We start from the raw sequence: 114,008 nt of genomic DNA, 5'->3' as shown, positions 1-114,008 counted from the left end.
CACGCATCATCGCTTCCTCGGTGCGTTCGACCAGCAGCCGGGTCTCCTCATCGACCTCGCCGACGAAGAACGTGCGGTTGTGGTCCCCGTGCACGCCGTCGATATAGGCGGTGATGTCGAGGTTCACGATGTCACCCTCGGCGAGCACTGTGGAATCCGGGATGCCGTGGCAGATGACCTCGTTGACCGAGGTGCAGATGGCCTTGGGGAACCCGCGGTAGGACAGGCAGGACGGGTAGGCCCCACGGTCGGTCAGGTACTGGTGCGCGTAGGCGTCAAGCTCCTCGGTGGTGACCCCGGGGCGGATCAGCTCGGAGGTCGCGACCATGGCGTCGGCGGCGAGCTGGGCCGCCCGTCGGATCCGCTCGACGGTCTCGGCGTCGTAGACGTCTTCACCGGTGTACTCCGGCGGGGCCTCGAGGCCCACGTAGTTGGGCCGATCGATGTGCGCCGGGACCGGACGTTGAGGGGACACCGTGCCCTTGGTGAGCGTGCCCACGGGGGCACGGGAAGACAGGGGAGCGGACTGCGGGGTAGCCATGAGGTTCATCCTATCGGTCTGCTGCTGCCCGGGGCTCGGGCTGCAGCTGGGGCCCGGGGCCGCAGCTGCAGCGCCAGCGCCAGCGCCGCGATGCCCACGATCACGCTGATCGCAACCGGCAGCGAGGACCCCTGGGTCATCACTCCGATGGCCGGGGAGAGGCTGAGCATCACCGCGCGCATCGCCCAGCTGATCCAGGTCACCCCGCTGTGCGCGGGCAGTCCCGGCACCCGGTCCGCCCGGGCGAAGGCCAGCGGCACGGTCACCGCGCAGCCCAGACCGGCCACTGCCAAGCCGACCAGGGTCAGCGCGACTCCCGGTGCCCAGGCGGCGCCGAGCAGACCGATGATCACCGCCGAGAGGCTCAGGATCAGCGAGGTCCGTTCCCCGAGCCGGTCGATCACCCGGTCACCGATCATCCGCCCGATGAACTGGGCGGCAAGCAGCACGGTGAGTCCGACGCCGGCCGAGGCCGCGTCCATGCCGCGTTCGGTCGAGAGCAGCACGGCGGACCAGTTGTTGCCCACGTCTTCGACCGAGATCCCGGCCAGCGCGATCAGCGCAAGCGGCAGCAGGATCTTGACTGTGGACCACCCGGAGGGCCTGACCGGGGGCTCGGCGTCCTCCGGCTCCGCGTCAGGTTCGGGCATGAACGCGCGTGCTGAGAGGGTCATCGCGGCCACACAGATCAGCGCCCACACCGCCATATGGGTGGCCAGCGGCACGCCGAGCACCGCGGCCAGGATCCCGACGGCGCCGCCGAGAGCAGCGCCGATGCTCCAGCCCGCGTGCATCGAGTTCAACAGCGACCGTCGATACGCCGTCTGGACACGCAGCCCCTGGGAGTTCTGCGACACATCCACCGCGGCATCGCCGAAGCCCGTGATCAGCAGGCCCGCCACCACCACCCAGGGGCTGCCCAGCGCCACCCCGGCCGCGGCGAGGGTCAGTCCACCGCCCATCAAGAGGGTGCCGAAGCTCGCGGTGCGCGCGACTCCGAGCCACCGGTTGATCACCCCGGGCATGTGCAGCGCCAGTGCGCCGCCCAGCCCGAAGCCCACCACCACGAGTCCAAAGATCGCCGGGCTCAGCTCCAGTGCGTCCTTGACCTCGGCGTAGCGGGCCAACAGCGAGGCAGGGAGGGCCCCATTGGTGGCGAAGGCGGCCATGGTCGCGGCCCGGCTGCGCCGCAGGGAGGGGGCGCGCCGTCGTCGTGCTGATCCGGAGGTCGCCGTCGGCGGGGTGCTCTTCTCGTGCATGGGCAGAAGTCTGACACGCTGCCGCCGCGCTGAACTTCAGGATGTGTCAGCCGAGGCCGGGGCGTATTCTGGGGCCATGAGCACCGAATACTGGTTCAACGTCCGCACCGGCCAGGTCGAGGAGGGCGCGCAGTCCTCCTGGAGTCAGCTGCTGGGCCCCTATCCCACCCGCGAAGCCGCCTCCGAGGCGCTCAAACGCGTGCAGGAGAACAACGAGGCCTGGGATGAAGAGACCGAGAAGCACGAGAAGCGCTGACCGTCAGAACTGACCGCCGACGCCGGCCCTCGATCCACCTGGGTGGCCAGCTCGGCGGGCAGCATCACCGGTGGATCTGAGTCGTCACCATGCGCCCCGGAGACTGCAGCTGTCTGTGGTGCTCCAAGAGACCCCGGGGCGCATGTTCTGACGTCGATGGTTCGGTCCTGGGTCAGCGGCTCAGGTGAACTTAGGTGCGCGCCGCTGCTTGCTCTGCGCCTCGAACGCGGCAGCGATCCGGAAGCCGGACGCCTCATCATACGGGCGGGTTACGAGCTCGATGCCGGCGGGGATGCCGTCCTCGGTGAATCCTGCTGGCACTGTCACCGACGGCAGAAGCGCCTGGGAGGCGATCAGCGTGTTCGTCGGGAAGCTCAGCACGGTCCACTCATCGCGTTCTGTGTTTGAGGGCGCAGGAACTCGAGTTACCGGGTAGGTGAGTGCATCCAGTGAATTCTGTGCCATCACGTCCAGAATCACCCGCGTGAACTCCTCCCGCACGACGAAGCGGCGGGAGTAGTCTGGGTCGTCTTCGGGCTGTTCAGGGCCTTCGACAAGTGCTTCGAGCAAGTCAAGCTGCTTGTGGTACCTGCCCTCAGCGACGATGTCCGCGATCCGCAGGTGGTTGAGTGGCTCACGCTCCCGCAGATAGACGTCGACGTCGTGGCGCGAACACGCCACGTACTGACTGGTGTCGATCAGATAGTCCATGAGATTGGGAATCTGGACGTCGACGACCTCGGCCCCAGCGTCCTCCAGATCCTCGACCGCTTTCCGCATGAGCAGATTCATGGCTGCTCCGCGCGGATCAGATTCGTCACCCAGAGCGTTGGTGACCAGTCCCACCCGCGCATTCTGCATGCCACCGTTCACCGACTCCAGGTAGGAGGTCGGCGGATTCCCGACTGTCGCGGAGACGGAGAAGGGGTCGCCGTTGTCATAGCCCGCCATAGCGTCGAAGATCGCGACCGCGTCTTGAACCGACCGTGCAAGCGGCCCGACGGTGTCTTGGAAAGCGACGAGGAATCCGGTGCCGGTGCGTGGTACGACCCCTGGAGTGGAACGTATGCCAACGAGATTGCAGAAGGAGGCCGGGATTCGGACGGATCCGCCACAGTCGGTTCCGAGTCCGGCGACAGCCAGGTTGGCCGCGACCGCTGCCGCGGATCCAGCACTGGAACCGCCGGGATCGTGATCCAGGGCGTATGGATTCTTGGTCTCGCCGCTGACCGAAGAGTAGGACCACCAGGAGGTCGCGAAGTCTGGAAGGGTGGATTTCGAGAGGATGACAGCCCCAGCCTCTCTCAACCTGGCAACAGCGACAGCGTCTTTCTCGGGACGGAAGCCCAAGAGGGCCTCGCTTCCACACGTCGTATCCATCTCCGCAGTATCGATGTTGTCCTTCACCACAATGACAACTCCGTGCAGCGGACCTGCAAGGGTATTCGTGCTTCTCAGGTGTTCGTCGAGCTCTTCGGCCCGAGTGAGGGCGAAATCATTGGTGGTGATGATCGAGTTCAGGCTTGGTCCAGAACGGTCAATCGCTTCTATCTGGTCTAAGTAGTGCCGTACGACATCTTGGACCTTGATGTCCCCTGAGGAGTAAGCATCGAGCAGTTGAGGAATTGAGATTTCGTGCAGCGAGAAAGAATCTTCCGTGGACATCGATCGGGCTCCTTAGAAGTGGGAAGTGTCGCGAGTGCGTCGTCGAGGTGCAGGCGAGGATGAGACTCTCTGCCCCATGTGAGGTCCAGCACACCACCCAACAGCCTACCCAGGACGCGGTTGTTTCTTCGCAGAGGAGTGCCGATGGCTGTCCGGTGCACGCCACGAGTCTAGGATCAGGAGTTCCGTGGGGAGCGGGCAGGTGGAGCTCGCGGGTAGGCTCCCAAGGAGCTCTGGAAAGGAGGCTGTGATGACCGGAACTATAGATCTCAACGTAGACGGTGGAGAAAGTCTTGGACGATGGCGGCTGGGAGCGGACGAGGCCCTGGCCCCGCTGGTCTCTTCTCTGAATGTCGCCTGCGGCTGGCATGCTGGCGACGCAGGGACTATGGCAGCTTCTGTTCGACTGGCGAAGCACCACGGCTTGGCGCTCGGATCCCACCCTGGCTTCCCGGACCTGATCGGGTTCGGCCGTCGCGAAATGGCGTTCTCGCCAGACGATGCCGCGCAGGCGGTCCTCTACCAGACGGGTGCACTGCGAGCTTTCGCTGATCAGCAGGGAGTAGCCCTGGCCCACGTCAAGGCCCACGGAAGTCTCTATGGGTTACTGATGAGGGATGACAATGTGTCGGACGCCGTCGCTGATGCGATTGGCGAGATGGATTCCACGTTGATCCAATTTCTCCCGGCTGGCCACGCGGCCGATCGACAGCGCAGACGGGGCCACCGGGTCGCGGCAGAGGCTTTCGCGGACTTGGAGTACGCCGATGATGGGCGGATAGTCATAGACCCGGAGAATCGTCGCAGGGATCCTGAATGGTGCGCCGAGCAGGTCCAAGCAATCCTCGGCGGGCATGTTCGTACCGCAGATGGCTCAGTGATACCCATTCAGGCAGACACTGTCTGCCTCCACTCGGATCGACCAGGAGCCGAGGCAAACGCCCACGCTGTGACCAGGACAGTCGCTGCTCTGGGGATCGCTGTGCGTCCCCCAAGTCCGTGAAGCTGGCCCGTTCTCATATGCCCCTGCCGTGATGCCGCAGCAAGGAGGTCACCGTATCGGGCAGCTGTGTGCCGAGCCTCGTCAGGCCCTGACTCTCTATGCGGCGAACTGATTGATGATCTTCCGATAGAGATTCGTCTAGACCTGTTAGAACTACACGAGGCGAACTCAACGGTAAAGCCATTCAGATACGTCTTTTTAATCGATCTTGGATAATCTTCATCATGATTCGATAAATGCTATCTGATGGGAGTTCTGCAATTCGGAGGAATTCGCCTCTGCGCACGAGCGGGTGGCCCTAATCCTCGAAGCTGTGCTCCGGCGCCGGGAAGCTTCCGGCGCTGACGTCCTTGCGGTACGCCGCAGCCGCCTCGGTCACCACCTCGCGCAGGTTCGCGTACTGCTTCACGAAGCGCGGCACCCGACCCGAGCCCAGGCCTAGCATGTCCTGCCAGACCAGCACCTGACCGGTGGTGCCGTTGCCGGCACCGATGCCGATGGTGGGCACGCGCAGCGCTCGATCCACCTGGGTGGCCAGCTCGGCGGGCACCATCTCCATGAGCACACAGAACGCTCCGGCGGCCTCCAGCGCCAGTGCGTCATCGATCAGTGCCTGCGCGGTCTCCCCGCGACCCTGCACCCGGTACCCGCCGAGGGCATGCTCGGACTGCGGAGTGAAGCCGATATGGGCGATCACCGGGATCCCCGCGGCGACCATCGCGCGGACATGACCGGCCATCGCCGCGCCGCCCTCTACTTTCAGAGCCTGGGCGCCGGCTTCCTTCATGAACCGGACTCCCGTGGTCACCGCCTGCGCCGGGGAGCTCTCATAGCTGCCGAAGGGAACATCGGCGACCACCAGCGCGCGGTTGGCGCCGTTGACCACTGACTTGGTGAAGACCAGCATCTCTTCGACGGTGATCGGCAGCGTTGACGAGTGGCCCATCATCACGTTGGAGGCGGAGTCGCCCACCAGGAGCAGCTCGATCCCGGCCTCGTCGAAGATCGACGCGATCTGCGCGTCATAGGCGGTCAACATGGAGAATTTCTGGCCGGCATCCTTGAACTGCTGAAGGTGCACGGTGCGGACCCGTTTAGGGTTGATCGGCTCGGACATGTGATCAGGCTACCCAATTCCGCGCAGGCCCAGGCTTAGGAGCAGGAGGAGTTGGGTAGAGTGGTCCCGGCGACACCCACTGCATTTCAGGAGGCTTCAACGTATGGATCGACAGCAGGAATTCGTACTGCGCACCATCGAGGAGCGCGACGTCCGCTTCGTGCGCCTCTGGTTCACCGATGTGGTGGGCTCGCTGAAGTCCGTGGCGCTGGCTCCGGCCGAGGTCGAGGGGGTCTTCAACGAAGGGCTGGGCTTCGACGGCTCCTCGATCGAAGGACTCTCCCGGGTCTTCGAATCCGACATGCTGCTGCGCCCGGACCCCTCCTCCTTCCAGATCCTGCCCTGGCGCGGTGAGGAAGAGCCGACGTCGCGGATGTTCTGCGACATCCTCACGCCCGATCAGGAACCCGCCGCCGGGGATCCGCGCAACGTGCTCCGCCGCCAGCTCGACGTCGCCGGGGAGATGGGCTTCACCTGCTACACCCACCCCGAGGTCGAGTTCTACGTGCTCGAGTCCCAGAACCTCAACTCCGACGGCGAGCCGATCCCGGTGGACCGTGCCGGCTACTTCGACCACGTCACCGGCAGCGTCAGCCAGGACTTCCGCCGCCACACCGTCAACATGCTCGAAGCTGTGGGCATCTCGGTGGAGTTCAGCCACCACGAGGCCGGCCCGGGTCAGAATGAGATCGACCTGCGCTACGCCGACGCGCTGACCACCGCAGACAACATCATGACCTTCCGCACCGTGATCAAAGAAGTGGCGATCATGCAGGGCAAGTACGCAAGCTTCATGCCCAAGCCCTTCTCCGAGCACCCCGGCTCCGGCATGCATACCCACTTCGGGCTCTTCGAGGGCGACACCAACGCCTTCTTCGCCCCGAACACCGAGTACAACCTCTCCACCACCGCGCGGCAGTTCATCGCCGGGATCCTGCGCCACGCGCCGGAGTTCACCGCGGTGACCAACCAGTTCGTGAACTCCTACAAGCGCCTCTGGGGCGGGGGAGAAGCCCCCTCACACGTCTCCTGGGGACACAACAACCGCTCCGCCCTGGTCCGGGTGCCGCTGTACAAGCCCACCAAGGGCGGCTCCGCACGAGTGGAGTTCCGCGGGATCGACTCCGGCGCCAACCCCTACCTGGCCTACGCCGCCGTGCTCGGCGCCGGACTCAAGGGCATCCGCGAAGGCTACGAGCTGATGGAGCCGGTGGGTGAGGACGTGTGGTCGCTGACCACCTCCGAGCGCAAGGCCCTGGGCATCAAGCCGCTGCCGGGCACCCTGCACGAGGCGCTGCGCCAGATGGAAGACTCCGAGCTGATGGCGGAGATCCTCGGCGAGCAGGTGCTGGAGAACTTCCTGCGGAACAAGCAGCAGGAGTGGGACGAGTACCGGGTGAACGTCTCGCCCTTCGAGATCAAACGGTACCTCGGCCTGATCTGATCGTGGCCGACACTGCGCTGACCCGCCGGGAGCTCATCGCTGCCGGGTTCCAGGAGCTGGAGCGCGCCTCCGGGTTCCTGGCCGACGAGCACCTCGCCGGGTTGGAGCCGGCCGTGCTGCTCAAGACCCTGCACTATGCACCCAACCCGGATCAGGCGCTGCTGCTGCTCATCCGGCTGGTGGAGCGCGCCGGCGACGTCTGTGACCTCTTCGAAGTGGTCACCGACGGCGTCTACCTGCGCGCGGTCCCGCTGATCCGGCTGCTCGGCGCCTCCCAGGCGCTGGGCGAGTTCCTCGTCCGCCGCCCAGAGAACTGCGACCTGCTGTTCAGCATCGCCGACACCCTGGAGGCGGACCGTGATGAGCACCAGCACAACCACGCCCCCGACGACGCCGCGGCCATCGCCCTTCCGGAGGTCACCGAGCCCGAGGTGCTGCGCACCCGGCTGATCCAGGCCGTCCATGCCGACCCGACAGCGGAGCTGCCCACCGCGGCGCTGGACTCCGAGTTCAACGCAAAAGCGGCCGGCGTCGCGCTGCGCCGAGCCTACCGACGCGAACTGACCTCCCTGGCGCTGCGCGACCTCAGTGCCGCTGATCCCGCCGCGTATCAGCCGCTGGCCTCCCGGCAGCTCTCCGATCTGGCCGGCGCGGCCATCGACGCAGCCCTGGCAGTCAGCCGGGCCGAACTCACCGACCGCAACGGGCGCACCGCGGAGATCGTGGAGCTCGCGGTGATCGGCATGGGCAAATGCGGCGCCCGCGAGCTGAACTACATCTCCGATGTGGACGTGATCTTCGTCCACCGCGCCTCCGAAGACATCGACTCCGCGGCTGCCCGCAACACCGCGGTGGCCATGGCATCTGGCATCTCCAAGGTCATCAACGGCACAGGTCCCGAGCCCGGACTCTGGGAGGTGGATGCGAACCTGCGCCCCGAGGGCCGCGAAGGCGACCTCTCCCGCACCCTGGAATCCCACCTGGAGTACTACAAGCGCTGGGCCCACGGCTGGGAGTTCCAGGCGCTGCTCAAGGCCCGGCCCATCGCCGGCAGCCGCAGCCTGGGCAATGACTACATCGAGGCCATCTGGCCCCAGGTGTGGACCTCCTCAGCCCAGGAGAACTTCGTGGAGAACGTCCAGCGGATGCGCCGGCGGGTCTTCGACAACATCCCCGCCGACGAGGTGGACCGAGAGATCAAGCTCGGCCGCGGCGGGCTGCGCGACGTCGAGTTCACCGTCCAGCTGCTGCAGCTGGTCCACGGACGGGTCGATGAGTCCCTCCGGGTGCGGGACTCGCTGACCGCCATCGAGATGCTCGAGGCCGGGGAGTACGTGGCCCGCGCAGACCGGGACGCGATGTCCCGCTGCTACCGGATGCTGCGCCTCTATGAGCACCGGATCCAGATGAGCAACATGCGACGGACCCATCTGATGCCGGTGAAGGCCGATGAGATCCGTGCGCTGGCCCACGCGGTCCACCCGCCGAACCGGCGTCGTCGTCCTGCCGGAGAAGAGGTGCTGACCCAGTGGCGCGAGATCGCCAAGGAGGTCGCCAGCTTCCACGAGCGGATCTTCTACCGCCCGCTGCTCTCCACCACTGCGGTGCTCTCCGACGAGGAGGTCCGACTCACCGCCAAGGCCGCCCAGGACCGTCTCGCGGCGCTGGGCTATCACGACCCGGCCGGCGCGATGCGGCACATCTCCGCGCTGACCTCGGGGTTGTCGCGTCGGGCGAAGCTGCAGCGGCGGATCCTGCCGATGATGCTGGGCTGGTTCGGCGAAGGGGTGGACCCCGACGGCGGGCTGCTGGCCTTCCGCCGGCTCAGCGAGTCATTGGGTCAGAGCCCCTGGTATCTGACCATGCTGCGGGACTCCTCGGTCGCCGCGGAACGTCTGTGCCTGGTGCTCTCCGGCTCCCGGTTCATCTCCGACATGCTCGAACACTCCCCGGAGTCCACCAAATGGCTCGGAGACAATACGGCGCTGACCCCACTGAGCTACGAGGCGCTGTGGAAGGAGATCAGCAACAAGATCACCCGGCACAAGGGCGACCTCGAGACCGCCATGCGGCTGACCCGCCTGGTGCGCCAGCGCGAGACCCTCCGGGTGGCGATCGGCGACGCCGTCGGGCTGCTGGAGATCTCCGAGGTCGGCACCGCACTCTCCGATGTGGACCGCGCCGCAACCCTGGGCGCGATGCGCGTGGCAGAGTCCGAGGTCTGGGAGACCGAAGGTCGGCACGCCGATCTGGCGGTGATCGCCATGGGACGCCAGGGCGGACGCGAGATCGGGTACGGCTCCGATATGGACGCCATGTTCGTCCACGACGTCGCCGAGGGCGGAGATCCGAAGCTCGCCGATGCGCAGGCGCAGAAGCTCGCGATGCGGATCAGCGCCCAGCTCTCCAAACCGCTCAAGCCCGCGATCCGCGGCGAGTTCCCGCTCAAGCTCGACGCCGATCTTCGCCCCGAGGGCAAGCAGGGTCCGCTCTCGCGGTCGCTGGACTCCTACGCCGAGTACTACCGGCGCTGGATGGATGTCTGGGAGCGCCAGGCGCTGCTGCGCGCCCGGCCCATCGGCGGGGACGACGACCTGCTGGACGGGTTCATGGAGCTCGCCGACTCCGTCCGCTACGGCGCCCCGCCGAGTGCCTCGCAGACCCGTGAGATCCGCCGGATCAAGGCCCGGGTGGAGTCCGAACGGCTACCCCGTGGGGCCGATCCGTCCCGACACGTGAAGCTCGGCCGCGGCGGTCTCAGCGATGTGGAGTGGCTGGTGCAGCTCTTCCAGCTCCAGCACGCCCATGCGCTGCCGCGCCTGCGCACCAGCTCCACGCTGATCGCGCTCGACGCGATGGTCGATGAGGAGCTGATCAGCCCGATCGACGCGGAACAGCTCACCCAGGCGTGGAAGCTGTGCACCCGGGTGCGTTCCGCCACCACGGTCTGGAGCGGCAAGACTGCCGACGTGCTGCCTTCAGCGCGCCGGGATCTCGACGCCGTCGCCCGCTGGTGCGGGTTCCCCTCCGGCGGCAGCGCGGACTTCGAGGATCACTACCTGCGCACGACCCGGCGCTGCCGACAGGTCTACGAGCGATTGTTCTACGACGAGGCGTAGCGAGGGAGCCGAGCATCGCTGAACTGGCGGGGAGGCCCCGTGGCACCCGCCCGGCAAGGGGCAGGTGCCACCTCGCTCAGGCTGCGAGCTTGGCGATCAGCGCCTCTGCGGTCTCCGCGGAGGACTGCGGGTTCTGACCGGTGATCAGCAGGCCGTCCTCGACCACGTAGGAGCTCCAGTCCTCACCCTTGGAGTACCTGCCGCCGAGCTTGGTCAACTCGTCCTCGACGAGGAACGGCACGACATCGACCAGGTCGACCCCGACCTCCTCCGTGTTGGTGAACCCGGTGACCAGCTTGGCGTTCACCAGGGGAGTCCCGTCCTCGTTGGTGGCATGGCGCAGCACTCCGGGCGCGTGGCAGACCAGCGCGAGAGGCTTGCCGGCACGCAGCGTGGTCTCGATCAGGCGGATGGACGCCGGATCCTCGGCGAGATCCCACAGCGGGCCATGGCCGCCGGGGTAGAACACGGTGTCGTAGTCCGCCGCTGAGACCGTGTCCAGGCGCACCGTGTCTGCGAGGGCGGCGGTGGCGTCGGCGTCGGCCTCGAACCGGTGGGTGTCATCGGTCTGGAAATCGGGCGTGTTGCTCGCCGGGTCAAGCGGCGGCTGACCGCCCTTGGGTGAGGCCAGGGTGATCTCGTAGCCGGCCTCCTTGAAGCGGTAGTACGGGGCCGCGAGCTCTTCGAGCCAGAAGCCGGTCTTCTTGCCGGTGTCACCGAGCTCGTCGTGTGAGGTGAGAACGATCAGGACCTTCATGTGGATCTCCTTGATGTAGACGATCTTGTGGCGTGGTATGCCGCGCGGCGAGTGCTCAGGCGACCCGGGCGGGGGACTCCTGGGCGGCGGCCATGCTGGGCGCGAGCAGCTCCAGCGTGCGGTGCTGGACCGCTTCCTCGGGGGCCAGGTTCACCAGCATCAGCTCATCGGCCTGGACCTCCTCGGCGAAGGCGTCGAGCCAGGAGACGACGTCGGCCTGGGTCCCGACGGCGACGCGGGAGAGCATGCTCAGCACCTGCTGACCCGCGGGGTGGTCGCGCAGCATCACCACATCCTCGTCGGTGATCTGCCTGTTCCGGCCCAGGTGGTTCTTGATCCAGGCGTTCTCCGCCAGGGTCTTCTGTTCCTGGGCGACCGCGGCGTCGTCGTGGGCGATGACATTGGCCGCGGCGATGAAGTGGGGCTGCGCGTCCGGGCCCAGCAGGGAGTTGGTCGCGTCGAAATGTTCGCGGTAGATGTGAGCCGCCTGGTTGAGCATCTGCGGCGCGAAGTGTGAGGCGAACGCGTAGGGGAGACCAAGCTGCGCGGCCAGTTGGGCGCCGAAGAGCGAGGACCCCAGGATGTAGAGCGGCACATTGGTGCCCAAGCCGGGGTAGGCGTTGACTCCGGGGATGCGGCTGTATCCGGTGAGGTAGCCGCTGAGCTCCATGACGTCGGCCTGGAAGCGGTCGGCCTCGGTGCCGTCGCGGCGCAGTGCGCGCATGGTCGGTCCGTCGGTGCCGGGTGCGCGGCCCAACCCCAGGTCGATCCGATCTGGGTAGAGAGTCGCCAGGGTGCCGAACTGCTCGGCGATCATCAGCGGTGCGTGGTTGGGAAGCATGATGCCTCCGGAGCCGACCCGCACGTTCTCCGTGGCGGCGGCCACATGCTGGATCAGCAGGGCGGTGGCGCTGGAGGCGATGTTGGGCATGTTGTGGTGCTCGGCGAACCAGATGCGTGTATAGCCCAGCTTGTCTGCGGTCCTGGCCAGCCGGACGCTGCGGGCGATTCCGTCGGCGACTGTCTCTGGTGGGCGCACAAACGCGAGGTCAAGCAGGGACAGCGGGCGCGAGGCGGTGTTGGGCATACCTGGTGCAACAGCATGAGGGAGCGATCTCATTCCGCGAGGTGTGCACCGGCACAGGTTCGGGACCTGGCCACGGGGGCAGAGGCGCCCAGAATTGGTTGACACTCTGAACGATGATGATATGTTCGAGTCCCAATGATCAAGCAGGACCGAGCGTGGCAGATGTGACGATTCCGTCTGCGGAATGCAGGACCAGGCCCATTGCTCCCGCCTGGCATCAGAGACATGAAGGGGGAGTCCCGCCGTGGCGCAGGCCGAGCAGCCCCTTCCGGAGGGCGAGAACCCTGCGAGGTCTTTCCGCATCTCGTTGGCGATAGGCTCTCTGCTTCTCACGGCGCTGGTCTACGGATTCCTCATCTGGTCGAACTGTGCGACCGACGGTATAGCTGCGTTCTCGAGTGACGTTCGGAGCTTCCACACAGCCGAGGGGTGTTGACCCTTCATCCCGGCTCGGTCACAGACTCACGGGGGCTGAAGAGTCTCCGCGTGCCCCCACGGGCGAGCATCAGCACGACGATCAGCGCCGTGACCAGGAAGAAGCCGCCGAGCTGGACCTCGCCGCGGAAGATCAGAGCAGTCAGCTCCAGGACCAGGAACTTGCTGCCCGGCAGCACCAGGATCAGCATCGCCACGTTGAGGGCTCGACGAGCGCCGCGCCGTGCCCGGAGCCGGGCCACCAGTGACTTCTTCGCCCAGGTCACCAGCTCGAGCACGAGTTTCAGCAGCACTGCGGTGAGCAGCGTGATCGAAAACGACTCCGAGATCACTGCCGGGAAGAACTGGACGAAGAGCCCCAGCACCACCGTGTAGACGAAGACGTCGATCACATCCAGGGGTCCCAGCCGTGTCATGGATGTATTTTAGTGAGCAGAGGCTGGTCAGGTAAGGGTGTCCGGGTTACGGTGAGGCCATGGCTCTCATCAACAGCAATGGGTTGGCACATGTCCGGCTCACCGTCACCGACATCGCGCGATCAAAGGCGTTCTACGACCAGGTCTTCGGCTGGCCCTCCGTGGTGGACACCTCGGCCCACGCCGATGACCCCGCGGTCCTTGCCTCTCAGGAACAGTTCTACGGCGGCGTCATCTACCAGACGCCTCAGGGCACGCTGGTGGGTCTCCGGCCGGTGGGGGAGGCCTCGTTCAACGCCGACACCACAGGACTCGATCACCTGAGCTTCGCCGTGGACTCTCGCGCCGCGCTCCAGGACGCCGCCCAGGCGCTGGCCGGGGCCGGCATCGAACATGGCGAGATCAACGACCTGCACGACACCGGGCTCGCGATCCTCTCCTTCCAGGATCCCGACGGGATCAACCTGGAGCTCACCGCGCCCCTGGGCTGATGTCCCGCCCTCTCCAACACGCCTGTCCCGGGCGAACAAGTCCCGGACGCAGGATGCCCGGACACAGCAAGCGGCCCCACACCGATGACTCGGTGCGGGGCCGCTTGCTGTTCAGGCTCGGTGAGAGATCAGACCGAGTAGTAGAGCTCGAACTCGTACGGGTTCAGCCGCAGGTTCAGCGGTGCGATCTCTTCTTCGCGCTTGTATTCGACCCAGGCCTTGACCAGGTCCTCGGTGAAGACGCCGCCCTCGAGCAGGAACTCGTGGTCAGCCTCGAGTGCCAGCAGGGCCTCTTCCAGCGAGCCGGGAGCCTTCTGGATGCTGGCGGCCTCTTCGGCGGGCAGCTCGTAGAGGTCCTTGTCGATCGGATCTGCGGGCTCGATCCGGTTGCGGATTCCGTCCAGGCCAGCCATCAGCTGCGCCGCGAAGGCCAGGTAGGGGTTGGAGGAGGGATCCGGTGCGCGGAACTCAAGCCGCTTGGCCTTCGGGTTCGCTCCGGTGATCGGGATGCGGATCGCGGCGGAGCGGTTGCCCTGCGAGTAGACCATGTTGACCGGGGCCTCATAGCCCTTGACCAGGCGCTTATAGGAGTTCACCGTCGGGTTGGTGAAGGCCAGCACGGCCGAGGCATGCTTGAGCAGACCACCGATGTACCAGCGGGCGGTGTCGGAGAGGTTCGCGTAGCCCTTCTCGTCGAAGAACAGCGGGGTGCCGTCGGTCCACAGCGACTGGTGGCAGTGCATGCCGGAGCCGTTCTCACCGAAGATCGGCTTGGGCATGAAGGTAGCCGACTTGCCGAACTGATCCGCGGTGTTCTTCACGATGTACTTGAACTTCATCAGGTCATCTGCGGCGTGGGTCAACGTGTTGAACTTGTAGTTGATCTCCTGCTGACCGGGGCCACCGACCTCGTGGTGGGAGCGCTCGACCTCCAGGCCGACGGCGTCCAGGGCCACGCAGATCGCATCGCGCAGATCGGCGCTCTTGTCCTGGGGGCTGACCGGGAAGTAGCCGCCCTTGGTGGCCATCTTGTGACCGAGGTTGCCGCCCGGGATCTCCTCGGAGGACTGCCAGGAAGCCTCATCGGAATCGAGGGAGTAGAAGGAGGTGTCCGGGCTGGACTGCCACTTCACATCGTCGAAGAGGAAGAACTCGGCCTCGGCGGCGAAGAAGGCGGTGTCAGCGATGCCTGAGGCCTCGAGGTACTCCTCGGCCTTCTGGGCGACGCCGCGGGGGTCACGGGCGTAGGGCTCGCCGGTGCGCGGGTTGACGATCGAGAACGTCATCACGAGGGTCTTCTCCACGCGGTACTCATCGATGTACGCGGTGGTCACATCGGGGATGAGCTGCATGTCAGACTCGGCGATGCCCTGGAACCCGCGGATGGAGGAGCCGTCGAAGAGCTGTCCGTTCTCGAAGAAGTCGAGGTCAACGGTCTTTGCCGGGAGGTTGAAGTGGTGCTGAAGGCCGGGAAGGTCGGTGAAGCGGACGTCGACGAATACGACATCCTCTTTCTCGATGTACTTCAGAACTTCGTCAGGGCTTTTGAACATACGTCCGTGCTCCTCGTCAGGTGTCTGGGCTTGCGTGCGTAACTGGGGTGAACGCTCGGTCCCACGCTATGGGCCGGGCATTTCCCGGCCATCACGCAAATGTTTCCGTCATGTAACTTAAGTTGCTCATGGGCCTGTGACAAGGCGTCCCCGGTGGAAGGAATAGACTGACCGGGGCCGTGCTCGCACGGCCACATGTTCTACATCACTCTCTCATATCCGAGGCAGAAGGAGATCTGTGGCGAAGAGCGACGGCGCATCCCCCAGCGGCTCCGCGGCGGACTCCGGAGAGCCTCGGTGGGCCGGTGAACACCTGGGCCTGCCGGAGTCTGGCCCCGGCAGCATGGCGCCCTGGAGCCGACGCGTCCTGGCCCTGTTCATCGACTGGGGGATCGCCACCCTGATCTCGATGGCCTTCTTCGGCGGCGACGAGCTGGTGACCTTTGGGATCTTCGTGGCCAGCCACATCATCCTGATCGGCCTGCTCGGTGTCACGATCGGCAAGCGGCTGATGCGGATCCAGGTGGTCCGCGGCCAGAACGTCCCGGGACCGATCTGGTCCACGGTCCGCACGCTCCTGCTGCTCCTGCTCCTGCCGGTGATCCTCATCGGCGCCGACGGTCGCGGAGCCCACGATCGGGCGGCAGGCACCGTCCAGCTGCGCATGTGAGTGCCCCCGGACCCGCGCGGGTGAGCCGACTCGCCGATCACCCCGGCCGCGGCCTGGCAGTCATCTGTGCCAGCGCGCTGAGCACCCAGTCCGGCGCCGCCGTCGGATCGCTGGCCTTCAGCAGCCTCACCCCGGTCGGCGTGGTCGCGGCCCGTCAGCTGGTCGCCGCCACCGTTCTGCTCTCCATCGCCCGCCCGAAGTTCTGGCGCTTCACCCGCAGCCAGTGGTCGCCGGTGCTGCTGCTGGCCTTCTTCTTCGCCGGGATGAACACCGCGCTCTACGCAGCCCTGGAGCGGGTGGGCCTGGGCACGGCGGTGACCATCGAGTTCCTCGGTCCGCTCGCCGTCGCCGTGCTCTCCTCGCGGCGCCCCCGCGACGGGCTCTGCGCGCTGATGGCGCTGACCGGGGTGGTCCTGCTGACCCGACCCGGACCCACCAGCGACCTGCTCGGACTGGGCTTCGCCGTGCTCGCGGCAGGTTGTTGGGCCGGTTATATCCTGACCAACAGGGTCGTGGGTCAGCGCCTGGAGGGCGTCCAGGGGGTCGCCGTCGGCACCGCGATCTCGGCGCTGGGGCTGCTGCCGATCGCTGCCGTGATCGTGTGGCACATGCAGCCGCCGCTGGAGGCCTTCCTGTTCGCCGCCGTCGCCGGGGTGCTGGCCTCCGCGGTGCCCTACTCGCTGGACCTGATCGTGCTGCGCCACATCAGCCCGGTGGTGTTCGGCCTCGGCATGTCTCTGCACCCGCTCTTTGCGGCGCTGATCGGGGCAGGCTTCCTCGCGCAGCACCTTCCGCTGGTGGCCTGGGCCGGCATCGTGCTGGTGGTGCTGAGCAACGCACTCACGCTCAGCGGCCCATCCCGGCGCCTCCCCTCTCGTTGAGAAGCGGCGCACCTTCGCGTTGCGGGGCGGAGCCTCCGGGTGGTGAGGGCGTCTTCGGGTCCAGGTGATCGGAGAATCCGCCCCTCAATGCAATCTGTTTCCAGGTTGTAGCCTTGAAAGTAGCTTTTAAAGGCTGTAGCCTGCATCTATGTTCGTCGTCACCGCTGATCAGCATCGCAGCACCGAGATGGGGGAGCGGGTGGACGAGCTCCTCGCTGAGCTCGCGCCCTGGAACGCCCGGTGGGAGGCTCAGATCGTGCTGCCGCTGGAACGCACCGTGGGCGATGAGGTCCAGATCCTGCTGGGCGGCGCGGAGGCCGCGGTGGATCTCGCGCTGACCCTGTGTCGCACCGAACAGTGGGCCGTGGGCATCGGGGCCGGAGCCGTGGAGCATCCGCTCGGCGCCAGCGCCCGGGCCAGCTCCGGGAGCGCCTTCATCCAGGCCCGCTACGCCGTGGAGCGTGCCCGCAGCCGCACCGAACCCGTCCCGCTGGTGGTCCAGGGTGATCACCCGGAGGCAGCCGTGGCCGCCACTGCGGTGCTGCAGCTGCTCGGCGGGGTGGTGCGACGCCGCGCGGACACCGGCTGGGAGGTCAGCGACCTCACGGAGCAGGGACTGACCCGGGCCCAGATCGCCGCAGAGCTGGGCATCACCGTGTCAGCGGTCAGCCAGCGCGCGCGCTCTGCGATGCTTGAGGAGGAGCGGCGCAGCCGTCCCGTGGCGGCGGCCCTGATCTCCGCCGCCGCCGGGGAAGGCAGCTGGAAGGTCGCCCCGCCCCAGGACCAGGAGGACTGACACCCATGACATGGCTCGCGATCACCGCGGTGGTGCTGCTCGCCCTCGCCCTCTCGGCATTCCTGGGCGCGGTGCTGGTGGGCTGGCTGCTGCGTCGGGTGGAACCTGAGGGCTATGGTCCGGGCATCCTGCGCGGGGGCACCTGGATCGGGATCCTGGAACGACTCGCGATCACCGGCGCGGTCTTCGGCGGCTACCCCGAAGCCATCGCGGTGGTGCTCGCCGTCAAGGGCCTGGGCCGCTACCCAGAGCTGCGCTCCTGGCAGGCTGACCAGCGCGCAAAGGCCACCGAGCGGTTCATCATCGGCACCCTGGCCAGCTATATCTGGTCCGGAGCGCTGGGCCTGATCGGTCTGGCCGTGATCCGAGCGATCAGCTGATCGCTCGGCCCCTTCCACTCGGCGACTCCGCGCCGACCGCCAGCCGGCGATCGATGGCGCGAGCCAGCTCATCGGCGGCCCAGGGCGCGCGGTGAAGGTTCAGCGCCGGTTCGAACAGCTCCGCCTCGAGCAGCACCGTCCCATGCTCGGCGGATCGGACCAGATCGATCCGGCCGTAGAGCGGCAGCTCGGTCTCGGTGGTCTTCGTCGCAGTCACCCGGGCCGCGGCGGCCAGCGCCCGCTCTCCGAAGCTGACCTCGTCGGCCGAGGCCTGCACCAGCTGCGGGTCCTCCAGATAGGTGCCGCCGCGCAGACCCCCGCCACGGGCCAGCAGCGCGCCCTTGGAGATCGTGTGCGTATGGTGGCCATCGATGAAATAGAGCGCCTTCTCCCGGCCCTCACTGAGCTCGGGAACCTCGGGCTGGATCATCACGGTGAGGCCGCGGGCGAGGATCCGCTCCCCCAGGGTGACCGCCCCCGCGGAGTCCGCGCGCAGCAGCTCGGTGTCGAAGGAGCCGGCGGAGATGGTGGGTTTGATGACCACCCAGCCATCGCCGTGCTCGGCCAGCCCGCGGCGAAGCGCGTCGTCGTCGTCGGCCCAACTGGTGGGGACGCTGGCGAGCCCCTGGGCTTCGAGCTCGCGCAGGTAGACCTTGTCGAGGTTCCAGCGGATCAGCTCGGGGCTGTTGAGCACGCGGACCTGCGCCTGCGCCCGCTCCAACCACCCCAGGAACGCCTGCGCGCGGGCAGGGTAGTCCCAGGGGGTGCGGATGACCAGCAGGTCGTACTCCGGGGCCGGTTCCCAGCGGTGCCAGATGACCGGCTCCGCGAAGATGCCCAGCCGCTGCAGCGCAGCGATCAGCGGATCGGTGTCCCGGTCAGGGGCCAGCGGGTAGTCGTCGGTGACCACGATCCCGACCCGGCGCGGCCGAGGCGTGGGGACCAGGCTGTGTTCGGGAAGCCAGCGGAACCGCTCGACGACGATGAGCTCATCCTCGCCCAGGCCCGGCTTCTGCGACCCGCCGTCGCCGCTTTCGCCGGTGCTGCGCCAGAAATCTTCATGTGCTTCACGCCAGGCCGCCACGGAGGCGTAGCCCTCACCTTCTCCGCGGGCGACCACCTGGGTGATCTCACCCAGCGGCACCAGGGACACCTGAACCACCTCGACGACGCCGAGGCTCTCATCCTCGACGCCCAGCAGCCGCTGGAGCCCGGGCGCCGGCAGCGGATCGGCGTCGGCGACGTAGGAGCGGTGCAGGCTGGAAGTCATCGTCTTGACCCCGGTGATGACGGCGCCGGTGAGGCGCGCGCGCAGCTCCCCGGAGGCGAGGTCCATCGCAGGCAGGGAGTTGATCTGTTGCGGAGTCAGGGTCTGTTGAGGTGTCACGGCTTCATGCTTCCGGTGCGCTGGTAGTTCCCGTGCCAGCTCAGCGCCTCGCCCAACAGGTGCGGGGTGTGCCGTCCGCGGACGTTCTGGGCCACTGCGCGGTCGAAGTAGTCCTGGAGCAGGTCCTGGAAGTCCGGGTGGGCGCAGTTGCGGATGATGGTGCGGGCGCGGGCCGCGGGGGAGAGGCCACGCAGGTCCGCCAGTCCCTGTTCGGTGACCAGGATCTGGGTGTCATGTTCGGTGTGGTCGATGTGGCTGGCGAACGGCACGATCGCGGAGATCGCGCCCTCCTTGGCCGTCGAGCCGGAGACGAAGAAGTTCAGGTAGGCGTTGCGCGCGAAGTCGCCGGAGCCGCCGATGCCGTTGATGATGGAGCTGCCCATGACGTGGGTGGAGTTCACGTTGCCGTAGATGTCCGCCTCGACCATGCCGTTGATCGAGATCACGCCGAGCCGTCGGATGGCCTCCGGGTGGTTGGAGACCTCCTGGGTGCGCAGCAGGATCCGGCCCTTGTACTCCGCAGCGCGGGCGTTGAACTGCGCGGCGCGCTCGGCGGAGAGCGAGAAGGAGGTCGCGGAGACCGCGGTCAGCTTCCCTGTGTCGATCAGGTCCAGCATGCCGTCCTGGATGACCTCGGTGTAGGCCAGCAGATCCTCGAACTCGCTGTGCGCGAGCTCGGCCATCATCGCGTTCGCGACGTTGCCGATCCCTGACTGCAGCGGCAGCAGGTTCTCCGGCAGCCGCCCCTGCTTGATCTCGTAGCGCAGGAAGTCCACCACGTGCGCGGCCATGGCCTTGGACTGCTCATCGGCGGGCTTGAAGGGCAGGTTCCGGTCCGGCGCGTCGGTCTTGACCACCGCGACCACCTTCTCCGGGTCCACGCGCAGGTAGGGATCCCCGATGCGCTGCATCGGGTCGGTCAGCTGGAGCGGGCGGCGCTCCGGGGGCAGCTTGGTCCCGTAATAGATGTCGTGGAAGCCCTCGTAGGCTCGCGGATGCCAGTCATTGACCTCCAGGATCACCTTGTCCGCCAGCTGCAGCCAGGTCTTGTTGTTGCCCACCGAGCTGCCCGGGACCAGAAGTCCGTTGGGCAGGATCGCGGCGACCTCGATGACGGCGACGTTGAGCTTGCCATAGAAGCCGAACCAGGCCTGCTGGGCGGAGTGGCTCAGGTGGGTGTCGACGTACTCGGTCTCGCCGGTGTTGATGGCCTCACGCATGGTGGGATCTGACTGGAAGGGCAGCCGACGGCGGACGGCGCGGGCCTCGGCGAGCACGCCGTCGAGCTCAGGCGCGGTGGAGGCACCGGTCCAGAGGTCGATGCCGAACTCCTCGCCACGGTCGTGGGCGTCCTTGGCCCGCTCCGCCAGCGCTGCTGGGACCGCTTTGGGGTATCCGGCGCCGGTGAATCCGCTCATCCCGACCCGGTCGCCGTCATTGATGTGGGTGGCGGCCTCAACGGCGGAGGTGACCTTGGCGGCCAGCGTGGGACAGGTGATTCGACTTGGAACAGCGTTCATTCACCCCAGCCTAGGCGACCGCTGGCCCTGCCGGGATTCGGGGCCTGGCGCTAGGCTGGGTGACACGACGCAGGTTCATCCCTGCATCTCAAGTGGGAGGACGCACTATGAATGGATTCGTGCCCTATCCGGTCCGAGACACCTACCGGCTGATCGAGCCGGGACCCACGGTGTTGATCTCCACCTCCGACGGTGTCCGGGACAACATCATGACCAACGCGTTCAACATGCCGGTCCGCCACGACGGGATCCTGGCAGTGATCGTGGGCACCTGGGACGCCAGCTTCGCGACGCTGCAGTCCACCCGGCAATGTGTGATCGGCATTCCCGGCGCCGAGCTGATGCGCACCACGGTGCAGCTGGGCAACTGCTCCGGCGACGACCTCGACAAGTGGGAGCACTTCGGACTGACCCGAGTGCCCGGAGTCAGCGTCGCGGCGCCGCTGATCGGCGAGTGTGTGGCCAACATCGAGTGCAAGGTCGAGGACGACTCGCTGGTGGAGGACTACTCGCTGTGGCTGCTGCGCACCACCGCCGCATGGATCAGACCCGACGCCGCACCCACCCCGGAGTTCCACCACCGCGGCAACGGGACCTTCTCCACCAATGGCGAGCTGCACGACCTCAGCGACGAGATGACGAAGTGGAAGTACTTCACGAACTAGAGCCGCTCCATGAGTCGCAGCGACAGGGGTGGGTCGGCCTAGCGCTCCTCAAGTCCCCACGGTGACCCGTAGCCGACCGGCGCGTCTGCGGCGAGCAGCTCCAGAAACGGCCGGGAGTCGAAGGCCTCCGGACCCAGGACGCCGGTGCCCTGCCAGGTTCCCTTCGCGAGCAGCTCCAGAGCGATCACCGGATTCACCGCCGTCTGCCACACCACCGCCTGCGAGCCGAACTCGGCCATCGACCATTCGTTGTCCACCACGTGATACAGGTACACGGCCCGGGGGTCACCGTCTTTGCCGACCCCCGTCACATACAGGCCTGCGCAGGTCTTTCCCGTCATCCGGTCGCCCAGGGTGGCGGGATCGGGCAGTGCCGCTGCGACGACGTCGCGCGGCGACACCGGCACTCCCTTCACCATCAGCGGATCGGTGGAGTCGAGTCCAAGCTTGTGCAAGGTCTTGAGCACGTCGATGAACTCGTCGCCGAGCCCGTACTTGAAAGTCACCCTCCGGGCCTTGGTCCAGCGCGGCATGAGGATGACCTCCTCGTGCTCCACGTTGACACACTCCACCTCCCCGATCCCTTCGGGGAAGTGGAAGACCTCCATTTCACTGAACGGCTCGGTGGTGTACCAGCCGGTTTCACGTTCAAAGATCACCGGAGGGTTCAGACACTCCTCGATCGTGGTCCAGATCGAGAAGGAAGGCGCGAACGCCGGCTCGCCATCGGCTCCTGCCACAACGAGGTTGGCGCCGTCACGCACGCCCAGCTCATCTATCGAGCTGAACAGCTCATCCTCGGCGTAGCGGGCAAAGACGTCCGACAATCCCGGCTCCACGCCCATTCCCACCAGAGCGAGCCGTCCGGCGTCCTCCCACTGCTGGGCCAGGGCAAACTGTTCATCTCCCAGCATCACCCCGGTCTTCGAGTACGGCTCCTCCGGGTGCTTGACCGACAGGCTCATCGCCATGTCGAGGTAGGTCGACCCCGCGGCGAAGCAGCCATCGAAGATCGGCATCACGAACCGCGGATCCACAGCGTTGAGCACATGGGTGATCCCGTATTCGCGGACGACGGCGGCCACCGCCTCCGCCGATGAGGCGTCCACCTGCGTGGCCACCAAGCGGTCGTCGTCGAGGGATCCCACCAGGGCCTGGGGCCGGGCGGGGTCGTAGTCCGCGACCACCAGCAGGTCGAAGAACGTGCGGCGGACCGCGATCCGGACGGCGGCGGATCCCACGCCGCCGGCTCCGACAATGAGAATGCGCATCAGGTCAAGCCTCCATCGATTGAGCGTCGGTCGTCAGTGGGGGAGTCGGGCACCAGCACGGCGGTGTCGGCGTTCAGGCTCTCCCCGCGGAAGAACGGCAGCGACCCGGATCGGGTCCGCCAGAGCAGCATCAGCACGAGGCCCAGGGCCAGGGAACCGATGCCGACGACGAAGGTGCCGCCGACGCCGAGGAGCACGCTGTACCCGTAGTCGACGTCGGCCATGTCGATCGCTGACTTGATGAACGCCGCGGTCAGCAGCAGTGCGCCCAGCAGGGGGAGCAGGAAGCGGAAGATGAAGCTGTGGCGGGAGGTGAACAGCTCCCGGCGGAAGTACCAGACGCAGGCGTACCCGGTGATGGCGTAGTAGAAGGCGATCGCCAATCCGAGCGACAGAATCGAATCAGCCAGAATGTTCTCGCTGATCAGCGTCATCACCACGTAGAACCCGATCCCTGCCACTCCCATGACCAGCGTGGAGAAGGAGGGGGTCTTGAACCGCTGGTGCACCGTGCTGAACCGGCGCGGGAGCGCCTGGTAGACGGCCATGGACAGGGTGCCCCGGGCGGTGGGCAGGATGGTGGTCTGGGTCGAGGAGACTGCAGAGACGAGCACCGCCACCACCAGCAGCCAGGCGGCAGGGCCGAGGACGACATCCTTCAGCGCGAAGAACACGTCCTCAGCGTTGCCCTCGTTCCCGAGGCCGACCCCTGCCTCGCCCACCCCGGCGTACATCATCGCTGCGACGGTCACCCCCACATAGGTGATGAGGAGCAGCACCGTGGAGATCAGGGCGGCCAGGCCGGGAATGCGACGGGCATCGCGGGTCTCCTCGTTCAGGGCCAGGCAGGCGTCCCAGCCCCAGTAGATGAACAGGGCCAGCAGCACCGCCTCGGTGAAGCCCTCGATGCTCTCGAAGGCGAACGGGTTGAACCAGTCCAACGACGGCGTGGTGGCGTTCTCGGCGGATCCATTGGCGATCCCGATCAGCGAGAACACCACAAACAGGCCCAGCGCGAGGTACTGGATCCCCAGGAGGACGTTCTGGAGCTTCGCGCCGATTTCGACCCCGCGGTAACTGACGTATGTCATGGAGGCGATGAAGAAGACCCCGGTGGCGGTCACCAGCAGGGAGTTCTCGGCGAGGGACCCGTCACCGATCAGCAGCCAGAGGTAGATCCCGGCGATCTGCGCCAGATTGGCGAGCACGATGATGCCCGCGACGGCCACACCCCAGCCGGCCATCCAGCCCACCCACGGGCCGAATGCCTTCGTGGCCCAGGTGAAGGACGTGCCGCAGTCGGGGATTTCGCGGTTGAGCTCTCGGTAGGCGAAGGCGATGAACAGCATGGGAATGAACGCCAGGATGAACGCGATGGGCGCCTGTGCTCCGACCGCGAGGACCACAAATCCGAGGGAGGCCGCCAGCGAATAGACCGGGGCCGTAGACGCGAGCCCGATGACCACCGATCCCCAGACGCCGAGTGTGCCGGTGGAGAGGCCCTTCCCCTGGCCCGACCGCGAGCCGCGGGGATTCTTCCCGAGGGTGGCATGGCTCATGGTGCTCCTCCGATGTCCGGCCGGGTCGGCGTCGGCGACCCGAAGCGATGTAACGCACGTCACTATACCGACTAGTCGGTTTTTCGGGTAGGCCCTACACTCGCTCTCATGGGTCATGCTCCGAGCACCGTTCAGCGGCTGATTGACGCGTACCAGGACATCCTGGTGTCCGACGGCGAACGCAGCGCCACCCTTGAAGCCATCGCCCAGCGCGCGGGCGTCTCCAAGGGTGGGCTGACCTACCACTTCAAGTCCAAGGACGAGCTGGCGGCTGCGCTGTTCGATCGGCTGCAGAGCCTGGTGGAGGCCGATCTGGCGGTGATGCGTGCGGAACCTGCACAGGCTGCCGATTACTACGTCAAGAGCTCACTCGACGTCGAAAGTCCGCTGGAACGCTGCAACATGGCGGTCACCCGCCTGGCCCAGGGGTCGCATCCGGAGGCCAACGAACTCCTCGCCAGATGCCGCACCCAATGGTTCGACGTGTTGATGGACGCCGTGGGAAACGAAGACATGGTCCACCTGGTGATGCTGCTGGGGGACGGGATCTACTTCAACGCCTCGCTCACCGGCACCGGCGCCATGCCTTCGGAAACCGATCCGGCCACGATCGACCGGATCGTCGGTCTGATCGGGACGATCGAATACTGAGACGATTGAACACGCTCTCTGTGGCGGCCCGATTCAGTGCCGACCGACCTTGCGGGCGGCCTCCACTGCGGCCTCCGCGCCGTCGGACCACACCGCTCCGTGGCCGGGCAGCAGGTGGTCGGCTTCGGTGAGTGCGATCGCGTCCAGAGAGCTGATCGCCTGCGCCGTGTCCTTGGTGGCCGCCCCCGCGACGATCTGCGGACCGGTCTGACCGGTGTAGGGGTCCAGGGTCACCAGCGCGTCTCCGGTGAAGACCGCCCGGCGGTCCGGGAGATGCAGGATGCAGTGTCCGTCGGTGTGACCCGGGGTGTGCACCGGGACCGGAAAGCCCGGCACCTCGAGCACGGACCCTGCCGTCATCAGCTGGACTCCGTGGACCCCTTTGACGGCCAGTGCTCCGGAGGCCGCCATCCGGCCCAGCAGCGGCAACGATCGAGGGTGGCCCAGCGGGTAGAGCAGCCGGTTTCGTTCGGTCGCGTAGCGGTAGGGGTTGGCCGCCAGCCATGCGTCGTCGTGATGAACGATGACCGGGATCCCCAGGCTCTGCTGGGCTCGCAGCGCGAACCCCAGGTGATCGAAGTGACCGTGGGTCAGCACCAACGCCTTGATCTCATAGGGGAGCCGCTGGCGCGTCTTGAGCACCTCCATGACCTCGTGCCACATCCGGGGCAGCCCGGCATCGATCAGGGTGATGCCGTCCTCCGCCTCCACGACGTAGCAGTTCACATTCGCCTGCGACACGAGGTGGATGCCAGGGGCGACGCCATATTCGATCATGAGCTGGGGTTCCGATCCGTGGGGGTTCCGACAATCCTGGGTGTCCACACGGGGGTTGGTCAAGCGTGACGCGGGTCAGCTGCGCCACCTCTCTGGCGGCGACACCCGGCCCCCGCCGATCTCGAGCCCCCGGAGTCCAGGATTCACCGGCAGCGCATCGAGCAGTCCCTCAAGGCGGGGCGAGAGCGGGCCTGTGTGTGCGGCTCCTCAGCGGCGCTTTCTGACCAGTGTCCAGATGTGTCCATTGTTGACCTCGTGGCTGAGCTGGTCCAGGGCCATCTTCGCGATCGCCAGGCCGCGGCCAGACTCGGCCAGCTCATCGGGAAGCTCGGCCTCTTCGAGCGCGACGGCGACCGGTGCGGCGTCGTCCTGGAAACGGGCGGACAGCGCGGCGTCGTCGACCGTCAGATCCGCGATGACGGTGACCTCGGCGTCGCCCTCACAGCCTGAGTGGGTGACGATGTTGGTGGCGATCTCACTGACCGCCAGCGAGAAGAAGGTGCGATCCTCCTCGGAGATGCCATCGGCCGCGCGGCAGAGCCGCTCCAACGCGTCCAGCACCTGGTCCACGAAGGTCAGCTCGGCGGTGCCGGTCAAGGAGACCCGCGAGATCCCATCACCCATCGCCGAACGCCGCCTCGACGGTGGGGTGGTCGCGCAGGACTCGATCGAGGCTCGTGAGCCTCAGGATGCTCTTGACGGATTCACTGGCGGCGGCGAGCCGCAGATCACCCTCGGCGAGCCGCGCAGCCTTCAACCCGCCGATCAGGGCGCCCAGCCCGGAGGAGTCGATGAACTCGGTCTGGGCCAGGTCCACCACGATGCGCGGGCTGCCCTCATCGATGAGCTTCTTGATCGCCTGCTTGAGCCGGGGTGCACCCGAGGCGGTGAGCCGACCTTCGGGGCGCACGACGGCATGCCGTGTATGGGTGGTGACGTTGAGATTCATGATGCTCCTTCTGCCTCTTCGGCGTGTGCTGCAGGGCCCTTATAGCGAAGGGCTTGGATGACGACGCTCAGCGCGGCCAGCGAATAGGCCACCCAGACGATGTTGACCAACGTGCCGGTGCCATCGGCGGTGCCCATCAGGACCCGCACGACTCCGGTGATCAGCGCGATGATCAACAGTGCGATCGCGGTGAGCTGGGGCCAGACCTCGCGCAGCGGCAGGGAGCCGCCCACACGACCGTCCTTGCGGGTGACCACGAAGCTCAGCGGCTTCTTGAAGACCACATTGGCGAAGGACGACGTGCACGCGCGGATCCAGACGGGAAAGAGCGCCAGCGAGTACTGCTGGCCGCGCCAGGTGCGGATCCCGCGTGACACGATCAGGAAGAACAGCTGATTGATCAGGAAGTACGGCAGGAAGCGGGCGAAGAAGTCGCCGCTCCAAGCGGTCACCGGCATGACTCCGAACATCAGGTAGATGATCGGTGCGGAGAGGTAGACGATCGCGGCGAATCCGGCGAGGTAGCTCCACATGGTGCCGAAGTACATCAGCCGCTGACCGGCGGAGAGTCCCCGTTTGACCATGGGGTTGTCACGCAGGAAAACCTGCATCGTGCCCTGCGCCCAGCGCAGGCGCTGCTTGAGCATGGTCTGCAGGTCCTCCGGCGCCAGTCCCCGGGCGAGGATCTCGTGGTGGTAGGCGCTTCGCCATCCCATGCTGTGCAGCTGCATCGCGGTGGCCATGTCCTCGGTCACCGAGATGGTGGCCAGCGGCTGGATCGGCTGGGCCTCGCCGGGGCGGTCCACGCGCAGCGCATCCACCAGAGCTCCGACGGACTTCACGGCGGCCAGCGGAGAGAGCTCACGGGTGGTCAGCGCGTCCAGGCCGACCTCATCGACGACGACCACGTCTCGTTCGGCGTCGCGCTGGACCGGCATCGCGTGGATCGCGGCGAGGTCCTCGGCCATCAGGTCCATGTCGTTCTTGACCAGCCGGCGGGAGGCGGCGTCGATCTGGGTGCGGAGCTGGTGGGTGACGTCAGCGATCGGTTCGCCGGCGGAGACGACGAACCTGGCTCCGGTGACCTCTTCGCGCAGACGCGTGAGCTCCTTGTGTAGCTCGGGCATGGCCCGGTGGCGGCCTGCTTCGCGGGCGAGCAGCCGCTCAGCCGCGCGCAGCGTCCGACGAGTGGAGTCCTCGAGCTCGCGCACATAGCCGACGATGCCGAGCTGCATCAGCGCCTCGCGGCGCAGCACGGCATTGGATCCGCAGAAGAAGGCGGCGTTCCAGCCATCCTTGCCCTGCTGGATCGGTCCGTAGAACAGCGGCGCCTGGCTGCCCAGCGGGTCTGCCTCGTCCACATTGATGAACCACTGCGGGGTCTGCACCAGGGCGACCCGTTCTTCGTCGGCGAAGTAGCCCAGGGTGCGGTGCAGGATCAGCGGGTCCGGAATCTGATCGGCGTCGAGGATCAGCAGGAACTCGCCGTCGGTCTCGAACAAGGCGTTGTTGAGGTTCCCGGCCTTCGCGTGGCGGGGCTTGTCGGTCCAGTCTGCCGACCGGGTGATGTAGCCCAGGCCCTCGGCCCGGGCTGCCGCGGCCATCTCCGGGCGGTCGCCGTCGTCGAGGACGAAGGTCTCGTGCGGATAGGCGATGTTCTTCGCGGCCCGCGCGGTGGCCATGACCATGGCGACGGGTTCGTTGTAGGTGGTGATGAAGACGTCCACGGTGCCGGTGGGAGGGGACTCGGGGCCGGACCGTTCCTTGGCCCGCCACATGGTCGTGGCGAAGAGGAAGGTGTCGATCAGGCTGTAGGTCTCGGCGATGACCAGCGGCACCGCGATCCACCAGGCGTCCCAGTTGAGGGATTCCATCCAGCGCCAGGTGAGGTAGTTGACCCCGGTCAGCACCGCGAGGACCGCGAAGACCCGGATCAGGATCAGACGACGAGTCAAGAATCTCTCCTGACCACGAGCACAGTGACATCATCGGAGGCCTTGACCGCGAGGGCGCGGCGCAGGGCCTCTTTCACGGCACCGTCGATCCCATATTCGGCGAGGATCTCATCCACCTGGCCAAAGGGATCCTCCAGGTCCAGGAGGTCCAGCAGGCCGTCGCTGCAGCTCATGAGGGCGTCTCCGGGATTCAGCTGCACCGTGCCCAGTCCGTGGGCGTCTCCCATGCCCATGGCCAGCGGCAGTCCGGTGGAGTTCAGGTGCTCCCAGGTGCCATCGGCGCGCAGGATGAAGCTCAGGCTGTGCCCACCGTCGACATAGCTGACGACTCCGGTGCGGGTGTCGACGTCGGCGCAGAAGAGGGTGACGAACATGTGCAGGTCGCCGATGTCGTGTTCGAGGATCGAGTCGATCTCGGCCACGGTGGTGAGCAGTGAACGTTCAGGGGCAGTGCGCATCGAGGCGCGCACGGCGGATGCGATGATGCCGGCCCCGGTGCCTTTGCCCATCACATCGGCGAGGGTGATGCGGAGCTGATCATCTCGCAGCCTCACGTCGTGGAAGTCCCCGGAGACGCTGCCGGCCGGGGCAGAGCCGGCTGTGACGGTGTAGCCGGCAGGCTGCGGGAGGTCTCGCGGGGTAAGCGCGCGCTGGACGACGGCGGCGTGGTCCAGCTCCTGCTGCTGGGCGAGTTCGGTCTGGACCCAGACGGCGAGGTCCTTCAGGAGGTCGCGCTGGCTCGCATCGAGGGTCCGCGGCTCGGTGTCGAGCATGCAGAGGGTGCCCACATGTTCGCCGCAGGGTGCCTGCAGCGGGTGTCCGGCATAGAACCGGAGGTGCGGATCACCCAGGACGAAGGGGTTGGAGGCGTAGAACGCGTCCTGGGCGGCATCCTCGATGACGAGGGTGCCGGTCTGGGCGATCGTGGCCTCACAGAACGCGTCGGCCCGGGGCACCTCTCTCACGCCGAGGCCGATCTCCGACTTGCGCCACTGGCGATCTCGGTCGAGGAGATTGACGCTGACCATGGGGACGCCGAAGATCTGCTGGGCCAGACGGGTGATCCGGTCCACACGTTCGTCGGGCGGAGTGTCGAGGACCTTCAGGGCGTCGAGCGCACTTTGTCGACTCTCTTCGTCCAAGATTTTCAGCTCCTCCTAAGCTCGCGTACAGCAGCTGCTTAGGATCAGCCTAATGCACAGATGGGCGGGCCCTAGGGCCCACCCATCTGCGGTGTTGTCATTCAGGTGTCATCGTGCGGTGTTCTCAGCGTGCGGGGCGCGGGGACCGTCCTGCTGAGCCTGCGCCGCTGCGTCCCGAGGGGCGACCGCCGCGGGCGGGTCCGGCCTGGCCGCCGCGTGCTGGGCCGCCGGAGCCGCCGCGACCGCCGCGTGCTGGGCCGCCGCCGCGAGGCGCGGAGGTCCCTGGACGACGGCGGGGCTGCTGCTGCTGGACAGGAGCGCGCGGGGCAGGCTTGACGAACTCGGCGGTGGCACCGACGAGTTCGCTCACGGCCTCGGACTCGGAGTTGACCCGGATCGGGTGCACGGCGATGGCTGCCTTGCGCAGCAGCGCCTGGGTGTCGCGGCGCTGCTCCGGAAGCATCACGGTGACCACGTCGCCGGCGCTGCCGGCGCGGGCGGTGCGACCCGAGCGGTGCAGGTATGCCTTGTGCTCGGCCGGCGGATCCACGTGGACCACGAGCTCCACCGAGTCCACGTGCACGCCGCGGGCTGCGACGTCGGTGGCGACCAGGACCTTGATGTCGCCCTCGCCGAAGGCGGCGAGGTTGCGGTCACGCTGGGACTGGGAGAGGTTGCCGTGCAGGTCCACCGCGGGGGTGCCCTGATCGGTGAGCTGCTTGGCCAGCTTCTTCGCCTGGTGCTTGGTGCGGGTGAAGAGGATGCGGCGTCCGGTGCCGGAGGCCAGCTGCTTCACCAGGTCACGCTTGTCGTCGTTGTGGACCTCGAAGACGTGGTGGGTCATCGCGGAGACGTGGGAGGTGGCCTCATCCACGGAGTGCAGCACCTGGTTGTTCAGGAAGCGCTTGACGAGCTTGTCCACACCGTTGTCCAGGGTGGCGGAGAAGAAGAGCCGCTGGCCCTTGGGGTCGGTCTTCTCCAGCAGTCGGGTGACCACCGGGAGGAAGCCGAGGTCGGCCATGTGGTCGGCCTCGTCCAGCACGGTGATCTCGACTGACTCGAGGCTCAGGGCGCGCTGGTTCAGCAGGTCCTCGAGGCGGCCGGGGCAGGCCACGACGATGTCCACGCCGGACTTCAGCGCGTTGATCTGGCGTGAAGCGGTGACGCCGCCGAAGATCGTGGTGGTCTTGAGGTTGTACGAGGCCGCCAGGGGCTCGAGCACCGCGTTGATCTGGGTGGCCAGCTCGCGGGTCGGAGCCAGGATCAGGCCCAGCGGGCGGCCCGGACGGCGGCGCTTGGCCGCGTCCTTCTCGCCGAGGCGGGCGACCATCGGGATGGAGAAGGCGAGGGTCTTGCCGGAGCCGGTCTTGCCGCGGCCGAGGACGTCGCGTCCGTTCAGCGTGTCGGCCAGGGTCTGTTCCTGGATGGCGAAAGCGTCAATCTTGCCGTCTGCAGCGAGAGCGCGCACCAGCGGTGCGGGAACGTTGAGGTCGGCGAAGGTCTGGGTCTCAGAAATGGCGGGAGCCTTTCGGAAAGCGCCAGACGCAGAGAAGGCAAGGGGGTACCCGCCTGGGACTGGTCTGGCAAAGGGCGAAGGCATCGGTTGATGCACTCGGTCGCCGCGAGAAAATCACTGCTGAAACGTGGGCCGGTGGAAAACACGGCCCCGTTGATCAAGGCGTTCTTACGACGCAGGCAACCACACGAGGTGGGCACCAGACTCCTCACTCTACCCCATGGAAGCGCCGATCACTTCCCGCTGATCTGGCTGTAGTGCTCCAGCGCCTCCTCGCGCGAGGCCTTGAGGTCCACGATCGGGGCCGCGTACTCGGGGGAGTCCAGCTCCGGGATCCAGGCGCTGACGTAGGTGCCCCTGGGGTCGAAGCGCTCCCGCTGGCGCTCCGGGTTGAAGATCCGGAAGTACGGGGCGGCGTCCATGCCGCAGCCGGCCACCCACTGCCAGTTCGCCGGGTTGGAGGCGGCATCGGCGTCCACCAGCGTGTCCCAGAACCAGGCCTCGCCCTCGCGCCAGTCGATGCCCAGGTTCTTGATCAGCAGGCTCGCCGAGGCCATCCGTACCCGGTTGTGCATATGCCCGGTCTTCCAGAGCTGCCGCTGGCCGGCGTCCACCCAGGGAAACCCGGTCTGCCCCGTGGCCCAGGCATGGAAGTCCTCGGGCGCATCGCGGCGGGACTTCCAGGGGTAGGCGTCGAACTGGGCGCGCAGATTGGTGTGCGGCAGCTGCGGGAAGTGGAAGAGCAGGTGCCAGCAGAACTCGCGCCAGCCGATCTCGGAGAGGAACTTGTCCACCGCCTCCTCGGTCTGCTGGTGTGCGGCGTCCCACACCTGGCGCGGGCTGAGCTGCCCGAAGCGCAGATAGGGCGAGATCCGCGAGGTGCCGTCCCCGGCAGGGGCATCCCGGGCGTCGTCGTAGTCCTGGACCTGATGTGCCAGGAACTCGCGCAGCCGCTCGTGGCCCCCGGCCTCGGTGGGGGTCCAGTTTTCGCGCAGACCACCGGCCCAGTCCGGTCGGGTGGGAAGCAGCTCCCAGTCCTCGAGGTTCCCGGCGCCCAGGGCCAGGGTGGGAAGTGCGGCTGCCGCATCTTCGAGCGTGCCCAGCGCGGCGGGGCGGGCATGCGGGGTGCCGGGGTCGCGGACGCTGATCTGCTTCCAGAAGGGGGTGTAGACCTTGTACGGGCCACCGGTGTTGGTCTCCACGGTCCACGGCTCATGCAGCAGCGAGGCGTTGAAGCTCTCCACCTCGATTCCATGCTCGGGCAGCGCCGCCTTGATCCCGGCGTCCACCGCGCGCTCGGGACCGCCGTAGCGCCGCGACCACTGCACCCTCTGCGCGCCGAGCTCCTGTGCCAGAGCGGGCAGGATCTCGGCAGGGTCTCCCGCGCGCAGCAGAAGCGGGATGCCCAGTTCGGCGAGATCGGTCGCAAGCGACTCCAGTGCGTGGTGCAGCCACCACTTCACCGCCCCGCCCAGCGGGCGCACCCCCGGGCTCACCTCGTCCAAGAGATAGAGTGCGACGACGTCGCCCGGGTTCTCCGCGCGCTGGCAGGCGGTGAGCAGTGCTTCATGGTCTGCGGTGCGCAGGTCGTCGCGGAACCAGAGGAGCGTGCGGGTCATCAGGGCCCTTTCGGGGAAGCGTCGCCGCGCGAGCGGCCGTCCTGGCTGGCACAGTAGCAGGGGAACCCGCGCGTCAACTGAGCTGGTGAAGGAGATGTCGATGCCTGAAGGTGCACAGTCCGCCGAGGAGTCCGAACGCTGGCTGGTGATCAAGGGACGGCGCTGGCGCCGGACAGATCCGGCGCTGCCCGAGGAGCTGGTCGCTGCGCTGAAATCCCACCTGGGCCGCGGCCGATCCGGGGTCGGGGCGGGCAAGAAGACCGGCGACGACGAGCGGGTGGCCGCCTCTCGCAGGCGGGTCGGCCTGGCCAAGACCGGGCTGGGGGAGCGCGGCCCGTATTGGTGGGAGCGGCCTGAGGCGCAGCGGATCGCCGCGGCGAAGCAGTCGCTGGCCGAGCTCGAGTCGCTTGACGACCCAGATGAGAGTGCGTCGCAATAAATACATTGCAATCTCTTTATCTATCTGGTGTGCTGAGGTTGTGCGTGACAACCCGGCGGTGATCAGCGCGGCCCAGCTGTTCAAGGTTCTCGGCCACGAGTCGAGGCTCTGGCTGCTCTGTCTGATCGGTGAGTCTCCGAAGACCGTGAACGAGCTGGTGGCGCTGACCGCGATGTCTCAACCGCTGGTCTCCCAGCATCTGCGGACGCTCAAGCAGGCGGGTCTTGTGCTGGCCGATCGGCACGGCCGAGAGATCGAGCATCGGCTCGCCGATGAGCATGTCTCCCATGTGATCGCCGACGCGATCGCGCACGCACAGGAACCCGTACCCCAGCGATCGGCGGCCGAATCCGCCGCGAAGGAGCATCATCATGACTGAGAACCCTACCGCCGAGCACAAGACTGCTGAGCACAACCACCACGACCACGCCCACGGCGAGGACTGCGGGCATGAGGCCGTGGAGCACGGTGACCACGTGGACTACGTCCACGACGGCCACCGCCATGCAGCTCATGGCGACCACTACGACGAGCACTGAGTCTCGACCGGCACTGAGTCTCGACCAGCGCTGAGTCTGAGCCGGTGGCGCTTGTCCGCCGCGCGAAGGCAGAAGAGGGAGCCCCCGATCATGGGCGGCTCCCTCTCCGCTCGCGTCCGTTCCTTGACGGAGGAGGCGCTACTGGCTGATCACGTGCGGCTGGGCGACCTCCTTCAGGCCTGCCACGCCGAACTCCATCCCGAAGCCGGATTCGCGGGCTCCGCCGAAGGGGATCCGCGGGTCCACGGCGCCGTGCTTGTTGATCCAGGTGGTGCCGGCCACCAGCCGCGCCGCCACCTCGATCGCCCGGTCGGTGTCCGCTGACCACACCGAGGAGCCCAGGGCCTCATCCAGAGCGTTGGCCCATTCGATGGCCTGATCCAGATCGGTGTACTTGATGATCGGCAGCGCCGGACCGAACTGCTCCTGAACCACCAGCGGGTTCTGCGGGTCGATGTCGGCCACCAGGGTGGTCGGATAGAAATTTCCGGGGGCGTGAGCGTCGGGGTCGCCGCCGAGCAGCACCCGCGCGCCGGAGTCCTTGGCGGCCCGCACCAGCCGGTCCACGATCTCCCACTGCGCGCGGTTCTGCAGCGGACCGAGCACATTCTGCTCCTCGAGACCGATGCCCATCGGCATGGTCTTGGCGACCTCGACCAGGGCGTCACAGACCTGCGCGTAGAGCGATTCCGGGACATAGAGCCGCTTGAGCGCCGCGCAGGTCTGCCCGGTGTTGATGAACGCGCCCCAGAAGATCCCTTCGGCGAGCGCCCGCGGGTCGGCGTCGTCCAGCACGATCCCAGCGTCGTTGCCGCCGAGCTCCATCGTCATCCGCTTCATGGTGTCCGAGGCAGCCTTCACGATGGACTTGCCGGTCTCCGTGGAGCCGGTGAACATGATCTTCGCGACATCCGGGTGCCGGCAGAGCCGATCCCCGATATCACCGCGGCCGGGAACGGCGATGAGCACATCGGCCGGCAGTGCAGAGTTGAGCACCTCCACCAGGGCGAGCACGCTCAGCGGGGTGTAGCCGCTGGGCTTGATCACCACGGTGTTGCCCATCCGCAGGCTCGGCGCGATCTGCCAGATCGAGATCATCATCGGCCAGTTCCACGGACCGATGGCCCCGACGACGCCGAGCGGACGATAGTGCAGGATTGCGCGGCCGGACTCGTCGTCGACGACCACCTCGGGCTCCAGCGGAAGGTCCGCGGTGGTGCGCAGCCAGGCCACGCAGGCGCCGACCTCGAAGCGGGCGTTGGGTCCGTTCAGCGGCTTGCCCTGCTCCCGGGAGAGCAGCCTCGCCAGTTCCTCGGCGTGGGCCTCCACCGCGTCGGCGGCCGCGTGCAGAGCCTGTCTGCGCGAGTCCTCGCCGGTGGCGGCCCAGCCTGGCTGGGCTGCGAGTGCCCTGGCGACGGCGGCATCGAGGTCCTCGGCGGTGGCCTGCGGGGCGAAGCCCACCCGTTCACCGGTGGCAGGATCGAGGATCTCTCGCCCATCTTCGGGATCCTGGACGCGGTCAAGAAGGTCGGTGGTCTGGGTGCTCATCGGGTGACTCCTTTGTCAGTGGCGGATGGTGCTGTGATCAGAATGGGCCCGCCCGTGCGCCTGGATGTTGACTCCGCGTGCAGGGCTCTTCTGCCTGCCTGCATGCTCGGCGTACCGCCGTCTCGTCGCCGCAGCACGATCAGTGCCGCGACTGCCAAGACGATCTCCATGGCTGCCAGACCGGAGGCCAGAGGCAGCAGCACGTGGTGGAAGAGTTCTGCGGGGGTTTCTGAGCTGGTGGTGGCCGCCCCGGCATCCGGGGCGACGCCGGCCGCCACGCTGCTGGCCGGACCGTGGGGATGGCCCGCCACGAGCGCCTCGTCGGCAGAAGTCAGAACCGCAGGTTCAGGGTGACCCGGTTCAGGCCCGGCGATCACCCAGAGGTGCATGCCCAGCATGGCGGCGTTCATCGCGGCGATCGTGATCCAGGAGCGCGGACTGGGAACTCGCCAGAGGTGTCCGGCACACGGCAGGCAGATGATGGCCATGACGGCCATCGCCAGGGCCCAGCCGAGGTGGGGTCCGTGGCTGAGCATCAGCAGGTGCAGCAGGCCCGAGAGGGCGGCGCCACCGGCCGCCGCCCTGCGGATCATGGTCATCTTTTCCATCTGACCCTTCCGAACCCATGTGAGATGTGTCATATTTATTGTTGAGCGTGCGCTCAACTATAAGGAGGATCACCATGGCTGACAAGACCCCAGACCAGCAGGACCGCCACCCCCTGACGCCCCTCTCGGTCTCCGAGATCGACGCGATGCGAAGCGTCTTGGAGCGCGAATCGCTGCTGAACGATGCGACCCGCATCTCCTACGTGACGCTGCGCGAACCCGCCAAGTGCGACGTCATGGCCTGGACGCCCGGGGTGCATCTGCCGCGGGAGGTGGCGCTGCTGCTCACCGACCTGAACACGCTGACACTGACCGAGCTCGTGCTGGACCTGGATCGTGAGGCCATCGTGGCGCGCCGCGACGTCGACGCCGTGGAGAAGGGATCCGCGCCGAGCTTCGACGAGGACCTCGCCGGCGCGGACCCGATCGTGAAGGCTGATCCGCGCTGGGTCGAGGCGATCGCGAAGCGCGGCGTGACCGATCTGGACAAGGTCGTCGTCGTCGGGCTCTCCGCCGGGATCTTCGGCTACGCCGATGAGGTCGGTGTGCGGATGGTCCGCGCGCTCGCCTTCCGCCAGGACTACCCCAGCGATTCGATCTGGGCGCATCCGATCGACGGAGTGGTCGCCCACGTGGACCTGACCCACAAGAAGGTCCTGCGTGTGGTCGAGACCGAGGTCATGCACGTGCCGGAGGAGTCCGGTGACTACCTGGACCCTGCCGTGCGCGGTGAACACCGCACCTCGCTGAAGCCGATCTCCATCACCCAGCCCGAAGGCGTCAGCTTCAGCCTCCAGGACGGGGTGCTCGCCTGGGAGAACTGGAAGGTCCGGGTCGGGTTCAACGGCCGCGAAGGCCTGACGCTGCACCAGCTGAGCTTCCACGACCACGGCGTGGACAGGCCCATCCTCTATCGCGGCTCGATCGCCGAGATGGTGGTCAACTACGGCGACCCCTCGCCCTCCCACGCCTGGCAGAACTACTTCGACGTCGGGGAGTACCAGTTCGGCCGGCTCGCCAACGCGCTGGAGCTCGGCTGCGACTGCAAGGGTGAGATCACCTACGTGGACGCCGTCGTCGTCGATGACCACGGCCAGCCCAAGACGCTGCCCAATGCGATCTGCATCCACGAGGAGGACTACGGCATCCTCTGGAAGCACACCGACGACTTCTCCGGCACCAGCGAGGTCCGCCGCCAGCGCCGCCTCGTGGTGTCCTTCTTCGTCACCGTGGGCAACTACGACTATGGCTTCTACTGGTACCTCTATCTGGACGGAAAGATCGAGCTCGAGTCCAAGGCCACCGGCATCGTCTTCACCTCCGGGATGCCCTCGCCCGACTACCCCTACGCCACGCAGCTCGCCCCGGGCCTGGGCGGGCCGGTCCACCAGCACCTCTTCTGCGCGAGGCTGGACATGACCGTGGACGGGATCAGCAACTCCGTCGATGAGATCGACGCCGTCAGGGTGCCCACCAGCGAGGAGAATCCCTGGGGCAACGCCTTCACCCGCAGCTTCACCCGGCTGCGTTCGGAGAAGGAGGCCGTCCGCGATGCCAAGGGGTCGGTGGGTCGGGTCTGGCAGATCAGCAGTGCGGAGAAGACCAACCGAGTCGGGGCCCCCACCTCCTATCTGCTGCATCCCGAGGAGAGTCCCACCCTCTTGGCGGCTGAAGACTCCTCGATCCGGCGCCGCGCCGCCTTCGCCGGGCACCATCTGTGGGTCACCCAGCATCACCCCGATGAGCAGTTCCCCGCGGGGGATCAGGTCAACCTCAATCCTGGATTCGGCGGCCTGTCCAGCTACATCGAGCAGGACCGGTCCCTGGAGGGACAGGATCTGGTGCTGTGGCACACCTTCGGGCTGACCCATTTCCCGCGCACCGAGGACTGGCCGATCATGCCGGTGGACTATGCCGGGTTCAAGCTCACGCCTTACGGCTTCTTCGACCGCAACCCGACCCTGGACGTGCCACCGGAGACCTCCGGACACTGCGCCACCGGGGAGTCCGGCGTCGCGGGGGAGTCGGGAGAATCCGGGCAGGAGAAGTCCTGCGGGTGCGGCTGCAGCTGAGCTGACCTGCTCTTCCGCCCGGACCTTACGTGGGAGTCCGTCAGAGCTCGACGGCGGCGCGGCCAGCTTGGGTGAGCCAGGAGGAGAGGCAGTGGCGGACAGTCCGCCACTGCCTCTGCGTGTCTGCCAGCGGGGTGCGCAGCGCGCATTCCACCTGGAGCCCGGTGATCAGCACCATGAGCACATCGGCGATCTCCTCGACCGGCGCAGCGGCGGTGAGCTCCCCGGCGTCGATCGCCTCGCTCAGGTGGTCGGTGATCTGCTGGCGCCATTTCACTCCCACCTCGGTCTGGAACTGACCCAGCGCCGGCTTGGAGGAGGCGCGGCCCCAGAAGTTGGTGACGATCAGCGCCTCACGCTCGGTCTCCTCGCCGACCGGAAGGACCTCTTCGAGCAGGGCCATCAGTGCGCGCAGTCCTGAATGGCACCCGACCCCCTCGGTGATCCGCGTGTTGGTCCGCTCGAAGATCAGCGTGAAGGCGCGAAAGACGACGTCGTCGAACCCGGAGAAGTAGTGCCAGAGCGATCCGGTGGAGACGCCCAGCTCCGTGGCGACGGCGCGGGAGGTCGCAGCCTCGAGGCCGTCGCGATCGGCGATGCGCAGATAGGTCCGCACGATCTGCTGGCGGCGGTCTTCACGATCGATCTTCTTCGGCATGAGCTGATTCTCCCGCATCGTGCGCGCTCAGGCGGCCAGTGACCCCCCGGCCAGGCGCTGACGCCGGTACACGCTCGGGGACTCTCCGTACTCGGCCTTGAACAGCCGGGAGAAGTGCGCCGCGTCATGGAGTCCCCAGCGCCCCGCCACCCAGGAGACCGGTCGCTGCGCGTAGATCGGATCCACCAGATCTCGGCGGATGTGTTCCAGCCTCCGCGCCCGGACCCAGGCGGAGATCGTCTCGCCCTCCTCCGCGAAGATCGTGTACAGGTAGCGCAGCGAGACGAAGTGGGCCGCGGCGATCGATGCCGGGGTCATCGTCTCATCACCCAGGTGGTTCAGGATGTACTCGCGGATCTCCCGATGCAGGCTTCCGGTGGGGGAGCTGGGTCCGCCGCTGCGGGTGTCGAGCTCATGGGCGAGCATGGTCACCATCAGATCCAGCGCGGAATGGACCAGCCGGGCGCCATAGGCTCCGGGCAGCTGCTCGATGCTGTTGCACAGCTCGACGAAGAACGGGTTGATCAGTCGTCCGAAGCCCCGGTCGCTGGAGAAGCAGGTCGCGGTGACTCGGGCGATCTGTTCCGCCGTGAGCTCCACCGGCTCCCGCGGAATCACCATCACCATGGTCCGGCTGGGCTCCGGGAAGTGCAGGGCGTAGGGGCGGTGGGTGTCATAGATGGCCAGATCCCCGGGGCCCAGTTCGGCGCGGCGGCCATCCTGCTCCAGGATGCCGCGGCCGGAGAGCTGCAGGCTGAGCTTGTAGAACTGGGAATCGTCCTTGGAGATCAGCTTCGGCGTGCGGCGCACCGTGTGGGCCGTGGTGAGCAGCTCGTAGACCCCCACGCCGTCAACGGCAGAGCTGCGGATGTGTCCGGCGAAGGTGGTGCCCGGCTTCGCCTGGATCTCCAGCGGCACGACGGCGGCTGCGATGGCCTCGCGCCACGTCGCGAGATCGGAGGCCGGGAGGGGCAGGTCAGGGGAGAGCGGCTCGAGATCGGCGTTCGTCGTGTTGATCGTGTGCATCGTCGCTCCTGTGCAGGGGTTCACACCAGGTTATTGAGCACGTGCTCAAGATCGAGGACACAGGCGTTCCGAACACGTGAACCTTGGTGGCCCTTCAGTGTGACAGTGCTCACACAGGCTGTAAAGGGTCGGTGCTGACGGGGTTCGAGAATCTCCGCCCGGATGCGCAAGGCCGCTGCACCGTGATGCAAGACACGCTGGGCTTCGGCTCGAGATACTTCGAGGCACCGGCACCGGCACTTGCACCTGCAACGACACCCTCGCCGGCACCTGCGAGCAGATGGAGCACCCTGATGACTGAGCACACTGCCCCCACCCGGCCCACGGCGGTCGAGGACACCACCCTGGCCAGACGAACACTGGGAGTCCCGGCCCTGGTGTTCCTGATCATCGCAGCCTCCGCACCGCTGACGGTCCTGGCCGGGGGAGCCACCGCGAGCTTCGCCGTCACCGCTGAGATCGGAGTGCCCGTCGGGTACCTGCTGCTCGGTGTGATCCTGGTGTTCTTCGCGCTGGGCTATGGGCGGATGAGCACCTACGTGCAGAATGCCGGCGCCTTCTACGCCTACGTCACAGCCGGGCTGGGCACCCGGATCGGGATCGGGAGCTCCTTCCTGGCTCTGGTGACGTACAACGCGATGCAGGTGGGCCTCTACGGAGTCTTCGGCTTCACCGCCTCGTCGATCGTCAATGACCTCTTCGGCCTGGAGGTCGCCTGGTGGATCTGCGCCCTGGTGGGGTGGGTGATCGTCGGCGCGCTCGGGGTCAATCGCATCGACCTCTCGGCGAAGGTTCTCGCAGTGATCGTGCTGCTGGAGTTCCTGGTCGTGATCGTGGTCAGCGTGCTCTCGCTCTCGACGTCCCCCGAAGGGATCAGTGCCGCACCGCTGCAGCTGGAGAACTGGTTCAACGGCAGCCTCGGGGCCATCCTGGCCTTCGGCATCGCAGCCTTCATGGGGTTCGAATCAGGTGCGATCTACTCGGAGGAGGCCAAGAACCCAGAGCGATCGGTGGCGCGCGCCACCTACATCGCGGTCTCGATCATCGCCGTCTTCTACGCCTTCTCCGCCTGGGCCTTCGCCGTGGGCATCGGCCCCTCGCAGATCGTGGCCCAGTCCCAGGAATGGGGCCCGGACCTGCTCTTCATCTTCCTCGACGGCCATCTGCCTGCGCTGCTGGTGAACCTCGCCGCAGTGCTGTTCATGACCAGCATCATCGCCGCCATGGTGGCCTTCCATAATGCGGCGGCCCGGTACTTCTTCTCGCTGGGACGGGCTCGGGTGCTGCCACAGATCCTCGGGCGAACCGGAGCCTCCAACGGAGCCCCGGTGGCAGGTTCGCTGACCCAGAGCGTGATCGGCGTGGTCTTCATCCTGATCTTCGCCGTGGCCGGGGTCGGCTCAGACTTCGGTCCGCTCTTCCCGGTGATGACGATGTTCCCCTGGCTGACCAACGCGGCGGGATTCGGTCTGGTGCTGCTGCTGTGCCTGACCTCGGTGGCCATCATGCGCTACTTCAATCGGGATCCGCAGCAGCACCCGTTGTTCGTCCGCACCATAGCGCCGCTGATCTCAGCCGTGGGACTCGGCATCATCGCGGTGCTGATCATGTTCAACTTCGACGTGATGATCGACTCCGACGGCTTCTCCCCGCTGGTGGTCGTGCTTCCCGGTGTGATCGTCGGGGCGGGCATCCTGGGACTCATCTGGGGCGAATACCTGCGCACCCGGCGGCCCGAGCTCTACGCCAGCGTGAGCGGAGCAGACATCGGGTGAATCACAGCCGGGCTCAGACCCTGCAGTGCACTCCGCGCTGCGCGGCCCAGCGCATCGCGGCTCCCCGGGCAACAACCACGCGAAGGGGTTGTGCGTCGCATCACATACCGTATACGATCTGGAATATCATCTACCGGAGGGATCCGGGCCGGATCGTCGAGGAGACCATATGACTGCGCAGGAACTGGGCACACCCGGCAAGATCGTCGCCGTGCACATCAGCTATGAGTCCCGCGCCGCGGAGCGCGGCCGGCGCCCGGCGACCCCGTCCTACTTCTTCAAGCCGACCAGCTCGCTGGGCGTCTCCGGGGACTCCGTGCAGCGTCCCGGCGGGACCGAGCTGCTCGCCTTCGAGGGTGAGATCGCGCTGATCATCGGCACCGCCGCACGTCAGGTCACCGCCGATGACGCCTGGAGCCACGTCCGCGCGGTCACCGCGGCCAACGACTGGGGGCTCTACGATCTGCGCGCCGCGGACAAGGGCTCCAACGTGCGCAACAAGGGCCGCGACGGCTACACCACGGTGGGCCCCGAACTCATCGATGCCGCGGAGGTGGACCCGAGGAAGCTGCGTGTGCGCACCTGGAAGAACGGTCACCTCGTCCAGGACGGCGCCACCGGCTCCATGATCTTTCCGCTGACCCAGCTCATCGCCGACCTGTCCCAGCACATGACCCTGCAGCCCGGAGACATCATCCTCACCGGAACTCCCGCCGGCGCCTCGGTGGCGGAGCCGGGGGACACCATCGAAGTCGAGGTCGACGCCGCCCGCGGGCTCACCAGCGGCCGACTGGTCAGCCCGGTGACGGAGGGACCAGGGGTGTTCGATCCCGCCCTGGGCTCGCTGCCCAGCGTGGACGACACCCAGCGCGAAGAGGCCTGGGGCTCCCGGGAGGCCGCCGGCCTGCCCCCGAAGCAGGCCCCCGGTCTGGATCCCGAGCTGCGCGCCACGCTGGAACAGGTGCCGGTCGCCGCCCTCTCCCAGGAGATGCGCCGACGCGGGTACAACAACGTCACCGTCGACGGCGTGCGCCCCACCCGCCCCGGCCATAAGCTCATCGGCACTGCCCGGACCCTGCGCTTCGTGCCCCACCGAGAAGACCTCTTCGCCTCCCGCGGAGGCGGCTTCAACGCCCAGAAGCAGGTGTTCGACTCCGTGCACTCCGGCGAGGTCATCGTGATCGAGGCCCGCGGAGAGCGCGGCTCGGGAACCCTGGGAGACATCCTGGCGCTGCGTGCGCTGCATCGCGGTGCCGCCGGTGTCGTGACCGACGGCGGGGTGCGCGACTACTCCACCGTGGCCGAGATCGGACTCCCGGTGTTCAGTCAGGGCCCGCACCCGGCGGTGCTCGGCCGCAAGCACGTCCCCTGGGACGCCGATCTCACCGTGGCCTGCGGGGGAGCGACCGTGCAGCCAGGCGACATCATCGTCGGCGACGACGACGGCGTCATCGTGCTCCCGCCCTCGATCGCCGACGAGGTGGCCGAGGCGGCGCTGGTCAAGGAGGCCGAGGACGCCTGGGTCGCCGAACAGGTCAAGGCCGGGAACCCGGTGGACGGACTCTTTCCGATGAACTCCACCTGGCGCGCCCGCTACGAGGCCGAACAGGGACGCGCCGGCGCCGAGGCACCCCTCGTCAAGGGAGAGGGCCCGTGATCCGCATCGATGAGCGGATCAGCAAGTCCGAGCTGACCTACGACTGGATCCGCGAGCGCATCGTCGGCCGCGAGTTCAACCCCGGCTACCGGCTGGTCCTCGGCGCCATCGCCAAGGAGCTGGGCATCAGCGTGGTCCCGGTCCGCGAGGCGGTGCGCCGGCTCGAGGCCGAGGGCCTGATCGAGTTCGAACGCAATGTCGGCGCCCGGGTCGCCATGGTCAACCAGGACGAGTACATCGACACCATGCAGACACTCGGGGTGCTCGAGGGTGCGGCCACCGCGCTGGCGCTGCCGCTGATGCTTGACGCCGACCTCGCCCGCGCCCAGGCGATCAACGATTCGATGCGCGCCATGCTCGAGGACTTCGATCCGGTGGCCTTCACCTCGCTCAATGAGAAGTTCCACCGGGCGCTCTTCCAGCGCTGCCCCAATCCGCACATCTCCGAGCTCGCCGACCGCGGCTGGAACCGGATGTCCGGGCTGCGCAGCTCCACCTTCGCCTTCGTGCCGGACCGGGCGCCCCGCTCGGTCCAGGAGCACGACGACATCCTTCGACTCATCCGTGAGAATGCCGAGCCGCTGGAGATCGAGATGGCAGTGCGCCAGCACAAGTGGCGCACCGTCGAGGCCTACCGCCAGCAGCGCACCGACTCCTAAGGAGACCCACCAGAGATGAACGACTACCAGAGCCCCGTCCCGGCCGATCTGCCGGAACGCATCCAGCACTACATCGACGGCGAGTTCCTCGACTCCGCAGAGGGCGGCACCTTCGAGGTGCTCAACCCGGTGACCAACGAGGTCTACATCAGCGCCGCCGCCGGCACCAAGGCCGACGTCGACCTCGCCGTGGCCGCCGCGGCCCGCGCCTTCGAGACCGGGACCTGGCGCGAGACGCTGCCCCGGGAACGCTCCCGGGTGTTGCACCGGATCGCCGACCTCGTCGAAGAGCGCGGCGCCCGGCTCGCGGAGCTGGAGTCCTTCGACTCCGGGCTGCCCATCACCCAGGCCCTCGGGCAGGCCCGCCGCGCTGCCGAGAACTTCCGCTTCTTCGCCGATCTGATCGTCGCCCAGGCCGATGACGTCTACAAGGTGCCGGGACGACAGATCAACTACGTCAGCCGCAAGCCGATCGGTGTGGCCGGACTGATCACCCCCTGGAACACCCCCTTCATGTTGGAGAGCTGGAAGCTGGCTCCCGCCCTGGCCGCCGGCAACTCGGTGGTGCTCAAGCCGGCCGAGTTCACCCCGCTCTCGGCGAGCCTGTGGGCCGGGATCTTCGAAGAGGCCGGACTGCCCAGGGGCGTGTTCAACCTGGTCAACGGGCTCGGTGAGCAGGCCGGTGACGCCCTGGTCAAGCACCCGGACGTGCCGCTGATCTCCTTCACCGGTGAATCAAGCACCGGGCAGACCATCTTCGCCAACGCGGCACCGGCGCTGAAGGGCCTCTCCATGGAGCTCGGCGGGAAATCGCCCGCCGTCGTCTTCGCCGACGCTGACCTTGAGGCGGCCGTCAACGCCACCATCTTCGGGGTCTTCTCGCTCAACGGCGAGCGCTGCACCGCCGGCAGCCGGATCCTGGTGGAGCGCAGCATCTACCCCGAGTTCCTCGAGCGCTACGCCGCCCAGGCCAAGCGGGTCAAGGTCGGACTGCCGCACGAGCCCGGCACCGAGGTCGGCGCGCTGGTGCACCCCGAGCACTTCGAGAAGGTGATGAGCTACATCGAGATCGGCAAGACCGAGGCGCGGCTTCTTGCCGGCGGCGGTCGCCCGGAGGGGTTCCCGAGCGGGAACTTCGTGGCGCCCACGGTCTTCGCCGACGTCGCGCCTGAGGCGCGGATCTTCCAGGAGGAGATCTTCGGCCCGGTGGTCGCCATCACTCCCTTCGACTCTGACGCCGAGGCGTTGGAACTGGCCAACAACACCAAGTACGGGCTGGCCGCGTATATCTGGACCAATGACCTCAAGCGGTCGCACAACTTCGCCCAGTCGGTCCAGGCCGGGATGGTCTGGCTGAACTCGAACAACGTCCGGGATCTGCGCACCCCCTTCGGAGGGGTCAAGGCCTCCGGACTGGGCCACGAGGGCGGCTACCGCTCACTGGACTTCTACACCGACCAGCAGGCCGTGCACATCAACCTCGGCGAGGTCCACAACCCGGTATTCGGCAAGGCCGACTGAGGCTTCACCGCACCCCACACCTTCCACCATCGAGCAAGGACGCTTCTGATGAATGACAACCCCATCCCGGGTCGGATTCCCACCCCCTCCTCACCGGCGCCGGACATCCTGCGCTGCGCCTATATGGAGCTGATCGTCACCGATCTGCAGCGCTCCCGCGACTTCTACGTGGATGTCCTCGACCTCACGGTCACCGCCGAAGACGAGGACGCGATCTACCTGCGCTCCATGGAGGAGTTCATCCACCACAACCTGGTGCTGCGCCGCGGGGAGCAGGCCGCCGTGGCCGCCTTCTCCTACCGGGTGCGCGCACCGGAGGACCTGGACAAGGCGGAGGCGTTCTACCGCGAGCTCGGCTGCGAGGTCATTCGGCGCAAGGAGGGCTTCACCCGCGGCATCGGCGACTCGGTGCGGGTCCAGGACCCGCTGGGCTTCCCCTACGAGTTCTTCCACGATGTGCAGCACGTGGAGCGGCTGGCCTGGCGCTATGACCTCTACACCCCTGGCGCCCTGGTCCGGCTGGACCACTTCAACCAGGTCACACCGGACGTGCCCAAGGCCGTGGCCTATATGGAGGACCTCGGCTTCCGGGTCACCGAGGACATCCAGGATGAGCACGGCACCACCTACGCGGCCTGGATGCGGCGCAAGCCCACCGTCCATGACACCGCGATGACCGGCGGCGCGGGACCGCGGATGCACCACGTCGCGTTCGCCACCCATGAGAAGCACAACGTGCTCGCGATCTGCGACAAGCTCGGCGCGCTGCGGCTCTCCGACCACATCGAGCGCGGCCCCGGCCGACATGGGGTCTCCAACGCCTTCTACCTCTACATCCGTGACCCCGACGGGCACCGGATCGAGATCTACACCCAGGACTACTACACCGGAGACCCGGACAACCCGGTGGTGACCTGGGACGTGCACGACAACCAGCGCCGCGACTGGTGGGGCAACCCGGTGGTCCCGTCCTGGTACACCGAGGCCTCCACCGTGCTGGACCTGCACGGACGCCCGGTGCCCTCGGTGGAGCGCACGGAGAGCTCCGAGATGGACGTGACCATCGGCGCCGACGGGTTCTCCTACACCCGCAAGGACGACGAGGATTCCATGCCCTCCTGGAAACAGGGCGAGTACAAGCTGGGCCACCAGCTCTGAGGCTGTCCAGAGACCTATGACCGGGAGACCTATGATCAGGAGCGCCATGATCCGGAGTGCACAATGCTGACACCAGAGCAGATCACCACCATCGCCGACGAGCTCGCCGCAGCCGAGGCGCAGCGCAGCATGATCCCGCGGCTCACAACCCGCCACCCCGAGATGACCATCGAGGACTCCTACGCGGTGCAGAACGAATGGCGACGCCGCGCCGTGGCGTCCGGACGCCGGCTGGTGGGCCGCAAGATCGGGCTCACCTCCAAGGTCATGCAGGTGGCCACCGGGATCACCGAACCCGACTACGGGGCGATCTTCGACGACATGGTCTTCGAGAACGGCTCGGTGATCGAGCACAGCCGCTTCTCCAACGTGCGCATCGAGGTGGAGCTCGCCTTCAAGCTCGGCAAGCCGCTGAAGGGCCCCGGAGTCACGGTCTTCGACGTGTTGGACGCCACCGACTACGTGGTGCCCGCGCTGGAGATCCTCTCCAGCCGGATCGAGATGCAGGGCCGCACGATCGTGGACACCATCAGCGACAATGCCGCGATGGGCGCCATGGTCTACGGCGGCAACCCGGTGGCCCCGGACGCGGTGGATCTGCGCTGGGTCTCCGCGCTGCTCTACCGCAACGAGACCATCGAGGAGTCCGGCGTGGCCGCCGCCGTGCTCAACCATCCCGCCATGGGCGTGGTCTGGCTGGCGAACAAGCTGGCCCAGCACGGCGACAGCCTGCAGGCCGGGGAGCTGATCCTCGCCGGCTCCTTCACCCGCCCGATGTGGGTGGAGCCCGGAGACACCGTCACCTGTGATTATGGAGAGCTGGGAACCCTGACATGCCGCTTCAACTGAACCCCACCCTGCGCGCGGACCTGGCCGCCGCCGACCGCCCGCTGATCGGCGGATGGGTCTGCTCCGGGTCCTCGGTGATGGCCGAGATCATGGCCGGCTCGGGGCTGGACGTGGTGCTCATCGACATGGAGCACGCACCCAACGGGCTTGAATCCGTGCTCGCCCAGCTGCATGCGCTCTCCGGGTACCCGGTGACCCCGCTGGTCCGGCTCTCCTCCGACGACCCGGTGACCATCAAGCAGGTGCTGGACCTCGGCGTGCAGAACCTGCTGATCCCGATGATCTCCACGCCCGAGCAGGCCCGCCAGGTCGCCGCCTCCACGCAGTACCCGCCCGCGGGGCGCCGCGGGATCGGCAACGCGCTGGCCCGCTCCGGACGCTGGAACCGGGTGCCGAACTACCTCGACGATGCCGCCTCGCATGTGAGCATCCACCTGCAGATCGAGACCGTCCAGGGTGTGGAGAACGCCGAGGCGATCGCCGCGGTGGAGGGCATCGACGGGATCTTCGCCGGTCCCAGCGACCTCTCCGCCTCGATGGGGCTGCTCGGTCAGCAGACCCACCCCCAGGTGGTCGACGCCGTGAAGGCCACCTTCACCGCCGCAGCGCGCGCCGGCAAGACCGCCGGCGTCAACGCCTTCGACCCGGCAGCCGCCCGTGACTACCTCGACGCCGGAGCGTCCTGGGTGCTCGTGGGCGCCGACGTCTCGCTCGTGGCGCGCGGCTCGGAGAAGCTCGCCGCGGACTTCATCCCACGCACCGCTCACTGAGGAGTCATCCATGCAGTTCCACCATCACGGCTACGTCTCCAAGAATCCCCGTGTCCAGGCGCCCGCCGGCGTCGGACTCGACCGTCCGCAGGAGCTCCCCGAGCACATGGACGTGCTCATCGTGGGCACCGGCCCGGCGGGGATGATCGCCGCCGCCCAGCTGGCCCAGTTCCCGCAGGTGCACACTCGGATCATCGAGAAGCGCGACGGCCGACTCGAGGTCGGTCAGGCCGACGGCATCCAGGCCCGCAGCGTGGAGACCTTCCAGGCGTTCGGCTTCGCCGACGAGATCTCCAACGAGGCGTACCACATCACCGAGATGGCCTTCTGGAAGCCCAACCCGGAGGCGCCCGAGAACATCGTGCGCACCGCCCGTCCCGCCGATGACCCGCACGGGATCAGCGAATTCCCGCACCTGATCGTCAACCAGGCCCGGGTGCTGGACTACTTCGCGGAATCTATGGAGAACTCTCCCTCCCGGATGACCCCGGACTTCGGCTGGGAGTTCCTCGGCCTCACCGTGCACGAGACCGGGGAGCACCCGGTGGAGGTCACCCTGCGCCGCGCCGCCGGCGATGAGGCGGGTCAGGAGCGCACCGTCTGGGCCAAATATGTGCTCGGCGCCGATGGGGCGCGCAGCGGGGTGCGCACCGCCATCGGCTGCACCATGGAGGGGGACCGGGCCAACCACGCCTGGGGCGTGATGGACGTCCTGGCCGTCACCGACTTCCCCGACATCCGACGCAAGTGCGCCGTCCAGTCACGCTCGGGCGGCAGCATCCTGCTGATCCCGCGTGAGGGCGGACACCTGTTCCGGATGTACGTGGACCTCGGTGAGGTCCAGCCCGGTGAGGGCGCACAGGTCCGCAGCACCACCATTGAGCAGATCATCGAGAACGCCAACCGGATCATGCACCCCTACACGGTGGACGTGAAGCACGTGGCCTGGCACAGCGTCTACGAGGTCGGGCACCGGGTCACGAACAAGTTCGACGACGTGCCCACCGAGCTCACCGGTCAGCGCACCCCGCGGGTGTTCATCGCCGGGGACGCCTGCCACACGCACAGCGCGAAGGCCGGCCAGGGCATGAACGTGTCCATGCAGGACGGCTTCAACCTGGGCTGGAAGCTCGGGCAGGTGCTGGCCGGCCGCAGTCCGGCGGCGCTTCTGGACACCTACTCCGGCGAACGCCAGGTCATCGCGCAGAATCTCATCGACTTCGACAAGGAGTGGTCCACGCTGATGGCGCAGAAGCCCGAAGAGATGGAGGACCCGTCTGCGCTGGAGGACTTCTACGTCAAGACCATCGAATTCCCCGCTGGATTCATGACCGAGTACACCCCGTCGTTGGTCACCGGGGAGGCCACCCATCAGCAGCTCGCCACCGGATACCCGGTGGGCAAGCGGTTCAAGTCAGCGCTGGCCTCCCGGGTCTGTGACGGCAACCCGCTGCAGCTGGGACACCTGGCCACCGCCGACGGCCGCTGGAGGATCTACGCCTTCGCTGATGCCCCGGCCGCCGGAGAGCCCTCGGCGCTGGCCGACTGGGCCCACTGGCTTCACACCGACCTCGGCTCACCGGTGCTGCGCCACACCCCGCGAGGCGAGGACGAGGACACGCTCTTCGACATCAAGGTCATCTACCAGCAGCCACATGACCAGTTCGACGTCACCCACGCGCCGCGCGCGTTCCTGCCCACGGTGGGGCCCTTCGGACTCACCGCCCGGGATCGGATCTTCGGCACCCACCCCGAGCATGACATCTTCAGCGAGCGCGGGATCAGCCGGGACGGCTGCGTCGTCGTCGTGCGACCGGATCAGTACGTGGCGCATGTTCTGCCGCTGACCGACACCGCCGCGCTGGCAGAGTTCTTCGCCCCGATCTTCCTGGAGGCCACCCGATGAACCGTTCGAGGTGCTCATGGCCGCGTACTTCCGGATGCAGGAGCAGGCCGAGCGGCTGCGCGATCTGATCGTTGCCGGGAACGGAAAGTCCAAGACCGACGCCGCGGCCGCGCAAGCTGCCCTGCCGGAGGGCACGAATGCAGCGTTGCTCGCCCCGACCCTGCTCACCGGGGTGCCTGTGGATGCGGAGATCCGCAGCGGGGAGATCTTCGGACCGGTCGCGCCGGTGGTGGCCTGGACCGGTCTGGACGCGGTGATCGGGCGGGCGAACGCGGTCGAGGTCCGGCTCTCCGGGTACGTCTATGCCGGGAAGCTGCAGACCGCGACGAAGATCGCCGAGCGGCTCGAGGCCGGCATGGGCGGGCTCACCCGCGCAGCACCTTCTCCATCGCCCTGCCCCGGGCCATCTCGTCGATCAGCTTGTCCAGGCAGCGGATCTCGCGCATCAGCGGCTCCTCGATCTCCTCCACCCTGACTCCGCAGATCACCCCGGTGATCAGTGAGCGCGAGGGGTTCATGGCGGGCGCCCGGGCGAAGAACGTCTCGAAGTCGATCCCCTCGTCCAGGACCGCCCGCAGCTGCTGCGCGGAGTAGCCGGTGAGCCAGCAGATGATCGCGTCGACCTCAGCCTGGCTGCGTCCTTTGCGCTCCGCCTTGGTCACGTAGTGCGGATACACGGACGCGAAGCTCATCGTGTAGATGCGGTGCTTGGTCATCGGGGGCTCCTGGTCGGACGCGGACCTCTGCTCTGACATCTCGTGTCCACGGTCCCACGGGGTGCAGTGATGACTCAACGGATGGGGCTCCGCTCGGTGGGACCGCGGGCGTCCACCGTCGTCCCAGCGTTGCTCCGCGACCCCAGCTCGACCCCTCGGCTCCGGACCCCCGACCCGTCTCCTTCAGGTGTCGCATCGTTGTTTCCGTCCAAACCGTGGGACCTGGCATAGAGATGCGACAAACACGGGGGGATGTCCCGTCCCGCCAGCGTTCTGACGACGTCTTGCCGAAGGATGTGCCCCGATTCCGGCATTGGAACGCTGACGAGACGGTGGCAGGACCTATGGCCCTAGGCGGCGGCCCGATACACGCGCCAGAGTGGATCCTGGTGCGCGATATCGTGCCCAGAACCGCGTGAAGGGACTGAAGGACTTTGTCGATCCAGACCTCAGCACAGGCCGAGACTCATGTCAGCACATCCCTCCGGGAGGTCGTGGAGTCCGAACTCAGATGGATCTCGGAGCTGCGCGAGGGCAACGTCACGGCCTGGGTCGAGGATCGTCACGTCACCTTGTTCGGTCTGGTCGACTGGACCTATCAGTGTGAGGCTGCCGAGCGGGCAGTCCGGAACATCCCCGGAGTCGAATCAGTGGAGAACCAGATCGCCACTGCTGCCCGTACGCCGTTGCAGAATGCGGAGGAACGACTCAGGAACGCCGCGTTCCGGGACCCCCGGATCGACGCCGACCACGTCGTCGCCACCATCACCGGTCAGACGGCGGTTCTGACGGGGAAGGTCAAGTCTCTGGCCGAGAAGCGGCAGGCAGGTCTCGCAGCATGGATCTCCCCAGGGGTGATCGAGGTGGACAACCGCCTCGACGTCTGCCCACTATGACCTCAAGAAGGAGCAGAATATGAAGAAGAAGACCGTGATCAAGAAGCACCCCGTGAAGGATGCGAGGAAGTCCCCGAAGAAGCAGTGGAAGGACATGAGCCCGGGCAGGCGGGCCGGGACCATGGTGTTCAGCATCGTCCAGATCTCGCTGGCCGTGGCGGCCTGGGTCGACCTTGCCAGGCGGCCTGCGAATCAGGTCAACGGCAAGAAGGGCATCTGGGCCGCGATCATCGCAGTCAACTACGTCGGACCGATCAGCTACTTCCTCAAGGGTCGCCGGACCGACTGATGGCTGCGCTCTCGGCGCTCAGCCTGCCTCAGATCCTTCACCGAGTTCTCGCTCAGGATGGGGGCCGAACTGGAAGTGGCGGCCACTGATCTCGGTAGGGGTCACCCGCACGTAGTTGTCCTTCACAGAGGGCGCCCAGGGCCGCAGCTCCAGCCTCTCTGCCTCTTCGATCTCTTCAGTTCTCTGCAGCCACTGCGCCTGGCCGCGCACCGTCACCGACCATGCCGTGTCAACAGAGATGTGGTCCGCCTCGAACAGGACCGTCTCATTGATCGCGAGCTTCGCGAGCTTCGTTCCCGGGGCGGTGCGGAAGACCAACGTCCGGTCAGGCGCCGCGGCGTAGTTGATCGGGAAGATGTCTGCGCGTTGCCCGACGACGACGACCAGGCGCCCGAATCGGCCCCGTTCGAGCAGCCCCCAGATCTGATCTGGGTTCAGCGTGAGGATCGGTTCACCGTCTGCGTGTTCGAGAATCATGGGCGTGTCACTTTCAATGCTTGTGAGTGGGCACCACGAGAACGGGGCAGACCGCGCGATTGAGCACTGCCTGGCTGACGGAGCCGAGGAGCAGACCGGAGAACCCTCCGTGGCCGCGGGTTCCGAGGACCACCAGCTCCGCAGTCCTGGAAGCCTCGGAGAGCACGCCTGCGGGTGAGCCGTCGAAGAACTGCCAGCGCACGGGAACCTCTGGGAACTCCTCGGATACCCGGTCGGCTGATTTCTGCAGGTGCTCCGTGTAGGGGCGGCGCAGATTAGGAATCTCGAGATTGTGTTCGATGGTGTTGGGCCACCAGTGCCCCTGTGCGTTCAGGGGAGCGGCCGAGACCAGGGTCAGCGGGTTGTCCAGCAGTGCGGCCGCCTGCGCCGCCAGGTTCACGACCAGCTCAGGGTCGGTCTCGACGTCGATTCCCACCACGATCTCGGAATCGAAGTTGAGATCCGTTTCCACGTTGGCGAAATGGCGGCGCTCATGCGTTCGAGGGCTCGACTCTTCCATCTGAGCCAGCGGCTCGGTGGCGCCGGTCTGACCAGTGGGCAGGTCCTGAGCCGGGGCGAGGAGCTCTGTCGAGGACTCGTTCTCCCACTTCTCGGGGACCACCAGGGTGGGGCAGTGCGCATGAGCGGCAAGCTTGGCCGATACGCTGCCGAGGAAGCGGCCGGCGAAGCGGTTGCGTCCGCGTTTGCCGACGACGACCACCTGCGCGGACTTGGACTCCGCGACCAGCTCGGAGCCCGGGTCGCCTTGTACGGCACGCACGGTGACCTTCACCCCGGACGCCTCCGCCTGTGTCGCGTACCCACGGAGCATCTCGTGCACCTCTTTGACCACGGCCTCGAAATATTCGTCCATCATCGGCACGTAGTAGGCGTCAGTCACCACGGGGCGGGCGAATGTGCCGACCAGGCGCAGCGGGAGGTTTCGTTGCTGAGCGATTCGCAGACCAGCTCGGAAGGCGCGCTGACCGGCGGCTGAGCCGTCCATGCCTACAAGAACACCGGGGTCGTGGTCAGTGCCACTCTCGTGAGAAGGATTCATGGCCCAACCATACGTCTCGTATTCCATCGATCTAGGGTCTTTGGCCTCTATCAATAATCTACTTTTCTGGTATGAAAACATCGTGTCATGAGTGTTTTCTCGGGGCGGAAGCGTCACATCAGGATGAACGGCAGCGCATCTGACGATCTCGGGCAGCCGGCGGGACCAATGGCCCTGCACCACTGGTGAGCCACGCTGGACAGTGGAATCAGCTTCGTGGCTTCGTGAGCGATCACCCTAAGGGCTCCGCCTGTGAAACACACATGCCGAGCTCCACCCGTGCGCGATCTTGAAGCCTCTTCTGACCACCGAGAACTTCCGGCGCCGCAGCTGACGTCGAACCAGGTAAGTCCCCGCTCAGAGAGGCCTCCATCATGAGCTCGCCAGGCAGGAATCTTCGTCTCGTCGCTGCAGCCCTGATGGCGGGTGGTGTGATGCTTCTCCCCACGGCGAGCGCCACGGCCTCCGCACCCTCAGAGTCCGCACCCTCAGAGTCCGTACCCTTGGAGGGATCCCTCGCCACATCTGAGATTGCGTCGACATCAGATGATGGGGAGGGCCCGCAGTTCTTCAGCGGCGTCTCCGTCGAGGTCTCGGAACAGGTCCAGGGCGATGTCTACGTCTCCGGGCAGAGCATCACCATCAGTGGCGACATCTCGGGTGACGTGATCGCGGCAGCTCAGACGATCGACATCACCGGCACAATCGATGGAAACGTTCGCCTGGCGGCCCAGGATGTGTCGATCAGTGGGGAGGTCGGGCGGAGCGGAACCGTCTTCGCCTCAGTCCTGAACCTCGCTGAAGATGGATCGATCGGAGACGATCTCGTCGCCGCGGCAAGATCGGCCACTATCGGAGGAGACCTCGGCCGAGACCTGGTGGCTGCCGTCGACGGTCTCACCATCGACGGGGCCGTCGGGGGAGACGTGACCTATTACAGCGACCGTGACGCGACCATAGCTGAGGGTGCGGTGGACGGCGACGTCGAACGCATCGCCCCGACACCAGCACCGGAGATGGAGCCGTCGCCGTGGGCGCTGTTCATCGGGTGGTTCCTCGGGCTGCTCTACGCGCTGGTTGCGCTGAGCCTGATCACTCTGCTGGCCGGACTGCTGCTTCCCGGCAGATTGACACGGGTCACCGATCAGCTGAGGCACGCTCCCTGGAAGGCGCTGCTCGTGGGGTTCGTCGCCTCGATCGTCGTTCCGGTGATGCTGGTCGCGCTGCTGATCACCATCATCGGCGCCCCGCTGGCTATTGCTGGTCTCCTGGTGTGGCTGCTGCTGACGCTGGCCACGTTCGTCTACGGATCCCACTTCATCGGGCGACTGGTGTTCCGGGACTCCCAGCGACCTGTCGTCATGACCCTGGTCGGTGGGCTGATCCTGATCTTCGCTCTGCACGTTCCGTGGTTGAACATCGTGGTGTGGCTTGCGATGGTGCTCTTCGGCCTCGGCGCACAGCTTCTGGCCTTCTATGCTCAGCGGCCATGGCGGGTGCGTCCCGAGGTCATCGCGGAGCCACCCGGCAGAACAACCGCCAACCCACCCGTGGAACCACCGGGGGAGCCTCTCGGGGAACCGGCGGTCAGGTAGCGGAATGCAGGCCTGACCGGAAGCTTCGCCCGCCACTCTGGTTGTCAACGGGACCTGCGGCCCTGGGACGGCGAGTCCCATTCACGCACAGTGGGTCCAGCGATACACGACCAGAAGTGCCCATCAACTGGCATAGTCAGGACCATCGGCGCGCGCTGGCAACTGCGATGGATGCCGGGGGAGCCGAGTGACCGTGCAGGACGAATCCAGGAGGATCACCATGAAAGCTCTCCAATACGTCGCCATCGGCCAACCGCCGCAGGTGCGCGAGGTCCCCACCCCGGAACCCGGCCCCGGTGAGGTCCGGCTGCGCATCACCGCCGCGGGCGCCTGCCGTTCGGACAGCTTCGTGATGGGACTCAGCGAGGAGCAGTACGCCGCCTTCGGCTACCCGCTGCCGATGACGCTGGGACACGAGGGCGTCGGGGTCGTGGACGCTCTGGGTGAGGGCGCCTCCGGCATCGAGGTCGGCGAGGCCGTCGCGGTCTACGGTCCGCAGGGCTGCGGGCGCTGCCTCAGCTGTGCCCAGGGCATCGAGAACTACTGCCCCCACGCCGCCGCCCTCGGCATCACGCCACCGGGACTGGGCAAGGACGGGGCGATGGCCGAGTACATGATCGTCACGGACCCGCGGCTGCTGATCCCGCTGGGAGATCTGGACCCGTCTGCCACGGTGGCCCTCACCGACGCCGGACTGACCCCCTACCACGCGATCCAGGGGTCACTGGATCTGCTGGTCCCCGGCAGCGTGGCCGTGGTGATCGGAGTTGGCGGCCTCGGCCACATCGCGGTGCAGCTGCTGCGCACCCTGACCTCTTCCACAGTGATCGCGCTGGACATCAGCCAGAGCAAGCTCGACTTCGCCCGCGAGGTCGGAGCTCATCACGCCTTCCTCTCCGACGACCAGGCCGCCGCACAGATCGCCGAAGCCGTGGGGCCGGGCCCGGTCACCGCGGTGTTCGACTTCGTCACCAACGGCCCCGTGATGAACATCGTGCGCTCGCTCAGCGGTCCGCGCACCGACCTGGTGCTGGCGGGAGCCGGATCCGTGGAGACCACGGTGGGACTGCTCGGCCAGCCCTTCGGGTCTCGCATCCGGGCGCCCTACTGGGGCTCACGGCCCGAGCTCATGGAGGTCTTCGAACTGGCGCGCACAGGTCAGCTCGCCGTCGAGACCGAGACCTTCAGCTTGGATCAGGGGCCCGAGGCCTACCGCAAGCTGCACGACGGCGAACTGCGCGGTCGCGCTGTAGTGGTTCCCTGATCTGGGGTCGAGGAATAGGATCGGAAACGAAGCGGGCGAAATCCGACCACGGGGGCGTCGCTCGCATCTGCTGATATCAGACCCCCGGGTGGAGGATTGTCATGGACAACGACGCTCACGCAGCACCACGACCTGTCGCATTTGATCCCGCCACACGTGATCTGGGGGTGCTGGTCGGCTTCGATGGTTCCAAGCAGTCCTTCCTCGCCCTGCACTACGGGGCCCTGGCGGCGCAGCGCAGCGGGCGGGTGCTCACCGTGGTCAGCGCGTTCCACGTTCCGGCCCGGATCTACACCACCCTGATTGCGGTGCCGGAGAAATCCGAGGCCGAGGTGGCCGTCGACGCAGCCAAGACCGTCCTCGCCGAGGCCAGGGAATACCTGAAGGACTACTCAGGCAAGGTGATCTACCGGACCGAACGCGGAGATGCCGCAGGGGTGCTGGTGGATCTCTCCGCCCTTGCGGAGCTCGCCGTCGTCGGCGCTCGGGGCAGGGGAGGGTTCCTGGGCAGGGTGCTGGGATCGGTGTCCTCGGCGCTGCCGGCCCACGCGCACTGCCCCACCGTGGTGGTGCCCCGGCAGTACAAGGTCAACGAGCCTGAGAGTCAGGCTGAGGGCGCTGGTCGGTTCATTGCGGGCAGGGATCGGCGTCCGGTGGTGGTCGGCATCGACGCGTCGGGTCAGAGTCGGGTCGCGATGCTCCAGGCCGCGCTGTCGGCACAGAACCGGGGGGTCACGCTGCATCTGCTGATGGCGCTGCCGTCTCTGGAGGCGTGGCTGGAGTGGTATCCGGAGCTTGATTCCCCTGATGAGAGCGTCACCGAACGGCGCAAGACGCAGCTGGAGAAGACCCTGGAGACCGAGCTCGCCCTGGTGAAGAGGCACTTTCCGGCCCTGGAGGTGACCGCGTCGGTGAAGCCGGGGGATCCGATCGCTCAGCTGGTGAAGCAGACCCGGGAGGCGCAGCTGACCGTGATCGGCACCCGGGGTCGCAGCGGATTCACCGGAGCGCTGATGGGGTCGGTCTCCCGCGGCGTGCTGCTGCGCGCGGAGGGCCCGGTGATGGTGGTCCCTGATCTGAAGGACGAGCGGCTGGAGGACCATCCCGAGCCCTCGCGATGACGTCGTCGCAGTGAGGCTTCCGCTGTGAGCCGCAGGATCATTCTGGTCCGCGCCGTGAACGTCGGCGGCACGGCCAGGCTTCCGATGGCCCAGTGGCGCGACCTGGCCGAGTCCCTCGGGGCCACCGAGGTGTCCAGCCATATCGCGTCGGGCAATCTGCTGTGCAACCCGCCCGGACCGGCTGAGAACTTCGACCGGGCGCTGGAAGCCGCTGTGCAGACACGCTTCGGCTTCTTCCGGGAGGTGATCAGCCGGTCCCGGGAAGAGGTTCTCGCCGCCCTGGAAGCCCATCCGTTCGAAGAGCTCGACCCGCGGTTCTCCTACATCAGCTTTCTGCAGTGCGCGCCGACAGCCGAGGCGGTACAGGCGGCCGCCCTGCTGGAGACCGGCGACGACCGCTGGCAGGTGATCGACCGCGAGATGCACCTGCGCTACGCCGACGGCGCGGGCTCGCCCCAGATGAAGGAGCCGACCATCTCCCGGGTGCTGGGAGTGACCGGGACCGCGAGAAACCTCAACACCGTGCGCAAGCTTCTCGACCTCTCCGATGTCTGACACGAACGCCAGCTGGCCGGATCATCTCCGAACTCGCGGAGCTCCTGGGCGCACCGGCATGCCACGGCGAGCCTGCGCGCAACGGTTCACGGGTGCGGCAGTCCAGGATCACGGCTGGCAGCGGTGGCGGTGCTGCAGCGGCGCCGTCGTCGGGTGCCGGGACTGGAGTCACAGAGGCGTCCGCGCTTACGCTCATGTCATGACAGTCCGCAGCGCGTTCGATATCCTGACCACCGGCGATCTCGGCGCGGCGCACGCTGGCCGCAGGGGGCGTCAGCGTGCGCCGCGTCGAGATCGGCTTTGGGGTGAGCGGCTCAATGTCGCTTGGCGCGGTGGGCGGCCTTCTCGTAGAGGTTCTCGACCACACGCTGGAAGTCACGCATGACCTCGGCCCGGCGGATCTTCAGCGAGGGCGTCAGGTGCCCCGAGTTGATGGTGAAGTCATCCTCGAGCACGGTGAAGCTGCGGATGGACTCGGCCTTCGAGACACTTGCATTGGTGGCATCGATGACCTGCTGCAGATGCTCCAGAACCTGGGGGTGCTCGGTGAGCTCGCTCATCGCGGTGTCGGGGTCGAGACCTTTGCTGCGCAGCCAGGCAGGTATGACATCGCCGTCGAGGGTGATCATCGCGCTGATGAAGGGCTTGCCGTCACCGACCACGACTGCCTGGGAGACGAGCAGGTCTGCCCGGATGGCATCTTCGAGCTGCGCGGGGGCGACGTTCTTGCCTCCGGCGGTCACCAGGATCTCCTTCTTGCGTCCGGTGATGATCAGCCGACCCGCCTCATCTAGACGACCCAGGTCACCGGTGTAGAACCAGCCATCGGCGGTGAAGGACTCGGCGTTGAGCTCGGGCCGGTTGCGGTACCCCCGGAAGACGCTGCTGCCCTTGACCAGCAGCTCGCCGTCGGACTCCACGCGCACGGCATTGCCTGGGAGCGGGATCCCGACGGTGCCGATCCGGTAGACCGAGGGGATGTTGCCGGTGACCGGGGCCGTGGTCTCGGTGAGTCCGTAGCCTTCGATGATCTGGATGCCCACGCCGTTGAAGAAGTGGCCCAGCCGTTCACCCAGCGGGGACCCGCCGGAGAAGGCGTGGGTGACGTTGCCGCCCATCCGGTTGCGCAGCTTCGAGTAGACCAGCTTGCTGAACACGGCGTGCTTGAGCCGGAGACTCAGCGGAACGCGGCCCTCGGCGGTGGCGCGCGACCAGTCCACCGCCGCGTCGGCCGCGGCCTTGAAGATGCGCTTCTTTCCATCGCCTTCGGCCTTCAACGCGGCGGCGTTGTAGATCTTCTCGAAGACCCGCGGAACTCCGAGCAGGAAGGTCGGCCGGATCACGCCGAGATCTTCGATGAGCTGCTTGATGTCGGGGGTGTGCGCCACCCGTCCGCCGGCGGCGATGAAGATCACCGAGATGAACCGAGCGAAGACGTGGGCCATGGGCAGGAACAGCACCGTGGAGGAGTGTCTGCCGACGACGCCGTCCATGGCGGCAAGGGTCTGCAGGCTGTGGTCCACGAAGTTGCCGTGGGTCAGCTCGCAGCCCTTGGGTCGGCCGGTGGCTCCCGAGGTGTAGATGATGGTGGCGAGATCCTCACCGACGGCGGTGGCCCGGCGGCCCTCGAGGTCCTGGTCTGAAACAACAGCGCCGGCCTGCCGGAGCTCGTCCAGTGCGCTGGACTCGATGAGCAGCACCTCGGGGGTCTGCTGGAGTCCGGATCCCTTCAGGCCCTCCAGGATGGTCTCCCGATGCCCGGGCGTCTCAGCGAAGACCAGGCTGAGTGCGGAATCCTCGGCGATCCAGGCGATCTGTGCGGCGGAGGAGGTCTCGTAGACCGGGACCGAGACGGCGCCGGCGTACCAGAGCGCGAAGTCCAGCAGGCTCCACTCATACCGGGTCGCAGACATGATCCCGACGCGATCGCCCAGCGTGACACCGCGCTGGATCAGGCCCTTGGCGAGAGCTGCGACGTCGGTGTGGAACGCGGCGGCGGTGACGTCCACCCACTCGCCGGCGGCGTCACGGCGCGTGAACAGGACGTTCTCAGGGTCCTCGGTCCGCTGCTGCTCCAGAAGATCGGTGATGTTCATATCGGCCGGCACATCGATGAGCGCCGATATCGCGGTTTCCTGCACGGAGTTCCTCCCGGTGTGGTGACGCGTTCTTCGGCGAGCGCTGCTGGTGATCCGGTGTTGACCACCGCCTTAGGAAGAATATCCTGCCCGCGATGAGGTGTGCTCAGAGGCGAAATCCGGCGACGCCGTGTGAAGCGCCCGAGGGACGGTTTCAGACCGACGGCAGGTCCACGTGGTTCATCGCGCCGTCCTGCAGGCGCAGCAGAATGCTGCGGGGTGCCCGGCCGGACGCATCCTGATAGCGGATGCTGAACGGCTCGCCTGCCACCAGGGTCATCGGAAGATCCAGCGGGTCCCGCTTCAGAGACTCGGCCAGGCTGTCACCCTCATTGAGGATGGCCACGACCTTCGCGTCCAAGCTGCTGGTCAGGGTGATGACTCCGGGCTGATGTGACGCGGTGATCCGTGCGTCCTTGCCGGCGTGTCCCCGAGCGATGGCCACCACAACGGCAGCCACCGCCAATATCGCGATCGCGCCGGCGGCGAGCCAGTTCGCGGAGAGAAAGTCCATGCCCCAACCCTACTCACCGTGCTGGGCTCCGATGGCAACCGGGCTCCGATGGCAACCGGGCTCCGATGGCAGCCGGGGCGACGAAGCCGATCACGGCAAGCCAGGCGCGGGAAGGAGATCTCTGGCTGCGTTGAGCGCGGAGTCGTTTCGGTGCCCTGGTCTCCCACGCTTCGACCAGGAGCTCGGAGAGCTCATCGGCCTCCTCCTGCTGAGCCTCGCAGATGAGATCGCATGAACCCTCAAGGCTGATCTGCGGGGACGACTCCGGGCGGAGTGCTGCAAAAAACTTGCAACGAAGCGTGAACGAAACCGGGTCGAGCGGCGTAACCCCTAGAAACACTCCCATCCAGCGACCGAGGGGACGCCAGGACATGAGCAGTCGAGCTGAACTCGAGGACCAGGCCCATTTCGCCCTGATGGACGTCAACAGGCACTGGTTGGAAGCACTCACCGCGGAGCAGGCAGGGGATCTGATCAGATCCCACTCCGCATTCGATGACATGATCACTGCGGCGCGCGCAGGGAAAGCCGCACTCGAAGCCGTGGAGAGCATGGTCGAGGAGCGCCGAAGCAAGGAACACGCAGCATAGGATCTGGCACCGGTGGGCAGTGGCGCGCTGTTCACCGCATAGAGACTTTCCATCCGCGTACGCGTGCCGCGTGGACTTCACCGTACCCAAGCTCCACCGAGGCGCATGCTGACCCAGGAGCGCCAGGGTCTCGGCCCTCGGTCCGCCTTCGCGCGCGCAACGAAGAACGGCCCTGGTCGGATGACCAGGACCGTTCCATGGGGTGAGCGACGGGGCTTGAACCCGCGACCCTCGCGACCACAACGCGATGCTCTACCAGCTGAGCTACGCCCACCATGTGGAGCCGAAGCCGGCTCCCGCACTCGCTGCTCATCAGTCTTGAACGCCTGAAAGCAACGCATATCAGTCTACACAGACTCCGGCCGAATCCGGAAATCGGCTCAACTCTGCTTGAAGACCGTCCGGCGGTAGTGCCGCAGCTCTTCGATGGAGTCCTGGATATCTCCGAGCGCCCGGTGGTTGCCGGTCTTCGCCGGCGCGGACTCCTTCGCCTGCGGGTACCAGCGGGAGGAGAGCTCCTTGATGGTGGAGACATCGATGAGTCGGTAGTGCAGGTGCTTCATCAAGTCCGGCATGGCCACACGCAGGAAGGCCTTGTCCGCGTGGATCGAGTTCCCGGCCAGGGGCGCCACACCCGCCTCAGGGATCCAGGCCTTCACATAGTCCAGGACCCGCTCCTCGGCGACCTGGACCGAGACGCCGTTCTTGAGGTCCTCGAGCAGGCCCGAGGCGGTGTGCATCCTCTGCACGATCGGGGCCATCGTCTCCAGCCGCTCGGCCGGGTCCGGGCTGATGACCACCTGGACCCCTTCACCGAGGATGTTCAGCTCGGCGTCGGTGACCAGCGCCGCGATCTCCACCAGGACATCGTGATCGGGATTCAGTCCAGTCATCTCACAGTCGATCCACACCATCCGGCCCGCCCAGGAGCCACCCGGGCTCACCGGCACAGACGTGATGGATGAGGCGTTGGTCTCAGTCTCTTCGGAATTCACGGTTCTCACTCTACCGACAGCCCGCCAGGCGCCGGGGTGACAGCGACTGTGGGTGATAAATTCAAGGGCGATGAGCGCTGAGGCTGGAGCCACCGAGAACAGCCCTGCACCGCGCGGTGCCGAGGGCGCCGTCGGGCTCGGCAACCCCGATCAGCGCCCCCAGACAGACCCCGATCCGCGCCCGCCGCGCAAGCGGGACATCTGGTTGCACATCCTGCGGTCCTCCACCCGCCCCAAGAGCGTCTGGTCCCCGATGGTCGAAGGCCTGCTCGGGTCGATGCTGGTACTCCTGGGCTCCTTCGGCGTCGGATGGCTGGTCAGCGTCTCCCCGCTGTCCCGGCAGCCGTGGATCATCACGTACCGCACCGAGACGGTCGGCGTGGTCGTCGCCACGATCGCGCTGACCCTGGGCTGCTGGGTCATGCTGCGCGCCTGGCTGCGGCTGGGTCGGGTGCTGGAGAACCCCGATCAGAGCCAACAGTGGCCCACTCGCTCGCTGCGCACGGTCAACGCCGCCGTCGTGCTCTGGTCGCTGCCCCAGCTGGTCGCGCTCCCGATCTTCTCCCGCGACGTCTTCGCCTACCTGAATCAGGGCAGGCTGGTCCTGGCCGGTCAGGACCCCTACACCACGGGCGTCTCCACCCTGGACAACTGGTTCCAGCTGGGCACCGACATCCTCTGGGCCGAATCCGAGACGCCTTACGGTCCGCTGTTCCTCTGGCTCGAGGCCGCGGTGATGAACATCGCCGGAGACAGTCCCGACCTTGCGCTGTTCCTCTTCCGGCTCGCCTGCGTGGGCGGGGTGGTCATGATGATGATATTCGTGCCCAAGCTCGCCCGGATCCACGGGATCGACCCTGCCCGGGCGCAGTGGATCACGCTGGCGAACCCGCTGCTGATCATCAGCTTCATCTCCAGCGCCCACAACGACGCGATCATGGTCGGCTTCGCCCTGGCGGGCATCTACGCCGCGGCCCACAGCAGGGGAGTCCTCGCCACGCTGCTGGTGGTCGTCTCGATCGGGATCAAGCCGATCACCATCGTGCTGCTGCCTTTCATCGGGCTGCTCTGGGCCGGACCGGGGGCCTCCTGGTCGCGGAAGTTCACCTACTGGTTCCTCACCGCTGGCATCGCCGCCGCCGTGATGATCACCATCGGCCTCATCCAGGGCTACGGCTTCGGCTGGCTCGCCGTCCTGGCCGGCACCGGCACCGGAAGCGTCTTCTGGTCCCCGATCGGGATCGCCGACGGCTGGCTCGGCACGTTGCTGCGCTCCTTCGGACTCGACAGCAGCTGGACCCTGGAGGTGTTCAAGGTCGCAGGCCGGCTCCTCTCGGTGGCCGTGGTGCTGTGGCTGATGTTCCGCGGCAGTGAGAAGTTCGTCGTCCAGCGGATGGTCTGGGCGTTCACCGCCCTGGTGGTGCTCTCACCGATCATCCAGCCCTGGTACCTGCTGTGGCTGCTGCCGCTGTTCGCGATCACCGGGATCCGCAAAGACTGGCAGTTCAAGTGGGTGGTGTTCACCATCGCCTTCTTCCTGACCTTCGGCGCCTCGGACCAGCTGTCCATCTACCAGTTCCTGCAGCTGGACGCTCAGATGCTCGCTCTCTCCGTCACGGTGTCCTGGATCTGCATCGTCTGGCTGGCCCTGCTGGACCGGCAGACCCGCTGGGTGGTCTGGGAGGGCTGGGGCCTGCCCGCGGTCCGCTGGGAATGGCCCCGACTGCGCGGCCGCCGATCCTCCCAGACCGACGACGGCGCACGGGCCAGCCCCGCCGCCCACGACGCCGCCGCACCGGCCGACGCCGCCGCACCGGCCGACGCCGCCGCACCGGCCGCCGAGCCCGGGGGAGAGGAGACCGCTCCAGGTGCGCGCTAACCTCGTCTCCCGCAATGCGCTGCGCGCGCGCTCTTTCCTCGGCCAGTGGCGGCCGACCGCCTGGTTCATCGGCGGCGAAGAGGCCGCCGCCTCGCACACCGCCCGTCAGGGACTGCTCGCCTCGATCATGATCATGTTCGGCTCCTGGGGCGTGGGCTGGCTGGCGATGACCCCGCAGTCGCTGCTCGCGCTGAACCCGGTGCTGCTGCCGCTGCGCACGACGACGGCGGGCGTGGTCACCTGCACGGTGCTGCTGGTCTTCGGCGCGCTGCTGCTCGTGCGGTCCTGGCTGCGCCTGTCCCAGCGGGTGGGGTCCTGGTCGGCGCGGGCGACCCCGGTGATGCGCCGGACCCTGTTCATGTGGGCCACCCCGCTGATGTTCACGCTGCCGATCTTCTCCCGCGACGTCTACTCCTACCTGGCCCAGGGCCGGGTGCTGCACGCCGGACTGAACCCCTATGAGCACGGCGTCTCCGAGCTCCCCGGATGGTTCATGGAGGGCGCGGACGGGCTCTGGGCGGAATCCCCGTCCCCCTACGGACCGCTGTTCCTGGTGCTGGCGCAGGTCGTCTGGTTCGTCTCCGGCGGCGTCCCAGAGATCGCGATCCTGCTCTTCCGCGGCCTGTCCCTGATCGGGATGGCACTGATGCTCTACTGCATCCCCCGGCTGGCCAAGGCCTTCGGCTCTGAGCCTTCCTGGGCGCTGTGGCTGTGCCTGCTGAACCCGATGACCCTGCTGGTGTTCCTCCCGGCGGCCCACAATGACGCGCTGATGATCGGGCTGATGCTCGCCGGCACGCTCGCGGGGCTGCGCCGGAGACGGGTGCTGTGCCTCGTGTTGGTGGTCGCGGCGATCGCGGTGAAGCCCATCGCGATGGTGGTGCTGCCCTTCATCCTCCTGCTGCCGCTGCGCAGCACCGCCGCGCTGCGGCACCGTCTCCGAGAATGGGCCGTCGGGGGCACCGCCGCCGCCGTGCTCCTGGTCGCCGGTGGCGCGGCGCTCGGGATCGGCCTGGGCTGGATCGCAGCCGCCCTGGGTGCTGGCGCCGCGGTGCTCCAGGCCGCCCCGGTGGGACTGCTCGGGATCGGCCTCGGTGCCGCGCTGCAAGCGCTGACCGGGGTGGACGCCGCCGTGGTGACCGAGATCGTCTACACCCTGGCGCGCGCCGCGGCCGGCGCGATGCTGGCGTGGATGCTGCTGCGCCGCAACGTCGGCAACCCGGTCCTCTGGGCCGGCTACGGGCTCACCCTGGTGGTGCTGACCTCCTCGATCATCCAGCCCTGGTACCTGCTCTGGCTGCTGCCGTTCTACGCGGTGGTCCACGTCTACCGCGGACGAGTCCTGGTGCTGGTGACCACGGTCTTCACGGTGATGGTGCTCCTCTCGATGGTCGGTCAGCTCTCGGTGGCGCAGTGGATCGATGCGGCCGCGATCTACACCATCGCCATCGCCGTGGTCACCCTGTACCTGATCTATGTGGTCTTCCTGGACCCCAACACCACCGAGTTCTTCGACATGCGGCGGCGCTCCCAGCGCTGGAATGCACAGCACGGGTGGGAGCGGCTGAGAGGATTGACCCCGCCGCGCACCTCCTGGGCGGCCGAGGACATCTACGAGAAGGACACGACGTGAAGCTCCCCGGCTCCCGACTGCTCTGGCTGCTGCTGGCCGCCACCACCCTGGGCGCCGCGCTCTCCGTGGCGGCCGTGCAGTGGTGCCGGATCAACGGCTGGACCGACCCCGATCAGCACATCCACATGTGCTACTCCGACTTCTCCCTGCTGTTCAGCCAGCGCGGGCTCGCCGAGGGACTCTTCCCCTTCGTCGATGACGTCCCGGCCGATCAGGTCATGGAGTACCCGGTGCTGCTGGTCATGGTCGCCGGGGTGCTCGCGCTTCTGGTCCCCGGAGAGGGCATCACCGACGAGCGGATCCTGGCGTTCTACGACCTCAACCACTTCGCGGTGATCCTCTGCTGGCTCGGCGTCGTACTGGCCACCGCGTACTCCACCGCAGGTCACCGACGCCAGGACGCGCTGATGGTGGCCCTGGCCCCGGGGATCATCCTCTCGCTGTCGATCAACTGGGACATGTGGGCGGTCTTCCTGGGCGCCCTGGCGCTGCTGCTCTGGGGCCGCTCGCATCCGGTCTGGGCCGGGGTGCTCATCGGTCTGGGCGCTGCGATGAAGCTCTATCCGCTGTTCTTCCTGGGCGCGATCCTGGTGCTGTGCCTGCGCAGCGGGCGGCTGCGCTCCTTCGCGGCGACGACGATCGCCGCGGTGCTGACCTGGCTCGCGGTGAACCTGCCCTTCATGCTCCTGCAGTTCGAACAGTGGTCCACCTTCTACCGCTTCTCCTCCGAGCGCGACGTCAGCTTCTCCTCGGTCTGGCTGTTCTTCAGCTGGCTGCCGCTGGACGGCGCCGGGTTCTCGCTGCTCTCCAACGGGCTCTTCCTGCTGTGCTGCCTCGGCGTGGCCTACCTGGGCTGGGCGGCTCCCACCCGGCCGCGGATGGCGCAGCTTTGCTTCCTGATCGTGGCCAGCTTCCTGCTGCTGGGCAAGGTGTACTCCCCGCAGTTCGTGATGTGGCTGATCCCGCTGCTGGTGCTGGCGCGCCCGAAGGTCCGCGGATACCTCGTCTGGCAGGCCGCGGAGGTCTACCACTGGGTCTCGGTGTGGATGATGAGCGCGAAGATCACCTCCGGCGGGGAGTTCGCCGGCGGCACCGAGCTCATCGACTGGGCCTACCACATCGGGATCCTGGCCCACATGGCCACCCTGATCTACCTGATGGTCCAGGTGGTCCGCGAGATCCTGGACCCCGAGAAGGACATCGTCCGCTCCCAGCCGAGGGATCGGGACCGGGCGGCCGCGAGAGCAGCAGCGACCGACGACGACGCGCGCAGCTCCCAGCAGCGCACCTCCGCACCGCGCCATCCAGATCCGGATGGCACGGTGCTGGGGGAGACAGACCCGCTGGCCGGTGTCACCCGCGGGCGACCCGATGCGTTCGGGCTGCCCGGACTCGGCCGGACGACCTCCTTGAAGCTGCGCTGGTGACCCGCCGGCTGCTGCCGCGGGCCGCGCCGGCTGCGCCCGCTGGTCTCTTCCACGGCGGGGGAGACCCTGATGCTTGACATGCTCGCCGTCATCGGCCCGATGTTCCTGGTGATCGGCGTCGGTTTCGCCGCCGGATTCATCCCGCGCTTTCGCAGCGGGCAGGACCACCTCAACGGCTTCCTGTTCTACTTCGCGCTGCCCACCTTCATCTACACCGCGATGATCACCGCCCCGCCCACCGCCGGCTTCCCGCTGCTCGCGGTGGTCATCGTCGCCGTCGTGACCCCGCTGGTCTCCATCGCCCTGTACTACGGCAGCCGCCTCTTCGGCGTCCGCGGCCACGAGGGCGCCGCGGCGACCTCGCTGGCCGGCAGCTTCGGCAACGTCGGGTACTTCGGAATCCCGGTGTCGATCAGCGTGCTGGGCCCCGAAGCCGGCCTGGCCGCCGGGATCGTGCACATGATGCACAACCTGATCTACCTCAACGGCTACCCGCTGGTCCGCACCGTCGTAGCTTCCCGTGCCACACAGACCGGGGACGCGCAGACCGGGGATGCGCAGGCCGGGCACGCGGAGCGGGCCGGCGGCATCGGGCACCTGCTGCGCACGCAGATCGGGCCGATCCTGAAGCGGGCGCTGCTGCTGAACCCGGTGTTCATCGCCATGGCGCTGGCGCTGCTGGTGGTCTTCAGCCCGCTGAGCCTGCCCGCGCCGATCAACGAATCGGCGAGCCTGCTCGGGCAGACGGCGGTCCCGCTGGCGCTGTTCTGCGTCGGCCTGGCGCTGCACCCGGCGATCGAGGGGATCCGCAGCGGGGGAGTGCCCAAGCGTCTGATCGGACTGGGCACGGTGGGCAAGATCCTGGTGCTGCCGGTGCTGACCTGGCTGGCGGTGCTGCCCTTCTATGACCAGCTGGGACCGATCTGGGCGGGCACGCTGATCATCATCGCCGCGATGCCGTCGTCCACCACGGTCTATGTCTTCGCTCAGCAGTACGAGGGCGACGGCCGGCTGGCCGCCTCGATCCTGGTGACCAGCACGCTGGCCTGCCTGATCACGCTCCCGCTGCTGGCAGAGCTGCTGCTCTGATCTTCCCCGCGTCGATCTCGTAGACGCTGCCCACATGGCGCAGCACCGCGCTGCGGTGGGCGATCATGATCACCGTCGCGTCGGTGGCCTCAGGCATCCGGCGCAGGATCTCGGCCTGGGTGAGCGGATCCTGGGCCGAGGTGATCTCGTCGAGGATCAGCACCGGGCTGCCCCGCAGATACCCGCGAGCAAGCGCCAGCCGCTGTGACTGACCCCCGGAGAGCCGGGCGCCCTCGCTGCCAAGCTGCGTGTCCAGACCTTCCGGCATCGCCTCGATATCGGCGGACAAGCAGGCGGAACGGCAGGCGGCAAGGATCTGCTCCTCGGTGGCCGCCGGGCTGCCCAGCAGCAGGTTCTCCCGGATGGTGCCGCTGATCATCACCGGGCGCTGCTCCACCACGGTGATGTTCGAGCGCAGCGCGGCCAGCTCGAGATCACGCACATCGGTGCCCCCGAGCCGCACCTCACCGGCCTGCGGGTCCCAGACTCGGGTCAGCAGCGAGGCCAGCGTGGACTTTCCCGACCCGCTGACCCCGACGACGGCGGCCACCTGCCCGGCTTCGACGTGAAGCTCCACGTCGCGCAGCACCTCTCGCTCGGTGCCGGGGTAGCCGAAGCTGACCCCGTGGAAGGACACCGAGGCGGCGCCGTCGCGCTCGGTGCTCACCGCGACGGGGTGGGTGGGCTCGGCGACCTCGCGCGTGCTCTCCTCGAGCTCGCGCAGGTTCGCCGCGGAGGCCAGCGCCGCAGGCAGCGAGATGCCCAGCGCCTCGATCGCGGCGAGCGCGGGGGCGGTGCCGGGCACCAGGGCCAGCACCAGCAGCAGCTCGGTGTAGCCGATCACGCCCTCCTGGGCCTGGGGCAGTCCCAGCAGCAGCAGGATGAACAGTGCGAGCACCTGCCAACCCTGACCGGCAGCCGCGCGCAGTCCCTGCAGCACCGAGGCGCCGCGGGAGCCTTCCCCGATCTGGGCGCCGATGTGGTCCACCCGCTGAGCCCGCTGTTCCTGGGCGCCGAAGATCGTGATCTCCTGAGCCCCGCGGAGGTCGTCGCTGATCTCCTGGGCCAGGGCGCCGCGCGCACGCACCTGAGCGGTGCTGTTGGCGCGTCCGCCGCGGCGACCGATGCCGATCAGCGCGGCAGCGGCCACCAGGTAGATCAGCAGCAGCCCGAGTCCCAGCGCTGCGCCGGTCAGGTTCCAGGTGAGCACGACGGCGGCGGCGGGGATCAGCACCGCAGTCACCACCGGGGCCAGGGTGTGCGCGAAGAAGACCTCCACCCGGTCCACGTCACGCGTGGCGGCTGAGAGCAGCCGGCCGCTCCCGCGGGAGGCGGTCACCGCCGGGGCCAGCGGGATCAGCTTCTCGTAGAGCCTGACCCGCAGCTGCTCGAGCAGCGCGAAGGCCGCGGTGTGCCCGGAGAGCTGCTCGGCGTAACGGGTCAGGCCTTTGGCCGCGGCCAGGGCGATCATGACCGCGACGACGGTCCCCAGCTGCGGGATGTCCTGGCCGTCGGCGAGGCGTCCCACCAGCCAGGCCGGATAGACCAGCAGAGCGGCGCCGCAGAGCAGGGTCAGCGTCCGGGCGAGGGCCGAGAGCGCGAGCAGCCCGGCGGATCCCTTGGCCAGCGTCAGCAGATGCATGATCATCGGTCTTCACCTTCTCCTGCAGTGGCCTGCGCGTAGTAGCCCTCCTCGGCGAGGAGCTCCTCTGGGGTGCCCAGCGCCGCGGTGCGTCCGGCTTCAAGGACCAGGACCTGATCGGCCCAGCGGGTGGTGGCCAGCCGGTGGGCGATGATGATCAGCGTGTGGTCTCCGGCGAGGCTGCGCAGCGATTCGTCGACCAGTCGTTCGGCGCGCCGGTCCAGGTCAGCGGTGGGCTCGTCGAGGATCAGCAGCTTGGCCCCGGAGAGCAGCGCGCGGGCGATCGCGAGTCGGCGGATCTGTCCACCGGAGAGCGAAGCGCCGTCCTCACCGACCTGGGTGGCCAGTCCTCTGGGCTTTGCGGCGATCTCCGCGTCGAGGCGCGCCTGGGCGAGGACCTCCCAGAGCTGGCGATCGGTGGCGTCGGGACGGGCGAGGCGGAGGTTCTCCGCCACGGTGCCGGAGAAGATGAACGGCTTCTGCGGCACGGTCACCGCCGCCTGCTGCAGCGCCGCAGAATCGGCCGGCTGACCCTCGAGCAGCAGCTGACCGGCCGCCGTCGGGATCAGGCCCTGCAGCACCGCGGCCAGGGTTGACTTGCCGGCTCCGGAGGGACCGACGACGGCGACGGCGGCGCCGCGCGGGACGCTCAGCGTGACTCCGCGCAGGACGCTGCTGCCGCCGCGGTCCACGCCGACATCCTTCAGGCGCAGCAGTTCGACGGCCTCCGCCGCAGGTTGTGCACGCGCAGCTTCCGACGGGGCCTCAGCGACCGTCGTCGGGGTCGTCAGCGTCTGGGTGAACAGTCCCTGCTGGGTCCGTCCGGCCATCGCGACGTAGAAGGAGCGGCCGAGCTTGTCGATGGGTTCGTAGAGCAGCGTGGCGAGCAGCACCACGGCGAGGAATCCGCCGGCGGTGATCGCACCGACGTCGAATCGCCACAGGGCCAGCCCGACCGCGGCGGTGATCATCACCAGCGAGAAGAGCGCGTCATTGACCAGGATCATCAGCTGGCTGCGCTTGAGCAGCGTCACCGCCTGGACCCGCAGGGCAGCGGCGGCCTCGGCCACGCTGCGCCGGCCGGCGTCTTCAGCGCCCAGCAGCACCAGCCCGCCGAGGGAGCGCAGCACCTCCTGGAACTTCGCGGTGGCCTGTCCGGCGAGGCGCCGGTAGGCGGCGGTGGGGCCGCGGAAGCGCGCCAGGAAGAACCGCACCAGCACCGGGACCAGCAGCACCAGGACCAGCAGCACGACGGCGATCACCGGGTCCACGAAGATGCCCAGCATCAGCAGCACCAGGGCCGGGGCGGTGAACGCCGCCAGCGCCGGCCCCAGGAACTCCGCACGGTATTCCGCGATGCGTTCCACCCCGCCGGTGAGCAGCTCAGCCTCACCCGTGCCCGGGCGGCCGCCGCCAGGGCGCCCACCGGGACGGCCGCCGCCGGGGCCAGCAGGTGGCCCTGACCGAGCGGCCGGGTCACGGCCCAGCGCGGCCCGGATCCCGCTGGCCCGCCAGCGCTGTTCCTCGACCGCGCGCAAGCGAGGCGGCACGGCGGCGGCGATTCCGGCGCAGATGACCGCAGCGGCGCCGGCGATCGCGCCGAGGACCAGCGCACCGGTGGGGTCCGTCTCGCCGAGCGCCGCATCCAGGACCTGGCCCAGGGCGAGGAACAGCGTGGCGAGCGCGATCGTGCGGATCCATTGCAGCGCGGCAGCGATCCACGCGCGGGGAGGCATATCTTGCAGAAGCACGCCTCAGATCATTCCAGGTTCAGCGGACCCCCGTGGGCCAGTGCAACATTTGCGAAGCGCCGTCCGATGCGCTGATCGAGCTGCCGTGATGCAGCCACCGGGTCACGCCCCCGGCCGGGACAGCAGTCAGCGCGGCGTCGGACTCCATCGCGATCAGCTCGGAGGCCTCGGTGCGGAGGTCCAGGTGAACGCCGCTGGGCTCCACGGACACGCGCTCGACACCGATCTGCGCCGACCGGTGCCGCGGATGACCTGATCTGGCTGAACAGGACCAATCGGCTGACCGGGGCTGTTCAACTTCTGTTAACCTTCCTGCTCGAGTGTGTGCGCAGATGACTGAGCACCCAGAGGACGACGCCGGCCCCGCCGTCTCCCGACACCCCGGCACCGTGGCAGAGGTGTTCCTGGTCTTCCTGCGCCTGGGGCTGACCTCCTTCGGCGGGCCCGTGGCCCACCTGGCATATTTCCGCGAGGCCTTCGTCACCCGACGCCGCTGGCTCACCGAGAAGGCCTACGCCGACCTGGTGGGGCTGTGTCAGTTCCTGCCCGGCCCGGCGTCGAGCCAGGTCGGCATGGCGCTGGGCCTGCAGCGCGCCGGCTACCCCGGGATGATCGCGGCCTGGTTCGCATTCACCATGCCCTCGGTGGTGCTGCTGGTGGCGTTCGCACTGGGGGTCCAACACGCCGGGGACCTCACCGAGGCCGGCTGGATCGACGGACTCAAGGCCGCCGCGGTGGCCGTGGTGGCCCACGCGGTGCTCTCGATGGCCAAGGCGCTGACCCCGGACGCTCCGCGGGCGTCCATCGCGGCGGCCGCGATGGTGCTGGTCCTGCTGGTGCCGAATCCCTTCATCCAGGTCGTTGCGATTCTCGCCGCCGGGGTCATCGGGGCCCTCTGGCTGCGCCCCCCGGAGACCGGACCGAAGCCCGAGGACGCGTTCACCGTGCGGGTCTCCCGACGTGCCTCCTGGACCGCGGGTGCGCTCTTCGCCGCGCTGCTGGCGGGCCTGCCGATCCTCGCCGCCGCCAGCGGCACCGGATTGGCGGCCATGGTCGACTCCTTCTACCGGGCCGGGGCGCTGGTCTTCGGCGGCGGCCATGTGGTGCTGCCGCTGCTGCAGGCCGAGACCGTCCCCGCCCTGGTGGACCCCGAGGTATTCCTGGCCGGCTACGGGGCCGCGCAGGCAGTCCCCGGCCCGCTGTTCACCTTCGCCGGCTTCCTCGGCGCCTCCAGCACCGGCACGCCCACCGGCCTCGCCGGCGCCGCCGTCGCGGTCCTGGCCATCTTTGCGCCCGCCGCGCTGCTGGTCATCGCGGCGCTGCCATTCTGGGAGCGGCTGCGCAGCAACACGTCCGCGCAGAAGGCGCTGATGGGGGTCAACGCCGGAGTGGTCGGCATCCTGGCCGCCGCGCTCTACACCCCGGTCTTCACCGCTGGGGTGCTCGAGGTGGGAATCGAGGCGCTGGTGCTCGCTGTCCTGGCCTTCGTGGCGCTGAACAGCTGGCGGGTCCCGGCCTGGGCCGTGGTGCTCGCCGCGGGCCTGCTCGGCTGGGTGCTGCTCTGAGACCCGGCTGACGGGAACCTGGATGTAGAGCAAAAGCGCAGGACCGAGAGGTACAGTTCTGAGGTACTTGACTGCTATGGCGAGGAGGACCCTGCCGCATGCTGAGCTCCCAAGCTCGCGGGCTGAGTCGTCTCTATGCCCTCGACGTGGCGCGCGCCGCCGCCGTCTTCGGCATGATCATCGTCAATGTCGGTCCCTACAACACCGACGGATGGGCCTCCTGGATCGTACGGGCCCTCAATGGTCGCGCCTCCATCCTCTTCGTGGTGCTCGCCGGGATCGGCGTGACCTTTCTGGCGCGCCGCTCGCTGACCAAGGGCATCACCCGGCGCAGCACGCTGCTCTGGCGGGGCCTGCTGCTGCTGGCACTGGGCCTGGGACTGCAGACCCTCGAGCACGGGGTCAACGTCATCCTCACCACCTACGCGGCGCTGTTCTTCCTGGCGGCGTTCATGGTCAAGATGTCCACCCGCTGGCTGTTCTGGTCCGCGACCGCCTCTGCGCTGCTGGGACCGGTGCTCTGGATCCTCGCGCGGCAGACCACGCACTTCCACATCGAACCCGCCCAGATCGGGGACTCTCCATTCCAGATCATCGGCGCGATCCTGGTCTCTGGCCCCTACCCGCTGGTGGTCTGGATCGCTCCGTTCTTCCTCGGGGTCTGGCTGGGCCGGCAGCCGCTGGGCAACGCGAAGCTCCAGTGGCGCCTGGTCTACCTGGGAGCCATCGCCGGGTTCGGCGCCTTCGGAGCCTCCGAGGTGCTGGTCCGGGTCCTCGGCGAGCCGGACACCACGCAGGTCGGCTTCGATCGGATGATCTCCGCGGTGGGACATTCGCAGATGCCGCTGTGGCTGATCAGCTCCAGCGGCACCGCGGTCATGCTGCTCGGCATCCTGCTGATCGCGGTGCCTCATTTCAACCAGGGCATCCGGCCGCTCGTCGTGGTCGGGCAGATGCCGCTGACCGCCTACACCGCGCACCTGGTGATCATCGCGCTCTTCATCTACCCCGGACCGCAGAAGCCGCTGGAGGGCTTCTTGATCAGCTGCGCGATCATGCTGGGGCTGATCCTCTTCGCCGTCGTGTGGATGGCCAACTTCCGCTACGGCCCGCTCGAGGCGCTGCTGCGGATGACTCCCGCATTCCTGCGCGTCACCTACCGCCTTCCCGAACGTCACCGCCGCCGGCAGCTCGCGCGCCCCTACCCGCGCCGGGCGAAGCCGGGGGCATCCATGGAACAGAAGCCGACGCCTTCCTGAGGGAGACGAAACATGCAGCCGAAGAACCCCCTGTCGCACCGCGACGCACCGATTGACGTCCACGCACCGCCCCACCTCCTTGAAGCGCCCCACATCGTGCGCCTCCGGACGCTGCGCAGGCGGGCTGCGAAGACCACAGCGCTGCTCGCCGCCTTCGGGCTGCTCGTCGCCTGCGCCACCGAGGAGGAGCCCCCACCGCCGCCCCCGCCGGCGCCCAGCGAGGAGCCGCAGGAGCCCACCAGCACCCCCGAACCGGTGGAGGACACCCTCACCCAGCAGGGAGTCAGCGCCGGGCATCCGCTCGCCGTGGACGCCGCAGAGCAGGTCCTCGCCGACGGCGGCAACTCCGTGGACGCGGCCATCGCCGCCGCCTTCGCCATGTCGGTCGTGGAGCCCTTCGCCTCTGGGCTCGGCGGCGGCGGCTCGGTGGTCATCGCCGGCCAGAACGGTGACCCGCTCTTCTACGACTACCGCGAGATGGTCGGGGTGGACGGGGAGATCCCCGAGACCGGCATCGGCGCACCGGGCTTCGTCGCCGGCATGGGACGCCTGCATCAGGAACACGGCAGCCTGGACTGGGAGCGGCTGCTCCAGCCAGCCCAGCAGCTCGCATCCGAGGGCTTCGAGGTCTATGACTTCCTGGCCAGCCGGATGACCGAGGACCTCGGGCCCGAGGCCATCGAAGGGGTGGAACCCTTCGAGGTCGACGGCGAGGCGCTGGCCAGCGGAGACCAGCTGGTCCAGACCGAACTCGCCAGCACCTTGGAGACCCTCGCCGCGGAGGGCTGGGATTCCTTCTACACCGGCAGCCTCGCCGAGGAGCTGACCCAGGTCGAGGGCATCGATGCGCAGACCCTCGCCGACTACGAGGTCACCGCCTCCGCACCGGTCTCCGGGGAGTTCGGCGACTACGAGGTGCTCGCCGCGGCGCCGGCGCTCCCCGGCCCGGCGCTGGTGCAGCTGCTCCAGATCGCTGAGGCCCAGGGCATCGCCGAGCTGGAACCGGGCTCTGCGGAGTACATCGAGACCCTCTCTGAGGCCTGGCTCGTCGCCGAGGAGACCGTGTTCACCCAGATCGGCGACCCCGCCTTCGTGGAGGTCCCCGTCGAGGAGCTCACCGACTCGGCCGCCAACGCCGAGATCGAGGTCTCCGCCCAATCCGCCGCGCAGGATGCCGCCCAGGACTCGGAGGAGCAGCCTGCCCAGGCTCAGGCGGACGCTCCGCAGGATGCCAACACCACACACATCTCGGTGATCGATGACGAGGGCATCATGGTCTCGATGACCAACACCTTGACGAACTTCTGGGGCGCCGGGGAGGTCAGCGGAGGCTTCTACCTGAACAACCAGCTCAGCCGCTTCGAGGCGGTGGACTCCCCGGCGAACCAGCCAGAGCCCGGCCGCAAGTCGGTGACCTGGTCGATGCCCAGCATCGTCCTCGATGACCAGCAGCGACCCGTGCTGGGCATCGGCACCCCGGGTGGACACCAGATCCTGAACATCATGGGCACCGTGCTCACCCAGTGGGGCCTGCAGGACGCGCCCCTGCAGGAGGCCGTGGACGGGCTGCGCTTCCGCCTCATCGAGGAGGACGAGCTTCTGGTCCTCGACGATGAGCCCGACGAGGAGACCCGGGAGGCCCTGGAAGACCTCGGCTGGGAGCTGCAGGTCTGGCCGGACGAATGGGGCGGCTTCGGCTCGGTCCAGGCGCTCGAGGTCGACTACGAGACCGGCGAGGTCACCGGCGCCGACGATGACCGGCGCGTGGGCAGCCACACCGTCATCGACTGACCTGGGACCTGCCTGCATGATCCGGCCCGCGCCCCGCCGATGAGAGCGGCGGAGGGGAGCGGCGCGGGCCGATTAGCATGGAGCCATGAGTCTCCCGTCACCGCGCAGCATCCCCAACATCCTCTCGATCGCCGGAACCGATCCCACCGGCGGCGCCGGCATCCAGGCGGACCTGAAGAGCTTTGCGGCGCACCGTGGATACGGCATGTGCGTGGTGACTGCGCTGGTGGCACAGAACACCCAGGGGGTGCGCGGCATCCACCTGCCCCCGGCGAGCTTCCTGCGCGCACAGCTGGATGCCGTCTCCGATGACGTGGCGCTGGACGCGATCAAGATAGGGATGCTCGGCACCGAGGAGATCATCACCACGGTGGCCGAGTGGCTGGACGCGCTGGGGCTCAGCGGTGATCACGACGACGCCGGGATCCGACCCGTGCTGGTGCTCGACCCGGTCATGGTCGCCACCTCCGGGGACCGGCTCCTCGACGCCGCCGCGGAGTCGGCGCTGATCAACTTCCTGCACCGGGCGGACCTGATCACCCCCAACGTGCCCGAACTCGCGCTGCTGGCCGGGACCGAGCCGGCGACCGACCCCGCGGGGCTCATCTCTCAGGCGCGCACCGTGGCGGATGCACATCAGGTGGTGGTCCTCGCCAAGGGTGGACATCTCGACGACGCCTCGGCGAAGGAGTTCGTCGTCGACACCCTGGTCTACCCCGAGCAGTCAGGAGCGCGTCAGGAGGAGGAGCAGTTCCTCTCGCCGCGGATCCACACGCAGAACACCCACGGGACCGGTTGCTCGGTCTCCGCGGCGCTGGCGACTCTCGCCGCCCGCGGCCACAGCTGGTCGACCGCGCTGCCGGTGGTCAAGGACTGGATGACGGCCGCGCTCCAGGACTCTGAACGCCTCGACGTCGGCAAGGGTCACGGCCCGATCCAGCACTTCGCGCAGCTCTGGCGCTGAGCTTCCAGCGCGTACCTGCCGGCGTCGGGCTGGCGCAGATGCCTCAGCCCTGCGGCGTCTCGTGCGGTCCACCGGCGTGCTTGGCGATGTCTTCCCACTTCCAGGTGGTCCCCATCGCGTCATCCGAAGGGAACCAGGCCCCGGTGGTCGCGCGATCACGTGGAGTCGGCCCGGTGGCACCCTGACCCGAGACCGGCGCCTGATCCTTCAGCGCGGTGACCCGGTCCCTGATCGAAGCCATCTGCTGATCCAACGCCGCGGCCTGGACCGCGGCGTCGCGCAGCTCATCGAGGATGTCGTCGGGCACCTCGCCGTCGTAGGTGTAATAGATCTTGTGCTCCAGCGAGGCCCAGAAGTCCATCGCCACGGTGCGGATCTGCACCTCCACGTAGACGAACTCGGTGCGGTTGGAGAGGAAGACCGGCACCTGCACGATCACATGCAGGCTCTGGTACCCGTTGACCTTGGGCGTGCGGATGTAGTCCTTGACCTCGACGACCCGCAGGTCCGGCTGGCTGCACAGCATCTCCGCGACCCAGTAGGCGTCTGAGACGAAGGAGCAGGTGATCCGGATCCCTGCGATGTCCCGGATGGAGTGCCGGATGCTCTCCAGGGTGGGTTCACAGCCATAGCGCTGCACCTTGTCCAGGATCCGGTCCAGGGATTTCAGCCGGTAGTTCACATGCTCGATGGGGGAGTAGTCGCGGGTGTGTTCGAACTCCTCGCGCAGCACGTTGATCTTGGTGAGCACCTCATCCATGCCGAACTTATAGTGCAGCTGGAACTCGGTGAGCTGCCGCCGGATGTCCACCATCCGCACCGCCACGCCGTCACCCTCCTCTCCGGCGCTGCTGTGCAGCTCCGAGAGCAGCGCTCGGTAGACATCGGACTCGCTGCGCTGCGCCTTCTTCGCCAGCGGCGCCTGCTGGGCCAGGTCCTTGCCGGGCGGGACGCGGACCCCGGCGCTCAGCGAGACTCGGTCAGGGGCATCGACGGGCAGGAAATGGCTGTCAGTGGCAGGAGCGCGTCCAGCGGACATGGGGGAAGTTCTCCTAGGGGGTTTCAGGGGTTCACAGCGCGGGGCTGGGAGACGACGGTCACGGGACCGGTGATTCTGATTCTCGACCCTAGGTGCACTCTCTGTGAAGTCCCTCTACGGAATCGTTGTGATCGCCCAGACAGCTTCCGCCGACAGCCGCGAAGCCGCGATACTCTGCAGGACCCATGTTTGGGCGGTATTGCTCGTCGATGGGATCCTGGATGAGACCCCAACCACAACATCTGGTGAATGATCGAGGGCACAGACGCAACATCTTCCGATTTCACGGTCCAGACACGCCGAGACACGCGGTGGTTCAAGAAACTTCTTCTCGGGAGTATCGAACTCCACAGCTGTGGAGGAAGAGCGGGTGAGGGCGCCGCTTCCGCGCCATTCCAGGGGAGTCATGGTCCACAGGTCCTGTGGACAGTCGGTGGAGAACTACACGGGTGCAAGTACATCATCTAGTGCCTGCTGATATCGCCGAACCCAAGATGTAGTATTGAGGCATAGCCAAAACGTCACGTTTGAATCGGGGAGCCCATGTCTGTCACTGTCTACACCAAGCCCGCCTGCGTCCAGTGCAACGCCACTTACCGCGCCCTGGACAAGAACGGCGTGACCTACGAGACCGTCGACATCACCCAGGATGCCGAGGCCCTCGAGCGGCTGCGCGGCCTGGGCTACATGCAGGCACCCGTGGTCATCACCGAGTCCGACCACTGGTCCGGATTCCGTCCCGACAAGATCTCCGAGCTGACCGTTCAGCACGCTGCGATCAGCTCGGTCGCCTGATGCAGCCGTGAGCACCTCGGCGAGGCTGATCTACTTCTCCTCGGTGTCGAACAACACGCACCGATTCGTGGAGAAGCTTCAGCGCGGGGCAGGGGAGGTTGCGAGGCTTCCGCTGCTCACCAGAGATGAGACCCTCGAGGCGGAACAGCCCTTCGTCCTGGTCCTTCCCTCATATGGGGCCGACGCCGGCGAAGGCTCGGTGCCGAAGCAGGTCATCAAGTTCCTCAATGTTGAATCCAACAGGAACCTCCTGCGCGGAGTGATCGGCGCGGGCAACACGAATTTTCATGAGAGCTACTGCATCGCAGGCGACATCGTCGCCGCCAAGTGCGGAGTCCCTCATCTATACAGATTTGAACTGATGGGCACACCAGAAGACGTGGCCACGGTCGAGATGGGATTGGAAGAGTTTTGGAAACAGCAACCAAGCCGCTGAACGCGGCGAGCACCGCACAGACCCAGCACGGCAGGGACTCCATGGACGCACCGCTGGCCAAAGTCATGCCCGCCCAGTGGCAGGGACTGAGCTATCACGAGCTCAACGCCATGCTCAACCTCTACGGCCCCGACGGCGAGATCCAGTTCGAGGCGGATCAGCTCGCGGCCCGCCAGTACTTCCTGGACCATGTGAACACCAACACGGTCTTCTTCCACAACCTGGAGGAGAAGCTGGGCTACCTGGTCGAGAACGACTACTACGAGCCCGAGACCCTGGAGCAGTACTCCAAGGAGTTCACCAGGGCCATCTTCGACCGCGCCTACGCCGCGAAGTTCAGGTTCCCCACCTTCCTGGGCGCCTTCAAGTTCTACACCTCCTACGCGCTGAAGACCTTCGACGGTGACCGCTACCTGGAGCGCTACGAGGACCGCGTGACCATGGTCGCGCTGCACCTGGCCCGCGGCGACGAGCAGCTGGCGAACAAGATGGTCGACGAGATGATCTCCGGCCGCTTCCAGCCCGCGACCCCGACCTTCCTGAACTCAGGCAAGAAGCAGCGCGGTGAGCTGGTCTCCTGCTTCCTGCTGCGCATCGAGGACAACATGGAGTCCATCGCCCGCGCCATCAACTCCTCCCTCCAGCTCTCCAAGCGCGGGGGAGGCGTGGCCCTGTCGCTGACCAACATCCGCGAGAACGGCGCCCCGATCAAGCACATCCAGAACCAGTCCTCCGGTGTGATCCCGGTGATGAAGCTTCTGGAAGACTCCTTCTCCTACGCCAACCAGCTCGGCGCACGCCAGGGCGCCGGCGCGGTCTACCTCAACGCCCACCACCCCGACATCTTCCGCTTCCTCGACACCAAGCGGGAGAACGCAGACGAGAAGATCCGGATCAAGACCCTCTCGCTCGGCGTCGTCGTCCCGGACATCACCTTCGAGCTCGCCAAGAAGAACGAGCCGATGTACCTGTTCAGCCCCTATGACGTCCAGCGCGTCTACGGGAAGGCGTTCAGCGAGATCTCGGTGACCGAGAAGTATCACGAGATGGTCGACGATGCGCGGATCCGCAAGACCAAGATCAACGCTCGCGAGTTCTTCCAGACCCTGGCCGAGATCCAGTTCGAGTCCGGCTACCCGTATGTGATGTTCGAAGACACCGTGAACCGGGCGAACCCGATCGCCGGACGGATCTCCATGTCCAACCTGTGCTCGGAGATCCTCCAGGTCTCAGAGCCCAGCGAGTACGCCGACGACCTGAGCTACTCGGAGATCGGCAAGGACATCTCCTGCAACCTTGGCTCGATGAACATCGCCAAGGCGATGGACTCACCGGACTTCGGGCAGACCATCGAGACGGCGATCCGCACCCTGACCGCGGTCTCGGACATGTCCTACATCAACTCGGTCCCCTCCATCGCTGAGGGCAACCGGCGCTCCCACGCGATCGGTCTGGGGCAGATGAACCTGCACGGCTACCTGGCGCGGGAACGCGTCTACTACGGGTCCGAAGAGGGCATCGACTTCACCAACATCTACTTCTACACGGTGCTCTATCACGCCCTGCGCTCCTCGAACCAGCTCGCGATCGAGAGCGGCCAGAGCTTCGACGGCTTCGAGAACTCCCAGTACGCCACCGGTGAGTTCTTCGAGAAGTACACCGAACAGCTCTGGGCGCCGGCGACCGAGAAGGTCCGCACCCTGTTCGGCCACGTGGCCATCCCGACCCAGGCCGACTGGCTGGAGCTCAAGGCCTCGGTCATGGCCCACGGCATCTACAACCAGAACCTGCAGGCGGTGCCGCCCACCGGTTCCATCTCCTACATCAACAACTCGACCTCTTCGATCCACCCGGTGGCCTCGAAGATCGAGATCCGCAAAGAGGGCAAGCTCGGGCGCGTCTACTACCCGGCGCCCTACCTGACCAATGACAACCTGGAGTACTACCAGGATGCCTATGAGATCGGGTACGAGAAGATCATCGACACCTACGCCGCTGCGACCCAGCACGTGGACCAGGGCCTGTCCCTGACGCTGTTCTTCAAGGACACCGCCAGCACCCGCGACATCAACAAGGCGCAGATCTACGCATGGCGCAAGGGCATCAAGACGCTCTACTACATCCGCCTGCGCCAGCTTGCGCTCGAGGGCACGGAGGTCGACGGCTGCGTCTCCTGCATGCTGTGACCCTCGCGCCCACCGGGGCTGTGATCATCACGGCCCGTCCCGGAACTCCACGCTTCTTCTAGAAAGAGACCCCTGACGTTGACACCATCTAAAGCGCTCCTCGAGCACGTCGAGGCGATCAACTGGAACCGCCTCGAAGACGAGAAGGACAGCGAAGTCTGGAACCGCCTGGTCAACAACTTCTGGCTGCCGGAGAAGATCCCGCTGTCCAACGACGTCCAGTCCTGGGCGACGCTGACCGAAGAGGAGAAGACCCTCACCATGCGGGTCTTCACCGGGCTGACCCTGCTGGACACCATCCAGGGCACCGTGGGTGCGGTGGCGCTGATCCCGCACGCACTGACCCAGCACGAGGAGGCGGTGATGACCAACATCTCCTTCATGGAGTCGGTCCACGCCAAGTCCTACTCACAGATCTTCTCCACGCTGTGCTCCACCAAGGAGATCGACGAGGCCTTCCGCTGGTCCAAGGAGAACGCGAACCTGCAGCGCAAGGCGCAGATCGTGATGGACTACTACCACGGCGATGACGGGCTGAAGAAGCGGGTGGCCTCCACCATCTTGGAGTCCTTCCTCTTCTATTCCGGGTTCTACCTGCCCATGCACTGGTCCTCACGCGCCAAGCTGACCAACACCGCAGACATCATCCGGCTGATCATCCGCGACGAGGCCGTGCACGGGTACTACATCGGCTATAAGTACCAGCGGGCGCTGGAGCGCGAGACTCCGGAGCGCCAGCAGGAGCTCAAGGACTACACCTACGAGCTCATGTACGAGCTCTACGAGAACGAGCTGCAGTACACCCACGACCTCTACGACGGCGTGGGCCTCAGCGAGGATGTGAAGAAGTTCCTGCATTACAACGCCAACAAGGCCCTGATGAACCTGGGCTATGAGGCGATGTTCCCCAAGGAGCTCACCGACGTGAACCCCGCGATCCTCTCCGCGCTGAGCCCGAACGCCGATGAGAATCACGACTTCTTCTCCGGCTCTGGGTCCTCCTACGTGATCGGCAAGGCCGAGGAGACCGAAGACGACGACTGGGACTTCTGATCCGCCCACCGGCTGACAGATCTCGCCAGACACACATCGCATGACAGACACAGGGCCGCTCCAGGTCTACCGACAGCGCGCAAGCCACGGCGCCGAGGCCGACCTCGAGCTGGCCCTGACTCTGCTGCAGCGCACCCGCGCCGCGAAGGCCCTCCGCATCCGGGACTCTCAGAGCGACGGCGGGATCGCACCGTTGTTGCGGCTCTACCGTCCAGAACCCACGGTGGCCTTCGGACAGCGCGACCAGCGGCTGCCGGGATTCGCCGCGGCTGCCCAGGGCTGCCGCGAGGAGGGCTTCACTCCTCTGGTCCGTCGGGCCGGGGGTCGTGCGGCGGCCTATCATCCGGGTTCCCTGGTCATCGACCACATCGAGCCGGACCCCGATCCGATCCGTGCATCCCAGACCCGGTTCACCGAGTTCGGCGAGCTTCTGCGCGAAGCACTGGAGACGGCGGGGGTCTCGGCCCGCCTGGGACCCATCCCCGGCGAATACTGCCCGGGCGACCATTCGATCCACGGCATCTCGCGGGTGGATCCTGACCTCAGGATCAAGCTCATCGGGACCGCCCAGCGGGTCATCAGCTCGGGCTGGCTCTTCTCCTCCTCGATCATCGTCGAGGACGGAGCATCGATTCGTCGGGTGCTGTCCCGCGCCTATGCGGCTCTGGGGCTTCCCTGGGACCCGCTGACCGCCGGTGCGATCACCGATCTCGGTGTGGACACCACCGTGGAGAACATCGAAGCCGCGGTGCTTCAGGTCTACCGCCGGCACTGGGCGCTGGAAGAGATCGACGAACCCTCGCCGACCCCTCCCAGCGTCAGTGCGCGCCGTTGATCAGTGCCCGCAGCTGATCACTCCCTGCGGCTGATCACCCTCCGCGTCCGATCACTCTCCGCGATCGATCCATTCCTGCAGCTGCGGCGACTCGGCACCGATGGAGGTCGACGGGCCGTGCCCGGTGTTGACCACCGTCTCGGCCGGCAGCTCCTGGAACAGTCGAGTCCGGATCGACTCGATGATCGTCTCGAAGCTGGAGTAGGACCGACCGGTGGCGCCGGGACCGCCGGAGAACAGCGTGTCTCCGGAGAACAGCACCGGTTGTGTTGCGCCGTCGGGGCTGGTCAGCGCCTCGGAGTAGAAGCAGGTGGACCCGGGGGAGTGGCCCGGGGTGTGGATCGCCACCAGGGTGGCGTCTCCCACGGTGAACACGTCGCCATCGCCGATGTGCACATCCGGCACGGTGCCCCCATGCACGGAGTCCCAGAGCATCTGATCCTCCGGGTTCAGATGGATCCTGCCGCCCAGGCGCTTCTGCACCTCCAGAGCCTGGCTGATGTGATCGTCATGCCCATGGGTCAGCAGGATCGCGCTCACGGCCCGTTCCCCCACGGCCTTGGCCACGGCGTCGGCGTCGTGGGCGGGATCGATGATGATGACCTCGTTCGCATCGCCGATGATCCAGACGTTGTTGTCCACATCCCAGGTTCCGCCGTCGAGCGAGAACGTTCCGGAGGTGACGAGATTCTCGAAGCTGGTGCTCATGGGATTCCTCAATTCTGGGTGGAGGACTGAAGCTCGACGACCGAGCGCAGCACCTCGCCGCGGTTCATCGTGTCGAAGGCTTCCTGGACCTGGTCGAGGCTGACGCGTTCGGTGACGAAGGCGTCGAGGTCGAGGTTGCCGTTGCGGTAGTGGCTCACCAGCATCGGGAAGTCCCGGGAGGGCAGGCAGTCGCCGTACCAGGAGGACTTCAGCGATCCGCCGCGGCCGAAGAAGTCGGCCAGCGGAAGCTCCAGGGTGTGTGAGGGATCGGGAACCCCGACGAGCACCACCCGTCCGGCGAGGTCGCGGGCATAGAACGCCTGCTTATACGTCTCTGGTCGGCCCACGGCGTCGATGACCACATCAGCGCCGAAGCCGCCGGTCAGCTCGCGGATGGTCTCGACCGCGTCGGACTCTTTCGAGTTGATGGTGTGGGTGGCGCCGAGGTCGGCCGCCTTGGCAAGCTTCCGGTCGTCCAGGTCCACGGCGATGATGGTGGTGGCTCCGGCCAGCTTCGCGCCGAGCACCGCGGCGGTGCCGACTCCGCCGGCGCCGATCACAGCGACAGACTCGCCGCGCTTGACCTCGCCGGTGTTGATCGCTGCGCCGATTCCGGCCATGATTCCGCAGCCCAGCAGGCCCACGGCTGCATTGGACTCGGCGGGCAGGTCCTGGATCACGGTGCACTGTCCGGCGGCGACCAGGGTCTTCTCCGCGAAGGCGCCGATTCCCAGCGCGGCCTCCAGCGGGGTGCCGTCGGTGAGCGTCATCTGCTGCTGCGCGTTGTGGGTGTCGAAGCAGTACTTCGGCTCGCCCTTGCGGCAGGCGCGGCACTCGCCGCAGACAGCGCGCCAGTTCAGGATGACGGTGTCACCGACAGTCACATTGGTCACGCCTTCGCCGATCTTTGAGACCCGGCCGGTGGCTTCGTGGCCCAGCAGGTACGGGAAGTTGTCGCCCACCTCGCCCTGCTGGTAGTGCTGATCGGTCTGACACACGCCGCAGGTGAGGACATCGACGACGACCTCACCAGCGATCGGGTCCGGCACGATGATCTGCTCGAGAACGGCGGGGCCGTTCTTCTCTTTGACGACGACGGCACTAACGGTCTGGGGCATTGCCAGCTCCTAAATATCTGCAGGTCACACGTTCGGCGTGTCTTGCACGCCGGTTTCCACGATATCTCAGGAGCCCGACGGTGCTCCTCAGCCGGTGAAGACCTGAGGGAACTGCACGATGATGCTGCCCAGCACCACCAGGTAGATCAGCGCGATGACCACCCACCACCAGTCAGCGGAGAGCTTCTGCAGTCCGGTGCCCGCGGGCAGGGCGCCGGTGGCGATGTTGCGAGCGGTGACGACCACGAACATCGGGATGACCGCTGCCCAGACCACCATGCAGTAGGGGCAGAGCGCGCCGATGACGAACACCGCCTGGGACCACAGCCAGATGCAGAAGATCAGCGCGAAGGTCACGCCGGCCTGCAGCCCCAGCCAGTACCAGCGCGGAAGCGGGACCCGGCTCAGGATGGTCACGGCGACAAGGATCGCCATCGGGAAGCCGATCACGCCCAGGAAGATGTTCGGGAAGCCGAAGCTGGAAGCCTGCCAGGAGTCCATCACGAGCCCGCAGGAGACCCAGGGGTTGATGTCGCAGGCGGTGGTGTAGTCAGCGTCGCGCCAGAGCTGGACGCGCTCATACATCAGCAGCCCGCTGGCCACCGCGGCGATGACCGAGGTCAGCAGCAGCCAGAGGCCCACCGATCGTGTGGAGGCGACGGCGGGACGAATCAGCTGCTCAGTCGGGTAAAGGGCCATGCGGGGATTCTACGCAAGATATCTGGAGGGGTATGCGATACTGAGTTGCATCGGCGAGCGGACCACACCCGCAGACCGAGAAGGCTTGCACGCCATCACCTGGGCCTCAGCGATGCCGCTGTGAGAAACGGTCACAGCAGAGGCCGGGGAGTGATGAGCAGCCACTGGAAGGCCGCGCAGAGCGCGCTCCGAGAATGGGAGCAGCGCCCGGAAAGCCAGTGCAGCTAGGAACATAGGTTTGAGACAACATCAATAAGTGGAATGAGCAGGTCGCACCCTTTGTGAGAGCCAGGGTCAACGCGACCGGCTGAATCCACCTAAGCAGAGCCGCAGACGCGGTGAGTGTGGCACCGTGGGAGCGGTCAGGAGCAACTCCATAATGTCCCACCCCGAGACCCCCGCAGACGACGCAGCGGGCAGCAACGACATCTTCAATCCCTTCAGTGCGCCGCAGCCGTCGCCGGAGAGCTCCGAGCCCTCCCGCAGCGCCGCAGAGGCGGAGTCGGCCCAGGAGCCCCGAGCAGCCGTTCAGGACGACGCCGTCAACGTCCTGTTCCAGGCGCCGGATCTGGCCACGGTCAAGCCACGGACCCCGGCGAAGACCCGCAGCGCCGACACCGAGGACTCCGACTCCCAGGACGAGGACCAGCCTGAGTCCGGATCACGCCGGCGCGGTTCGCGACGCAGCGGCTCCAACGCGGGAAGCCCGTCCAAGGACGACTCGGCTTCGCGCAGGGGCGACCGGTCCGCCAGTGATGGTGACCCCAGCTCTGGCGCCCAGGACCGTCCAGGACAGGACCGTTCAGCACAGGGCGGTGACTCGGCGAACAGCGATTCCCAGGGCCGCGACTCACAGAACAGCAGCTCCCAGGATCGGGACTCCGAGGACGACGAGTCCCAGGACTGGGATGCGCAGTCCGAGGACGACCAGGACGGTGACGGCCAGGGCCGTCGCTCGCGCCGCAAGCGTCGCCGCGGCGGTCGGAACAAGAACCGCAGCTCCGAAGACTCCAGCGACTCCGACTCGTCGGACTCGCAGAGCTCAGCGGGGGACTCCGCGGACCAGCGGGACTCTGCGCGGCAGAACGGCTCGAAGAACTCCGATTCCAAGAACTCCGATTCCAAGAACGGCGACTCCAAGGACGGCGAGTCCGGCGACGGGTCCGGTTCGCAGAGCCGCTCCGAGCGGGAGACCAGCTCCGCGGACGATGACGAGCCGGTGATCCGCAAGCGCCGTCGTCGTCGTCGCGGCAGCGCCGACCTGGAGGTCGAGTCCAACGAAGATGACGCCCACACCGTGACCCGGGTCCGCGCGCCGCGCGAGGCCGCTGAGGCTCCGGTCTCGGACAAGGTCACCGGGCTCAAGGGCTCCACCCGGCTCGAGGCCAAGCGGCAGCGCCGGCGGTCCTCCCGGGACACCGGACGCCGCCGGCAGGTCATCACCGAGGCCGAGTTCCTGGCGCGCCGCGAGTCCGTGGACCGCAAGATGATCGTGCGCCAGCGCGGCGAGCGAATCCAGATCGGCGTGCTCGAGGACGGCGTGCTCGCAGAGCACTACGTCTCGCACACCACCCAGGATTCGCTGATCGGCAACGTCTACCTCGGCAAGGTCCAGAACGTGCTGCCCTCCATGGAGGCCGCCTTCGTGGACATCGGCCGCGGCCGCAACGCCGTGCTCTACGCCGGTGAGGTCGACTGGGCCGCGTCCCGTCTGAGCGGAGGCCCGCGCAAGATCGAGAACGCGCTGAAGTCCGGGGACTCGGTGCTCGTCCAGGTCACCAAGGACCCGGTCGGACACAAGGGAGCCCGGCTGACCAGCCAGATCTCGCTGCCCGGTCGCTACCTGGTCTTCGTGCCCGGCGGTTCGATGACCGGCATCTCGCGGAAGCTGCCCGACACCGAGCGCGCCCGGCTGAAGAAGGTCCTCAAGGACCACATGCCCGACAACGCCGGCGTGATCGTGCGCACGGCTGCGGAAGGCGCCTCCGAGGAGGAGCTGACCAACGACATCAACCGGCTGCGCTCGCTCTGGGAGCAGATCCAGCGCCAGTCCGATGACAAGAAGGTGCTGGCACCGGAGCTCTTCTACGCCGAGCCCGACCTGACCATCAAGGTGGTCCGTGACGTCTTCAACGAAGACTTCTCCTCCATGGAGGTCCAGGGTGACGAGACCTGGGACAACATCGAGGCGTACGTCACCTATGTGGCTCCGCACCTGCTCGACCGGCTCCAGCAGTGGATCCCGGAGGAGCAGCAGGCCGACGACATCTTCTCCCACCACCGGATCGACGAGCAGCTGAACAAGGCGCTGGACCGCAAGGTCAACCTGCCCTCCGGCGGCTCGCTGGTCTTCGACCGCACCGAAGCCATGACCGTGGTCGACGTCAACACCGGCAAGTTCGTCGGCTCCGGCGGCAACCTCGAGGAGACCGTCACCAAGAACAACCTCGAAGCCGCCGAAGAGCTCGTCCGGCAGCTGCGCCTGCGCGACATCGGCGGGATCATCGTGGTCGACTTCATCGACATGGTCCTCGAGGTCAACCGCGATCTGGTGCTGCGCCGACTGGTCGAGTGCCTGGGCCGAGACCGCACCAAGCACCAGGTCGCTGAGGTGACCTCGCTGGGTCTGATCCAGATGACCCGCAAGCGCATGGGCACCGGCCTGCTGGAGGTCTTCTCCGAAGACTGCGAGCACTGCGCTGGACGCGGCGTGATCACCCACGCCGAACCGATCGAGCACGGTGGATCCTTCACCTCGCACGGGGACCCGCAGAAGGCCCGGGCGCCGAAGAAGCGGCGCAAGGCCAAGGGTCGCCGCCCCGAGGATGACAACGACTCCCAGCAGTCCACCCCCGAGGTCAGTGCCGAGGAGAAGGAGCGGCAGGAGAAGGCCCGCCAGGCACTGGCCCAGGTCGCCGCGGCCACCGCGTCGAAGCACGCCGAGGAGGAGCAGCGCTCCTCCGGGGATCGCGACAAGAACACTGACGCCGGTGCCGAGCAGGGCTCCGCGAAGAACGCCGAGAAGGGTGCTGACCGCAACGACGGCGACCGCTCTGCCGAGAACGCTCAGTCCGGCTCCACGTCAGGGTCCCGTCCGGCACGCCGCAGGGGACGACGCAGCGCCAGCCAGCCCGCTGGCAGCGCGGGGTCGAGCACTCCGGCTGACTCCGGCGCAACTGATTCCGGTGCAGCGAAGACCGACAACGTGAAGACCGGCACGGCCAAGTCCGACGCCGCGGCAGCGGCTCCGGCCGAGGCCTCCGGCGAGAAGGTGCTCAAGATCGGCGGCGAGGAGGTTCCGCTTCCGCGCGCCGAGAAGCGCGAGCAGAAGGCGCCCGCCTCCGCAGGCGCCTCCAGCCAGGACAAGCAGGCCTCGCTCGACACCCTGGGTCAGGCGCTGGACTCGCGTGAACCGCGCAGCCCAGCACCGGCCCGTCGCCGGCGTCGTGCCGCCGGATCGGTCCAGGGCGCCTCCGGCGAGGTGCAGCAGATCGCCGCCGCGCAGAAGCCTGAGGGCAAGACCTTCTCCTCGGCGCAGGCCGAGCAGGGATCTGCCGAGACCGCGACGAAGAAGCCGGCGACCGAGCCGGTGATGCTCGGCGTAGGGGTCAAGGCCGAGGAGATCTCCCGCCCCGAGTAGCCAGCGGGCCGGGCCTGCTCCACCCGCTGGGTGGATCGGGCTCGGCCAACTTGCTGTCCCAGGGGTCCTCGCGTAAGGTTGACCCTTGGTGTTATAAGCACCAACATGTCTTCCGCGCAGATCGGCGGAGAATCTCTGCAGAGAGAATTCACCGCTGATATGCGCGATTGGTTTAGTCCGAAATGATCATCGAGAGAAGTGAGTCCCAAGTGGTGTACGCGATTGTCCGCGCTGGCGGCCGCCAGGAAAAGGTTTCCGTTGGAGACCTCGTGACCGTTGACCGAGTTCCGGGCGCGGCAGGCAGCACCATTAAGCTGCCGGCAGTGATGCTGGTGGACGGGGACAAGGTCACTACCGCAGCAGATGAGCTCGCCAAGATCTCGGTCGAGGCCGAGGTCCTGGAGAACTTCCGCGGTAAGAAGATCGTCATTGAGAAGTTCAAGAACAAGACCGGCTACCGCAAGCGCCAGGGTCACCGTTCTGAGCTCACCCGCATCAAGGTGACCTCGATCGCCTGAGGCGATCAAGGTTCGCAGTTTCCCCGTTCTTCCCGAGAGGTAGGCAGACCCAATGGCACATAAAAAAGGTGCGAGCTCGACTCGCAACGGCCGCGATTCCAACGCCCAGTACCTGGGCGTGAAGCGCTTCGGCGGTCAGAACGTCTCCGCTGGTGAGATCCTGATCCGCCAGCGCGGCACCAAGTTCCACCCCGGCGTCAACGTCGGACGCGGTGGCGATGACACCCTCTTCGCACTCGCAGAAGGCGCCGTCGAGTTCGGCAGCCGTCGCGGTCGGAAGGTCGTCAACATCGTCCCAGCAGCCTGATCCAGGCCTGCACAGACGTTTCGCACGTAAAGTCGAGGGTGGGCCCACTTGATGGGCCCACCCTCGACTTGTCTTAAGTCAGAATTTTCTTCAAGGAGTCTCCAGCCATGGCACATTTCGTCGACCGAGTGGTCCTCCACACCACGGGCGGTAACGGTGGCCACGGCTGCGTCTCCGTGCACCGCGAGAAGTTCAAGCCCCTCGGCGGGCCCGACGGCGGCAACGGCGGCGACGGCGGCTCCGTGGTCCTCGTGGTCGACCCGCAGACCACCACCCTGCTGGAGTACCACCACCGTCCGCATCGCCACGGCGAGAACGGCGGCGTCGGCCAGGGCGACCTCCGGCACGGCACCCGCGGTCCCGTGCTGGAGCTGCCCGTGCCCGAGGGCACCGTGGTCAAGGACCGGGACGGCCGGGTCCTCGCCGACCTCGTCGAACCCGGTGCCCGCTACACGATCTCCGAAGGCGGACAGGGCGGTCTCGGCAACGCCTCACTGTCCTCGAAGAAGCGCAAGGCCCCCGGCTTCGCCCTGCTCGGCACCCCCGGTGAGGCGAACGACATCGTCCTGGAGCTGAAGTCCGTCGCGGACATCGCCCTGGTCGGATTCCCCTCCGCCGGCAAGTCCAGCCTGATCGCAGCGATGAGCGCCGCGCGGCCCAAGATCGCTGACTACCCCTTCACCACCCTGGTGCCCAACCTGGGCGTCGTCGAAGCCGGTGAGACCCGGTTCACCGTGGCTGATGTGCCCGGACTGATCCCCGGCGCCGCCGAGGGCAAGGGCCTGGGACACGAGTTCCTGCGCCACGTGGAGCGCTGCGCCGCGCTGGTGCACGTGCTCGACTGCGCCTCGCTGGAGAGCGACCGCGATCCGCTGGGCGATCTCGACGCCATCGAGGCCGAGCTCGCTGCCTACGCCCCGGACAAGGTCGAAGGCGCCGGCGGCACCGAGGACAACTCCTCCAACGCGGTTCCGCTCAACGAGCGCCCACGCCTGGTCGCGCTGAACAAGACCGACCTGCCCGACGGTGCCGCGATGGCTGAGATGGTGCGCGCCGAGCTCACCGGCCGCGGCTACCGGGTCTTCGACGTCTCCGCACTGAACCGCGACGGACTGCGCGATCTCGGCTTCGCCATGGCCGAACTGGTCCTCGAGGCGCGCGCCCAGCGCGAGATCGAACCCGCCCCGGTGCCGGTCACCGTGCGGCCACGCTCGGTGAACCGCAAGCAGTTCACCGTCACCGCGGAGTCCAAGGGCGGCGAGCCGCTGTGGCGCGTGCGCGGGGACAAGCCCGAGCGCTGGATCCTGCAGACCGACTTCGGCAACGACGAGGCCGTCGGCTACCTCGCCGACCGCCTGGTCGCCGTCGGCATCGAGGACGAGCTCTTCAAGCAGGGCGCCAAGCCCGGCGAGGCCGTGGTCATCGGCTCCGAGGAGGACGGCGTGGTCTTCGACTGGGAGCCCACCATGGCTGCCGGTGCCGAGCACCTGGGCGGTCCTCGCGGCACCGATCTGCGCCTGGACGACCATTCCCGGCCCACCCGTGCGGAGAAGAAGCAGGAGCAGGCAGACCGCCGCGCCGCGAAGGTCTCCACCCGCGCCGAGATGGACGTGGAGTACCGCTCCCAGGCCGGCGCGCCCACCAAGCGCAAGGACGACGGCGCGCCCACCAGCGTCACCGATGAGGACGGCGTGGAGATCTTCTACCCGCACGGCAATCCTGACGACCTGCAGGACGAGGGCTTCGGCACTGATGAGGCGGAGGCCGACCAGCGATGAGCACGCCCCGGCTGACCGAATCGATGGTCACCGCCCGCACGGACCTGGTCAACGCCAGGCGCGTGGTGGTGAAGATCGGCTCCTCCTCGCTGACCACCCTTGACGGGGGGATCTCCGTGGACGCGCTGAATCGGCTGGTCGCGGATCTGCAGGTGCTGCGTGCGCGCGGCACCGAGGTCGTGCTGGTCTCCTCAGGTGCGATCGCCGCGGGCCTGGCCCCGCTGGGTCTGGGCACCCGGCCGGCCGACCTCGCCACCCAGCAGGCTGCGGCCGCCGTCGGCCAGGGGCTGCTGCTGGCGCACTACACCCGGGCCTTCGCCCAGTATCAGACCACCGTCTCGCAGGTGCTGCTGACCGTGGAGGACCTGATGCGGCGCACCCAGTACACCAACGCGCTGCGCACCCTGGAGAAGCTGCTCAGCCTCGGAGCGGTCCCGGTGATCAACGAGAACGACGCGGTGGCCACCCACGAGATCCGCTTCGGCGACAATGACCGGCTCGCCGCGCTGACCGCGAACCTGCTCCGCGCGGACGCGCTGATCCTGCTCTCCGACGTGGACGCCCTCTACGACGGGCCGCCGGAACAGGGCGGCTCACCGGTCTCCCATGTCTCCGGTCCCGAGGACCTGACCGGGGTGACACTGGGCCGCCGCGGGAAGGCCGGCGTCGGCACCGGGGGCATGGTGACCAAGGTCGAAGCCGCCCAGATCGTCGCCTCCAGCGGCATCCCGGCGCTGCTGACCTCCGCGCCGAACGCCCGCCGGCTCTTCCACGGCGAAGACGTGGGCACCTTCTTCGAGGCCAGGGGACGACGCCGCGGCGCCCGGTCCGCCTGGATCGCCCACCTGGCCCACCCCAAGGGCCGGCTGAGCATCGACGACGGGGCTGTCGCCGCCGTCGTCGAAGGTCGACGCTCACTGCTGCCGGCCGGGATCCTCGCCCTGACCGGGGACTTCGAGGCTTCGGACCCGGTGGAGATCACCGACCGGGCCGGCACCGTGCGGGCCAGGGGACTGGTGGGGTACTCCTCCACCGAGCTCCCGCAGATGCTCGGGCGCTCCACCGCCGAGCTGGGCACCGACCTGGGGCCGGAATATGAACGTGCAGTGATTCATGCAGATGACATCGTCCGCATCGAGACTAGGCTGTGAGCATGGCAGACCAGCAGAAGACCCAGCAGCCCGAGACCAGCTCCGCGAAGGACGACTCCGAGGAGACGGTGAAGGACGTCCCGGGTGAGACCCCGAAGGACGTCCCGCAGGAGGTCGCCGACGGCATCAGCGCAGTCGCCGAGCGCGCCCGCGAAGCATCCCGGGGTCTCCGCGGCCTCGACCGCGAGCACAAGGACCGGACCCTGGCTGCAGTGGCCTCCGGCCTTCGCGAGTCCGTCGTCTCCCTCACCGAGGCGAACCATGAAGACCTCGAGCGAGGCCGCGAAGCAGGACTCAGCCGCTCGCTGCTGGACCGGCTGGCGCTGAGCCAGGAACGCATCGAGGCCCTCGCCGCATCCGTCGAAGAGATCATGGGCCTCAGCGACCCCGTCGGTCGGGTGCTGCAGGGCCGCACGCTGCCCAACGGGCTGCGACTGACCCAGGTCAGCGTTCCGCTCGGAGTGATGGGAGTGATCTACGAGGCCCGCCCCAACGTCACCGTGGACATCGCAGCCCTCGGGCTCAAGTCCGGCAACGCCGTGATCCTGCGCGGCGGGTCCGCCGCGCAGAAGACCAACGAGATGCTGCTGGCGATCATCCGCGACGCGCTGCGCACGACCGCGGTGCCCGTCGACGCGGTGCAGTCCATCGACAGCTTCGGACGCGAGGGTGCCACCGCGCTGATGACCCAGCGCGGCTCCGTCGACGTGCTCATCCCGCGCGGAGGCCGGGAACTGATCCAGCACGTGGTGCAGAACTCAAGAGTGCCGGTGATCGAAACCGGTGAGGGCAACGTGCACATCTACATCGACGCCCACGCCGACGCCGAGACCGCACGCAACATCGTGGTCAACGCCAAGACATCGCGGCCCAGCGTCTGCAACGCCGCCGAGACCCTCCTCCTGCACGTCCACGCCGCCGAGGCCGGCCAGGAGGTCCTGCGCGGGCTGCTGCGCAGCGGCGTGAACCTGCACGTGGACGCGCGTGCCCGCGAATGGCTGCCCGCCACCCAGCCGGAGAGCCTCACCGAGGATCCGGTGAAGTTCGGCACCGTCACCGAGGTCACCGAAGACGACTACGCCACCGAGTACCACGACCTGGAGATGGCCGTCGGAGTGGTGGACTCACTCGATGACGCCATCGCCCACATCACCCGCTTCTCCACCGGGCACACCGAGGCGATCGTCACCGACTCGGTGGCCAACGCCGACCGGTTCGTCGCCGAGGTCGATGCCGCGGCCGTGATCGTCAACGCGTCCACCCGCTTCACCGACGGCGGGCAGTTCGGCCTCGGTGCGGAGGTCGGCATCTCCACCCAGAAGATGCACGCCCGCGGGCCCATGGGAATGGCCGAGCTGACCACCACCAAGTGGATCGTCCGCGGCGAGGGCCAGGTCCGCGCCTGATTCCCGTACACTGGGGATCGATAAATCCACGTTCATCCCACCTGAGGGAGAAGCATGTTCAACCTGCACGTCATCGCCACAGTTCTCGGCGCCGAGGAGCCCAGCGCGCTGCCGATCGAAGCGCACTGGTTCGGCATCATCATGTTCGTCCTGCTGATGTTCCTGCTGCTGATCACCATGAGCTTCGCCGATAAGGGCCGCCAGCTGCCCGCGGCACCGCACAGCGATCACTGACCCTCTTGGCGCAACGTCACCCGCGCGTCGCGGCGACCTCTGAGCGTGCTCCAGGTCCGCTGCGACTGGGGATCATGGGTGGCACCTTCGACCCGATCCATCACGGTCACCTGGTCGCGGCCAGCGAGGTGGCAACCGAGTTTGCCCTCGATGAGGTCATCTTCGTCCCCACGGGGGAGCCGTGGCAGAAGGCGGGCCGTGAGGTCGCGCCCGCTGAGCATCGCTACCTGCTGACCGTGGTCGCCACGGCCGCAAATCCTCGTTTCACCGTGTCCCGCGTGGACATCGACCGCGGGGGAGCGACGTACACCATCGACACCCTGCGCGACTTTCGCGAGATGTACCCCGATGCTGAGCTGTTCTTCATCACCGGTGCCGATGCGATGGCCCAGATCATGTCCTGGAAGAACGTCGATGAGCTCTGGGAGCTCGCGCACTTCGTCTCGGTGACCCGTCCCGGGTACATCTCCGAGGACTTCGGCCGGACCGATGAGATCTCCCTGATGGAGATCCCGGCGATGGCGATCTCCTCCACGGACTGCCGCGAACGCGTCCGCGCCGAGAAGCCGGTCTGGTACCTGGTGCCCGACGGCGTGGTGCAATACATCGCCAAGCACCGGCTGTACCAACCAGATTCAGCGGACCCCGCGCGTTGAGTGCTCCGCACCCTCACGCCTCGGCATACGATGGACATCGGTGCTCCACCATTGAGACCGATTTGATCCAGGGCAACGTCCCTACTCGGGCAGCACTGTCTGGCCGGGGACTTCAGGAGGCCGCACGATGACCGCAGAGAACACCGAGCTGAACGACGCGTCAGACGGCGAAGATCTGCGCGCCCGGTACCTTCCGGTCTCCCGCAAGGAGCTGCGCCGTCAGCGCGAAGCTGAGCTCGCCCAGATGCGCACCGGAAAGCGTCGTGCGCCGAAGCGGGTCATCGACGGGGTCTCAGCCGACGCGACCGCGCCGGAGAGTGGCCTTGGATCCCCCGAGGCCGCTGAATCCCTCAACGACGCCGAGCCCGGCGCCGTCGGCGGGTCCGGCACAGCCCCCGCGTTCACGACCGGTTCCGAGTCCACCAGCGGATCCAGCTCCAGCACAGCGCCTGCCGCCGCCTGGGAATTCTCCCTCCCAGCCCCTTCCACCCAGGACTCCACACCCGTTTCGGCAGCCGTGGCGGCTGCTGAGGCTGACCACTCGGAATCTCAGCAGCCTGAAGAGGCCGAGTTCTTCGGCACCGAAGAGGGTGAGACGCCTGAGGATCGGGCAGAGACCGACTGGTCCGAAGCTGATCTCGCGGCCGAGGACAGGATCGCGGAGCTGCGGGAACTCACCCAGGCCGTGGTCGCCGCCGATGATCCAGACCGAGTGGATCCCGAGCTGCTGAAGAAGCAGCAGGCCCTCGCAGCCCGGGCGATGCAGGCCAACCAGGAACGGCTGCGCAGGGAACAGGTCGAGGCGGACCGGGATGATGAGGAGCGGCGGCGTCCTCTGCGGCCCGAGTCCGACGTGATCACGCGCAAGACCCTGCGGGCTCACCTGGAATCTGATGATCCCGCGGAGCCGACCGTCTACGCGACCGGATCCATCGAACCGATCCAGGCGCGCGGAGCCCACGGTCTCGAAATCGACGCGATGGTCGAACACAGCACACGTCAGGGAGCGCGTCAGTCCATGATGGGCTGGCTTGTGATCATTCTCGCCCTGCTGCTGATCATCACGGTCGGTGTTGTACTCTCATTCATCCTCTAAGCTTGGACGTCATGGCTATCACCGAACTAGTGCTCTCTGAACTCCGCACCGCGGCCTCTGCGGCTGCGGACAAACTCGCGACAAACATCGTCGGGCTGGACGTGGGGGAGCGGCTCGGCATCACCGACGCTTTCCTGGTCTGCTCGGCACCTTCTGAACGGCAGATCGGCGCCATCGTCGACGAGGTCGAGCGCCAGCTCAAAGAGGTCCACGACTCCTCACCGCTGCGCCGTGAAGGCCGCGGCACCGGTACCTGGGTGCTGCTGGACTACGGACACATGGTCGTCCATGTCCAGCATGAAGAAGAACGCGCGGTCTACGGCCTCGACAGGCTCTATGCCGATGTTGCCAAGGTCGACCTGCAGCTTCCTGATGCACCGTAGGTAGGGGCGCATAGCCCCAGGTCAGCGGCTGGGCCAGGCAATTCTCTGGAAGTTGGACGCCGATTTGCGCAGCGATTCGGGTTCACAGTACAGTAGGGGAGTTGCCGCGGCGCAGTTGCTGAGCCGGGGTGATGATCTGGGGGTATGGCGCAGCTGGTAGCGCGTCCGCATGGCATGCGGAAGGTCAGGGGTTCGAATCCCCTTACCTCCACCAGAGCGAAGCAGGTCCGGAGTCCAACAGGACTCCGGACCTTTTTCGTGTGCCCGCATGCCTCCCCGCTGACCTGGCTGTTCTCTCCGCGCCAAGCCGGCGCGCCGGGACCTGAGACGTGTCCTCGGTGAGGAGTAGGCTGGTGTCGATCGTCACAGCTGTCTCAGATCACAGCCAACCTCGGAGGTTTCCCTATGCAGCATCGTGTCCTTGGCCGCACCGGTCGCGAAGTATCCACCATCGGTCTCGGCACCTGGCAGTTCGGCGGGGACTTCGGTCGCGTCGAGGAAGCCGACGCCTACGCCGTCATGGATGCCGCAGCTGAGCAGGACGTCACCATGTTCGACACTGCAGACGTCTATGGCGACGGCCTCAGCGAGCAGCTGATCGGCACATGGCTGGGCAAGAACCCTGAATGGACCGGACTGGTCGCCACCAAGATGATCCGCCGCGCGGAAGAACCCAGCCTCGAGCACGCCACGGCTGAGAACTTCCAGGCCTGGATCGACCGCTCCCGGAAGAACCTCGGCAGAGACACCCTGGACCTCGTCCAGCTGCACTGCCCCAACGATGATGTCTTCAGCTCAGATGCCGTCTTCGACCGCCTGGATGCCCTCGTGGAATCCGGCGCCATCGCCCACTACGGCGTCAGCGTGGAGACCACTGACCAGGCTCTGAGCGCCATCGCCCGCCCCAATGTGGCCTCGGTGCAGATCATCCTCAACGCCTTCCGGCAGAAGCCGCTGGAGGCCGTGCTGCCGGCCGCACAGGAAGCCGGAGTGGGCATCATCGCGCGCGTCCCGCTCGCCAGCGGACTGCTCAGCGGACGCTACACGAAGGACACCACCTTCGAGGAGACCGATCACCGCAGCTACAACCGCTCCGGTGAGGCCTTCGACATCGGGGAGACCTTCTCCGGCGTGGACTTCGCCACCGGGGTCGAGGCGGCCGCGGAGTTCTCTGAGCTGGCCAAGCAGGAGGGGCTGAAGCCGACGACGGCGGCCCTCGCCTGGGTCGTCCAGTCCTCCGGCGTGAGCACCGTCATCCCCGGGGCGCGCAGTGCCGAGCAGGCCCGCCAGAACGCGCAGGCCGGTGGAGTGCCGAAGCTCTCCGAAGACTTCCGGGCAGCGGTGAGCAGGCTCTACGCCGATAAGATCGCGCCCTCGGTCCACGCCCGCTGGTGAAGACCGCGGGGCGTGCGCTGAACTGAGCACCCAGACCAGATACCACCGAGCAGGAGGACCTATGCGCATCGCCGTCATCGGAGCCACGGGCAACGTCGGAACAGCGGTGCTGAGGCACCTGAGCAGCCGCACCGAGGTGGACAGCGTGCTGGGGATCGCACGGAGACTCCCCGACACCGACGCCGCCCCGTATGCGGACGCGCAGTGGCATCGCGCGGACATCCAGTACAGCGAGGTCGTGCCCGAGCTGGCCGAGGCGCTCTCCGGCTGCGACGCCGTGATCCATCTGGCCTGGCTGATCCAGCCCAACAAGGAGCGCACCCTGCTGCGCCGGGTCAATGTCGACGGGACCCGGCACGTGCTGGAAGCCGCGGCCCAGGCGGGGGTGCGCCAGGCCGTCGTCGCCTCCTCGGTCGGGGTGTACTCGCCAGCCGAGGATGACGTCGCGCACGATGAGCAGTGGCCCACCGAGGGCATCCCCGGGTCCCACTACAGCGAGGACAAGGTGGCCCAGGAGCGCGTCATGGACGAGTTCCTGCAGGCTCATCCTGACTTCTCACTGGCCCGGCTGCGACCCGGGCTGGTCTTCCAACGCGAAGCCGGCTCCGAGATCCAGCGCTACTTCGCCGGAAAGCTGGCACCGGTGCAGCTGCTGCAGCTCTTCCGGCCTGCGGTGGTTCCGGTCCCCGGCGGCATTCGCACCCAGGCTGTGCACGCCGATGACCTGGCTGCCGCCTACGCACAGGCCGCGATTCTGGGGGCACAGGGCGCATTCAACATCTGCGCCGATGACCTGCTCGACGGGGACGCCATCGCAAAGGTCGTCTCCGGTGAGAAATCCCCAGGAATCGCGCTCCCGCTGCCGGCTGCTGCGCTTCGTCCGATGATCAAGGCCGCCCACCGGGCCGGGATCCTCCCGACGGATGAAGGCTGGCTGGACATGGGCCGCCACGTGCCGGTGATGGACAACTCCCGGGCGAAGAAGGAGCTCCACTGGGCACCGGAGCATTCCGGTGCCCAGGCACTGGAGGAGCTCGTCCAGGGCATGGCCGCCGGGGTCGGCGCCCCCTCGGCGCCGCTGCGCCCCCGGGACCTCGACGCCGCGGACCGGCCGGAACTTCCATCTGCTGAGCACGAGCTGGGCGGAGAGGTCGACGCGCTGCTGCTGCGCCAGTACATGTCCGACCATCTTGCCGGAGCCACCGCGGGAACGAATCGGATCAAACGCATGGCGGCCGACTACGTCGACACACCGGTGTTCCCGCAGATCTCCGAGGTGGCCGAGGCGATCAGGCGCGAACGCGGCTTTCTGGTCAAGCTCATCCAGCGTCAAGGCTTCTCGACTCCACCCGGGTCCACCACCATCGCGTGGCTGGGGGAGCGGGTGGGACGGCTCAAGCCCAACGGCAGACCGCCGGGCGGCCGATCGCCCTCCACGCTGGTGCTCGAAGCGGAGATGATGATCACCGCGGTCACCGGCAAGCTTCACGGGTGGTCTGTGATGAAGGACCACGCCCACGCCCTCGGGGTGGATCCGCAGGTGTTCCAGGGGTTGATCGAGGATGCCGAGGCCCAGCGCGAGCAGCTGGAGACCGTCCACGAATACGCCCGGCACCGAGCCTTCCGCAAAGACCGCGACACGTTCGAGAAGACACGCTGAACCACTAGTTCTGAACTACTCGTAATAACTTCTTGATCTTGCTAAGCTCAGAGAGTCCACCCCATAAGCCTGCCCGCCTCATGTCGGGCAAGTGAGGGTCCTCTTCAGTCCATGAGACGCAGGGGACCTCGCTGCAGCGAAAAGGAGAGCGAATTGGCACAGACCGATCCGATCCTGACCACTCGACAGGGTCACCCTGTCACCAATAACCAGAACCAGCGCACCGTGGGCAACCGCGGGCCCGCCACGCTGGAGAACTACCAGTTCCTCGAGAAGATCAGCCACTTCGACCGGGAACGCATCCCGGAGCGTGTGGTCCACGCCCGTGGATTCGTGGCCTACGGCGAGTTCGAGGCCACCGGCATGATCGGCGACGAGCCGGCGTCGAAGTACACCCGCGCCAAGCTCTTCCAGGAGGCCGGCAAGAAGACCGACCTGGCGATCCGCTTCTCCACCGTCATCGGCGGCCGTGACTCCTCAGAGTCCGCCCGGGATCCCCGCGGCTTCGCTGTGAAGTTCTACACCGAAGACGGCAACTGGGACCTGGTCGGCAACAACCTTCCGGTGTTCTTCATCCGCGATGCGATCAAGTTCCCCGATGTCATTCACTCGCTGAAGCCGGACCCGATCACCTTCCGCCAGGAGCCCAACCGCATCCTGGACTTCATGGGCCAGACTCCCGAGTCCATGCACATGCTGACCCACCTCTTCAGCCCCCGCGGCATTCCGGCGACCTACCGCCACATGGAGGGCTTCGGCGTCAACACCTACAAGATGGTCAACGCCGAGGGCGAGACCGTCCTGGTGAAGTACCACTTCCACCCGCGCGCCGGCGTCGCCTCGATGACCGAGGCAGAGTCTGCCAAGGTGCAGGGCCAGGACCTCGGCCACGCCTCGAAGGACCTCTTCGAGTCCATCGAACGCGGCGAGTTCCCACAGTGGGATGTCCACGTCCAGATCATGGAGGATCACGAGCACCCCGAGCTCGGCTGGGATCCGCTGGATGACACCAAGATCTGGCCCGAGGACCAGTTCCCGCTGCGCAAGATCGGCGTCATGACGCTGAACCGCAATGTGGGTGACCACCACAACGAGAACGAGCAGATCTCCATGGGCACCGGTGTCCTGGTCGACGGCCTGGACTTCTCCGATGACAAGATGCTGGTCGGTCGCACCTTCTCCTACTCGGACGCGCAGCGGTACCGCGTGGGACCGAACTACCTGCAGCTGCCCGTCAACCAGCCCAAGGGCCGCGACGGCAAGGTCTACACGAACCAGCGCGGCGGACTGATGTCCTTCAGCAACGACGTGCATCCCGAGCAGAACCCGCACGTGAACTACGAGCCCTCCATCCACAATGGACTGCACGAGTCCCCGGAGCCGCAGCCGAACAACGCTCCGGCCGTCGGCGGACAGCTGGTGCAGGAGAACCTCGATCGCCGCAATGACTACCTGCAGGCACGCGGTCGCTACAACACCATGATGGACTGGGAGCGCGATGAGCTGATCAACGTGCTCACCGGCATGCTCGAGCAGTCCGAGCGCGACGTGCAGGAGCGCATCGTCTGGCACTTCTTCATGATCCACGATGACTACGGTCAGCGGATCGCGAAGAACATCGGCCTCACCGTGGAGGATGTGTCGCACCTGTTGCCGTTGGCGGTGCAGAACTTCACCGAGGAGGAGGAGCAGCGCCTCGCCAACCTCGGCAACAATGGCGACACCATTGACCCCGAGCAGTGGGGCACCTGGACGGCGTCCGTCGAGAACCGCCAGGCCTCGGCCGAAGACGTGCTCGCCGGCAACCTGGGAAGCCCCAGCTACAGCAAGTGATGCTGCACAAGAACTGAGCGTCAGCTGAGACGGCAATGGCCGGGAACCCGACGGGTTTCCGGCCATTGCCGTCTGCTGGCCTGCTGGTCCCGCTGAGAACCTCAGTGGTTGCGCAGCGCGTCGATCAGTTCAGGCTTGTTCATCTTCGAGTACCCGGTGAGACCGAGCTCCCTGGCCCGATCCTGCAGCTGCGCCACGGTCCGGTCCTGGTAGTTCGACGCCTCCCCGCCCTTCTCGCCTTCGCTGCTGCGGCCTTCCTTGGCAGCCGCGTTGGCGATGCGAGCGGACTTCTCCTTGGAGTTGCCCTCCTCGCGGAGGCGTTCGTAGAGCTCCTCATCCTTCACGCTTGATCGTGCCATGGAGAGAATCCTTCCGTCGGCTCATGCTGGACTCAGGTGCTGCGGCTCAGAAACCCTTGCCGCCGGTGACCGGGATGACCGAGCCGGAGACGTAGGAGGCCTCCTCGCTGGCGAGATAGACGTACGCCCCGGCGAGCTCCGCGGGCTGCCCTGGGCGGCCCAGGGGAGTGTCCTGACCGAATTGAGCGACGCCGTCGAACCCGGTGGCCGGGATCAGCGGAGTCCAGATAGGGCCCGGTGCCACACCGTTGACGCGGATGCCCTTCTCGGCCAGCTCCGCTGCCATCGACTCGATGAAGGCGACCTGGGCAGCCTTGGACATCGCGTAGTCGAAGAGCACGGGCTTGGGGCCCACCGCCTGGATGGAGGTGGTCACGATGATCGAGGCCCCGGGGTTCAGATGGGGCACCGCCTCACGGGTGATCACGATATGCGCGATGAGGTTCGTCTCGAAGACCTTGCGCACCTCAGCGGTAGGTGTCGAACCGACGCCGTCACGGGCCCGCTGGTAGGCGGCGTTGAGGATCAGCACGTCGATCCCGCCGAGGTCTTCGACGGCGCGGCGCACGATGCCCACGGCGCTCTCCTCGTCGGTGATGTCCACCGGGTAGGTGGCGCACTGACGGCCGGCCTCGCGCACGTGCTGAGCCGTGACCTGGGCGTCCTCCTCCTCCTCTGGGAGGTAGGCGATGGCGATGTCCGATCCCTCGCGGGCGAAGGCGATCGCGACGGCGCGGCCGATGCCGGAATCGCCGCCGGTGATCAGGGTCTTGCGCCCCTTGAGCCGTCCGTGGCCGACCCAGCTCGCTTCGCCGTGATCCGGCTCCGGACCGGTCTTGCCGGTCAGCCCGGGCTGGTCCGGCTGCTCCTGCTCGGGGAGGTCGCTGTGACGGTACTTCGTCCGGGGGTCCTGCTGGGTGTATGGATCGCTCGTCATGACTGATGTCCTTCGAGAGAGGTGTGTCCGGCAGGCAGCCGGCTCAGGTTGGTGGCCGCCGCTCAGACTGCTGACCTGGTGGGATCCAGGACGACCTTGATGCAGCCGTCTTCCTTCTTCTGGAACATCTCGTAGGCGCCGGGAGCGTCGGTCAGCGGCAGCGTGTGCGTGATGAAGTCGTCCACAGCCAGGGGATCTGCGGGATCTTCGACCAGCGGCAGGATCTTGTCGACCCAGTTCTTCACGTTGGCCTGGCCCATCTTCACGGTGATCTGCTTGTCGAACATGGTGATCAGTGGAAGCGGGCTGGCGGCGCCGCCGTAGACGCCGCTCAGCGAGATCGTGCCGCCGCGGCGGACGAGCTCGATGGCCGAGTACAGGGCAGCCAGGCGATCCACGCCGACGGTCTGCATCATGGCCTTGCCGAGGGCGTCGGGCAGGAACTGCGCGGAGATCTGGGCTGCCTTGGCGATGGGGGAGCCGTGGGCCTCCATGCCGACCGCATCCACGACACCGTCGGGGCCGCGGCCGTCGGTGGCCTCGCGGATCTGGTTCAGCGATTCCTCGCCGGTGTCGAAGACCATGACGCCGTGGCGGGCGGCCATCGCGCGGCGCGCGGCCACGGGATCGATGGCGTAGACCTTCATGCCCTGGTGCTTGGCGATGCGCGCCGCGAACTGGCCGATCGGGCCGAGTCCGATGATCGCGATGCTGTCACCGCTCTTGAGTCCGGTGTAGGCCACGCCCTGCCATGCTGTGGGGATGACGTCGGAGAGGAAGAGGTAGCGGTGGTCGGGCAGCTCGTTGCCGACCTTGATCGGGCTGTAGTCCGCGTGGGGGACTCGCAGGTATTCGGCCTGGCCGCCGGGGACGGCGCCGTAGAGCGCGGAGAAGCCGTAGAGGGCGGCGCCCATGCCCTGCTCACGGACCTGGGTGACCTCACATTGGGTCTGCAGGCCGCGCTGACACATGAAGCAGCTGCCGCAGGAGATCTGGAAGGGGATGACCACTCGGTCACCGACGGCGAGGTTCGAGTCGGGACCCGCCTCGACGACACGACCCATCGGCTCGTGGCCCAGGATGTCGCCGGGGGTCATGAACGGGCCGAGCACCTCGTAGAGGTGAAGGTCCGAGCCGCAGATCGCGGTGGAGGTGACCTCGATGATCGCGTCGTTGGTCTGCTGGATCTGTGGATCCGGGACGGTCTCCACACTTACCTTGTTATGGCCCTGCCATGTCACTGCTTTCACGTCGCGTCTCCTCAGAAGTTCTTCTGCGCGGCATATCTGGGAGAGATGTCATTCTTCACTCCCGGAATCACCCTTACAGGGTCCACGTTATCGACTACCACCTGGCAGTGAGCTGGACATGAACCCCACGTTGGCCTCAGCGCGTCACGCCGCGACGCGTGGGTCGGCCAGTGAGCAGACCACTGACCAGGCGTCTGCCGAGCAGCAGGGTGCCCAGTACGCCGAGCGCCACCAGAATGAAGGACCATTCCGCGCCGCCGCCGCCGCAGAGCACGCGCACAGTCATGCCCAGAGCCACGGTGCCGAGGATCACGACGACGGCGTCCGGCCAGAGCCGCGAGGGGCTGCGCCAGAAGCGCACTGCCAGCGAGCTGACCAGCAGTGCGAGCAGGAACGGTGCAGCGGTGCCCCACACATCGCTGAAGGCCAGTCCGGTCTCGTGGGAGCGATTGCCCGTGGCGGCGAAGGCAAGCACAAGCAGGCCGTCCAGCAGCAGGAGCAGCCAGGGGAGTGCGGCATGGCGGGTCGGCGCTGCCTGCGGGGAGGGGGAGGAGTGCATGGACCGAGTCTAGGACTATGCCTCTGCGTGCGTCGGGGCTGCCCGATCATCTATCGAGGCGGTGCAGGCATCGATGCGGCTGATCGCGGTGGTCAGCGTTTCTACGGTGGCCCAGAGGTCGGGGTGCTGATCCTGGATCTCCTCGAGTGTGGAACCTGAGGACTTCAGGGTGGCCAGATCGAAGCTGGCGTTGGTGCGCGCACCTGCGACGGCGGCCCGAAGTGCCCCGAAGGCGACGACGACGTCGGCGATCACGGCTCGCTTGCCATGTTCTGCCAGCCAGGACAGGTCGTCGATGGCCGAGACGGCGTACTCGCCGAGTTCTGCGGAGGTCTGCGCCGCACCGATCGCGGCCTCACGGATGGCCTTCTCGCGCTTCGGTCCCCGCTCCAGCTTGAAGGCTGCGCCGAAGGCGTGGGAGGCGGTGGCGTCGTCGTCGGCCAGCTGCAGGGCGGTCTGCCGAAGATCGCCGGCTCGGGCGAGGATGGCGGCGAGCCTGTCCCGCCGTTCAAGATCGGCTTCGGTGTACCCGGCGACCATGGAGGTCAGCGACGCGGCGATGGCAAGCATCGCCCCGGCCCCGGCGCCGCCGCCCGGGGATCCGGTGGACTGGGACAGGCCTTGGGTCCATTCGGCGACCGTCGAGCGTTGCGTGGTGATCTCTTCCGCATCAGTCATGGGTCGAGTCTGTCCTACGACTGAGAGGAACAGAAGACGGGAGACACGGAGCAACTCCCACCAGCTCCTGACTCAGCACCGGGCCTGCGAGCTGCCGAGGACGAGGCTTCTGCCCGAACACACGGCGATGCACGCTCACTTAACGCCCCAGGGGTCCTCGACGCCTACGTACTGGGTGCTCGTGTATTCGGCCAGGCCTTCAGCCCCACCCTCGCGACCCAAGCCCGACTGTTTGACCCCGCCGAAAGGTGCCGCCGCGTTGGAGATGACGCCGACGTTAAGGCCCATCAGGCCGAACTCTATGCGATCGCCGATACGCAGCCCGCGGGAGATGTCTTCGGTGAATACGTAGGACGCCAGGCCGTATTCGGTGGAGTTTGCGAGGGCCACGGCCTCATCCTCATCGCTGAACGTGAGCACTGGGGCCACGGGCCCGAAGATCTCCTCCCGGACCACGCGAGCCTCAGCGGGAACGTTGCGCAGCAACGTCGGCTCGAAGAAGTATCCCGGACCGTCGACGCGCCGACCGCCCGCAACGACCTCGGCGCCTCGAGCCACAGCGTCAGTGACGAGCTCATCCATGGAGTCACGGGCCTTGGCATTAATCAGTGGTCCGACGTCGACGCCGTCATCCACTCCTGAGCCCAGGGTCAGCGCGGACATCTTGTCCGCAAGCTTGGCCACGAACTCCTCGGCGAGAGATTCATGGACCAACAGGCGATTGGCCGCAGTGCAGGCTTCACCCATGTTGCGCATCTTTGCAGCCATGGCCCCCGCGACCGCCTTGTCGAGGTCGGCGTCGTCGAACACGATCAGGGGCCCGTTGCCGCCCAATTCCATGGACGTCCGCAGCACGTTCTCGGTGGCCATCTTCATAAGATGCTTGCCCACTGCGGTCGAACCGGTGAACGAGACCTTGCGCAGACGCGCATCGGCCATGATCGTCTCGGAGATCGCCGCGGCCGAATCGGTGGAGGTCACATTGAGGACCCCAGCAGGCAGCCCAGCGTCGATCATGATTTGGGCGAAGTAGTTGGAGGTGAGTGGGGTCAGTGCTGCAGGTTTGAGCACCATGGTGCACCCTGCGGCCACCGCCGGGGCGACTTTGCGGGTCGCCATCGCGAGTGGGAAGTTCCAGGGAGTGATCAGCAGGCAGGGGCCCACGGGCTTGCGGGTGACCAGCATGCGGAGATTCCCCTCGGGGGTGTCTGCGTAGCGGCCGTAGTCTCGGACCGCCTCCTCGGAGAACCATCGCAAGAACTCTCCGCCATAGGTGACCTCGCCACGTGACTGCGCCAGGGGTTTACCCATTTCCAACGTCATCAGCAGCGCGAGGTCCGCGGAGCGTTCTTGGACGAGGTCAAATGCTCGACGCAGAATCTCCGCCCGAACGCGGGTGGGCGTGCGGGCCCACGACACCTGCGAGTCTGCAGCGGCGTCCATGGCCGCCTGAGCATCGGCAGCGGTGGCCGAGGCCATGGTGGCCAGCACCTCACCGGTGGCCGGGTTCTCCACCTCAAAGGTGGAGCCATCGGAGGACTCCTGCCATTCTCCGTTGATCAAGAGTCCGGTCGGGGTCTTGGCCAGCACCGCATCGACGCGTTCCTGGACAGAGTAAGCCGAGTCATTCTTGTCCCCAGTGCTCATTCCTACGCCTCTCATGTAGTTTCTGGCTCAGTCCTTCTTCGCGAACGTTCCATCGTCCTCACCCACGAAGAACTGGCGTCCATAGATGACTGCACACAGCAGGATTCCGACGGCCAGTCCCCAGCCCGCTCCCATGAGAGCCAGGGCACCTGCGGTCACGCCTGCAATTCCTAGATCACGCTGGCTGCGGGCTTGCATGATGCCGATGCGCACGCTGACAAAGGCCTGGATGAGCAGGGTCAGCGCCATTGCGACGCCGAGAATCGGCTCGACCAGAGTGACGATGGGCAGCAGCAGAAGTCCAGTGTTGGTGCCCCAACGGAATGACCCCACGCCACCGTAGAGACTCTTCATGGCCTTCTTGCCGTCCTTGTAGCGCTCGGAGATGACCACCAGCATGGCCGACCAGACTGGTCCTGCCATTGCCACATCGGGGCCGATGACTCCCATCAGTGTGTTGCGGGTGCCGAAGATGATGTGGGCTCGGTCCGGGTTGTATTCCACCCGCTCGTCGGGTCGAGCCTTGTTGGCTTCTTTCAGGACCGCATCTGCCTGCAGCGAATCCCCGAAGACCACGATGTAGGTGGCCAGCACCGTCGGGATGGCCAGGAGAAACATCGACAGCGGGGGAAGCCCGAGGCCGAACACCGTGTATTCGCGCCATAGGGTCATGAAGTCGGGCTGGATGATGCCCCATTCCACCTCAGACCATTCCGCCTCTCCAGCCAGGGGAGCGACCACTACAGCTACCAGGATGCATGGAAGCACGCCTAGCTTCCCGACCTGCATGGCGAATCGATTGCGACCGCGCCAGGACGCGAAGCCCCGCGAATACATGATGAAGAAGGCAAGCCCTACGGCGATGGTGATGGTGACCGGGAAGTCATGAAACTCTCCGCCATCGCCGAAGATGCGCTGGACGGCGGCGATGCCAGCACCCATGAGCACACCTGCCTTGATCGCGGCAGGGATCGCTGTGACCACACGCCGTGCCAAACCGGTGACTCCGAGCAGGATGGAGAAGAGCCCCAGCAGAATCTGGAAGGAGATGAGCGCATGGATTCGTTCTTCGCCCTCAGGAAAGGTCTCGCAGTACGCCATCACCAGAGGAATGGCCGGGGTGATCCAGCCGGGCACCACCGGGTCGCCCAGCATGTGGTGGGTCAGGTAGAGGAGACCGTTGATCAGGACTACTGCCAGCGCCACTTCGAAGGGCATGCCCAAAAGGTTGACCATGAGCGGGATGGCCGCCAGGTCGACGGCGCACATGAACAGCCCCTGGGTGTAGTCCGGCCATTCGATGCGGTAATGCACGAAGGGAAGCCGAACCTCGAAGGGTCCCGCCTTCCAGTGGGGCGAAGTCGCTGGGTCCTGCGGACCGTCTTCTTCTGGAGCGGAGCCCGCACTCTTGATGGTTTCGGACATGTCTAGTCTCCCTGCTCTTCGAATTCGATGACCTGACGCACGGCCCGGCCTGCGGCCAAGTCGTCCATGGCCTGATTGATGTCTTCCAGTCGAATGCGGGAGGTGATGAGTTTTTCCACGGGCAATCTGCCCTCGCGCCAGAGTTGTTCGTAGTGCGGGATGTCACGGCTGGGCACGGAAGACCCCAAGTAGGATCCGATGATGGTCCGGGCCTCGGACGTGATGGTCAGTGGAGAGATCGTGGCGGTCGCCGAAGGGTTCGGCAACCCGGTGGTCACCGTGCGGCCGCCTGGCCTGGTGGCGCTGAAGGCCGTTTCGAATGCCCGCGGGTTGCCGGCGCATTCGATCGCGTGGTGCGCACGGATCTCTTTCTCCTCGACCTCCTGAGGGGTGTAGACCTCATGAGCTCCCATGGCACGCGCCATCGCGAGTTTGTCCTCTGACATGTCTACCCCGATCACACGCTGGCAGCCTTCTGCCAACGCTGTGAGGAGTGCGGCCATGCCGACACCGCCCAGGCCCACGATCATCACGCTCTGCTCTGCTGCGGGTTCAGCAGCGTTGATGAGGGCGCCGCCGCCGGTGAGCACCGCGCAGCCGAGCACTGCAGCTACTGCGGGGGGCACATCCTTACCCACCGGGACCACAGTGGCGCGGTCGGCCACAACATAGGTGGAGAACCCGGATACCCCCAAGTGATGATGAACCGCCTCACCGTTGCGGCTGAGCCTGCGGGCTCCAGAGAGCAGGGTGCCGTCGTTGTTGGCCTGGGAGCCTGGGGTGCAGGGAAGCTGCCCCCCGGCCGCACAGTTCTCGCAGCGCTCGCAGCGTGGCAGGAATGTCATGACCACACGTTGTCCCACCGGGACATCGACCACGTCCTCGCCCACTGCTTCAACAATCCCGGCCGCCTCGTGTCCCAGCAGCATAGGGACCGGTCGCGGACGGTCTGCGTTGACCACGGAGAGGTCCGAATGGCACACCCCGGCAGCCTCCATGCGGACCAAGAGCTCCGAGGGACCAGGGCCCTCCAGCTCGAGGCTTTCAACGGTGATCGGTCGGCTTTGAGCGTATGGACCGGGACGGCCGACTTCTTCCAGGATTGCACCAGTGATGCGCATGAGAGTGTCTTCTTCCTGCTTCCTCGAAAGCTTGTGATTGGTATCACGACTGAGAGTGATACAACCAGCATTCGTGAGGGGAAGCCACCGCGAGATATGGCTGTGGTCACCATAATCATGGGTAGCCTATGTACATGACTGACATGCCCGCCAGTAATCGGGAAGCATTCCTGCAGGCGCTTCTGGACATCGCTGCGGAACTCTCCAGCCTTCAAGACGTGGAAGCCGTTCTGATGTCGATCGTGCGGCATGCCCGCCAGCTGATGGGCGCCGATATGGCCTACATCAGTCTCAACGATCACGCCACGGGGGAGACCTATATCCGGCAATCGGATGGCGTGCTGACCAGTGAGTACCGCACCATTCGCATGCCGATAGGCACCGGCATCTTGGGGCTGGTGGCCTCAGGTGTCGCGCCCTACCAGACCACTGATTACCTGAAGGACGAGTCGGTGCCCCACATCGCCGGCATCGACGAAATCGTGGCGGCAGAGGGTGTGCGGACCATCATGGGGGTCCCGGTTCTCGTCCGCGGGCGGGTTATCGGTGCTCTGCTCGCCGCAGAACGGACTCCACGGGTGTTCAGCCCTGACGAAGTGGACATGGTCAGCTCCCTGGGAGCGCATGCCGCCATCGCGTTGGACAATGCTCAGAAATACGCTCAAGCGCTGGAAGACACAGAAGCTCTGACTCGCCGAAACAAGGAGAGTCTGCAGGAGGTGCTCTCGCTGAGGCGCACGGCTGAATTCGATGATGAGCTCATGCACCAGCTTCTCGAGGGGAAGGACGAAGAAGGTGTACTGCGGGTGACGGCCGCAGCTCTGGGAACTTCGGTCTTTCTGCTTGACGAGTTGGGGCGAGCCGTATCAATGGGCTCACCCTCGTCAGCCGAGCCGGTTCGGGGGACTGGCCTGCAAGAACCAATCTCGACACCCGGGAGGGATCTGCGGCAGGCAATGGATTCCGCCGCGGGCACGGGCCGCGCACAGCCCTTGCGCGGTGCCGACGAACACGTCATCGGAACGGTCGCACCGGTCCGCAGCGGTCGCAGCCTGATGGGCTTCCTCTTCACCTCGGCCGAGCTGGCTTCCAACCACCAGTTGCTGCTCGAACGCTCGGCCGTCCACTGCGCTCTGGCGCTGCTATTCGTCCAGGCCGAAGAGGATGCTCAACACCGTATGCAGCTCGATGTGTTCGAGGAGCTGCTCTCCGGAGACCCGATTCCTGCAGCTCGGCTTGACCGGAGGCTTCGGCCGTGGGGTCTGACTTCGAGGGAGGTTGTGTGGATCGCCCTGATCCGTCACTCGCAGGTGTTTGAGCGGGACTTCCAGCGCACCCTCAGGCAGATGAGCGGAACTCGGTTCCTCGCACCGGCGCAAGAAGATCTGTGTGTGATCTTCACGGACCGGAATTGGATCCAGAGTTTTGAGTCCTTCGAGGAGAGCCGAGGAATGGGACTGCTGGCTGCGGTCGCGGGCCCCATGCCTGACATCACGGACCTGCCAAACTCCTATAGGCAGGCACAGGCGGCATTGTCCGTGCTCGAATATGCCGGGCAGACTGGAATCATAGATTCCTCCAAGGTGGGGCTGGTGGGCACCGTGATTCATCTGGCTCGGGAATCTCCCACGGTCGACCTCGCCGCAGGAGTGCGCGCGCTGACCGAGTATGACGAGACTCGCGGGACCTCGCTGTCGGAGACTGCGCTGAAGTTCTTCGACTCCGATAGACGCATCGACCGCACGGCCGAGTCCCTTTTCGTCCATCGCAATACGGTCAATCAACGTCTCCGCACGGTCGAGAGGCTGCTGGGTTCCGGATGGGACCGCGCCCCACGATCTCTGGATGTACACCTGGCACTTCGGGCGTGGTGGCATTCATCGGCGGGGGGTAGTCGCTGATCACGGGTCGAGGAGATCGACTTGGGGCATGTGCGATTCAGCATGGCCGCAAACGATGAATAGTTCCAACCCGGCGTTCTGCCGGGGGGAGCGGGTCCGACATTGCGATGTGTTTCTCGAGCCGATCCCAGTGGTCAGGTCATTCAATCGGCAACCTCAACGTGTCTCTTGAGATTGGATGAATGGGCCACGCGGTCAGAGCATGGATGTGGGCTCATCATTGCTTGGGTCAAAGCGGCTGGTCGGAGTGGCATACGCGCCGACCGGATAGCGGCAGCTTAGTTACGTTGATCGGCTCTGGACTCTCCGCGTGAGTCAGCGCAACCTGACATAATGTAGATTATCGGCGCTTTATCCGACGGGCCCAGTCGGGGCAGGATCATTGTCTAGTCCTATAGAACCTGGCCACTATCCTACGAAACCTGGTGTCGCTACGATTGTCATCTTAAATCCTGCGATTCATGGCCACTGAGGAGAAAGCATGATCCGCCGGAGTCGACAGCCAGGTTACGCAAACTCGACTGACCGTACCGTGATCTCGTATCGGGACGGTCTCTTTCGAGTCAGTCCTGCCCGTCCGCATTGTGCTCTCATGGAGTCGGTGCGTCACGCCGCTGCGGTGAAGATCCCGACCTGTGACGAGATGATCCAGAACGCATCATCCGTTGTTTAACGTCACCCACATTGATTTCGCCCCTGTGTTTCCTGGGTTCTAGTGGTGACCATGGCCGAACTTTGACGGAAATGAATGGACCCGGCGAAGACTCCTTGTGTCCATGGCTCAAGATCAGGCAAAGAGGACGGTGACCACGACCGGGCCCACCGCGGTTAGTGCAGTGGTCGCGCTGACCCCTATTCCGATGGCCGTGATCATGTGGTTCCGCTTGGCGCGCAGCGCTTCAATCCGTTCGCCGCCCGGCTTGCTCGCGTTGAGGCGCAGGACTTCCATCTGGGTCTGCCGCGCGGAAAGGTGACGTCTTGACCTACCCACAGTTTGGGCTCCACTATTCCTCGCTAGCCGATGGCCTTCATGGAATGCTGATGAACATACCACCCCCCCCTACCCTCCAGAGTTCCGGGCCCGCGCCATCGCACTGGTCCGCGAAGGACGACCGATCAAACAGACCGCGGCCGACCTCGGCATGCAAGAGGTCACACTGCACTCCCCCCTTAGTCAGGTACAGCATTCTCTGACTAAGGATGTTCGATGCCGCGAATTTCACCTCCATCACAGCTGCCAAAGTAAGCGGCATCCCCTCGGCGCCAGCATCCCCCGCGGCGGAGACTCCCGGATTCGTGATCAACTCCAGATCCGCTGATCCGGCGATGCTTCGCGGGCCGTACAGCACAACTGCTCGTCCGGTGACTAATCCCTGGGGACGGAAGGCCGGCCTGGAACCCCTGCCTGCCGCACGATGGTGTTGTGTCTTAATCGATCCTTACTCAATTAACACACACTCTCCTTGCGTATCTTAAGGTAGCCTCATAGCTGTCCAATCAGGCCTCACGTCCGAGAGCCCTCCAATCAGATTCGAAGGAACACTACTCATGCGCAGAACCTCTATGGCGGTCACTCTGGGCGCACTTGTCGCCCTGACCGCGACCTCCTGTGGCGATACCACTGAGCCGGCGTCGAACGGTGACGAGACCTCCGCCGAGCAGGAGAGCCTGGTGCTCTATTCCGGGCGCAACGAGGAACTGATCCAGCCGCTCATCGACACCTTCTCGGAAGAGACCGGCATCGAGGTCGAGGTGCGCTATGGCGACACCGCCGAGCTGGCCGCCCAGCTGCTGGAGGAGGGAGAAGGCTCCCCAGCCGACGTCTTCCTCGCCCAGGATGCAGGCGCCCTCGGCGCCGTGGCCGAAGCGGGCCTCTTCGAGGAGCTCGACGCCGAGCTGCTCGAGCAGGTGCCGGAGGCCTACCGTGAC

At 66.8% G+C, this 114,008-nt stretch carries 104 protein-coding genes and 2 tRNA genes (1 of these 106 running past the window's edge); 61 read left to right on the top strand and 45 right to left on the bottom strand.

The window, feature by feature from the left end:
• Together map and LTH93_RS00530 are read right to left on the bottom strand one after the other, a co-directional pair.
• On the bottom strand, positions 1–541 hold the 5' portion of the coding sequence (map, locus tag LTH93_RS00535; protein ID WP_241464656.1) for a type I methionyl aminopeptidase. The gene continues 362 nt to the left of window position 1, outside the view; the window shows 541 of its 903 coding nt (coding positions 1–541); it begins with the start codon at positions 539–541; the stop codon falls past the left edge of the window.
• 5 nt (positions 542–546) lie between these two features.
• Positions 547–1,800: an MFS transporter gene (locus LTH93_RS00530; protein ID WP_241469469.1), complete on the bottom strand. Its 1,254-nt coding sequence runs from the start codon at positions 1,798–1,800 to the stop codon at positions 547–549.
• 76 nt (positions 1,801–1,876) lie between these two features.
• Between LTH93_RS00530 and LTH93_RS00525 the strand changes: the two genes are divergently transcribed.
• Positions 1,877–2,056 carry an SPOR domain-containing protein gene (locus tag LTH93_RS00525; protein ID WP_241464658.1) on the top strand — a complete coding sequence of 60 codons (180 nt, stop codon included), beginning with the start codon at positions 1,877–1,879 and terminating at the stop codon, positions 2,054–2,056.
• 180 nt (positions 2,057–2,236) lie between these two features.
• Here LTH93_RS00525 and LTH93_RS00520 read toward each other — a convergent pair whose 3' ends face one another.
• Positions 2,237–3,721, bottom strand: coding sequence for an amidase (locus tag LTH93_RS00520; protein WP_241464659.1), 1,485 nt, complete (start codon positions 3,719–3,721; stop codon positions 2,237–2,239).
• A gap of 250 nt (positions 3,722–3,971) precedes the next feature.
• Here LTH93_RS00520 and LTH93_RS00515 point away from each other — a divergent pair, with 250 nt between their 5' ends.
• Complete coding sequence (locus tag LTH93_RS00515; RefSeq protein WP_241469467.1) at positions 3,972–4,724, top strand: LamB/YcsF family protein; 753 nt, start codon at positions 3,972–3,974, stop codon at positions 4,722–4,724.
• Between the two features lie 298 nt (positions 4,725–5,022).
• Here LTH93_RS00515 and panB read toward each other — a convergent pair whose 3' ends face one another.
• On the bottom strand, positions 5,023–5,841 hold the full coding sequence (gene panB, locus LTH93_RS00510; protein WP_241464661.1) for a 3-methyl-2-oxobutanoate hydroxymethyltransferase: 819 nt from the start codon (positions 5,839–5,841) through the stop codon (positions 5,023–5,025).
• Positions 5,842–5,944: 103 nt separating this feature from the next.
• Between panB and glnA (LTH93_RS00505) the strand changes: the two genes are divergently transcribed.
• Both glnA (LTH93_RS00505) and LTH93_RS00500 read left to right on the top strand, forming a co-directional pair.
• Positions 5,945–7,285, top strand: coding sequence for a type I glutamate--ammonia ligase (gene glnA / locus LTH93_RS00505; RefSeq protein WP_241464662.1), 1,341 nt, complete (start codon positions 5,945–5,947; stop codon positions 7,283–7,285).
• Positions 7,286–7,287: 2 nt separating this feature from the next.
• Positions 7,288–10,404 carry a bifunctional [glutamine synthetase] adenylyltransferase/[glutamine synthetase]-adenylyl-L-tyrosine phosphorylase gene (locus LTH93_RS00500; protein ID WP_241469465.1) on the top strand — a complete coding sequence of 1,039 codons (3,117 nt, stop codon included), beginning with the start codon at positions 7,288–7,290 and terminating at the stop codon, positions 10,402–10,404.
• 76 nt (positions 10,405–10,480) lie between these two features.
• On the opposite strand, the gene LTH93_RS00495 is transcribed toward LTH93_RS00500, so the two are convergent.
• The 3 genes from LTH93_RS00495 to LTH93_RS00485 form a co-directional block, all read right to left on the bottom strand.
• A complete protein-coding gene (locus LTH93_RS00495; RefSeq protein WP_241469463.1) occupies positions 10,481–11,161 on the bottom strand; it encodes a type 1 glutamine amidotransferase domain-containing protein in 681 nt (226 codons plus the stop codon).
• Between the two features lie 55 nt (positions 11,162–11,216).
• Positions 11,217–12,248 carry an LLM class flavin-dependent oxidoreductase gene (locus LTH93_RS00490; RefSeq protein ID WP_241469461.1) on the bottom strand — a complete coding sequence of 344 codons (1,032 nt, stop codon included), beginning with the start codon at positions 12,246–12,248 and terminating at the stop codon, positions 11,217–11,219.
• A 440-nt stretch (positions 12,249–12,688) separates the two neighbouring features.
• Positions 12,689–13,099: a hypothetical protein gene (locus LTH93_RS00485; protein ID WP_241464666.1), complete on the bottom strand. Its 411-nt coding sequence runs from the start codon at positions 13,097–13,099 to the stop codon at positions 12,689–12,691.
• 59 nt (positions 13,100–13,158) lie between these two features.
• Here LTH93_RS00485 and LTH93_RS00480 point away from each other — a divergent pair, with 59 nt between their 5' ends.
• The gene (locus tag LTH93_RS00480) at positions 13,159–13,590 is read left to right on the top strand and encodes a VOC family protein (RefSeq protein WP_241464667.1); all 432 of its coding nucleotides are present in this window, start codon (positions 13,159–13,161) and stop codon (positions 13,588–13,590) included.
• A 128-nt stretch (positions 13,591–13,718) separates the two neighbouring features.
• Here LTH93_RS00480 and glnA (LTH93_RS00475) read toward each other — a convergent pair whose 3' ends face one another.
• On the bottom strand, positions 13,719–15,143 hold the full coding sequence (gene glnA, locus LTH93_RS00475) for a type I glutamate--ammonia ligase (RefSeq protein WP_241464668.1): 1,425 nt from the start codon (positions 15,141–15,143) through the stop codon (positions 13,719–13,721).
• Positions 15,144–15,381: 238 nt separating this feature from the next.
• Between glnA (LTH93_RS00475) and LTH93_RS00470 the strand changes: the two genes are divergently transcribed.
• The 4 genes from LTH93_RS00470 (at position 15,382) to LTH93_RS00455 (ending at position 17,870) form a co-directional block, all read left to right on the top strand.
• Positions 15,382–15,813, top strand: coding sequence for an RDD family protein (locus tag LTH93_RS00470; RefSeq protein WP_241469459.1), 432 nt, complete (start codon positions 15,382–15,384; stop codon positions 15,811–15,813).
• Complete coding sequence (locus tag LTH93_RS00465; protein ID WP_241464670.1) at positions 15,810–16,694, top strand: EamA family transporter; 885 nt, start codon at positions 15,810–15,812, stop codon at positions 16,692–16,694. Before LTH93_RS00470 ends, LTH93_RS00465 begins: the two co-directional genes overlap by 4 nt.
• A gap of 148 nt (positions 16,695–16,842) precedes the next feature.
• Complete coding sequence (locus LTH93_RS00460) at positions 16,843–17,490, top strand: hypothetical protein (RefSeq protein WP_241469457.1); 648 nt, start codon at positions 16,843–16,845, stop codon at positions 17,488–17,490.
• 5 nt (positions 17,491–17,495) lie between these two features.
• Positions 17,496–17,870, top strand: coding sequence for a hypothetical protein (locus LTH93_RS00455; protein WP_241464672.1), 375 nt, complete (start codon positions 17,496–17,498; stop codon positions 17,868–17,870).
• On the opposite strand, the gene LTH93_RS00450 is transcribed toward LTH93_RS00455, so the two are convergent.
• Both LTH93_RS00450 and LTH93_RS00440 read right to left on the bottom strand, forming a co-directional pair.
• The gene (locus LTH93_RS00450) at positions 17,863–19,257 is read right to left on the bottom strand and encodes an ASCH domain-containing protein (RefSeq protein WP_370642605.1); all 1,395 of its coding nucleotides are present in this window, start codon (positions 19,255–19,257) and stop codon (positions 17,863–17,865) included. The genes LTH93_RS00455 and LTH93_RS00450 overlap by 8 nt on opposite strands.
• Positions 19,254–20,777, bottom strand: a complete 1,524-nt coding sequence (locus tag LTH93_RS00440; protein ID WP_241469456.1) for an acetyl-CoA hydrolase/transferase family protein — start codon at positions 20,775–20,777, stop codon at positions 19,254–19,256. Before LTH93_RS00440 ends, LTH93_RS00450 begins: the two co-directional genes overlap by 4 nt.
• A gap of 107 nt (positions 20,778–20,884) precedes the next feature.
• Between LTH93_RS00440 and LTH93_RS00435 the strand changes: the two genes are divergently transcribed.
• The gene (locus LTH93_RS00435; protein WP_241464674.1) at positions 20,885–21,442 is read left to right on the top strand and encodes a flavin reductase family protein; all 558 of its coding nucleotides are present in this window, start codon (positions 20,885–20,887) and stop codon (positions 21,440–21,442) included.
• A gap of 38 nt (positions 21,443–21,480) precedes the next feature.
• On the opposite strand, the gene LTH93_RS00430 is transcribed toward LTH93_RS00435, so the two are convergent.
• Positions 21,481–22,713, bottom strand: a complete 1,233-nt coding sequence (locus tag LTH93_RS00430; RefSeq protein ID WP_241464675.1) for a saccharopine dehydrogenase family protein — start codon at positions 22,711–22,713, stop codon at positions 21,481–21,483.
• Positions 22,713–24,272, bottom strand: a complete 1,560-nt coding sequence (locus LTH93_RS00425; protein WP_241464676.1) for an APC family permease — start codon at positions 24,270–24,272, stop codon at positions 22,713–22,715. The genes LTH93_RS00430 and LTH93_RS00425 overlap by 1 nt, the downstream gene beginning before the upstream one ends.
• Before the next feature lie 108 nt (positions 24,273–24,380).
• On the opposite strand from LTH93_RS00425, the gene LTH93_RS00420 reads away from it, so the two are divergent.
• Complete coding sequence (locus tag LTH93_RS00420) at positions 24,381–24,923, top strand: TetR/AcrR family transcriptional regulator (RefSeq protein ID WP_241464677.1); 543 nt, start codon at positions 24,381–24,383, stop codon at positions 24,921–24,923.
• Between the two features lie 33 nt (positions 24,924–24,956).
• Here LTH93_RS00420 and LTH93_RS00415 read toward each other — a convergent pair whose 3' ends face one another.
• The 7 genes from LTH93_RS00415 to LTH93_RS00385 all read right to left on the bottom strand — a co-directional run bounded on the left by LTH93_RS00415 (position 24,957) and on the right by LTH93_RS00385 (position 32,881).
• Positions 24,957–25,700, bottom strand: a complete 744-nt coding sequence (locus LTH93_RS00415) for an MBL fold metallo-hydrolase (RefSeq protein WP_241464678.1) — start codon at positions 25,698–25,700, stop codon at positions 24,957–24,959.
• A gap of 207 nt (positions 25,701–25,907) precedes the next feature.
• Positions 25,908–26,324, bottom strand: a complete 417-nt coding sequence (locus LTH93_RS00410; RefSeq protein WP_241464679.1) for an ATP-binding protein — start codon at positions 26,322–26,324, stop codon at positions 25,908–25,910.
• Positions 26,317–26,649 carry an STAS domain-containing protein gene (locus LTH93_RS00405; protein WP_241464680.1) on the bottom strand — a complete coding sequence of 111 codons (333 nt, stop codon included), beginning with the start codon at positions 26,647–26,649 and terminating at the stop codon, positions 26,317–26,319. Before LTH93_RS00405 ends, LTH93_RS00410 begins: the two co-directional genes overlap by 8 nt.
• Positions 26,646–28,604, bottom strand: a complete 1,959-nt coding sequence (locus LTH93_RS00400; RefSeq protein WP_441338248.1) for a glycosyltransferase family 2 protein — start codon at positions 28,602–28,604, stop codon at positions 26,646–26,648. The genes LTH93_RS00405 and LTH93_RS00400 overlap by 4 nt, the downstream gene beginning before the upstream one ends.
• Entirely contained in the window at positions 28,601–29,746 is a 1,146-nt protein-coding gene (locus LTH93_RS00395) for a PP2C family protein-serine/threonine phosphatase (protein ID WP_241469455.1), read from the bottom strand. The genes LTH93_RS00400 and LTH93_RS00395 overlap by 4 nt, the downstream gene beginning before the upstream one ends.
• Positions 29,747–29,870: 124 nt before the next feature.
• Positions 29,871–31,214, bottom strand: a complete 1,344-nt coding sequence (locus LTH93_RS00390; RefSeq protein WP_241469454.1) for a DEAD/DEAH box helicase — start codon at positions 31,212–31,214, stop codon at positions 29,871–29,873.
• Between the two features lie 281 nt (positions 31,215–31,495).
• The gene (locus tag LTH93_RS00385; RefSeq protein WP_241469453.1) at positions 31,496–32,881 is read right to left on the bottom strand and encodes a cryptochrome/photolyase family protein; all 1,386 of its coding nucleotides are present in this window, start codon (positions 32,879–32,881) and stop codon (positions 31,496–31,498) included.
• Positions 32,882–32,981: 100 nt separating this feature from the next.
• Between LTH93_RS00385 and LTH93_RS00380 the strand changes: the two genes are divergently transcribed.
• The 3 genes from LTH93_RS00380 to LTH93_RS00370 are packed head-to-tail and all read left to right on the top strand — an operon-like array spanning position 32,982 to position 33,859.
• Complete coding sequence (locus LTH93_RS00380; protein ID WP_241464683.1) at positions 32,982–33,320, top strand: biopolymer transporter Tol; 339 nt, start codon at positions 32,982–32,984, stop codon at positions 33,318–33,320.
• A gap of 40 nt (positions 33,321–33,360) precedes the next feature.
• Complete coding sequence (locus LTH93_RS00375) at positions 33,361–33,699, top strand: ArsR/SmtB family transcription factor (RefSeq protein ID WP_241464684.1); 339 nt, start codon at positions 33,361–33,363, stop codon at positions 33,697–33,699.
• The gene (locus LTH93_RS00370) at positions 33,692–33,859 is read left to right on the top strand and encodes a zinc transporter permease (RefSeq protein ID WP_241464685.1); all 168 of its coding nucleotides are present in this window, start codon (positions 33,692–33,694) and stop codon (positions 33,857–33,859) included. Before LTH93_RS00375 ends, LTH93_RS00370 begins: the two co-directional genes overlap by 8 nt.
• A 138-nt stretch (positions 33,860–33,997) precedes the next feature.
• Here LTH93_RS00370 and LTH93_RS00365 read toward each other — a convergent pair whose 3' ends face one another.
• A complete protein-coding gene (locus tag LTH93_RS00365) occupies positions 33,998–35,407 on the bottom strand; it encodes an aldehyde dehydrogenase family protein (RefSeq protein WP_241469452.1) in 1,410 nt (469 codons plus the stop codon).
• The gene (locus LTH93_RS00360) at positions 35,404–36,015 is read right to left on the bottom strand and encodes a hypothetical protein (RefSeq protein ID WP_241469451.1); all 612 of its coding nucleotides are present in this window, start codon (positions 36,013–36,015) and stop codon (positions 35,404–35,406) included. The genes LTH93_RS00365 and LTH93_RS00360 overlap by 4 nt, the downstream gene beginning before the upstream one ends.
• A 74-nt stretch (positions 36,016–36,089) precedes the next feature.
• Between LTH93_RS00360 and LTH93_RS00355 the strand changes: the two genes are divergently transcribed.
• A complete protein-coding gene (locus LTH93_RS00355; RefSeq protein ID WP_241469449.1) occupies positions 36,090–38,087 on the top strand; it encodes a primary-amine oxidase in 1,998 nt (665 codons plus the stop codon).
• Positions 38,088–38,127: 40 nt separating this feature from the next.
• Here LTH93_RS00355 and LTH93_RS00350 read toward each other — a convergent pair whose 3' ends face one another.
• Complete coding sequence (locus tag LTH93_RS00350) at positions 38,128–38,745, bottom strand: TetR/AcrR family transcriptional regulator (RefSeq protein ID WP_241464689.1); 618 nt, start codon at positions 38,743–38,745, stop codon at positions 38,128–38,130.
• A gap of 27 nt (positions 38,746–38,772) precedes the next feature.
• Positions 38,773–39,771: a helix-turn-helix domain-containing protein gene (locus LTH93_RS00345; RefSeq protein ID WP_241469447.1), complete on the bottom strand. Its 999-nt coding sequence runs from the start codon at positions 39,769–39,771 to the stop codon at positions 38,773–38,775.
• A gap of 293 nt (positions 39,772–40,064) precedes the next feature.
• Here LTH93_RS00345 and LTH93_RS00340 point away from each other — a divergent pair, with 293 nt between their 5' ends.
• The 9 genes from LTH93_RS00340 (at position 40,065) to LTH93_RS00300 (ending at position 50,541) form a co-directional block, all read left to right on the top strand.
• Entirely contained in the window at positions 40,065–41,546 is a 1,482-nt protein-coding gene (locus LTH93_RS00340) for an APC family permease (RefSeq protein ID WP_241469444.1), read from the top strand.
• Between the two features lie 169 nt (positions 41,547–41,715).
• Positions 41,716–43,203, top strand: a complete 1,488-nt coding sequence (locus tag LTH93_RS00335) for a fumarylacetoacetate hydrolase family protein (RefSeq protein WP_241464692.1) — start codon at positions 41,716–41,718, stop codon at positions 43,201–43,203.
• The gene (locus LTH93_RS00330; protein WP_241464693.1) at positions 43,200–43,862 is read left to right on the top strand and encodes a GntR family transcriptional regulator; all 663 of its coding nucleotides are present in this window, start codon (positions 43,200–43,202) and stop codon (positions 43,860–43,862) included. Before LTH93_RS00335 ends, LTH93_RS00330 begins: the two co-directional genes overlap by 4 nt.
• Before the next feature lie 15 nt (positions 43,863–43,877).
• The gene (hpaE, locus tag LTH93_RS00325) at positions 43,878–45,383 is read left to right on the top strand and encodes a 5-carboxymethyl-2-hydroxymuconate semialdehyde dehydrogenase (protein ID WP_241464694.1); all 1,506 of its coding nucleotides are present in this window, start codon (positions 43,878–43,880) and stop codon (positions 45,381–45,383) included.
• A gap of 48 nt (positions 45,384–45,431) precedes the next feature.
• A complete protein-coding gene (gene hpaD, locus LTH93_RS00320; protein WP_241464695.1) occupies positions 45,432–46,541 on the top strand; it encodes a 3,4-dihydroxyphenylacetate 2,3-dioxygenase in 1,110 nt (369 codons plus the stop codon).
• A 63-nt stretch (positions 46,542–46,604) separates the two neighbouring features.
• Positions 46,605–47,390, top strand: coding sequence for a 2-oxo-hept-4-ene-1,7-dioate hydratase (hpaH, locus tag LTH93_RS00315; RefSeq protein WP_241464696.1), 786 nt, complete (start codon positions 46,605–46,607; stop codon positions 47,388–47,390).
• A complete protein-coding gene (locus LTH93_RS00310) occupies positions 47,375–48,160 on the top strand; it encodes an HpcH/HpaI aldolase family protein (RefSeq protein ID WP_241464697.1) in 786 nt (261 codons plus the stop codon). Before hpaH ends, LTH93_RS00310 begins: the two co-directional genes overlap by 16 nt.
• A 10-nt stretch (positions 48,161–48,170) precedes the next feature.
• Positions 48,171–50,066, top strand: a complete 1,896-nt coding sequence (locus LTH93_RS00305; RefSeq protein ID WP_241469442.1) for an FAD-binding monooxygenase — start codon at positions 48,171–48,173, stop codon at positions 50,064–50,066.
• A gap of 16 nt (positions 50,067–50,082) precedes the next feature.
• The gene (locus tag LTH93_RS00300; RefSeq protein WP_370642602.1) at positions 50,083–50,541 is read left to right on the top strand and encodes an aldehyde dehydrogenase family protein; all 459 of its coding nucleotides are present in this window, start codon (positions 50,083–50,085) and stop codon (positions 50,539–50,541) included.
• On the opposite strand, the gene LTH93_RS00295 is transcribed toward LTH93_RS00300, so the two are convergent.
• Entirely contained in the window at positions 50,432–50,782 is a 351-nt protein-coding gene (locus tag LTH93_RS00295; protein ID WP_241469440.1) for a DUF2200 domain-containing protein, read from the bottom strand. The two genes, LTH93_RS00300 and LTH93_RS00295, sit on opposite strands and share 110 nt — an antisense overlap.
• A gap of 434 nt (positions 50,783–51,216) precedes the next feature.
• Between LTH93_RS00295 and LTH93_RS00290 the strand changes: the two genes are divergently transcribed.
• Both LTH93_RS00290 and LTH93_RS00285 read left to right on the top strand, forming a co-directional pair.
• The gene (locus LTH93_RS00290; protein ID WP_255727082.1) at positions 51,217–51,678 is read left to right on the top strand and encodes a BON domain-containing protein; all 462 of its coding nucleotides are present in this window, start codon (positions 51,217–51,219) and stop codon (positions 51,676–51,678) included.
• A 19-nt stretch (positions 51,679–51,697) separates the two neighbouring features.
• Positions 51,698–51,967, top strand: coding sequence for a PLD nuclease N-terminal domain-containing protein (locus LTH93_RS00285; protein ID WP_241464700.1), 270 nt, complete (start codon positions 51,698–51,700; stop codon positions 51,965–51,967).
• Positions 51,968–51,985: 18 nt separating this feature from the next.
• Here the strand turns inward: LTH93_RS00285 and LTH93_RS00280 are convergent, their stop codons facing one another.
• Both LTH93_RS00280 and LTH93_RS00275 read right to left on the bottom strand, forming a co-directional pair.
• Positions 51,986–52,444, bottom strand: coding sequence for a pyridoxamine 5'-phosphate oxidase family protein (locus LTH93_RS00280; protein ID WP_241464701.1), 459 nt, complete (start codon positions 52,442–52,444; stop codon positions 51,986–51,988).
• Between the two features lie 13 nt (positions 52,445–52,457).
• The gene (locus LTH93_RS00275; protein WP_241464702.1) at positions 52,458–53,504 is read right to left on the bottom strand and encodes a universal stress protein; all 1,047 of its coding nucleotides are present in this window, start codon (positions 53,502–53,504) and stop codon (positions 52,458–52,460) included.
• Between the two features lie 503 nt (positions 53,505–54,007).
• On the opposite strand from LTH93_RS00275, the gene LTH93_RS00270 reads away from it, so the two are divergent.
• The 4 genes from LTH93_RS00270 to LTH93_RS00255 all read left to right on the top strand — a co-directional run bounded on the left by LTH93_RS00270 (position 54,008) and on the right by LTH93_RS00255 (position 58,039).
• Positions 54,008–55,099, top strand: coding sequence for a polymer-forming cytoskeletal protein (locus tag LTH93_RS00270; RefSeq protein ID WP_241469438.1), 1,092 nt, complete (start codon positions 54,008–54,010; stop codon positions 55,097–55,099).
• 220 nt (positions 55,100–55,319) lie between these two features.
• A complete protein-coding gene (locus LTH93_RS00265; RefSeq protein WP_241464704.1) occupies positions 55,320–56,363 on the top strand; it encodes an NAD(P)-dependent alcohol dehydrogenase in 1,044 nt (347 codons plus the stop codon).
• Between the two features lie 101 nt (positions 56,364–56,464).
• Positions 56,465–57,484, top strand: coding sequence for a universal stress protein (locus LTH93_RS00260; RefSeq protein WP_241464705.1), 1,020 nt, complete (start codon positions 56,465–56,467; stop codon positions 57,482–57,484).
• A gap of 24 nt (positions 57,485–57,508) precedes the next feature.
• A complete protein-coding gene (locus tag LTH93_RS00255) occupies positions 57,509–58,039 on the top strand; it encodes a DUF1697 domain-containing protein (RefSeq protein ID WP_241469436.1) in 531 nt (176 codons plus the stop codon).
• Between the two features lie 314 nt (positions 58,040–58,353).
• On the opposite strand, the gene LTH93_RS00250 is transcribed toward LTH93_RS00255, so the two are convergent.
• Both LTH93_RS00250 and LTH93_RS00245 read right to left on the bottom strand, forming a co-directional pair.
• On the bottom strand, positions 58,354–60,180 hold the full coding sequence (locus LTH93_RS00250; protein ID WP_241469435.1) for an AMP-dependent synthetase/ligase: 1,827 nt from the start codon (positions 60,178–60,180) through the stop codon (positions 58,354–58,356).
• Between the two features lie 151 nt (positions 60,181–60,331).
• Positions 60,332–60,691, bottom strand: a complete 360-nt coding sequence (locus tag LTH93_RS00245; protein WP_241469434.1) for a hypothetical protein — start codon at positions 60,689–60,691, stop codon at positions 60,332–60,334.
• Between the two features lie 371 nt (positions 60,692–61,062).
• Between LTH93_RS00245 and LTH93_RS00240 the strand changes: the two genes are divergently transcribed.
• On the top strand, positions 61,063–61,281 hold the full coding sequence (locus LTH93_RS00240) for a hypothetical protein (protein ID WP_241469433.1): 219 nt from the start codon (positions 61,063–61,065) through the stop codon (positions 61,279–61,281).
• Positions 61,282–61,479: 198 nt separating this feature from the next.
• Here LTH93_RS00240 and LTH93_RS00235 read toward each other — a convergent pair.
• Together LTH93_RS00235 and orn are read right to left on the bottom strand one after the other, a co-directional pair.
• Positions 61,480–61,555 (bottom strand) — tRNA-His (locus tag LTH93_RS00235).
• Positions 61,556–61,661: 106 nt separating this feature from the next.
• Positions 61,662–62,276 carry an oligoribonuclease gene (orn, locus tag LTH93_RS00230; protein ID WP_342357735.1) on the bottom strand — a complete coding sequence of 205 codons (615 nt, stop codon included), beginning with the start codon at positions 62,274–62,276 and terminating at the stop codon, positions 61,662–61,664.
• Between the two features lie 70 nt (positions 62,277–62,346).
• Between orn and mptB (LTH93_RS00225) the strand changes: the two genes are divergently transcribed.
• From mptB (LTH93_RS00225) to LTH93_RS00210, 4 genes are all read left to right on the top strand, one after another.
• Positions 62,347–64,155 (top strand): polyprenol phosphomannose-dependent alpha 1,6 mannosyltransferase MptB, encoded by a 1,809-nt coding sequence (gene mptB / locus LTH93_RS00225; RefSeq protein WP_241469432.1) that lies wholly within the window; start codon positions 62,347–62,349, stop codon positions 64,153–64,155.
• Positions 64,145–65,788, top strand: coding sequence for a polyprenol phosphomannose-dependent alpha 1,6 mannosyltransferase MptB (gene mptB / locus LTH93_RS00220; RefSeq protein ID WP_241469431.1), 1,644 nt, complete (start codon positions 64,145–64,147; stop codon positions 65,786–65,788). The genes mptB (LTH93_RS00225) and mptB (LTH93_RS00220) overlap by 11 nt, the downstream gene beginning before the upstream one ends.
• Entirely contained in the window at positions 65,785–67,215 is a 1,431-nt protein-coding gene (locus LTH93_RS00215; protein ID WP_241469430.1) for a glycosyltransferase family 87 protein, read from the top strand. Before mptB (LTH93_RS00220) ends, LTH93_RS00215 begins: the two co-directional genes overlap by 4 nt.
• Positions 67,216–67,284: 69 nt before the next feature.
• Positions 67,285–68,304, top strand: a complete 1,020-nt coding sequence (locus LTH93_RS00210; protein WP_241464713.1) for an AEC family transporter — start codon at positions 67,285–67,287, stop codon at positions 68,302–68,304.
• Here the strand turns inward: LTH93_RS00210 and LTH93_RS00205 are convergent.
• On the bottom strand, positions 68,270–69,952 hold the full coding sequence (locus tag LTH93_RS00205; protein WP_241469429.1) for an amino acid ABC transporter ATP-binding/permease protein: 1,683 nt from the start codon (positions 69,950–69,952) through the stop codon (positions 68,270–68,272). The two genes, LTH93_RS00210 and LTH93_RS00205, sit on opposite strands and share 35 nt — an antisense overlap.
• On the bottom strand, positions 69,949–71,697 hold the full coding sequence (locus LTH93_RS00200) for an ATP-binding cassette domain-containing protein (RefSeq protein ID WP_241469428.1): 1,749 nt from the start codon (positions 71,695–71,697) through the stop codon (positions 69,949–69,951). The genes LTH93_RS00205 and LTH93_RS00200 overlap by 4 nt, the downstream gene beginning before the upstream one ends.
• Before the next feature lie 88 nt (positions 71,698–71,785).
• Here LTH93_RS00200 and LTH93_RS00195 point away from each other — a divergent pair, with 88 nt between their 5' ends.
• The 5 genes from LTH93_RS00195 (at position 71,786) to thiD (ending at position 77,276) form a co-directional block, all read left to right on the top strand.
• A complete protein-coding gene (locus tag LTH93_RS00195) occupies positions 71,786–71,953 on the top strand; it encodes a hypothetical protein (protein ID WP_241469426.1) in 168 nt (55 codons plus the stop codon).
• A gap of 76 nt (positions 71,954–72,029) precedes the next feature.
• Positions 72,030–73,262, top strand: a complete 1,233-nt coding sequence (chrA, locus tag LTH93_RS00190) for a chromate efflux transporter (protein WP_241469424.1) — start codon at positions 72,030–72,032, stop codon at positions 73,260–73,262.
• A 98-nt stretch (positions 73,263–73,360) separates the two neighbouring features.
• Positions 73,361–74,521 (top strand): DUF418 domain-containing protein, encoded by a 1,161-nt coding sequence (locus LTH93_RS00185; protein ID WP_241469422.1) that lies wholly within the window; start codon positions 73,361–73,363, stop codon positions 74,519–74,521.
• Positions 74,522–74,533: 12 nt separating this feature from the next.
• Positions 74,534–76,312, top strand: coding sequence for a gamma-glutamyltransferase (locus LTH93_RS00180; protein WP_241469420.1), 1,779 nt, complete (start codon positions 74,534–74,536; stop codon positions 76,310–76,312).
• Positions 76,313–76,397: 85 nt separating this feature from the next.
• Positions 76,398–77,276: a bifunctional hydroxymethylpyrimidine kinase/phosphomethylpyrimidine kinase gene (gene thiD, locus LTH93_RS00175; protein WP_241469417.1), complete on the top strand. Its 879-nt coding sequence runs from the start codon at positions 76,398–76,400 to the stop codon at positions 77,274–77,276.
• Positions 77,277–77,319: 43 nt separating this feature from the next.
• Here thiD and LTH93_RS00170 read toward each other — a convergent pair whose 3' ends face one another.
• Positions 77,320–78,315: a GTP pyrophosphokinase gene (locus tag LTH93_RS00170; RefSeq protein ID WP_241464720.1), complete on the bottom strand. Its 996-nt coding sequence runs from the start codon at positions 78,313–78,315 to the stop codon at positions 77,320–77,322.
• A 543-nt stretch (positions 78,316–78,858) separates the two neighbouring features.
• On the opposite strand from LTH93_RS00170, the gene nrdH reads away from it, so the two are divergent.
• The 5 genes from nrdH (at position 78,859) to LTH93_RS00145 (ending at position 83,620) form a co-directional block, all read left to right on the top strand.
• Positions 78,859–79,110, top strand: a complete 252-nt coding sequence (nrdH, locus tag LTH93_RS00165) for a glutaredoxin-like protein NrdH (protein WP_241464721.1) — start codon at positions 78,859–78,861, stop codon at positions 79,108–79,110.
• 7 nt (positions 79,111–79,117) lie between these two features.
• Complete coding sequence (gene nrdI / locus LTH93_RS00160) at positions 79,118–79,546, top strand: class Ib ribonucleoside-diphosphate reductase assembly flavoprotein NrdI (protein ID WP_241464722.1); 429 nt, start codon at positions 79,118–79,120, stop codon at positions 79,544–79,546.
• A 41-nt stretch (positions 79,547–79,587) separates the two neighbouring features.
• Positions 79,588–81,732 (top strand): class 1b ribonucleoside-diphosphate reductase subunit alpha, encoded by a 2,145-nt coding sequence (nrdE, locus tag LTH93_RS00155; protein ID WP_241465087.1) that lies wholly within the window; start codon positions 79,588–79,590, stop codon positions 81,730–81,732.
• Positions 81,733–81,810: 78 nt separating this feature from the next.
• Positions 81,811–82,785: a class 1b ribonucleoside-diphosphate reductase subunit beta gene (gene nrdF / locus LTH93_RS00150; protein ID WP_106123034.1), complete on the top strand. Its 975-nt coding sequence runs from the start codon at positions 81,811–81,813 to the stop codon at positions 82,783–82,785.
• A 40-nt stretch (positions 82,786–82,825) separates the two neighbouring features.
• Positions 82,826–83,620 (top strand): lipoate--protein ligase family protein, encoded by a 795-nt coding sequence (locus LTH93_RS00145; RefSeq protein ID WP_241469415.1) that lies wholly within the window; start codon positions 82,826–82,828, stop codon positions 83,618–83,620.
• A gap of 51 nt (positions 83,621–83,671) precedes the next feature.
• Here LTH93_RS00145 and LTH93_RS00140 read toward each other — a convergent pair whose 3' ends face one another.
• From LTH93_RS00140 to LTH93_RS00130, 3 genes are all read right to left on the bottom strand, one after another.
• Positions 83,672–84,328, bottom strand: coding sequence for an MBL fold metallo-hydrolase (locus tag LTH93_RS00140; protein WP_241469413.1), 657 nt, complete (start codon positions 84,326–84,328; stop codon positions 83,672–83,674).
• A gap of 8 nt (positions 84,329–84,336) precedes the next feature.
• On the bottom strand, positions 84,337–85,446 hold the full coding sequence (locus LTH93_RS00135; protein ID WP_241469411.1) for an S-(hydroxymethyl)mycothiol dehydrogenase: 1,110 nt from the start codon (positions 85,444–85,446) through the stop codon (positions 84,337–84,339).
• A gap of 87 nt (positions 85,447–85,533) precedes the next feature.
• Positions 85,534–86,145, bottom strand: coding sequence for a vitamin K epoxide reductase family protein (locus tag LTH93_RS00130; RefSeq protein WP_241464726.1), 612 nt, complete (start codon positions 86,143–86,145; stop codon positions 85,534–85,536).
• A 379-nt stretch (positions 86,146–86,524) separates the two neighbouring features.
• Between LTH93_RS00130 and LTH93_RS00125 the strand changes: the two genes are divergently transcribed.
• The 14 genes from LTH93_RS00125 to LTH93_RS00060 all read left to right on the top strand — a co-directional run bounded on the left by LTH93_RS00125 (position 86,525) and on the right by LTH93_RS00060 (position 102,202).
• On the top strand, positions 86,525–89,785 hold the full coding sequence (locus LTH93_RS00125; RefSeq protein WP_241469410.1) for an Rne/Rng family ribonuclease: 3,261 nt from the start codon (positions 86,525–86,527) through the stop codon (positions 89,783–89,785).
• Between the two features lie 209 nt (positions 89,786–89,994).
• Positions 89,995–90,303 carry a 50S ribosomal protein L21 gene (gene rplU, locus LTH93_RS00120; protein WP_241465088.1) on the top strand — a complete coding sequence of 103 codons (309 nt, stop codon included), beginning with the start codon at positions 89,995–89,997 and terminating at the stop codon, positions 90,301–90,303.
• Positions 90,304–90,355: 52 nt separating this feature from the next.
• Entirely contained in the window at positions 90,356–90,610 is a 255-nt protein-coding gene (rpmA, locus tag LTH93_RS00115) for a 50S ribosomal protein L27 (protein WP_036475435.1), read from the top strand.
• A 107-nt stretch (positions 90,611–90,717) separates the two neighbouring features.
• Positions 90,718–92,388 carry a GTPase ObgE gene (obgE, locus tag LTH93_RS00110; RefSeq protein ID WP_241469409.1) on the top strand — a complete coding sequence of 557 codons (1,671 nt, stop codon included), beginning with the start codon at positions 90,718–90,720 and terminating at the stop codon, positions 92,386–92,388.
• Entirely contained in the window at positions 92,385–93,539 is a 1,155-nt protein-coding gene (proB, locus tag LTH93_RS00105; protein WP_241464729.1) for a glutamate 5-kinase, read from the top strand. Before obgE ends, proB begins: the two co-directional genes overlap by 4 nt.
• Positions 93,540–93,541: 2 nt before the next feature.
• A complete protein-coding gene (locus LTH93_RS00100) occupies positions 93,542–94,945 on the top strand; it encodes a glutamate-5-semialdehyde dehydrogenase (RefSeq protein WP_241464730.1) in 1,404 nt (467 codons plus the stop codon).
• 54 nt (positions 94,946–94,999) lie between these two features.
• Positions 95,000–95,179, top strand: coding sequence for a hypothetical protein (locus LTH93_RS00095; protein ID WP_241464731.1), 180 nt, complete (start codon positions 95,000–95,002; stop codon positions 95,177–95,179).
• Between the two features lie 59 nt (positions 95,180–95,238).
• Positions 95,239–95,835, top strand: coding sequence for a nicotinate-nucleotide adenylyltransferase (gene nadD / locus LTH93_RS00090; protein ID WP_255727177.1), 597 nt, complete (start codon positions 95,239–95,241; stop codon positions 95,833–95,835).
• Positions 95,836–95,962: 127 nt separating this feature from the next.
• The gene (locus tag LTH93_RS00085; protein ID WP_241469407.1) at positions 95,963–96,931 is read left to right on the top strand and encodes a hypothetical protein; all 969 of its coding nucleotides are present in this window, start codon (positions 95,963–95,965) and stop codon (positions 96,929–96,931) included.
• Positions 96,932–96,942: 11 nt separating this feature from the next.
• On the top strand, positions 96,943–97,314 hold the full coding sequence (rsfS, locus tag LTH93_RS00080; protein WP_241464733.1) for a ribosome silencing factor: 372 nt from the start codon (positions 96,943–96,945) through the stop codon (positions 97,312–97,314).
• 138 nt (positions 97,315–97,452) lie between these two features.
• Positions 97,453–97,528, top strand: a tRNA-Ala gene (locus LTH93_RS00075).
• A gap of 191 nt (positions 97,529–97,719) precedes the next feature.
• Complete coding sequence (locus LTH93_RS00070; RefSeq protein WP_241469406.1) at positions 97,720–98,709, top strand: aldo/keto reductase; 990 nt, start codon at positions 97,720–97,722, stop codon at positions 98,707–98,709.
• A gap of 61 nt (positions 98,710–98,770) precedes the next feature.
• Positions 98,771–100,369: an NAD-dependent epimerase/dehydratase family protein gene (locus LTH93_RS00065; protein WP_241464735.1), complete on the top strand. Its 1,599-nt coding sequence runs from the start codon at positions 98,771–98,773 to the stop codon at positions 100,367–100,369.
• A 153-nt stretch (positions 100,370–100,522) separates the two neighbouring features.
• The gene (locus LTH93_RS00060; protein ID WP_304653866.1) at positions 100,523–102,202 is read left to right on the top strand and encodes a catalase; all 1,680 of its coding nucleotides are present in this window, start codon (positions 100,523–100,525) and stop codon (positions 102,200–102,202) included.
• A gap of 101 nt (positions 102,203–102,303) precedes the next feature.
• On the opposite strand, the gene LTH93_RS00055 is transcribed toward LTH93_RS00060, so the two are convergent.
• The 8 genes from LTH93_RS00055 to LTH93_RS00020 all read right to left on the bottom strand — a co-directional run bounded on the left by LTH93_RS00055 (position 102,304) and on the right by LTH93_RS00020 (position 110,178).
• Positions 102,304–102,561 (bottom strand): DUF7218 family protein, encoded by a 258-nt coding sequence (locus LTH93_RS00055; RefSeq protein ID WP_241469405.1) that lies wholly within the window; start codon positions 102,559–102,561, stop codon positions 102,304–102,306.
• 46 nt (positions 102,562–102,607) lie between these two features.
• Entirely contained in the window at positions 102,608–103,498 is an 891-nt protein-coding gene (locus tag LTH93_RS00050; RefSeq protein ID WP_241469404.1) for an SDR family oxidoreductase, read from the bottom strand.
• A gap of 62 nt (positions 103,499–103,560) precedes the next feature.
• Positions 103,561–104,748 (bottom strand): alcohol dehydrogenase catalytic domain-containing protein, encoded by a 1,188-nt coding sequence (locus LTH93_RS00045; protein ID WP_241469403.1) that lies wholly within the window; start codon positions 104,746–104,748, stop codon positions 103,561–103,563.
• A gap of 136 nt (positions 104,749–104,884) precedes the next feature.
• The gene (locus LTH93_RS00040) at positions 104,885–105,307 is read right to left on the bottom strand and encodes a DUF3054 domain-containing protein (protein WP_241464739.1); all 423 of its coding nucleotides are present in this window, start codon (positions 105,305–105,307) and stop codon (positions 104,885–104,887) included.
• A 15-nt stretch (positions 105,308–105,322) separates the two neighbouring features.
• On the bottom strand, positions 105,323–105,985 hold the full coding sequence (locus LTH93_RS00035; protein ID WP_241469402.1) for a cyclodeaminase/cyclohydrolase family protein: 663 nt from the start codon (positions 105,983–105,985) through the stop codon (positions 105,323–105,325).
• 135 nt (positions 105,986–106,120) lie between these two features.
• Positions 106,121–107,632 carry an NAD-dependent succinate-semialdehyde dehydrogenase gene (locus LTH93_RS00030; RefSeq protein ID WP_241469401.1) on the bottom strand — a complete coding sequence of 504 codons (1,512 nt, stop codon included), beginning with the start codon at positions 107,630–107,632 and terminating at the stop codon, positions 106,121–106,123.
• 27 nt (positions 107,633–107,659) lie between these two features.
• On the bottom strand, positions 107,660–109,057 hold the full coding sequence (locus LTH93_RS00025) for a solute carrier family 23 protein (RefSeq protein ID WP_241469400.1): 1,398 nt from the start codon (positions 109,055–109,057) through the stop codon (positions 107,660–107,662).
• 2 nt (positions 109,058–109,059) lie between these two features.
• Positions 109,060–110,178: a zinc-binding dehydrogenase gene (locus LTH93_RS00020; RefSeq protein ID WP_241469399.1), complete on the bottom strand. Its 1,119-nt coding sequence runs from the start codon at positions 110,176–110,178 to the stop codon at positions 109,060–109,062.
• 134 nt (positions 110,179–110,312) lie between these two features.
• On the opposite strand from LTH93_RS00020, the gene LTH93_RS00015 reads away from it, so the two are divergent.
• Entirely contained in the window at positions 110,313–112,079 is a 1,767-nt protein-coding gene (locus tag LTH93_RS00015) for a helix-turn-helix domain-containing protein (RefSeq protein WP_241469398.1), read from the top strand.
• Positions 112,080–112,866: 787 nt separating this feature from the next.
• Here LTH93_RS00015 and LTH93_RS00010 read toward each other — a convergent pair.
• On the bottom strand, positions 112,867–113,028 hold the full coding sequence (locus LTH93_RS00010; protein WP_241469397.1) for a hypothetical protein: 162 nt from the start codon (positions 113,026–113,028) through the stop codon (positions 112,867–112,869).
• A 599-nt stretch (positions 113,029–113,627) separates the two neighbouring features.
• Between LTH93_RS00010 and LTH93_RS00005 the strand changes: the two genes are divergently transcribed.
• Positions 113,628–114,008 (top strand): extracellular solute-binding protein (locus LTH93_RS00005; RefSeq protein ID WP_241469396.1); only part of this gene is annotated, 381 nt, incomplete at its 3' end.

The sequence above is a fragment of the Nesterenkonia sp. DZ6 genome (assembly GCF_022565835.1).
Taxonomy (GTDB): domain Bacteria; phylum Actinomycetota; class Actinomycetes; order Actinomycetales; family Micrococcaceae; genus Nesterenkonia.
The sequence above is the reverse complement of the archived record's forward strand: the minus strand, read 5'-3'. Positions and strand labels throughout refer to the sequence as shown.

Coding starts and splice junctions, on each gene's coding strand:
- LTH93_RS00530 (WP_241469469.1), bottom strand. CDS start 1,800: ATGCACGAGAAGAGCACCCCGCCGACGGCGACCTCCGGATCAGCACGA.
- LTH93_RS00525 (WP_241464658.1), top strand. CDS start 1,877: ATGAGCACCGAATACTGGTTCAACGTCCGCACCGGCCAGGTCGAGGAG.
- LTH93_RS00520 (WP_241464659.1), bottom strand. CDS start 3,721: ATGTCCACGGAAGATTCTTTCTCGCTGCACGAAATCTCAATTCCTCAA.
- LTH93_RS00515 (WP_241469467.1), top strand. CDS start 3,972: ATGACCGGAACTATAGATCTCAACGTAGACGGTGGAGAAAGTCTTGGA.
- panB (WP_241464661.1), bottom strand. CDS start 5,841: ATGTCCGAGCCGATCAACCCTAAACGGGTCCGCACCGTGCACCTTCAG.
- glnA (WP_241464662.1), top strand. CDS start 5,945: ATGGATCGACAGCAGGAATTCGTACTGCGCACCATCGAGGAGCGCGAC.
- LTH93_RS00495 (WP_241469463.1), bottom strand. CDS start 11,161: ATGAAGGTCCTGATCGTTCTCACCTCACACGACGAGCTCGGTGACACC.
- LTH93_RS00490 (WP_241469461.1), bottom strand. CDS start 12,248: ATGCCCAACACCGCCTCGCGCCCGCTGTCCCTGCTTGACCTCGCGTTT.
- LTH93_RS00485 (WP_241464666.1), bottom strand. CDS start 13,099: ATGACACGGCTGGGACCCCTGGATGTGATCGACGTCTTCGTCTACACG.
- LTH93_RS00480 (WP_241464667.1), top strand. CDS start 13,159: ATGGCTCTCATCAACAGCAATGGGTTGGCACATGTCCGGCTCACCGTC.
- glnA (WP_241464668.1), bottom strand. CDS start 15,143: ATGTTCAAAAGCCCTGACGAAGTTCTGAAGTACATCGAGAAAGAGGAT.
- LTH93_RS00460 (WP_241469457.1), top strand. CDS start 16,843: ATGTTCGTCGTCACCGCTGATCAGCATCGCAGCACCGAGATGGGGGAG.
- LTH93_RS00455 (WP_241464672.1), top strand. CDS start 17,496: ATGACATGGCTCGCGATCACCGCGGTGGTGCTGCTCGCCCTCGCCCTC.
- LTH93_RS00440 (WP_241469456.1), bottom strand. CDS start 20,777: ATGAACGCTGTTCCAAGTCGAATCACCTGTCCCACGCTGGCCGCCAAG.
- LTH93_RS00435 (WP_241464674.1), top strand. CDS start 20,885: ATGAATGGATTCGTGCCCTATCCGGTCCGAGACACCTACCGGCTGATC.
- LTH93_RS00430 (WP_241464675.1), bottom strand. CDS start 22,713: ATGCGCATTCTCATTGTCGGAGCCGGCGGCGTGGGATCCGCCGCCGTC.
- LTH93_RS00425 (WP_241464676.1), bottom strand. CDS start 24,272: ATGAGCCATGCCACCCTCGGGAAGAATCCCCGCGGCTCGCGGTCGGGC.
- LTH93_RS00420 (WP_241464677.1), top strand. CDS start 24,381: ATGGGTCATGCTCCGAGCACCGTTCAGCGGCTGATTGACGCGTACCAG.
- LTH93_RS00415 (WP_241464678.1), bottom strand. CDS start 25,700: ATGATCGAATATGGCGTCGCCCCTGGCATCCACCTCGTGTCGCAGGCG.
- LTH93_RS00410 (WP_241464679.1), bottom strand. CDS start 26,324: ATGGGTGATGGGATCTCGCGGGTCTCCTTGACCGGCACCGCCGAGCTG.
- LTH93_RS00405 (WP_241464680.1), bottom strand. CDS start 26,649: ATGAATCTCAACGTCACCACCCATACACGGCATGCCGTCGTGCGCCCC.
- LTH93_RS00385 (WP_241469453.1), bottom strand. CDS start 32,881: ATGACCCGCACGCTCCTCTGGTTCCGCGACGACCTGCGCACCGCAGAC.
- LTH93_RS00380 (WP_241464683.1), top strand. CDS start 32,982: ATGCCTGAAGGTGCACAGTCCGCCGAGGAGTCCGAACGCTGGCTGGTG.
- LTH93_RS00370 (WP_241464685.1), top strand. CDS start 33,692: ATGACTGAGAACCCTACCGCCGAGCACAAGACTGCTGAGCACAACCAC.
- LTH93_RS00365 (WP_241469452.1), bottom strand. CDS start 35,407: ATGAGCACCCAGACCACCGACCTTCTTGACCGCGTCCAGGATCCCGAA.
- LTH93_RS00360 (WP_241469451.1), bottom strand. CDS start 36,015: ATGGAAAAGATGACCATGATCCGCAGGGCGGCGGCCGGTGGCGCCGCC.
- LTH93_RS00355 (WP_241469449.1), top strand. CDS start 36,090: ATGGCTGACAAGACCCCAGACCAGCAGGACCGCCACCCCCTGACGCCC.
- LTH93_RS00350 (WP_241464689.1), bottom strand. CDS start 38,745: ATGCCGAAGAAGATCGATCGTGAAGACCGCCGCCAGCAGATCGTGCGG.
- LTH93_RS00345 (WP_241469447.1), bottom strand. CDS start 39,771: ATGCACACGATCAACACGACGAACGCCGATCTCGAGCCGCTCTCCCCT.
- LTH93_RS00340 (WP_241469444.1), top strand. CDS start 40,065: ATGACTGAGCACACTGCCCCCACCCGGCCCACGGCGGTCGAGGACACC.
- LTH93_RS00335 (WP_241464692.1), top strand. CDS start 41,716: ATGACTGCGCAGGAACTGGGCACACCCGGCAAGATCGTCGCCGTGCAC.
- hpaE (WP_241464694.1), top strand. CDS start 43,878: ATGAACGACTACCAGAGCCCCGTCCCGGCCGATCTGCCGGAACGCATC.
- hpaD (WP_241464695.1), top strand. CDS start 45,432: ATGAATGACAACCCCATCCCGGGTCGGATTCCCACCCCCTCCTCACCG.
- hpaH (WP_241464696.1), top strand. CDS start 46,605: ATGCTGACACCAGAGCAGATCACCACCATCGCCGACGAGCTCGCCGCA.
- LTH93_RS00310 (WP_241464697.1), top strand. CDS start 47,375: ATGCCGCTTCAACTGAACCCCACCCTGCGCGCGGACCTGGCCGCCGCC.
- LTH93_RS00305 (WP_241469442.1), top strand. CDS start 48,171: ATGCAGTTCCACCATCACGGCTACGTCTCCAAGAATCCCCGTGTCCAG.
- LTH93_RS00300 (WP_370642602.1), top strand. CDS start 50,083: ATGGCCGCGTACTTCCGGATGCAGGAGCAGGCCGAGCGGCTGCGCGAT.
- LTH93_RS00295 (WP_241469440.1), bottom strand. CDS start 50,782: ATGACCAAGCACCGCATCTACACGATGAGCTTCGCGTCCGTGTATCCG.
- LTH93_RS00285 (WP_241464700.1), top strand. CDS start 51,698: ATGAAGAAGAAGACCGTGATCAAGAAGCACCCCGTGAAGGATGCGAGG.
- LTH93_RS00280 (WP_241464701.1), bottom strand. CDS start 52,444: ATGATTCTCGAACACGCAGACGGTGAACCGATCCTCACGCTGAACCCA.
- LTH93_RS00275 (WP_241464702.1), bottom strand. CDS start 53,504: ATGAATCCTTCTCACGAGAGTGGCACTGACCACGACCCCGGTGTTCTT.
- LTH93_RS00265 (WP_241464704.1), top strand. CDS start 55,320: ATGAAAGCTCTCCAATACGTCGCCATCGGCCAACCGCCGCAGGTGCGC.
- LTH93_RS00260 (WP_241464705.1), top strand. CDS start 56,465: ATGGACAACGACGCTCACGCAGCACCACGACCTGTCGCATTTGATCCC.
- LTH93_RS00245 (WP_241469434.1), bottom strand. CDS start 60,691: ATGGACTTTCTCTCCGCGAACTGGCTCGCCGCCGGCGCGATCGCGATA.
- LTH93_RS00240 (WP_241469433.1), top strand. CDS start 61,063: ATGAGCAGTCGAGCTGAACTCGAGGACCAGGCCCATTTCGCCCTGATG.
- mptB (WP_241469432.1), top strand. CDS start 62,347: ATGAGCGCTGAGGCTGGAGCCACCGAGAACAGCCCTGCACCGCGCGGT.
- LTH93_RS00210 (WP_241464713.1), top strand. CDS start 67,285: ATGCTTGACATGCTCGCCGTCATCGGCCCGATGTTCCTGGTGATCGGC.
- LTH93_RS00205 (WP_241469429.1), bottom strand. CDS start 69,952: ATGATCATGCATCTGCTGACGCTGGCCAAGGGATCCGCCGGGCTGCTC.
- LTH93_RS00195 (WP_241469426.1), top strand. CDS start 71,786: ATGCAGCCACCGGGTCACGCCCCCGGCCGGGACAGCAGTCAGCGCGGC.
- chrA (WP_241469424.1), top strand. CDS start 72,030: ATGACTGAGCACCCAGAGGACGACGCCGGCCCCGCCGTCTCCCGACAC.
- LTH93_RS00185 (WP_241469422.1), top strand. CDS start 73,361: ATGCTGAGCTCCCAAGCTCGCGGGCTGAGTCGTCTCTATGCCCTCGAC.
- LTH93_RS00180 (WP_241469420.1), top strand. CDS start 74,534: ATGCAGCCGAAGAACCCCCTGTCGCACCGCGACGCACCGATTGACGTC.
- thiD (WP_241469417.1), top strand. CDS start 76,398: ATGAGTCTCCCGTCACCGCGCAGCATCCCCAACATCCTCTCGATCGCC.
- LTH93_RS00170 (WP_241464720.1), bottom strand. CDS start 78,315: ATGTCCGCTGGACGCGCTCCTGCCACTGACAGCCATTTCCTGCCCGTC.
- nrdH (WP_241464721.1), top strand. CDS start 78,859: ATGTCTGTCACTGTCTACACCAAGCCCGCCTGCGTCCAGTGCAACGCC.
- nrdE (WP_241465087.1), top strand. CDS start 79,588: ATGGACGCACCGCTGGCCAAAGTCATGCCCGCCCAGTGGCAGGGACTG.
- LTH93_RS00145 (WP_241469415.1), top strand. CDS start 82,826: ATGACAGACACAGGGCCGCTCCAGGTCTACCGACAGCGCGCAAGCCAC.
- LTH93_RS00140 (WP_241469413.1), bottom strand. CDS start 84,328: ATGAGCACCAGCTTCGAGAATCTCGTCACCTCCGGAACGTTCTCGCTC.
- LTH93_RS00135 (WP_241469411.1), bottom strand. CDS start 85,446: ATGCCCCAGACCGTTAGTGCCGTCGTCGTCAAAGAGAAGAACGGCCCC.
- LTH93_RS00130 (WP_241464726.1), bottom strand. CDS start 86,145: ATGGCCCTTTACCCGACTGAGCAGCTGATTCGTCCCGCCGTCGCCTCC.
- LTH93_RS00125 (WP_241469410.1), top strand. CDS start 86,525: ATGTCCCACCCCGAGACCCCCGCAGACGACGCAGCGGGCAGCAACGAC.
- rpmA (WP_036475435.1), top strand. CDS start 90,356: ATGGCACATAAAAAAGGTGCGAGCTCGACTCGCAACGGCCGCGATTCC.
- obgE (WP_241469409.1), top strand. CDS start 90,718: ATGGCACATTTCGTCGACCGAGTGGTCCTCCACACCACGGGCGGTAAC.
- proB (WP_241464729.1), top strand. CDS start 92,385: ATGAGCACGCCCCGGCTGACCGAATCGATGGTCACCGCCCGCACGGAC.
- LTH93_RS00100 (WP_241464730.1), top strand. CDS start 93,542: ATGGCAGACCAGCAGAAGACCCAGCAGCCCGAGACCAGCTCCGCGAAG.
- LTH93_RS00095 (WP_241464731.1), top strand. CDS start 95,000: ATGTTCAACCTGCACGTCATCGCCACAGTTCTCGGCGCCGAGGAGCCC.
- LTH93_RS00085 (WP_241469407.1), top strand. CDS start 95,963: ATGACCGCAGAGAACACCGAGCTGAACGACGCGTCAGACGGCGAAGAT.
- rsfS (WP_241464733.1), top strand. CDS start 96,943: ATGGCTATCACCGAACTAGTGCTCTCTGAACTCCGCACCGCGGCCTCT.
- LTH93_RS00070 (WP_241469406.1), top strand. CDS start 97,720: ATGCAGCATCGTGTCCTTGGCCGCACCGGTCGCGAAGTATCCACCATC.
- LTH93_RS00065 (WP_241464735.1), top strand. CDS start 98,771: ATGCGCATCGCCGTCATCGGAGCCACGGGCAACGTCGGAACAGCGGTG.
- LTH93_RS00055 (WP_241469405.1), bottom strand. CDS start 102,561: ATGGCACGATCAAGCGTGAAGGATGAGGAGCTCTACGAACGCCTCCGC.
- LTH93_RS00050 (WP_241469404.1), bottom strand. CDS start 103,498: ATGACGAGCGATCCATACACCCAGCAGGACCCCCGGACGAAGTACCGT.
- LTH93_RS00040 (WP_241464739.1), bottom strand. CDS start 105,307: ATGCACTCCTCCCCCTCCCCGCAGGCAGCGCCGACCCGCCATGCCGCA.
- LTH93_RS00035 (WP_241469402.1), bottom strand. CDS start 105,985: ATGACTGATGCGGAAGAGATCACCACGCAACGCTCGACGGTCGCCGAA.
- LTH93_RS00030 (WP_241469401.1), bottom strand. CDS start 107,632: ATGAGCACTGGGGACAAGAATGACTCGGCTTACTCTGTCCAGGAACGC.
- LTH93_RS00025 (WP_241469400.1), bottom strand. CDS start 109,057: ATGTCCGAAACCATCAAGAGTGCGGGCTCCGCTCCAGAAGAAGACGGT.
- LTH93_RS00020 (WP_241469399.1), bottom strand. CDS start 110,178: ATGCGCATCACTGGTGCAATCCTGGAAGAAGTCGGCCGTCCCGGTCCA.
- LTH93_RS00015 (WP_241469398.1), top strand. CDS start 110,313: ATGACTGACATGCCCGCCAGTAATCGGGAAGCATTCCTGCAGGCGCTT.
- LTH93_RS00010 (WP_241469397.1), bottom strand. CDS start 113,028: ATGGAAGTCCTGCGCCTCAACGCGAGCAAGCCGGGCGGCGAACGGATT.